The sequence below is a fragment of the Rhizobium sp. BK251 genome (assembly GCF_004345245.1).
Taxonomy (GTDB): domain Bacteria; phylum Pseudomonadota; class Alphaproteobacteria; order Rhizobiales; family Rhizobiaceae; genus Rhizobium.
The window spans coordinates 1-115343 of record NZ_SLUQ01000009.1 but is presented as its reverse complement, the minus strand read 5'-3'; the positions used below and the strand labels follow the sequence as shown (position 1 = coordinate 115343).

The following is a 115343-nucleotide window of genomic DNA, read 5'->3' as shown; positions in this document are numbered from 1 at the left end:
AGTTCGACCTGACTTACGTCTTTATTTCGCACGATCTCGGTGTGGTCGAATACATCTCGGACCGGGTGGCGGTCATGTATGCGGGCCGCGTGGTGGAACTGGCCTCGGTGGAAACCCTGTTTTCGCGGCCTCGGCATCCCTATACGGCGGCGCTTCTCGCCTCCGTTCCGCGTCCCGATCCAAGACTGGCACGCAGCGAAAAGCGCATGCGGCTCAAGGGGGAGGTGGCCGACCCGGCCAACCGCCCGGGCGGCTGTGCCTTCCATCCGCGCTGCCCCTTCGCAACTGACGAATGTCGCGCCGTCGATCCGGTCTTGCGGGCCATCGATGACAGCGAGGTCGCGTGTCACCACGCCGAAAAGCTTGACCTTAAGGGAGTGAGAGAGAATGCAGCCTGATACCATTGAGAGGAGTGCGGCAGCCGACGCGGCGCCAGCATGGTGGAAGCGTCCCTATCGGATGGTTCAGACCAACCTGCGCCAGCCCGACGCACTCTACGACCAGCGCAAGCTGGCGCGCGAAACACGCGAGTTCGGCGCCGACGTGCTGCTTTATAATATCGGCGGCATCTTTGCTTTCTACCCGACGAAGCTGAAGCTGCACGCCGTCAATCCGCTCATGAAGGGTGACGCCCTTGGAGACGCGATCGAGGCGGCGCATGCCGAAGGGCTTTCGCTCGTTGGCCGTTTCGACATGTCGAAGGCCACCCGCATTGCCTATGAGGCGCATCCCGACTGGTTCGTGCACAATATCAGGGGCGATGTCCTCGAATACAACGGCACCTACCAGGCCTGCGTGAACGGCGGCTGGTATCAGGACTATTCGCTGCAGATCATCAGCGAAGCGCTCGGCAAGTACGATGTTGACGGCGTCTTCTTCAACATGTTCGGCTATACCAACTTCACCTATTCCGGCGACTATTTCGGCATCTGCGTCTGCGAGAATTGCCGCCGCCGCTTCCGCGCCATGTATCGTCGGGAGCTGCCGCTGAAGGAAGACTTTTCCGACCCGGCCTATCCCGATTATCTCGCCTTCAAGGAACGCACCTCGCTCGAACTGCGCGCCAAGGTCTACCGCCATATCAAGGCCGTCAATCCGAAGGTGGCCATGACCGGTCACCGAGGCGAGTCCGATCTCATCCGCATGGAAGTGCAGCGGGCGGTCGATCGGCCCCAACCGGAATGGCCGTATCAGGCCGGCGAGCAGGCACGCTGGGCGGCTGCCTATGGGCAGGGCAAGACCTTCTCCTCGACCTCCACCAATTTCGTGGACTTCGCCTGGCGCTTCCATTCCGAGACGGGCGGCTACCACATGCTGCGCTTTGCCCAGCAACTCGCGAGCGGCGCCGCACTCGACTACTATCTGCTCGGGGTGCTCGACCAGGACGACAAGACACCGTTTGAGGACATCTCGCGTCTGTTCCACTGGCACAAGGAGCATGAGGCCCACTATCGCGACCTGAGATCGGCGGCCCGCATCGGGCTCTATCACTCTCATCGCAACGAGGTCTATCGGAAGAGGACCGCGAGCGCCGCATTTGGCGACCAGGCGTTCCGCGGCGCATACCGGATGCTCGTCGAATCCCGCCTGCCTTTCGATTTCGTCAGCGACGACCTTGTAGCCGAAGCCGGCGGCTCAGAGATCCTGGCGCGTTATGACGCGATCCTGATCCCGAACATTTCCTGCCTCAGCGATGAGGAAGCGAGCGTGATCGACCGATATGTCGAGAATGGCGGAATCGTTGTCGTCACGGGCGATACCGGGCTCTACGACGAACGCGGCGCGCCTCGCGATCGGCCGGCCCTGAAATGCCTTCCAATCGAGGACAAGCCGTCGACGCGTCTCCACATGCGCGGCGCCTACCTCCGCATTGAAGAAGGCGAGCTGCCGCTGCCGCAGAGCAAACTGCTGATGCTGGACGACCGCTATTTCGTCAGCAAGCCGAAGGAAGGCTCGGCGACGCTGATGAAGCTGCTGCCGCCACAGCGCTTCGGGCCGCCAGAGCTCTGCTTCCCGGATTTCGAGAGCGAATTGCCTGGTGTGATCGTCGGTAGCCACGGCAAGGGCAAGGCGATCTACGTTCCCTGGAATCCCGATTGGCAATACTACCGCGACAGCCTGCCGAGCCATCGCGTCCTTGTCGCGGACCTGATCGAGCGCAACATCCCGCCCGCGCCCGTGCGGCTGGAAGGGAAGGGGTCGCTGGAGGTCACGATCCAGCAGCAGGAGAGCACCGGCCGTCTTCTCGTTCACGTCGTCAACTTCGGCGGCCAGCGCAACAACCTCTACGAGGATGCGGCTGCAGTCCACGGGCTGCGGCTCGGCATCCGCGGCGCGGCCAAAGAGGCCGTGGCGCTGGTTTCCGGAAAGACCGTTGCCGCGTCTAAGGCCGGTGCGCCGGACGATGGATACACCTGGTTTGAGCTTCCCCCGGTGGAGGCCTTCGAGGCGATCTCGGTGAAGAGGGAAGGCTGAGGAGCCCCCGGCGAGACGATAGCGACGCTTGCAGACAAGAGGATTTAGAGGAGGAGGAATACGATGCCCTACAAGATTGCAGGTCGGAAAATAGCGGGGGCGCTGCTCGCAGCCACGCTTATGGCCCTTGGCACGAGCAGCAGCTTCGCACAGGAATACAAGGAGGCGCCGACGCTCGCCGACGAGGTGAAGGCCGGCAAGCTGCCAGCGGTCGCCGAGAGGCTTCCGAAGGAGCCGATGGTCGTCAAGCCTTTCGAGAGTGTGGGCGAATACGGCGGGAACTGGCGGCTGACCATGGCCTCGGCCAGCGACATCTCCTCTCTCGTCAGAACCATCGGATATGAGAACTTCACCCGGTGGGAGACCTGGCAGCCGGGAATGGAGCAGAAGGACATCGTGCCCGGCGTCGTCATGAACGTCGCCAAGTCCGTCGATGTGAACCCCGACGGGACCGAATACACCTTCAAGCTGCGTGAAGGCATGAAATGGTCCGACGGCCAGCCCTACACTGCCGACGACGTGATGTTCTGGTACGAGGACGTCTATTCCAACAGCGAAGTCAGCCCGACCAAGCCCACCTGGTCTGTGAGAGGCGGCAAGCCGCTCGTCGTCGAGAAGGTCGACGACTACACGGTCAAGTTCATCTTTGCCGCGCCGAACGGCCTGCTGTTGCAGGCACTGGCAACGCCGGCCAACGATCCGGAACCGAACGTGCCGACGGCCTATCCGCGCCACTACCTGGAGAAATTCCACGCCAAGCACAATGCGAACGCAGACGCGGAAGCAAAGGCCTCGGGCGCCCAGAACTGGGTATCGAACTTCAACGCAAAGGCGGATGCCTGGCGCAACCCCGACCTGCCGCGGCTGAACCCCTGGATCATCTCGACAGGCATCGGGCAGGGCAATGGCAGCCAGGTCGTTGCCAAGCGCAATCCCTATTACTTCAAGGTCGATTCGGCCGGAAACCAGCTTCCCTACATGGATAGCGCCACCATCGACATCATCTCGGACCCACAGGTGACGCTGCTGAAGGCGGCAAATGGCGACTTCGACATGGTGGACAGCTATATCGGCTTCGTGACGACGCCCGAGAACAAGGGTACGTTCTTCGACAATCAGGAGCGCGGCAACTACGACTTCTACGAGGTTCTGCCGAACCGCGCCAACCTGATGATCGTTTCGCTCAACCTGACCGACAAGAACCCCGTGAAGCGCGAGATCTTCAACAACAAGAAGTTCCGTGAGGCACTTTCGACGGCGATCAACCGAGACGAAGTCATCGAGCTGGTCTGGCTCGGGCAGGGCCGTCCATACCAGACTGTTGAACGTCCCGAATCTCCGCTGTTCGACGAAGAGATGGCGACGCAATTTACGAAGTACGATCCGGCAGCGGCAAACAAGATGCTCGACGACGCCGGCTTTGCGAAGAAGGACGCCAACGCCATCCGCCTCGGCCCGGACGGCAAGCCCATCAGCTTTACGATCGACATATCCGTACTTCGCCAGCCCTGGGTCGATACGGCCGAGCTGATGAAGAAATACTGGCGGGATGTCGGCGTCGAGCTTCTGATCAATACGACCGATACCACGGCGCTGAACCAGCGCGTCGAAGCAAACGATCATGACGCCGCGGTGTGGTCGGCATCGGGCGGGGCGGACACGATCTTCGACCCTAAGTACTTCCTGCCGTCGTCCTGGGCGTCTTTCTACGCGACCACATGGGGGCAGTGGTATTCCAAGGATACGAATGCCGAAGAGCCGCCGGCAGAGGTCAAGAGGCAGATGGGGCTCTACGATCAGGTCTTTGCGACCGTCGACGTCGCCAAGCGTCTCGAGCTGATGAAGCAGGTGATGCAGATCGCCAAGGAGCAGTTCTACACGATCGGCGTCATGCAGCCGACGACCGACTATGGCATTATCAACAAGCGCCTCCACAATGTGCCGAAAACGCTTCTTGCCAGCACCGAGTACACGCATCCGGGGGCAGCGAACCCCGAGCAATTCTATTTCTCGCAGAAATAGCTCGATCCCGCGCCCCTGCGGCATGGTCGCAAGGGCGCGGGTCAATGCGCTGGATTTCGTAAGGGAGCAATCCGATGGCCGCGTTCATCGCACGGCGACTTGTCTACATGGTGGTCACCCTGGTGGCGATCTCCATCATGACCTTCATCATCATCCAGCTGCCGCCTGGCGATTTCGTCACGTCGATGGTCGCTCAGCTTAATCTGCAGGGCACAACTGTCGATGCCGGCGCGATGGCCGCGATGCGCGAACGCTACGGCCTCGACGATCCGCTGTACGTGCAATACTGGAAATGGATATCGGGCATCATCCTGCGAGGTGATTTCGGCTATTCGCTGGAGTGGCGCCAGCCCGTTTCCGATCTGCTCTGGAACAGGCTCGGCCTGACATTCGTTCTCGCCTTCCTGACGCTCATCTTCATCTGGGCAATCTCCCTGCCGATCGGCATCTACACTGCCGTTCGCCGCCGCACCGTCGGCGACTATCTCGCGACCTTCCTCGGCGTCATCGGTCTTGCCATCCCGAACTTCCTCTTCGCGCTCGTCCTCATGTATATCGCCTTCCGCTATTTCGGCGCCGGCATCGGCGGACTGCTCTCTGCGGAATACGAGACGGCCCCGTGGAGCCTGGCCAAGGTCTGGGATCTGCTGAAGCATCTTCTTATTCCCATGATCGTCCTCGGATTGCACGGCACCGCGGCGCTGATCCGCATCCTGCGCGCAAACCTTCTGGACGAGCTCGACAAGCCCTATGTGGTGACCGCGCGTGCCTATGGCCTGTCTGAGCGCAGGCTCCTCCTGAAATACCCGGTGCGCATCGCCCTCAACCCGTTCATCTCGACGGTCGGCTGGGTCCTGCCGACGCTCGTTTCCGGCGCAACCATTACCGCGGTCGTCCTTAACCTGCCGATGACGGGACCGCTGCTGCTGCAGGCGCTGATTTCCCAGGACATGTATCTCGCCGGCAGCTTCATCATGATGCTCAGCTCGCTGACGGTGATCGGCACCCTCCTGTCCGACCTTCTGCTTGCGTGGCTCGACCCGCGCATCCGCTACACGTGAACACCTGTTCGGAGCGATAGCCATGACAGAGCAACAGCCCCGTATCGTCGCGGTCGGCGGCTTCACCGTCGAGCAGCAGAACCTCCTGCGCCGGGCAGGCGGAAACTGCTCGATCGAATTCGTGAAGGATGCGGCAGGGCTCGTGGACAGTATCGAAGTCGCAGATGCCGTCGCCGGCCATATCGCCCCCGCCATCCTTGGACGCGCGAGACGCCTGCGCTGGGTCCACAGCTGGGCTGCCGGACCGGACACACAGCTCTATCGCGAATTCGTCGAGCATCCCGTTATACTGACCTGCAGCAAGGGCAACGGCGCCATTCCGCTCGCCGAGCATGCCATGATGTTGATGCTCATGCTGAATCGCGACGCGCTGCGTTGGCTGAAGGCACAGGCGGAGCGCAGGTGGGACCCCTTCACCCATGGCGAGCTGAACGGCCTGACGCTCGGCATCGTCGGGGCGGGCCACTCCGGCACCGACCTCGCAAGGAAGGCCAAGGCGTTTCACATGCGGGTCCTGGGATTGCGCCGCACGGCGACGCGCGCTGACGGCTTCGACGAGATATTCCCCCGGAAATCGCTTCACGCCTTCCTTGCGCAAAGCGATTTCGTGGTCGTCAGCGCTCCGCTGACCCCCGAAACGGAGCATATGCTCGGCGAGGCGGAGTTTCGGGCCATGAAGCCTTCTGCCTATTTCATCTGCTTTTCGCGTGGCGGCATTGCCGATGACGCCGCACTTCTGCGGGCACTCTCGGAAAACTGGATCGCCGGCGCCGGCCTGGACGCCCATGGCATCGAGCCGTTGCCGGCAGACAGCCCATTCTGGTCGCTTCCCAACACGATCATCACGCCCCATAACGGCGCGACGACCGCTGCAACCAGAGCGCGGGGAATAGAGATCTTTGCGGAAAACCTGCGGCGCTTTGCCGCCGGCATGCCACTCATCAATGCGGTCGACAAGGCAGCCGGCTATTGACCGGCGCAACGCTCACGGCCCTGGGGTTGCCCAGGCTGTCCCGCCGCTGGTGAACTGACGCGCCTCACCATCTTCCATCCCAAAAAGCGCAACTCCTGCCGTGAGTTACCTGGCCTCCAGGCAAGCGCGGATCGGTTCGGTCTCGCCTCCGGGACACGCGCCGGCGTGGCACGCGATCGCGCAGTCTGTTGCGAATTATCGTGCAAATTTCCCAGTGCCAAACCAAACTAAATCGTATTTTTTGATACAGAACAAAATACTTGAAATAGAAAATCTTTGAAGCTAGCGTGCTGAAAAATCAGATCCAATAAACGAGGAACACCTATGCGAGCAAAGGCAACCCTTAACAGGGAATTCACGATCTCGTCCGTCGACAAGCGCGTCTATGGCTCCTTCCTGGAGCATATGGGCCGTGCCGTTTATACCGGCATCTACGAACCGGGTCATGAAAATGCTGACGAGAACGGCTTTCGTACCGACGTTCTCGATATGGTTCGCGATCTCGACATGCCGATCGTGCGCTATCCCGGCGGCAACTTCGTTTCGGCCTATCATTGGGAAGACGGCATCGGCCCGCGTGACCAGCGTCCGACACGCCTCGACCTTGCCTGGCGCACCCGCGAGACGAACCAGATGGGCGTCAACGAATTCGCCGACTGGTCGAAGCTCGCCAAGACCGAGATGATGCTGGCGATGAACCTCGGTTCTCGCGGCCTGAACGATGCCCGCAACTTCCTCGAATATTGCAATCATCCGGGCGGCACCTATTGGAGCGACTTGCGCGCCAAGCATGGCTACAAGGACCCCCACAATGTTCGCATCTGGTGCCTTGGCAACGAGATCGACGGTCCCTGGCAGGTCGGCCACAAGACGGCAGCCGAGTACGGCCACCTCGCAAACGAAGTCAGCAAGGCCTTCAAATATTTCGACAAGACGCTTGAGACCATCGTCTGCGGCTCGTCCAACGACAAGATGAAGACCTATCCCGAATGGGAGGCGACTGTTCTCGACGCCAGCTATGACAGCGTCGATTACATCTCGCTGCACAAATATTTCGGCAACGAAGAGAACGACACGCTGAACTACTACGCCAAGGCGATCGACCTCGACCGCTACATCGTCACGATCGGCGGCGTCATCGATTACATCAAGGCGAAGAAGCGCTCGAAGCGCGACGTGAAGATCTGCTTCGACGAGTGGAACGTCTGGTACCACGACCGCAAGGAAGATGGCGAACGCATCGCCAGCTGGGACTGGCCGGAAGCCCCGCCCTTGCTCGAAGAACTCTATAACCTCGAGGATGCGATCTTCGTCGCCTCTCTGATCAACGTCTTCATCCGCCGGTCCGACCGCGTGAAGATCGCCTGCATGGCGCAGCTCGTGAACGTGATCGCACCGATCCTCACCAAGGCCGATGGCCCCGCCTGGCGCCAGTCGATCTACTATCCGCTGCAGTTCGCCTCGAAATATGGACGCGGTACGGCGCTCAACGTCTCCGCCTCCGGCCCGACCTACGATTGCGATGTCGCGCAGGACGTCCCCTATCTGGATCTCTCGGCCGTGCTGCACGACGACGGCAAGAGCATTGCACTCTTCGCCATCAACCGCAGCCTCAACGAGACGATGGAGCTTTCGGTGGACCTGCAGGGCTTCAAAGGTGCCAGAGTCATCCAGCATCACACCATGGTCGGCGACGACCTGAAGGCCAGGAACTCGGTGGAGGACCAGAACCGCATCGTTCCCAAGGCCGGTTCCGGGCTTTCTGTCACCGACGACGGCAAGCTCGTCGGGGCGCTGCCCGCCAAGTCCTACCATTTCATACTGCTGTCCGTCGCTTCGGCGTGACCTGATTACCATCGGGAGCGGCCGGAGACGGCCGCCTCCGGTCAAGACGACGATCGGGAGGGCGTATGTCTGGTATCAAGTTGACGAAGGTCAGCAAATCGTTTGGCGCGGTCGGGGTCATTCACGACGTCGACATTAATATAGAGCAGGGGGAGTTCGCCGTCTTCGTCGGTCCGTCCGGCTGCGGCAAGTCGACCCTGCTCAGGATGATTGCAGGGCTCGAGGAGACGACGAAGGGCAAGATCGCAATCGAGGACGAGGACGTCACCCATGCGGAAGCGTCCAAGCGCGGCGTCGCCATGGTGTTCCAGTCCTATGCGCTCTACCCGCATCTCTCGGTCTTCGAGAACATGGGCTTCAGCCTGTCGATCGCGCGCCGTCCGAAGGCGGAGATCCAGCAGAAGGTAAAGGCTGCGGCAGAGATCCTGCGGCTCACCGACTATCTCAACCACAAGCCGAGCCAGCTTTCCGGCGGGCAGCGCCAGCGCGTCGCCATCGGCCGGGCAATCGTGCGCGAACCGCGCGTCTTCCTCTTCGACGAACCGCTTTCCAATCTCGATGCGGAACTGCGCGTCAAGATGCGCATGGAGATCGCAAGGCTGCACCGCCAGATCGGCGCCACGATGGTCTATGTCACCCACGACCAAGTCGAGGCGATGACGCTTGCCGACAAGATCGTCGTGCTGAAGAGCGGCATCGTCCAGCAGGTAGGAGCCCCACTGGAGCTCTACCGCAACCCGAGGAACATGTTCGTTGCCGGCTTCATCGGCTCGCCGGGCATGAATTTCCTGAAGGGCAAGATCATCGAAGGAGGGCAGGGGACGGCGCGCGTCGAACTGGATGATGCGCCCGGCCAGGTCTTCACCCTTCCCACGGCGTCGGCACTGGCGCCGGGCATGGCGGTTCATGTCGGTGTGCGTCCCGAGCATATCGCACTTGGAGCGACCGAAGGAGCCGTGAGCATGCCGGTGACGGCGGAATTCACCGAGGAGCTCGGCGGCACGGGCTATCTGCATGTGCTGACGGCGGGAGGCGCTGAAATGACGGTCGAATGCCGCGACAGCCGTCCGCAGCCCAAGGAAAAGATCAGCCTCTCATTGAGGGTGCCTGAAATGCTGGCTTTCGACGCGGAAGGCAGAAGGCTCAGCTGATACCCGAAATTCGGATACAAAACCCGAATTTTGGCGATGAACGACGATCGCGGGCCTTGGAGGAGGTCCGCGGCCATAGCGATCCAGCACACCGGGGTGAGCTGAACCCATGTTTTATCGAGGAGGAACAAACGTGAGAAAGCTATTGAAACTTGCCGTTTCGGCGGCCATCGCATTGCTGCCCTCGGCAGCCGCATTTGCGCAGACAACCGAGATTACCTGGTGGGACTTCCTGAGCGGCGGCGACGGCGTTCGCATGAAGGCGCTCATCAAGGAATTCAACGACACCCATCCCGACATCAAGATCAACGCCACGACGCTGGAATGGGGCGTTCCCTTCTACACGAAGGTGCAGACGGCGGCGGCCGTCGGCCAGCAGCCCGACATCATGACCTATCACATGTCGCGCTATCCGCTGGCGGTGCCCACCGGTATCCTGCGACCGATCTCCGAGGAGGAACTTGCTGCTGCGGGTATCAAGAAGGAGAACTACGTCGATGCTGCCTGGAAGCAGGCGACCGCCGACGGCAAGGTATACGGCATTCCGTTCGATGTTCACTCGATCGTTCTCTACTACAACAAGAACATCCTGAAGGAAGCCGGTCTGCTCGGCGATGACGGCCTGCCGAAGGGGCTTGATGGGCTCGAAAATTTCGACGCCGCCCTCGACAAGCTTAAGGAAGGCGGCAAGGTCGAGTACCCGCTGTCACTGCATACCGACGAAGGCGGCTCGATGTGGCGCGTCTTCTACACGCTTCTGGCGCAGCAAGGCGCAAAGTTCATCGACGGCGACGAGATCCTTCCGGGCGATGCCGGGGTGAAGGCGCTGCAGACCATGGCGAACTGGGTATCCTCCGGATACTCGCCGAAGCTCATCTCCTACGAAGCCTCGATTGCGCTCTTCACCTCCGGGAAGGCCGCGATGCACATCAACGGCGTCTGGGAAGTGCCGACGATGGCCGACCTGCAGAAGAACGGCAACCTCGGCTTCGAGTGGGGCGCGATCGAAATCCCGAACCTGATGGGCACGCAGGCAACCTGGGCGGATTCACACTCCTTCGCGATCCCGAACAGCGATTCCAAGCCGATTTCTCCGGAGAAGGTGAAGATCGTTCTCGAGATCATCAACTGGATGAACCAGCACAGCATTTCCTGGGCCACCGCCGGTCATATCCCTGCCTACAAGCCGGTGACCGACAGCAAGGAATTCAAGGAAATGCAGCCGAACGCGACCTATGCGAAGCTTGCCGATACCGCCGTCTTTGATCCGGTTTCCAAGCTCGCAGGCGTTGCCGGCCCCATCTACGAAGCAACGCAGAACTTTGTGGTGCCGGCGCTGAACGGCCAGCTCGAGCCCGAGGACGCGATCGAGCAGATGCGCGAGGAGCTGAAGAGCCAGATGTGAGAAGAGGCTGGCCGGAGTGCTCCTCCGGCCAGCACTTCGCCAAGGGAGATGCTCTGTGGTTAACAGTGAAAAGCGACGCAAGACGCTGACGGCCATCGTCATGATCGCGCCGTTCCTGATCGCCTACATGGTGGTGTTCGCCTACCCGGTCTACAATATGTTCGCCTTGAGCTTCACCGACGCGCCGCTGATCGGCGTGGGCAAGTGGGTGGGCTTCGACAACTACGTGAAGCTCTTCCATCAGAAGCTCTTCTTCACCTCGGTCTGGAACACCGGCTATTTCGTGGTGCTGACGGTGATCCCGAATACGCTGATCGGCCTCGGCCTGGCGCTGATGGTCGTGCGGCTGAAGGGGTGGCTGCAAAGCCTCATCCTGGTGCTTTTCTTTATCCCCTACATTCTTCCGGTTTCCGTCGTCACCCAGATCTGGGAATGGGTTCTCGACCAGCAATTCGGCATTGCGCAATACGTCATCGAGCTTTTCACCGGCAAACGCGTCAGCGTCTTTCGTGATCCGATCTGGGCCATGCCCATGGTGGCGCTGGTGACCATCTGGTGGACGAACGGCTTCAACTTGCTGCTGTTCATCGCCGGGCTGCGCAACATTCCCCACGACTACTACGAGGCGGCAATGCTCGATGGCGCAACGCGCTGGCAGTGCTTCAAGCGCATCACCTGGCCGCTCATCTGGCCGGTCACGGCACTGGTGCTGACATTGCAGCTGATCCTGCAGCTCAAGATCTTCGACCAAGTCTATCTCCTGACGGAGGGCGGCCCGTTCAATTCGACCTATGTGCTGCTGCAACTCGTCTATCGCGAAGCGTTCCGCACGAACCACGGCGGTGTCGGCTCCGCGGTCGCGGTGATGCTTTTCCTCATCATCGTCGTCGTCTCGGTGCTGCAATACCAGCTGCTGCGTGTAAGGGAGCGCTGAGATGCCCGGCAAGACAATCGGAAACACTCTGCTCCTCGTCCTCACCTTTCTGATCGCCTGCACCTGGGCATTCCCGATCTATTGGGCGATCGTGACCTCCGTCAAGCCGGAACAGGAGGTCGTCTCGAAGACGACGCTCATCCCCGACGTCTTCAACTTCTCGGCCTATTACTACGCACTGTTCGAGACGAAGCTTTCGACCTGGTATCTGAATTCCATCGTGACCTCGGTGACGGTGACCATCGTCGTCATCCTGATCAGCGTGATGTGCGCCTATGCGCTGTCGCAGATCGTCTTCCCGGGCCGGAAGCTGCTCTACGGCATCATTCTTGCGAGTTTCATGGTGCCGTCCCAGGCACTGGTGATCTCGCAATTCGTGCTGATGCACAAGCTGAACCTGATCAACACCTGGGGCGGCATCATCCTGCCGCAGCTCATCGTTCCGGTCGTCGTCATCGTCTACAAGCAGTTCTTCGATTCCGTGCCGAAGGAGCTGCGCGAGGCCGCCAAGCTCGACGGCTGCGGCGAGTTCCAGATCCTGTTCAAGCTTTATCTGCCGCTGAACTGGGGCATCACGACCGCGCTCGCGATCATCACCTACATCATGGCCTGGAACGCCTTCCTGTGGCCGTTCCTCGTCACCAACTCGGACGACATGATGACGATTACTGTCGGCATCACGCAGACGAGGGATGCGTTCGGCGTGAAATATGCACGCGACATGGCGGTTGCGATCCTTGCGGCCATGCCGGTCGCCGTCGCCTATCTGATCTTCCAGAAGCGCGTGACGCAGGCGCTCATGCTCTCCTCGGGCATCAAGGGATGAAGGGAAGCGCCTGTCTTTCGGGCCGAGGTGAGAAGGCCCTGCCGGTCCGCGAAGACTCTCCCGAGGCGCGGGCCGGCGCCCCACAAAAAGGCGGCGACATCGCGACTGTTAGCGTGATATCACCGACGATCAACCAAGACAGACTGGAGAACCAGTAAGAGCGCATGGAGACGAAACTTCTTACTGTCGACCCGGTCAAGGATGTTGAAGTCGTGCACGCCCTCGGTTCCGCGACGCGCATCGAAATACTCAACCTGCTTCGCCAGCGGGGGCCTCTCAACGTCAACGACATCGCCGGCCACATGGGCCTGCCGCAATCAACGGCGGCTACCAATCTGAAGGCACTGGAGCAGGCCGGCCTGATCCAGACCCAGACGATGAAGGCGACGAAGGGCAATCAGAAGCTCTGCTCCAGCATCTACGACGAGATCCTGATCCGCTTCGACAACAGCGGCACCAAGGCCTCGGAAGATGTCGTCACCGTCAGCATGCCGATCGGCCTCTTCACCGAGTTCGATGTCGGGGCGCCCTGCGGGCTCTGCTCCGTCAACAATGTCATCGGCATGCTCGACGTGCAGGAAGTCTTCCTCGATCCGCAGCGCATGCAGGCGGGGCTCCTGTGGTTTACCCGCGGCTATGTCGAATACAAGTTTCCGAACAACGCCAAGGTGAGCGGAAGGAAGATCCGCCAGGTCGAATTTTCCGCTGAACTGAGTTCCGAAACGCCCGCGACCAATGCGAACTGGCCGTCGGACATCTCGATCTGGGTCAACGGCCTCAAGGCCGGCCACTGGACCTCGCCCGGCGACTACGGCGACCGCCGCGGGCTCTATTCGCCCGCCTGGTGGAAGCTTTCCGGCTCGCAATACGGAAAGCTCAAGACCTGGACGATCGACGACAAGGGAACCTGGATCGACGGCGCCATGGTCTCGACGCAAACGATCGCCTCGCTCGGTATCCCTGACCACCATTCGATCCGCTTCCGTATCGGCATCGACGAGAAGGCCGCCAATCCCGGCGGCATGAATATCTTCGGCAAGGGCTTCGGCGACTTCGACCAGGATCTCGTGATGTCAATCTATTTCTAGATTGACGGCCCCGCGTTTGTTAGGCGAAACAACACAATAGCCGCCCGCATGGTCGGGGCGAAAGCTTCGCGATGCGGCGGCCACGGATCATGCCGCATGTTTATCCCAGGAGGTCTGAATGGTGGTGCAAGTGTTCGGTCGGTCTACCGGGCCGGCGGCGACGCGTGAGACGGCGCGGCTTGCAGCGCTCGAGCAGATCGACATGCTGGACGCACCGCGGGACAAGGGTTTCGACCGAATTGTTAGGCTGATCAAGGAGATATTCGGCGTCGAGATCGGACTCGTCACGATGATCGATGCCCATCGCCAATGGTATCTTGCCTGTTCGGGATTTGGAAATGACGAAGTTCCGAGGCAGGACACCTTCTGCCGCTATGTCATTGACGATGACGAACCGCTGGTCGTGGAGGATGCCACAAGGGATGCGCGGTTCGCAGCCCATCCTGCCGTAGCTGATAAAGAAGGTGTCCGATTCTACGCGGGTGTTCCAATCAAGACGGCTGAAGGACAGGCGGTAGGTACACTCTGCGCCATCGACCGGCGACCACGGTCCTTCGGGAACAGGGACCTCAGGATCCTGCAGGAACTGGCCGCCGCTGCAATGGATCGAATTGAGCTGCTGCAGTTTGCATCGACTGACGGCCTTACGGGTGCCTTGACGCGCCGCGCCTTCCGCGACCAGGCCGACCAGCTCGTGTCGGCTGCCCTCATGCAAGGCCATGATCTTTCCTGCATCGTACTCGACGTCGATTACTTCAAGCAGGTCAACGATACATATGGGCATGCCGTCGGTGACGACGTCCTGCGAACTGTGGCAGCCATATCGAAAACGACCTTGGGGCCGGACGACCTTGTCGGACGCCTTGGAGGCGAGGAATTCGCATTTGTGCTGCCCCAAACCGACCAAGCCGCCGCCTGCGAAATTGCCGCTCGATTGAGGGAGGCGATAGAGGGGCGAAGCACCGAAACGGCCGCGGGATCGCTCAAGATCACAGCAAGCCTCGGCATCACATCATTGTCCATCGCCGCCAAGAACATCGAAACACTGCTCGCCCAGGCCGACGCAGCCATGTACAAAGCCAAGCGCGAGGGCCGAAATCGCTGCGTCGCCTGGAATGAAATGCGATCCGAGTTTGCTCTCAGCAGCCGGCGGCGCGTTCTCAAGGCCGGAGCGATCATCTTCAATGACAGGCGCTCGGTCATCGACTGCACCGTAAGAGCGCTCGGAAGCGATGGCGCCGGGCTTTCCGTCTCGAGCTCCGCGGGCGTCCCTGCAGAATTCGTTCTGGCGATCAGGTCCGACGGATTGGAGATGTACTGCCGGGTCATCTCTCAAGACAGGCAACATATCGAAGTTGCGTTCGCCTAGCGCCCGCAGCGCCTTGGGAACACGACGCCTGTGACCGTTCCGTGGGAACCATTGGCGCGCCTAGCTAAACTTCACCGGGACGCGCGACCCACCAAGATCGCGCCGCCGGGTGTCGCGCTACACTCGAAAGTGATGGCGTATTTTGAAACCAGCCCATCAGCATTGCAGGAGTAACGGACCCCGGCTTGTTCGACATGGTGGGGAAACACTTCGGGCAGCATCAATCAGTCCGCTGGTTCAAAAATCAAGCCGCCACTTCGGCGGTCCCACCGTGGTCTGGTTTTCCATGAATTTTCGTCTCTATCTCCTTGCCGTCGGTATGTTTGCGCTCGGCACAGACAGTTTTGTCATTGCCGGTATCCTGCCGCAGGTTGGAAATTCCTTCTCCGTATCACCAAGCGTTGCGGGCCAGATGGTCACGGTCTACGCGCTTGCATACGCGATATTCGCGCCGGTGATTGCCGCCGCGGCCGCATCCTGGCCGCGGAAGCAACTCCTCCTGTTGGGAATGACCATCTTTGTGGCCGCCAACATCCTGACGATCTATTCGCCGAATTTCCAAATCGTCCTTCTTGGCCGAGCGATCGCCGGTCTCGGCGCGGCGATGTTCAGCCCGACAGCAACGTCGACGGGCGCGCTCCTTGTTCCTCCCGAGCAACGAGGTCGCGCGCTCGCGACCGTGGTTGCCGGGCTATCGATTGCAACCGCCTTCGGTTCACCGCTCGGAACAGCGCTCGGTGGTCTAGGCGATTGGCGGATCACGATATGGTTTGTTGTCGCGATTGGTATGATGGCGGGCATAGGTATCGCTGCCCTTTTCAAGGCAACGCCCATCGCACCGGCCATCAGCTTGCGCCAGCGCCTGGCGCCACTCGGAGACGGACGCATTGCGCTCACGCTTCTTACATCGGTGTTCGCCTATACCGGCCTCTACATCGTCTATACATACATCGCGCTTGCCTTGCATCACGCAACATCCGGCAGCTCGACACTGCTTGCCAGCCTTCTCCTGATCTGGGGCATCGGTGCCGTCGTCGGCAACCTAGGCGCGGGTTTCCTGGTCGATCGCTTCGGTGGCCGTCCGATCATTTCTGCCACTCTCGCGATCGCCGCGATTGACTACCTGCTGATCCCGTTCAGCAGCGCGACCTATTTCACGGCAGCCATCGTGACTTTCATCTGGGGCGTCTCCGGATGGGGGTTGGTTGTCGGACAGCAACACAGGTTGATCAGCATCATGCCAACGTCCGCGCCGCTTCTGCTGGGGCTGAGTACAGCCTCCATCTACCTTGGCAGCTCGGCTTCAGGTCTGATCGGCGGCGCAGTGATATCGTCTCTTGGCACTAACGCGCTCGGCTTTGTAGGTGCCTTCCTCATAGCGATCGGGCTGGTGCTGGCCGAACTCGCCCACCGCCGCATCCACTTCCACTCCAGGACAGCTGCGGTTCAGGCGGGGCAATAGAGCGGGCTGCGGCAGCACTCTGCGGCGGTCGACTGGCGTGTTTCCAGCAGCACGGCGGCGGTACTTCATTGTCGAAGGCCGCCGTTCATCGGATATGGCTTGGAAGTTCCATAAGAAAGCTTACGCGACTTATTGCGCGCTGCAGGCGGATCCAGATGGGGGTTCACCCTAGGACATCAACGACCCCTCGCTTGTTCCGTCAGCACGATCGTACGCGATGGCGCTGGGTTTCAGCGCGTGGTGGAGAGTTGATATTCGAGGCAGAACGAATTCGCCAGAGCGTTGCGATTATCTCGCGCCCGTCGCTTGAGGCCTGCGTCTTCTCCAGTGCCTGCCTCTCCAAAGTCGCCTGCTGCCAGTGCTCGGCGTCGCGTCCCATGGGGCAGCCATCGGCCTCCCACAGGGCATATGCCCGACGCCTGATCCATTCATCCCTTGCGTGATCCATTTTCGGGTCTCCTCGGCCTCTCAACCCAGTAACATTGTGAAAGGTTCCGTGAGGAAAAGGCCGTGCGGCAAGTTGTCCGCTTGCGCTCCGAAAAATGCAGACTCCATTCGTCGTCCCACAGGCAGAGACCCATCTGCCTGCTAGTGCAAGCTCCCCCCACTCGCCTCAGAAGCGCAAGGCCGCGACCAAGACGGCGGCCCGTGTACCCGAACTCATCAAGCTTAGCCGGCAAGTGATTGATCGCCCGTTTGTCGCCGCCGACGCGTCCTGGGCCGCTACTTGGTGCCGTATCTTGCATTGCGGACATCGGCAAGCCCGCGCATGGCATCGGTATTGCCTGTCGCCGCGGCCGCTTCGAAGACACGCCGCGCATCGTTAAGCATTTTCAGGTTCATGTAGGCATAGCCGCGCAGGACCATGAGGTCGACGCGCTCGTTCTCGAACTGGGAGCGCTGGTCGAGAAAGAGAAGCGTTTCCCTGTAACGCCCCGCACCGAAGGCGGCGGTCGCGCGGTCCGTCAATATCGCGATCTGCAGTTCGGCCGCCCTCTGCCGCGTCTGCGGCGCCTTGGCGGCCGAGACGGCGGCGTTGCTGGTGAGGCCCAACCTGAGATATGCGAGGCTCTGGCCATAAGCCGCCTCCTGCCGCACGGTGGATGAGCTGCTGCGCAGCGCGACCTCGAAGGCAGAGGCGGCCTCCGTCGGGCGATTGAGGTCCATCAGGCACCAGCCGCGGCCGAGAGCGTCTCCAGGCTGCAGTTTCTGCGGATCGACGGTCGTCGCGCAGCCGCGAGGCTGCCGCGGGCCGCGGCGAACCACCTCCGTCGTGACCGCGGCAGGACGCTCATACTCGATCTGCACCGGCAGCCTGCCGGGCGTGACGGGCTGGACCGGCGGAAGCGCTGTCCGCACGGTCTCCCCCAGATTGGCAATTCGTTCGGATCGTCCGGCCCACTGTCTCTGGATCTCGGCCACGCCCCGGCGGTCCCTGAGTTCGTTCAGCGTGATCGCAAGGCCGTATGCCGAGGGCTCATCGTCGGGCTTCCACGAAAGAGCCGTCTCGAACCACCGTGCCGCCGCCTGCGGCTGGTTGAGCGATCGTGCGAACCAGCCGAACTCCTGGGCAGTGATCGGGTCGCGCTGTGCGATCACCTCGGTCGCGATGCGCTGAAGCACGTCCGGCTGCAATGTCGGCGGCGGCTGCAACGCAAGTAGATTGGCGGTGGTCGCAAGATAGGTTTCGGTCGCCTGCTTGGATGAGGCACGCCACTTGTACATGACGTCCTCGGCCTCCTGCGGGGCCTTGCGGGCGAGCAGCGCGAGAGCCAGCCCTTGCGAGGCATCGGCCGAGTCAGCCTTCGACCGTGCCTGGCGGAACCATTTTTCCGCTTCGGCCGCCTTGTCGTGACGCAGGTCGTACCAGCCAAGCAACAGGGCGTCGGAGGCCAGCCCCTGGGTCGCGGCAAGCTGTTCGAGGCGCAGTATGTATTCAGGCGCAATCGCCAGGGTCAGGTCGTCATTGGCGGCAGCGACGAAGCGGCGTGCCAGATCGTCCCGAATGCTTTCGAACTCCCGGCCACCGTCAGGGCCGGACCGCTCCTGCGATAGCAGCTCCTGCATCGTTCCATAAGGCAGCAGCTCCGACGCTTTCTGAATGGTCGCGATCCGCTCGGCGGGATTGCTGCAGTTCTTCAGGATGTAGAGATAGGCGTCGCGGCTGCGGGGCAGCCTGTCGGTCTTTGCGAAGGCCTCTGCGACACGCCACAGAACGTCCGCCTCGCTGCAGGTCAAGAGACTCGGCGTTTGCGCGGCCGTGTCGATCACGGTCTGGTACTGTTTGAGATCCGATGCGTTGATGAGCCGCGCCCGCGCCTCGGCGACGTCGAGACGCTCGAGGAGGTCGCTGGGCGGCTGCCAGCCGGGCTCAGCCGTCTGCCGGTCGGCGATCGCCTTGCGCAGTTCGGCATAGCGCGCCTCGGAATAGAGCCGCCACATCGCCTCGAGCTGGGAATCGCTGTTCTGGGGCACGGCAAGTGGATCGGCCGGCGGCGTCCAGTTCGGATAGAGCGCTCGCAGCCGCGAGATTTCCGCCTGAAGACGGGCCTGATCTCCGCGGCTCGCGAAATAGCGAAGGGCGCTTTCGTCGACCTGGGGCTGGGCTTGCGCCTGCGCAGGAGCTTCCGCAGGCTCCGACGTGTCTGGCTGCGCGGGTTCTTCTGCCTGCGCCAGTTGATAGCGCTCTGTCTTTTCTATCGGGGCATCCGGCTGCGCGAATAGCGGCTTGGAGAACGGGCGGCCGTCCGCCTCCCGTGCGCTTCCCAGGAGCATCAGCTGCAGGCCCTCCGGGACACTGTAACCAAGAACCCTGCTGACGCCCTCCTGGATGGTCGCGCGTTCTCTCGCGACCGTTGCGGCAACCGCCGCTACGACCGCCAGGGACAGCACGACCAGGGAGGGCTTCATAGGCACTCGGGATGCTCCTCCACGACAAAAGACAGTCCAAGCAGATGGAGCGTGGACGGATAGTAGAGAGTAGGCACGAACCGCGTCGCGGCGGGTGGAAGCTTGGTGCCGTCCACTACACAGGCCACAACATGGTTAATAATTTCATAACCCGGGTCCGAAAGCCGCTCCTTCACCTCCCCCGTTTCGACATCGACGATGCCTAGCCCGCCTTCCGGCGCCGTCATTCCCTTCATGTAATCGGTCAGCAGCGGCTTGTCGGTTATGCCGCCGCGCGCCAGGTAGAGGGGTATTCTCAGGCTGTTATAGCCGAACTCAGGAGGAAAGCCGTCGGCGGGCCTCGGCGTTCCCTTCATGCTCACCCAGTCGGAAGGCAGCCGCCTCGGCCCGAATCGTACCTCCTTCAGGACGGCGAGCCCATCGACAGAGAGCTTCTGCCACTTCTCGGAGGGAGCCAGCTTCGCCAGCACCGGAAACGCCTCGAAAATCAGGTACGAGGGGTTGATGACCGGTCCGTCCTCCCGGTCGGCGGCGGCAAAGCCAGAAGCGGCCGGCAGCAGCAGCGTCCTGCCGTCTGCTTCAATGACGACTTCCGCGAGCAGTTTTCGGGCGATCCCGGAGGCGGCGGTCGTATAGTCATTCCTCTTCCAGCCGGCGCCGGCGAGCGCGAGTGCATAGGCGATCAGGATGTCGCCGTCCGATGCATTGTTGATGTCGGTGACATGGGGAGTGCTGTCCGGCGACCAACGCCAGGCGGCAAGGCCGTCGTCGCGCAACAAAAGCTCGGTGCGGGTGAAGTACCAGATCTGTTCGAAGTCGGCCGGCCTGTCCGCGAGATAGGCGAGCAGCATGCCGTAGCCCTGCCCTTCGCTGTGGCTGATGTTGCCGTTTCCGTCGTCGACGATGCGACCGCTTGCATCCAGGAACTTCGCTTTGTAGGCGGACCATGACTGCGCGTCGATCACTGCCGCCTCCGTCCTTGCGGGAAAACAGGCGATCGCGGCAGCCAGGAAACAGGCAACGGTTCCATGGAGAAGCGCCCTCTTCATCGGCGCCTGCCGAAATTGGAGAGGAAGCTCGCGGTCGCGAGGCCGAGCACGACGGACAGAACAACGAGGCCGAGCGCGTAGGAAAGCACGTTCGTCGACAGCCAGTTCGCCAGGATGAGCCGGTAGTTGGTCAACGACCACGGCACGGTCTGAACGAAATTGAAGCTGGTAACGGGGACGGTCTCCACCTTGCCGCTTCCCCTGGCATAGGTCGTGATATGGCCCGAGACGTTCTGCCAGGTTTGCTGGACGGTGACGGCGGTGACGCCTTCGCGCAGTTCCTTGGTCGTCGGGGCAGTCACCAATGTCCAACTCCCGCCCCTGTCGGGGTTGGAGCCCTGCGCGATCATGAGCGTTGCGGTATTCGGCGGCGAGAAGGTCTTCTCCACACCCGCGGCAAATTGCAACGTGCTCCACGACATGTCGAAGCTGCGCCGCATCCATTCTTCGAGGGAAGATATCTGCCCGAGCCATCTGCCCCTGCTGACGCGGGAGCGCCATTCATCGAAGGTGGCCTGGGTCTCCTCCTCCCCTTTTGCCACGTCGCCCGAGCGCCATGAGGCCTGGCTTCCGGTGGCGACGTTGAGTTGCGACAGGATGGCGGGCGGTATCTGGGATATGGCGCCCACGAAGAGCGCGTCGCCGTTTCCGACTTCTGCCGAGGACACGACGTCCATTGGTATCGGATGCCCGGCCATCAGCGCCAACTGCCCGAGGAACGTCGCCATGGCAGACAATGTGTCGTCATCGACCCGCTCGACAAAGACCGGCACGGGGTCACGGCTGCGACCAAAGGGAAAGCCGGTCCCGGCCAGGGCCGCCAGATTTGGCCGTTGCCCGATGCGCGCGAAATTGGGGATGTCGAATTCCGACGTATCGAACAGCGCAAAGCGCGGGGTCTTGGTGGCGGTCGTACCGGGCGCGCAGGCCTTGTCGTCCGCGGTCTGAAGCACGGCTTCGACGGCAATGGAATTGATGCCCGGACGGAAGTGCCGCATCGTCACGCGGATGGGCAGGTGGCGCAGGATTCCGCCGCCGCCGGACGTGATCGGTACCGTCGAGGCAATATTGCCGTTGACATAGATATCGATGCGGCTGCCCGGTTGGACGCTTTCGGCATAGGCCGCGTCAAGCATGAGCCTCGCCTCGCCATAGGCCGTGGCATAAAAATCCGCCGGAACCGCGACATTGAACGTGGTCCGGAAGCGCCGACCGGAGAATTCCGTCGTCTTGATGCCGAGCTGGCTGAAGTTGAGCTGGCTGCGCGAGAAGACCATGGGCGCATCCGGAACATGCCACCGCTGGGTGATTATCGCTTCACGGCGGACATCGAGGTTGCGCTCCGTCGGCAAGACAATGCTGTCGATCGCCGATTGCACCGACTGCCAGGTCGGGCCGCTGACAAGCAGCATCGGCGCCTGTGTCTTCGGGTCGGTGGTGAACGCTGCTATCGGCCCCGTCTGAGCCGCGGTCGGCAGGACGATCGACAGGGGCTCGAGTTCGGCTGCAGTGCCGACGACAACCGTCAGCTTTCCTGGGCCTGCGGCAGGCAGTGTATCGCTGGAGTAGGTGAAGCGTTGATTTGGCATGCCGCCAAGAATGGCCAGGCCCTGCGCCAGCCGCATCAGGGGCCGCGTCGTGCCGGGCTGCTGGAGGGCGGGTACGACGAATTCGAACTGGGTCTGCCCCTTGCCGTCGACGCCGATCGCCTTGACCGCGTCGATGCTCGCGAAGCTCGCCACATCCGGTCCGGAAAAGCTCAGATATGTGGCGGCGGGGTCGATATCGGTCCAAAGCTCGTAGGTGGATTCGATGCTGCAGTCCGTCCGGTGCCGCTGGTCGGCCTTTATCGTGATCAGATTGGAGCCGGTCTGAAGCAGGCCGCCAGGGATCGGGAAGGTGATGGCGGTGGCCTTGTCGGACGACCTGATCGGCAGACCTCCGATCTCCCTGTTGTTGACGAGGATCGAAAGTCGCGAAGCCTCGGGCGCGACCACGACCGAATTCTGATAGGAAAAATTGAACTTTGCAGCCGCTGCCGCCTGTTCCGGCGTGAGATAGATGGACCAGGTCCTCTCTTCGAACTCCCCCTCCAGGGCGAACTCGGAGAACGGCATGACGTAGCGGCGCATTGCCGCCGGCTGGTCCGTCCGGGGCGCGGCGGCCTGTCCTGTCGCGGGGCGCACTGCCGGTGTGGCCGGAACCTGTGCCACAGGCGGCGCGGGCCTCGTGGGCGCCGGGGCCGCGGGCGTTGGAGTGGGCGCCACCGGCCGCGGCGCTGAAGGTTGCGGCGCGGGACGCACAGGCGGGGGCTGCATACCCTCGGGTCTTTCCGGCGACATGTCGAAGGGCGCGATGGTCTGCGCCTGGGAGGCGCTCGCACCGGCAAGGATCATCGCGGCAATGAGAAAACCTCTCATCGCACCGCCACCTTGGCCGGCTCATCGAATTCGCGATGCTTTCCAAGGCTCCGGAAGAGATACACGATACCCCTGCTCATCTGATAGAAGGAAAGCCCCAGGAACCAGACGGTTCCCCTGAGGATTCCCGGGTTGTGGCGCCGCGACAGCTGGAACTGCGTCCATTGATCCGAGTTTGCGAAGATAAGGTCCGCGATCAATCTGTGATCGTCGGCGCTTCGTGGCATGTAGCGGCAGCCCAGCGCGCTGACCTCGCCCGTGACGGTGGTGTTGCGCACCACAAGCGGAAGCGTTCCCTCATAGCCGCCGCTATAGGGCCGAAACCGGATCTCGGCCGGCGTATCGACGGGCAGATCATCAAGGCGAACGCCGAAGACATTGATGCGCGCACCGTGGACCGAGACGTCCTCGATGGATGCCGGGGACCAACGGCCGTTCACGCCGAACTCGCAGCGCCGGTTGACCTTGACACGGCGGGAAGCGGTTCGTTCGCTGCGCTCGGACACGACCCCGAGCGCGCAGCCCGCGAGGACAAGGTTGATGATGTTCCAGGCGCCGACGACGAGGGTGACGTCCGCCTTATAGGGTTCCGCATAGATCTTGTAGATCGTCATCGCCACGGCAGCGAGCTGAACCGCGAAGATGACGAAGAATGGCCTGCTGATTTCCGAAAGCCGGCTCACCGAAATGGATTCGTCCTTGGCCGTCACCCGAAACGAGAGCTTACGAGGATTGACGATGGCCGAGACGACAGCCGGCAACAGGTGGACCGTCTGGACATACTCGTAGAGTTCGGAAATCCACGGCCAGCGGAACGAGCCGTAGAGGTAGTTCTGCATCATCAAGTTCACGAGCATGTAGGCGAAGGTGTAGGCGAGGAACTCACCACCCGATGCCGTGAAGATCTCCAGGTCGAAGAAGAGATAGAACAGCGGCGCCAGCAGGAACATCATCCGCGGAAACGGGAACAGCCAGAAAAGCGCCGATGACATGTAGCAAAGGCGCTGCGGTATCGTCAGGCCGCGTTTCAAGAGCGGAAAGCGGAAGCGCAGGATCTGCATCATGCCCTGCGCCCAGCGGCTGCGCTGGCTGATGAAGCTGGCAAACGTCGCCGGCTGCAGGCCGGCGATCAGCGGCTTGTCCACGTAGACGCTGTTCCAGCCGCGCCCATGCAGCGCGAGCGCCGTCTCGCAATCCTCCGTGATGCTGACGCCGCTGAAGCCCGCGGTATCGTCCAGCGCCCTGCGGCGCAGAACCGCGGCCGAACCGCAGAAGAAGGCGGCATTCCATTTGTCGAGACCGCGCTGGATGATGCCGTAGAACATTTCGTTCTCGCTCGGCATCTTCTCGAAGGTGCGGAGATTACGCTCGACGGGATCGGGATTCAGGAAGAAATGCGGCGTCTGCACGAGCGCCAGCTTTGCGTCGTCCTCGAAATAACCGACGGTCTCGATGAGAAAGTCGTGCGCCGGGGCGTGATCGGCATCGAAGACGGCAATGAGCTCCCCCTTCGAGTTGCGCAGACCGTTGTTCAGGTTGCCGGCCTTTGCGTGCTCGTTCCTGTCGCGCGTGAGGTAGTGCACACCGAGATCGCTGCAGAGCTGCTGCAGCTCATGATGCCGGATGGTCGCCGCCTGGGCCTCGAGCACCTTGCTTGAGGTGCGCTTCTGGGTGGTGCCTCCATCGTCGAGAAGCCAGACGTCGAGCTTGTCGATCGGATAATCCATCGCCTTTGCCGCCGACAGGGTGTTGGCGAGCAGTTCGGTTTCCTCGTTGTAGGACGGGACGAAGACGTCGACATGCGGAAACTTGCCCTTCGTGGCCGCCCGCGACGGCCTGGAAGGCAGCGGTGTGGCGACTACGAAAAGGCTGAGCGCCAGCATCATCACGCTGTAGATTTCGGCGAGATAGAGCAGAAAGCCGGGTATGAAGTTTTCCGGCTGGTTGAGCGGCGGAAGCGTGCTCGTGGTGCGCCAGTACACATAGCGCATCACGATCGCCGTACCGAAGGCAAGCGCTATCAGCCGCCATGTTCCCTGTGCGTGGGTGATCTTGATCACCGCCATGATGGTCACAACCGTGACGCTGGCGATCAGCTGAGTCTGAAGGCTGACCGGCAGGGTGACCAGAGCCAGCACGAGCATGGAGACGAGGAACCAGACAATGATGCTGCGGGCCTTTTGCATAGGCTTTCCTTAAGAATGCATCCGGAAGCACGCTTCGCAGAGAAAGTCGTGCAATCCTGCCGATCATCAGCAGGCTTGTGTTTCACCCGTCGGCCCGACGCAGTTGGGCATGGGTACGGTAATGTTACTTGACTTCATAGACTGCGGGGCGGCATCCGGCAAAGGCACAATCGGCCCAATGGGCGCCACAACAGGTCTGGCTTCCGGCGGGGATGGCCTGCGTGCAACAGTGATGGTGGCGGGATTGTAGCCGATCGGTGGAATCTGCCTTTGACCCATCATCCCGTCGGGATAGACGGGCTCGCCGGGACGACCCAGCGCGTCATCCGCCGTCGGCGCCGCGCCAAAGGGTTGAAAGGTGATTCCGCTAAAGGTGCCGGCGATGGTGTAGCCATACATGACCGACAGCAGCTGCTGCGACGACGCCCGGGCATCGCAGAGGCGCAATCTTATCTGAATCATGCCGTTGTGGCGCAGCGTCGAGCGATCCACCTCTCCGGCACGAATCTGTTGCCATGCATACATGCAGGTATCTCCCGTTCCGCTGCTGCCGGAGGCATAGCCGAAGGGACCGTAGGTGTTCTGAAGATAGAAGGGCGAAACGCTGTAGGAGACACCCGGCAGCGCTCGTCGAATCTCGCGCGAGATGGAGCCCTGCGTTATCGTGGAGAAGCCGGCACTTCCGCCGACGAATTTGACATTGAAGGAATTCTGGCCGGGCACCGTCGACGAGGTGAAGAGTGCGATATCCTGATCAACGCCGTTTCTGAACCGCTCTTCCAGAACGGAGACGATAGCCGGGCCACCGGGCGGCGGAAACACCAGCGCCTCGTCATTTGAAATGGAACGCACGGAACCAAGGTTCTGAATTGTCCCATTGGCCGCGCAGGATGCAAGGACAGCAAGACCCAGCGCCGTTGAAATAATCCTTAACGAGCCCATTTCCAAGCCGTGATCGCTTTCGGTGTTCAGCCACCAGTGCGGCGTCCAAATCCCTGACGAATCAGGGACAAATCGCGGTGCGTCCCAATTAGCCCCGAGGGTCGTTAAGCAATCATTAACGCTGATCGTTAACTTTTCAGCGGCCCTCGTTTTCGGACGCGGGCCCGATGACGGGCTTTTGGTGTGGGATCTCCGGTGAAAGACGAGGAAACATTCTTCGATGCTGCACGTTCAGTCACAAACTGCTAACATCCAGGCCGCATTCGTTGTCCGGGAGCGCCTTCATGAAAAGCGCGTGGAGTTTGATGATTGCACTTGTCTTGGCTGCCTCACCCGCGCATGCGGATGAGGCAGCGTTCCTTGGATCATTGCAAGGAAGCTGGGCCGGCAGCGGATCCGTGAAGATCCGCATCAATTCCACGCCCGTCAACGTCACCTGTACGTTCAACTCCCAAACGAGCAAAACCGAACTTTCGCTGAATGGCACGTGTCGCGGCTTTGTGCTGATTTCCCGTTCGCTTGGCGCCGACCTGAAATTCAACGGCGCAAGGTATAGCGGCATCTACGTGGGGCCGAACGGCGGCAAGGCAGGCCTCAGCGGCAATCGCCAGGGCAATGTCATCAATCTTACCATTCGCTGGCCCAAGGAGGTCAACGGTGACCGGACCGCCCGGCTGATGCTGCAGAAGACCGGGGCCGACGGGATGATGCTGACGACGACGGACAACGACCCGTCCTCCGGCCGCAATGTGGTCACCAGCCAGATCAACTTGCGGCGCTCGTAGCTGCATGCCCTGTGACGGCAAGGGGAGAAGTTGTTGACAACGACTCGATCCTGTTTCGGCCGCCGGTCTGGTGGGCTAGGTTCTCGCTACATCCTCAAAAAGACAGGGAAAATCATGAGAGGCTATGTCGCGACTTTGACCGCTGCCCACCTTGAGCAGGTGCTCAAGTCCTATATGGAGCCCGAGCAGGAGGAAGCCAGCGAGGTCGCGTCGCGACGCGACCTTCGCAACATGGTCGCGGATGGCGACAGCAGCGTCGGCGAAACACCCCAGCGCAAGCGCTGATTCCCTCTTGTGGCCTTATGGCCGGGAACAACGCGTTTGCGGCAGACCGGGCCTGCCGGTCTGCAGCAAAATTAAACGAAATTCCGCCAGCCTGAAATCAGGCGAGCATAGCGCCCTGCCCTACCAGTTTGTGACAGAGCCGTCGCGACGCTTCAGATGCGGCGCTTCCCAGAATTCGAAGCTCTGCCGGGCAATCAGTTCCTCGTTCACCTCGACGCCGAGGCCGGGCGCATCCGAGACCGGATAGTGGGCCTTTTCGAGCCGAGGCTGGACCGGGAAGAAATCGGAATTGTCGAAGCCGAGATGCGTTTCGGCGGGGCTTGCGCGGGTCTCCAGCCAGGAGAAGTTCGGTACGGCAGCGGAGAAATGGATCGTCGCAGCCGTGCAGATCGGGCCGAGCGGATTGTGCGGCATCATGTCGACGTAGTGCGTCTCGCTCCACGCCGCGACCTTCATGCTCTCCGTTAGGCCCCCGACATTGCAGACGTCGAGGCGGTTGAACTGGTGGATGTCGCGCTCGATGTAGGGCTGGAACTGCCACTTCGAGGCGAACTCCTCACCGATCGCGAAGGGGACGTCGGTCAGTCGGCGCAGCGCCTCGTAAGAGCTTGGCGATTCATCGCGGATCGGCTCCTCCAGGAAATCCAGCGTGCCGGAGGGCATCTTCTGGCAGAAGCTCGCAGCCTCCGCGACGCTCAGGCGATGATGGTAGTCGATACCGAGCACGATATCCTCGCCGAGTTCCTCTCGCGCCTTGATGCACCACTTCGCTGTCGTCGCGATGTGTTCGCGCGGCTCGTAGATCGGCCGGTCCTCGTGGCCGGAGGGGGAAAGGCGCATCGCCGTCCAGCCGTGCTCGACGAGCATCTTCGCCTGCTCGATCATCTCGGGACCAGGGGCCGCAAAGGTGGTGGCGAAGGTCGGAACGAAATCGCGTTGCTTGCCGCCCAGCAGTTCATAAACCGGGACCCCGAGCGCCTTGCCCTTGATGTCGTAGAGCGCAATGTCGATCGCCGAGATCGCCGCCTGCAATACGCGGCCACCCTCGAAATACTGGCTGCGGTACATTTCCTGCCAGAGCGCGCCGATCTTGAAGGGATCGCGCCCACGCAGGAACTCGGCATAGTGCTCGAGCGCACCGACGACGGCCTTCTCGCGGCCGGACAGGCCGCTTTCGCCCCAGCCGAAGATGCCCTCGTCGGTCTCGACCTTCACCAGCAACTGGTTGCGGATGCCGACTTTGACGGCGTAACTCTTGATCGCTGTGATTTTCATGTCGTTCCCCTGAATTACCAGTGCCAAAGCGTACCGTCTTCAAGACGGTTCACCGGCAGATAGGCGCGCTGATACGGATATCTTGCTGCCAGCTTCTCATCGATATCAACACCGTGGCCGATCGCCTCTCCCGGATGCAGATAGCCGTCCGAGAGACTCCAGGCGCTCGGGAAGACCTCCATGGTCTCGGGCAGGTAGCCGGAATATTCCTGGATACCGAAATTCGGAACCCACAGATCGAGATGAAGGTTGGCACCGAGGCAGATCGGCGACATGTCCATGGCGCCATGGCAGGCGGTGCGGACATTATAGACGCTGGCAAAGTCCATGATGCGCCGTTGCGCCGTCACGCCGCCCGCATGCACCGTGGTCGTTCGGATGTAATCGATCAGTTGCTCTTCCATGAGCAGGCGCGCATCCCAGATCGTATTGAACACCTCGCCGACGGCAAGCGGCGTCGTGGTGTGCTTGCGGATCAGGCGGAAACCTTCCTGGTATTCCGCGGCAACCGTGTCTTCGAGCCAGAAGAGGCGCGCGAATTCGAGATCCTTGCCGAGCCGGGCCGCCTCGATCGGTGTCAGGCGGTGATGACTGTCGTGCAGGAGTTCGATGTCCCAACCGTGAGCGTCGCGCACCGCCTTGAAGAGTTCCGGGACGTAGCGAAGATATTTCGACGTCGACCAGGTTTCCTCGTGCGGAACGGCGTCGTCATTGGCGTTATTGGTGACGGACTTCTTGCCGGTGCCATAGACATCAGGCAGGCCGGGAATGCCTACCTGAACGCGGATCGCCTTATAGCCCTGCTCGATACGCTTGCCGACCGCTTCCACGGCTTCGGCGATGTCCGTGCCCTGGGCGTGCGTGTAGCACAGCACCTTCTCCCGGCTGGCGCCGCCGAGGAGCTGATAAAGCGGCATGTTGGCGGCCTTGGCCTTGATATCCCAGAGTGCCGTATCGATGCCGGCGATCGCCGCCATCGTCACGGGACCTCTACGCCAGTAAGCTCCCTTGTAGAAATACTGCCAGATATCCTCGATGCGCGAGGGATCGCGACCGATCAAAAGGGGCGCCAGATGGTCTTCGAGATAGGCGACCACCGCTTTTTCACGCCCGTTCAGCGTTGCATCGCCGACCCCCGTAAGCCCCTCGTCGGTAAAGATCTTGACGGTAACGAAGTTGCGCCCGGGAGAGCAGACGATGATTTTGACGTCGGTAATTTTCATGACTTATCCATTGGCTGAAACTGAGCGCACAGGGTCGTAGCGGAACCGGTTGTGGATACGCCGGTCGCGTGGGTCGGGATGGGGAATGGCGGAGAGCAGCGCACGCGTGTAGTCGTGGGCCGGACTGTTGACGACCTGATCGGTTTCGCCCGCCTCGACGATCTTGCCGCGATACATGACGGCGACGCGATCGCACATGTAGCGGATGACCGACATGTCGTGAGAGATGAAGACGTAGGAGAGACCCAGCTCGTCCTGAAGCTTCATCATCAGGTCCAGCATTTGTGAGCGCAGCGAGACATCGAGCGCCGATGTCGCCTCATCGGCAACGATCAGCCTCGGTTTCAAGGCGATTGCACGGGCGATCCCGATGCGCTGGCGCTGGCCACCCGAGAAGGCGTGGGGGTAGCGCTCCCGCCAGGCAGGCTCGAGGCCGACCTGCTGCATCAGCTCGGCGACCAGATCGTCTAGCGCCCGGCCCTTCATTCCTGCAAGCTTTAGCGGCTCGGCGATGATCTGGCCGACGGTCTTGCGCGGGCTGAGCGAGCCGACCGGATCCTGGAAGATCATGCGGATGTCGCGGCGAACACTCTTCAGCGTAGCCTTGTCCGTCGTGCAGAGATCGACAGTGCTGCCGTCGGCACGGCGGTAGTCCATGGCGCCGGCCTGCGGATCGTAAATGCGCAGCAGGCAACGGCCCATCGTCGTCTTGCCGGACCCGGATTCGCCGACGATACCGAGCGTCTCGCCGGGGCGGACGATCAGGGACACGTCGTCCACCGCCTTGAGGCCTGATGGAAATGTCAGCGACAGGTTCTTCACATCGAGAAGCGGCGGCGCATCCGCGGGAATTTCAGCACGGGAGAGGCGAACTTCGGCCTTCTTCTCGAGCTTGACCACCGAGCCGATCAGCCGGCGGGTATAATCGTCCTGCGGCGCGTGGAAGATGTGCTCCACCGGCCCGCGCTCCATGACCTTGCCACGATACATCACCAGCACTTCATCGGCGATTTCGGCGACGACGCCCATGTCGTGGGTGATGAACAGAACGGCCATGCCGTGGCTCTGCTGCAGCCGCTTGATAAGGTCGAGGATTTCCGCCTGAGTGGTCACGTCGAGCGCTGTGGTGGGTTCGTCTGCGATAAGCACGGAGGGATTGCAGGCAAGCGCCATGGCGATCATCACGCGCTGACGCATGCCGCCGGAGAATTCGAACGTATAGCGGTCGATCGCCGTTTCGGGCCGGGGAATTTCGACCTGGCGCAAGAGTTCGAGGACGCGCTCACGCTGCTCGTTGCCGCGAATGCCGAAATGGATGCGCAGCGCCTCGCCGATCTGCGTGCCGATACGGTGGACCGGTGACAGCGAGCTCATCGGCTCCTGGAAGATCATCGCGATCTCCTTGCCGCGCACGCTGCGGATTTCCTTGCCCCGCGGATCGAGCCTGGCGAGATCGACGGATGAACCGTCGGCCCGCGTCAGAACGATCGAACCGCCTTCGATGCGACCGGGCTTGTCGACGATCTGGAGGATCGAACGGGCCGTGACCGACTTGCCGGAACCGGATTCGCCGACCACGCAGAGGGTCTTGCCGCGTTTCAGCTCGAACGAGACGTCATCGACCGCCTTGAAAAGGCCGGTTCGCGTCGGGAAGTAGGTCTTCAGATTGGCAACCTTGAGGATCGCGTCTTTGGAGGTCTCTGGGTTCATGCTCATGACACCGACTCGTAGGGATCTGCGGCATCGCGAAGACCGTCGCCGAGGAAGTTGAGGGACAGGACTGAGATCACGATTGCCGCGGCCGGCGTGAAGAGCAGCCACGGCGCCTGTGCGACCGCACGGATGTTCTGTGCTTCCTGCAGCAAAACACCCCAGGAAATGATCGGCGGCTGAAGGCCGATGCCGAGGAAGGAGAGCGCCGTCTCGGCAAGGATCATCGAGGGGATCGCCAACGTCAGGGTCGCGATGATGTGGCTCATGAAGGACGGCACCAGATGGTGGAAGATGATGCCGATCTCGCTCATGCCGTCGAGACGGGCGGCAATGACGAAGTCCTCGTTGCGCAGCGACAGGAACTTGCCACGCACCTCTCGCGCCAGGCTCGTCCAGCCGATCAGCGAGACGATCAGCGTGATGACGAAATAGGTCCGGAGGGGCGGCCAGCCGACGGGGATGGCAGCTGCAAGGCCCATCCAAAGGGGGATCGTGGGGATCGAGCGCAGGAGTTCGATGAAGCGCTGGATGGCGATATCGGCCCAGCCACCGAAGAAGCCGGAAATGCCGCCGATAGTCACGCCGAGGATCAGGCTGACAAACACGCCGACGAGGCCGATCGACAATGATATCTTGGCGCCATGAACGACACGCGAGAAGATATCGCGACCGAGACGGTCGGCGCCGAAGATGTACATGCTGTCGCCGGGCATCGGATCGGTGAGGCCGAAAAGCTTGGTCTGCATCGGGATGAAGCCGAGCAGATTATAGGGTTGTGCGGCGGGAACGAAGAAACCGACCGAAATCGGCTTGGCCGGATCGGGGGTGAACTCGCGCCGCATGGACTCCGTGTTCAGCGTCATCTTCAGCTGGCTGACATGCGGACGGAGCGAACCGTCGAGGAAAAGCGATATGCCCTGCGGCGGCGCGTAGGTGAAGCGCGCGTTGGTGGCGTTGGGATCGAATGGCGCAACAAAGTCCGCGAATGCCGCGACCAGATACATGAAGACGATGACCACAAGGCTTGCCAGCGCGATCTTGTGCTTCTTGAACTTCAGCCAGAAGAGCTGCCACTGACCGGCGACGGCGAGGTTCCTGCCGTGCAGGTCGATCGATAGGCCGGTGTCCGGCGGGAGATGGGTAATGTCTGTCATTGGAACCGGATCCGCGGGTCGGTGATGGCGAGCAGGATGTCGGAAATCAGCGTGCCGATGATGGTCAGCACGGAAATCAACAGGATGAGCGAGCCGGCGAGATACATGTCCTGGGCAAGCAGCGCGCGCAGCAGCAGCGGCCCTGTCGTTGGCAGGCTCATGACGACCGAAACGATGATCTCGCCAGAGATGACAGCCGGCAGGATCCAGCCGAGCGTCGAGATCAGCGGGTTCAGCGCCAGACGTACCGGATAGCGGATCAGCAGTTCGAATTCCGACATGCCCTTGGCACGCGCCGTCGTCACATACGACTTGGAGAGTTCGTCGAGCAGGTTCGCACGCATGATACGCACAAGCGCAGCCAGCGAGCCGAGGCCGATAACGATGACCGGCAGCCAGACATGCCCGCCGAAATCGGCAAGTTTGCCGAAGCTCCAAGGCGCGTCGATGTAAGCGGGAGAAAACAGGCCGCCTACGCTCTGGCCGAAATAGGCGGACATCACATACATCGCCGAAAGCGCCATCAGGAAATCAGGCACGGCGAGAAAGAAAAAAGCGAGAAAGGTCGCCGAATAATCGGAGATCGAATACTGGCGCACAGCCGACAGGATGCCGATCGGGATGGCGATCGCCCAGACGAAGCAGAGGGTCAGGAGCGACAGCAAAAGCGAAAAGCCGAGGCGGCTCCAGATCAATTCGGTGACCGGCTTGCCGAGCTCGAACGAGATGCCGAAATCGCCGTGCATGAGGATGCCTGCGATCCACTTGTAGTACTGAAAGTAAATCGGCTGATCGAGGCCGTAGCGCTCGCGCATCGCAGCAACGGTGCCCTCTTCGACCGCACCACCCTGGCTTGCCCAGTCGGCCATGAGCGTCGTGAGATAATCGCCGGGCGGCAGCTGGATGATGATGAACGCGATGATGGAGACGGCAAACAGTGTCGGTATCGCGAACACCAGCCGCTTGGCGATATAACGGAGCATGATTTCTGACCGTTCGATTGCATCGAAGGGGCGGACGACGGGAGGAGTGTTCCCGTCGTCCCTGGAGGAAGCCTTAGTTGGCCTTGTCGAAGTACCACTGGGGCAGCGTCGGGGCCGGGTGCCAGAGGTTGCCGGTGATCGGAATGCCGTCGACGACGTTCTTCAGGTTCTTCGACACCATCATGTATTTCGGCATGGGGCGCGAAATCCCGATGTTCAGGAAGTTGTCAGCGGAGAGGTTGAGGAATTCCTTCATCTTCTCACGGCGTTCGTCGTCACCGACGGCGGCGTTGACCTTGTCGTAGGCGGCCATCAGCGCCTTGATCTCAGCCGGCGGCTCTTCACCCGTGGCGTGGTTCGAATACCATTCGCTCCACTTCATGGCGAAGAAGATGTCGGCCTTCTGGAAAGGCATGTAGCAACGCGGATCGGTGTAGACTTCGGAAAGCCCGCCGACGCAGTTCCAGATGTAGGCGTCCTGCTCGTTTGCCGCCCACATGGTGTTCAGGCGGGCACGGTCGGTCGTGCGCAGCTGTATGTCGATGCCCACCTCCTTGGCGTATTTCTGCACCAACTGCATCACGTCGGGATAGGAGAGCCCGAAGACGTCAGCCACCATGAAGTTGATGGTGAAACGCTTGCCGCTGTCGTCGAGACGGAAGCCTTCGGCATCCTTCTTCGGCATGATCTTGTCGAGCATTTCATTGGAAAGCTTCGGATCAAACTCGGTGTACTGCGTCGCCTCGCGCTCGTTGAAGAGCTCGTGTTCTGGCTGCGTCGCCACCTGTGCCGGAGCGCCCTGCCCGACATAGACGAGATCGATGATCTCCTGGCGGTTGATCGCATGGCTCAACGCGATACGGAAATCCTTGTTCTGAAAGAGCTTGCGCTTGGTTTCGTCCGTCGAGTTGAGATTGAGCAGGATGACGGCATCATTGGCCGGCAAGTCCTTCACGTCAACGAAGCGATAGTTGCCGGTCTCCTGGCCGTCGAAGAGCACTGACTTGAAGGTGGAGTTGTTGATGTGGCGGAAGGCAAAATCGAACTCGCCCGAGGTCATCTTCAGCGCCATCAGCTGCGGATCGTCGAGCTTTGCCCAGGTGACGCCGTCGATATAGGGCAACTGGTTGCCGTCCGGATCGACCTTCCAGTAATAGGGGTTGCGCGTTGCGACGACACGTTCGCTGTCGGCGTAAGGCACGGTCAGTATCCACGGGTTCATGGTTGGCAGATCAAGGTTCTGCCAGTACGGCGGCTGGAATGTCAGCGAGACCTTCGAGTTGAACAGCGCCACCCAGTCGCCCGCGGCCGGATTGGCCTTCAAAAGTGTCGGGATGCCGTCCTTGTTGTATTTCTCATGGAACTGGCTGAGATAGTGCTTCGGATAGATGACCGGCAGGTGGCCCTGGCCGTAAGCCAGCTGCTGCAAAAACAGGCCGTAGGGCGAGTCGAACTTGAACTCGACCGTCAGATCATCGATCTTGCGCACCTTGACCGGCTTGCCGGCAACGGTGAACGTCGGATTCTTGGCCGGCGAGAGCGCGTCGTTCATGAACACGTCTTCATACCAGAACAGGATGTCGTCGGCCGTGAAGGGCTGGCCATCGCTCCACTTCAGGCCCTTGCGGAGCTTGAAGGTATAGGTCGTCGCATCGTCGGAAGCGGTGAATTCCTCGGCAAGCGAGGGCATGACCTTCTGCCACTTCGGATCCCAGCGCACCAGCAGTTCGTTGGCGATGGTGCGGGTGAGGTTGTACTGGTCGCCGTTGGCGAGAATTGTCGTGCGCAGCGTGCCGCCATATTTGCCGACACCATCGATCATGGTCTCGACATAGGGGTGCTCCGGCAAGCGCTCCGCGACCGCCGGCAGCTTTCCGGCCTTCACCTGCTCATCGAGCATCGGCGCCTGGTGATAGTCCTGCCCCAGGGCAGGGTTCAGAAAACCCATCAGGGCAAAGCCCAACAACCCCGTCGACACGACGAGGCCCCGCAGTTTCTGCTGGTAAGCCATTATCTCCTCCTGATTGCCGGCCTCCGCCGGCTTCCTCCGCCACGCGCCGAAGTAGAGGCCTCGGTCTCGTGTTGCACGAAAACTTTCAGATCGTACATTCTTTGTCAATATGAGTGTATAAATTTGTGCGATTGCTCTTGGCAACCGGCAAAAAACTACATAAAACAGAAGTCATGAGTACGATCGCCCACATCTCCCCGCCTCTTTCGGAGGCTGACGAACTCGCCGAGGATGGCGGCGGTTCAATCTATGAACGCATCCGCGACGACATTATCCAGGGGAGATTGTCGGCCAACGAGCGACTGAAGGTCGCCGAACTGGCGAACCGGATGGGCACCTCGACGAACCCGGTGCGCGAAGCTCTTCAGCAGCTTCGCGGCGAAGGCTTCGTTCTCTTGACGCCGAACCGCGGCGCCCGCGTGCGGCCGATCGACGAAGAGTTCGTCCGCGACATTTTCGAGATCGAGGTGCTGATCGAGCCGGCGCTGACGCGCTGGTTCGTGGGCTTGGTCACGAAGGCCGAGATAGAAAAGCTCGAGCAGATCCAGGCCGAGATAGAGGAACTGAACTTTGCCGATGAGCGGCTTCACTCCAGCCTCGACACACGCTTCCACCGCCTCATGTACGACCGGCACTATAATCGCCACGCCGTGGACCTGTGGTGGCGCCATCGCGAGATCCTGGGGGCGATCAGCCGGCGCTTTCCGGTGTCGCTCAGCCGCCAGACGAACGTCATCGAGGAGCATCGCGAGCTGATCGCCGCCATCAGGGCGCAGGATGCCGATGCCGCAGCGCGCGTCATCGCCCGCCATGTCGAAGGGTCCGGACGGCACATCATCGAGCACATGCGGCTCGCCAGGCGCGCATCGCCGAAGTTCGGCTGATGCGGGCGGCGTCAGTTTGACTGCCGGCCGTACAGCAGAAGCATCGCGATGATCACCACGCCATAGATCAGTTGTCGGCCGGATTCCTCGATCTGCATCACCGAGAGGATCGATTGCAGGAGGGTGATGAGGATGACGCCGGCCACTGTGCCAAGATAGGAGCCCTTGCCGCCAAGGACGTGGGTTCCTCCCAGCACGACCGCGGCGATGGACGGCAGGAGATAGGCGTCGCCCATGGATTGCGATGCCTTCGACGCGTAGCCGGCAAGCAGCACTCCGCCAAGGGCGCTGAGCGCGCCGGAAATGACGAAGGCGATCATCGTCACGGCGCGCGTATTGATCCCCGACATATAGGCGGCTCGTTCGCGATTGCCGATCGCATAGAGGGACCGTCCGAACGTCGTTCGCGTGAGAAGGAAGACGGCGATCGCGCCGACGACGATCCAGACGAGAACACTATTCGGAATACTCGGCACCAGATAGCCGGTCGCAAGATAGCGCATTGCCGGTGACGCCGAGTCACGCGGCGAGAACCCGCCGGTGTAGACGACCATCAGGCCCTGCGCGACGGCATTGGTCGCAAGCGTGATGATCATCGAAGGAATGCGCAGATAGGCGACGGCAACGCCGTTCACGAGCCCGATCAGTGCGCCACAGAAGATGCCGAAGGGAATCGCGAGGACCGAGCCGGTGGTGCCATACATGGTTGCAGCACTTGCCATCATGGCGCCGGTCGTGACCACCCAGGGTACGGAAAGGTCGATCTGGCCGAGGAGGATGACCATCATCATCCCCGTCGCTATGACCCCGAGGAAGGATGCTACCTTCAATTGTTGCAGCAGATACTCCGGCGAAAGGAAGTTCGCCGAATAGATGGAGCCGCCGAGCAGGAGCAGGACGATGCAGCCGAAGGCGATCGCTACCGCTGGATCGATGCCCCTCAGCCGGCTCATCGCAACAGACTGTCGCGGAAGAGACGCATCTTCGCTCATTGGAACCACTCCAGACGGTTTCGGACGCGGGCAAGGCCGATGCAGCCGATGCTGATTGCAAGCATCAGGACCACGCCCTGGAACAGCGGCTGCCAAAGGGGATCGAGGTCGAAGACGAAGAGCAGGTCGCCGATCGTGCGAAAGGCCAGCGCACCGAACACGGCGCCGATGGCGCTGCCCTTGCCGCCGGCCAAGGAGACGCCACCCAGCACCACCGCGGCGATCGAATAGAGCGTATAGGCATTGCCGCTGGCGAGCGCCGCCTCCCCCGTATAGGAGAAGAAGGTGAGGTAAAGACCACCCATCGCCGAAAGCAGGCCGCCGAGCGCGTAGGCGGCGAGCTTTGCGCGCTTGATCGGCATTCCCGACATATAGGCGGCGTTCTCCGCCGATCCTATCGCATAGGCCGTCCTGCCGAGCACCGACCGGCTGAAGGGGATCCAGATGACGAGTATGACGGCTGCCAGCACGACGAGGCTCATCGGGAAGACGCCGAAGATCTTGGAGGTGAAGACGTCGGCCAGCGTTTCGTTCACGGATCCGCCCGGCGTCGGCCGCAAGAGCAGCGCCAGCCCATAGAAGATCGCACTCGTGGCGATCGTGGTTACGATCGGCTGCAGGCGCCCGAAAATGATGATCAGCCCGTTCAGCATGCCGCAGGCAAGGCCGGCCAAAAGAACCACCGCAACGCCGAACGCCGTCTCGAGCGGGGTACCGACGACCAGCCAGGATGCGAGGCAATTGCACAAGACCAGGATCATGCCGACCGACAGGTCAATCCCAGCGGTTATGACCACGAAGCACTGGGCCATCGCGACAAAGGCGAGAAGGGCAGCCTTGTTGGATGCGGTCTGGACCACGTTCGGCGAGAAGCCCGCCGGATGGTTAGACACGTAGATCGCGAACATGACGATAAAAAGCGCGGCCGCAAAGAGTGTGCCGCGTTGCCGGACTTGCCAGAAGCGCCATTCCGAGAGCGCATCCCTGATCATCGAGAGACCTCCTGCAAGGATGCGTTCGCCTTGATGTTGAGAGCGCTGCCTATCAGCTCATGCTCGTTTATGTCGGCACCGCGCAACTCGCGGACAATTCCGCCGTCATACATGACGAGCACGCGATCGCAGCAGCCGACCAGCTCGTCATAGTCCGTCGAGTAGTAGATGATCGCGGCACCGGCATCGGCGAGTTTCCTCAGCAGCACATACATCTCCTGCTTGGTGCCGACATCGATGCCGCGGGTCGGATCGTTGAGGAGGATGATCTGCGGTCGGGTCATCAGCCATTTCGCGATGACGACCTTCTGCTGGTTGCCACCCGAAAGGGCGGCGACCGGCATGTCGATCGTGGCCGCCTTGATGGAGAGCAGCTTCAGCAGTTCATCGATCTGGCGCGCTTCTGACGCCCGGTCGATGACGCCCCAGCGCGATACCCGGCCAAGAGATGCGATCGAGAGGTTCTCCCGCACCGTCATCGGCAGCATCAATCCCTCGGTCTTTCGGTCCTCGGGGATCAGCGCCATCGAGATTTCGTCGGATTTCGCCTGGCCCGGGCTTTTCAGCGTCACCGGCCTACCGTTGACTTCGACCTCGCCGCGAATGTCGCGCAGGACACCGAAGAGTGCGAGGAGAAGCTCACGCTGACCCTGGCCGTCCAAGCCCCCCACGCCCACGATCTCGCCCGGTCGCACATCGAGGCTTATGTCGGTGAGCCGGCCTCCCCAGCAGAGGTTCCGGCAGGACAGGATCGGCTTGTCACCCTCGACGGATTTCGATCTCGGCGGAAAGACGCCCGTATATTCGCGGCCGATCATCAGCTCGACTACCTGCCGGTCGGTTTTCGTGCCGGCCGGGTAGGATTCGATGCTGCGCCCGTTTCGAAAAACGGTGCAGTCGTCGGCAAGGGCCGCGATCTCGTGCATGCGATGCGAAATGTAGATCAGCGCCATGCCTTCGGCGCGAAGCCGCTTCAGCACGCCGAAGACCTTCTCCACGTCGGATTGCGTCAGCGCCGACGTCGCCTCGTCGAGGATCATCAGGCGTGGTTTGCGGGCGAGCGCCTTGGCGATCTCCACCATCTGCCTTCGGGAAAGCGGCAGGTCCTTCACCAGCGACGAAGGATGTATGTCGGCCGCACCCGCCCGCGCCAGCGCCTCCTCGGCGATCTGGCGCTGCTTGCGCCGATCGATCATGCCGAAGCGCAGGGGCGGATTGCTGATGACGATATTGTCGGCGACCGAAAGGTCCGGAATGAGCGAGAGTTCCTGGAAGACGCAGACGATACCGGCCGCATTCGCCGCCGCCGGCGAAGGGAACGAGACCTCCTTGCCGTCGAGCAGCATGCGCCCTTCGTCGGGTGCCACCGCGCCCGCCATGATCTTTATAAGCGTAGACTTGCCGGCGCCATTCTCACCGAGGACGGCGTGGATCGCTCCGGCCCTGATCGCAATATCTGCCTGCTTCAGCGCGATGGCCCCGCCATAACGCTTCGAAATGCCCTCCATACGGAAGAGCGGTTCGGATACTGCCATGCGCCCAACCTCCCAGCGGGTCGCAACAAACCTCAGACTGCGGGCGCGAACGCCCGCAGTCAAGCCTCACCAAAAGAGGTGCCTTACTGGTTTTCCTGGGTCTGCCCCATGATTTCCTGGGCGGTGAAGTTGATGCCGCAGGTGGGGAAAGAATTGCCGACGAAGAAATTGTCGGATTGGTCGGGATAGTAGTCCTGGCCTTCCTTGAAATCCGGGTCGGAGACGAGTGCCGTCGGCAGTTTGACGGCCTGCGGCACGACCTGCCCCTCAAGGGCCGCAATAGCTGTCTTGATCGCAACCGCAACCTGTGCCGGGCCGGTGCCGGCCGAGGAGCATTTCAGCCCGTCGGAGGCAAATTTGGCGCAGAACTTGCGGAAGCCGTTTTCCGTTTCTCCGCCGAATGGCACCATCGGATGCTTGGCGTCCATCATCGCCTGGACCACGCCGGTGTCGCCACCCTGTGCGGTGATGCCGTCGAAGGGTCCATTTGTCGCGATTGCATCGGCAGTGGCCTTCTGCGCGACACCGTCATCCCACTTGCCTACCACTTCCGTTATCTCGAACTTCTTGCCGGAAGCCCCAAGGGTTTCGTGAATGCCGTTGTGGCGGTCCGTATCTACGGATGTGCCGGCCACGCCGCGTACCTCGAGGATCTTGCCGCCATTCGGCAGATGCTTGGCCAGCCAATCCGCCCAGATGACGCCAAGCCCCTTTTGGTCGACGTTGACGTTGATTGCATCCTTGGTGTCGAGGATGTTGTCGAATGCGACCAGAATGACGCCCGCCTCCTTGGCGCGCTTGATGACCGGACCGAAAGCGGTCGGGTTCTGTGCGTTCACGACGATGGCGTCATAGCCGGCGTCGATGAAGTTGTTGATGGCGGAAATCTGTGCAGGCACGTCCTCGCCGGTCGAAACGACCTTGAACTCCTTGAGTTTGGCCGCAACGTCAGGCTGGGCCGCATAGGCCTTGGCCGTCTGCACCATCTGGATGCGCCAGGTATTGGCGATGTAGCCGTTCGCAAGTGCGACGCGATAGGGTCCTTCTTTCTTCGGATATTGCAGGAATTGCGTGTCTGCCGCCCAAGGGACCATGCATCCGGGCTCAGCTGCCGGACCAGACACAACTTGAGGCTCAGCATAGGCCGCGCCACACAACAGCGCAAAGACCGACGCCGAAAACACGGCGAGACCCGCCGGTTTTCCTGTCTTCAATGTAAGCATGAATGTCCTCCTCCACGGGCGGACCAAGCCGCCCCTCCTCAGGTTGATTGGCATGCTTGGTCCGGAAGCTCCATCCCACGCCGATCCGGACCTCCAAATATTAACATAGTTGACAGCGCTGTCAAATTATCCTTGCCAACGTTGGTAACTGTGTCATTACAGTAAAATTCTTGTATTAAGAGCATTCCGGCGTTCCACCTGAGCGAAGGAATAATTTCAATGCGGCGGATAACACTGGACGATGTTGCACGTCTGGCGGGTGTAAGCCCGATCACGGTCTCGAGGGTACTGAGAAAGCCGGCAGCAGTCTCGGAAGGATTGCGGCTGCGCGTGGACGCGGCGGTCAGGGAACTGGGCTACGTGCCGAACCTTGCGGCCAGCCGGCTTGCCTCTTCGAGGACGCACTCGATCGGGGTCATTGTCCCGACGCTCTACAACGTCATTTTTGCGGAGTATCTGTTCGCGCTGCACGAGGCACTGGTCGATGCGGGCTTCCAGGTGATCGTCGTCAACAGCCGCTATTCGGAGACGGAGGAAGAAAACGCGATCAAGGCGCTGCTCGGACAGCGCGTGGAAGCGATCATCATCGCCGGGATCCACCATACGCTCCATGCCCGACAGCTCCTGGTGCAGGCCAGCCTTCCCGTCGTAGAGACGTTCGAGTTGTCGCCCGACCCGATCAACATCAATATCGGCATGTCGCAGGAACTTGCCGGCCGGACGGCGACCACGCATCTTCTCGAACGGGGTTTCCAGAAGATCGCATTCCTCACCGGCAATCTTGATCATCGCGCGCAATCGCGCATGGACGGATATCACGCCGCCATGGAAGGTGCGGGGCTTTCCGGGCGAACGATCATCGCGCAGCGCGCGAGCGCCAGCTCGGTCGCGCTCGGCTCGGCGCTGTTTGCCGAGATGAACGAACGCGGGGATTCGCCCGAGGCGATATTCTGCACCGACGACAACCTCGCGCTGGGCGCCATGCAGGAATGCCGCAAGCGCGGCTTTCGCGTGCCCGGCGACATCTCCATCATCGGCTTTCACGATCTGGAATTTGCGGCCTGCGCCTCCCCGTCCCTCTCTTCCATCGCGACCCGGCGGTATGAAACGGGCAAGCTTGCGGCAAAAAAGGTCCTAGCGGCCATCGAAGCCTCGGCCAAACCCGCGGACGAACAGATCGATCTCGGTTTCGGCCTCGTCGTGCGCGAGAGCACGTCGGGCTGACCGCGCTTTCGTCGCGGGCAGCGGCAATTACTCGAAAAGCAGAATGAGACCGGTGGTCCCGAGCGCGAGCGTCCAGATCAGATCGAAATTGATCCAGGCACTGCGAAGCAACGAAAGACCAAGCCATTCGAATACGATCGCGGCAATGAGCCCCGTGACTGCCAGCATCGCCAGCGTGTGCACGGCGACCGCTCCGAGCGAAACCGCAAAGGACGCATCCGGCGGAAACGGCGTGCCGTTGGCGACGCAGAGGGCAAGGACGGCCGGCACCAGCATGAGCCCTGCCCCATGGCTCGTCGCCATCACGAAGGACCAGACGCCAAGCCCCGCCATCCCCGTCTGCATGCCGATCCTGACGCGATGCTTGTGACCATAGATCGCGTGATAGCAGGCGAGCACCAGGATCAGCATTCCGGTGACCGAGCGCAGGACGCCCAGGTCCAGGAGCAGGCCGAACGCCAGGATGACGGCCAGTGCGAGCGCGATCGAGGCCGCATGGCCGACCGCGATCGGTATGAGCGACACCCATACGACGCGCCGATTATGCCGGTGAAGGCCGAGTGCCACAGCAAAAAGCCAGCCCATGGCCGGGTTTGCGCCGTGGAACGCGCCAAGACCGGCGACCGTGAGCCAGGGCCAGAGGCTGGTCATTCTGCACGACCCATGGGCACGCGGTCAGCCCTCAAGGATAGCAATAGGAATCAGAGGAGCAGTCGCCGCCTTCGAGACGTACCTGATGTGGCCGATGGCCCTTCGGCCAGTCGACGAAGAAGTCCTTGTCGAAGGAGATTCCGCCGTTTTCGCCGACATCCAGCTTCACCATCCAGCCGTCGATGCCATCCGGATAGAATTGCGGGTCGATGGGGCCATAGAGCGAGTTGGTGAAATAGACCCGCTTACCGTCGCGGCTGATCTCAACCATCTGCGGGCCGCCGTTCAGCGCACCGTTTGAGGCCTTCGGATGGGTCGCGCGGGCAACGATGCCGCCAATGCGCACGCGCCCCGTTTCCTTCGGCGCAAGCGGGTCGGACACGTCGTACTGGATCATGTCGCCCGTTCCCCAGCAGGAGACGTAAAGGTAGCGGTCATCCATGGAGAGGTCGATGTCGGTTACCAGCGGTGGCACCGCCTTGAAGCCCTTCAGCACCGGAGGCAGGTGCTCGGGATCGGCCGGTTCCGCCGGTATCTCGATGATCTTCTTGACGGCCCAACGCTCGCCGTCGCGATACCAGGTCCAGATCGAGGCCGAGAGGTCCTTGAGGCTGATGACGCAGCCGACAAAGCCATAGGCCTTGGTCGGATCGTGTGCGGGGCGAAGTTCGAAGACGAGTTGATGCTCCTCGCCCAAGTCGATCTCCTGTACATGCTTACGCTTCTGCAGGTCCCAGAAATGCAGCCTGCGGCCGTATTTCGAGCCGAGAAGCACCTCCGGCACGAGGCCATTCTCGAAGGTGTCGGGCGTGCCCCACTCGCTGGTGATCATCGTGTCGTGGCCGAGGTGCCACCAGAAGTCATAGGCAAGCTTCTGCGGACCGCGATCCATCTCCCACTGGCCCAACACGTCGAAGCTGTCGTGGTCCAGGAGAAAGATGCCGCCGGGGGCGTTGCCGTTGGCATCGCCAAGCGCGTTGATGTAGATGCCCTCCGGCCCGCAATGGACCGTATGCAGGCGGGAATAATTCGCCTTTTCAGCGATCTCGGCGGGCTCGATGACGCGGACGATCTTCGGCGCCCGCGCATCCGGCTTCGTGTCGATGATATGGAGCCGTGAGGACCTGAGACCGGGTACGATGAGATAGCGGCGCTCGACATGGGCATGCGGCGCATTCGGGCAGAGGCAGGACGAGCACGCGTTCCAGCCGAAATGGTGCAGTTCGTCGCCGACATTTGGCATGTCGACCTGACCGACGATCTGGGAATAGGTGGCCGAAGAGGGATCGACGTCAACGACCGCAATAGCATCGGGCTTCTTGCGGTCAGGATCGAACGCCGCCACATAGGCGACGGTTTCTTTTGGCGCTTTTGCCGCCATTCGCGGAGATGGATAAAAGGAGCTGTCTGGACGCCATATCGCCATTCTCGTTCCCCCCGTTGCTGCCAGATTGTGGCACAAGCGCGAACTTTCTGCGACAAAATTTGGCTAAAAATATGTCTCCCGCGATCGCAGCGACGTGGGCCGATCCAGCGATTTGCGCAGCACGATGAGGCTGAGATCCTGGCGAAGGGGCGTGCCGACGCTTTCGTCGTCGTAGGGAAAAACCTCGATGACACCCGTTTGCGCATAGCCGCGCCGGACATACCACTCCAGGAGGCTCTTGCGGAGGCCGATCACCGTAATCTGTATGGATCGTCCTTCGCGTTCGAGAACATATTTTTCGGCCGCCGTGAGAATTGCGCGTCCGAGACCCGCCGCCTGCAGCGCCGGATCGACTGCGAGGAGCGAGAGATGCCACATTCCGTGCTCCATTTCCTTCACGGCAACGCAGCCGATCAGCTTCGCATCCTCGTACCGCCTGCAGAGGAGCACCACGCAGTTCTCGTGGGCGATCATGTCTGCAAGCCTCTCCTCGCCGATCCGCGGGCCGGCAAGCAGTTCCCTTTCGTCGGTCCAACCGCCCTTCGGATTCTCGTCCCGATAGGCTTTGTTGACGAGTTCCACGATATCGCCGATATCGGCAGTGGTTGCGGGCACCAGCAGCATTTAGTCTCTCCTGTCACAATCCTCAACAGCAGCGCTCGAAGGCACTGCATTGTTCGGAATGGACGTCACAACTTGCGGCGAATGCGCTCCACCGGTGCGGACCGAATGCCCGCATGACGTCCGAATGAATGTGAAAGTTCAGCGGCCCGCGTTAGCCGCCGATTTCCGGAGAGTTTGAACTGGTTGCAATTGTAGCAGGCGGTGCCGGAGCGGTGACGAACCGGCTCAGGCCATGTGCAACCCAGGGAGCCGCTGCCCGATCATGGCGATCGTCGCCACATCGGCGTTCGCAAAGGCAAACCGAAGATAGCGTTCCTGGCCTTCCCCGAAATAGCTGCCGGGCAGGCAGAGGATCCCCGCTTCGCGAACAAGTGCCTCGGCGACCTCCGAAGCGCTCCGACCCTCGAAGGGATGGCGGACAAAGGCGAAATAGGCCCCGACTGCCCCGATCTGCCAATCCGGTATCTGCTGCATCGTCGCGCGCAGCGCTGCGGCACGGCGGGCGATCTCACGCCTGTTTTCATCTCTCCATTCCGCAAGGTCGGGAAGCGCCTTGGCGACGGCTGCCTGCGGTGCGCGAGGCGCGCATATCTGCAGGTTGTCCATGATCTTTGCGATCTGGTCGACCGTTTCGGCACCGGCGGTGATCGCGCCGAGCCGATGGCCGGGAATGCAGAAGGACTTCGAGAAGCTGTAGAGACCGATCAGCGTGTCTTCCCATCCCTCCCGCGCAAATAGGTCGTGTGGGCGATCCGCACCCTCGGGCAGGAAGTCGCGATAGGTCTCGTCGAGAATGAGCCAGATGCCGCGTTCCCAGCAAAGGTCGAAGATCTCGCCGATCAGGTCCGGCGGATAGACGGCGCCGGTGGGATTGTTGGGCGATACAAGCGCCAGTGCCCGCACATCGGGCGTAATCGCCACCGAGAGCGAGGCGATATCAGGCAGGAAGCCGTTCGAAGCCTCGCAGGGAGCGAAACGGGTGCGAACGCCAAACATGGCAAGCGTCGTTTCCTGGTTGAAATAGTAGGGATTGGTCATCAACACCGCATCGCCCGGACCTGCGACGGCCATGGCCGCACAAGCGAAAGCCTGGTTGCAGCCTGCGGTGACGTGGACATTGGCGGCGACAAGATCCGCGCCATAAAGTGCAGCGATGTGCTCGGCATATACATTACGCAGTACCGGCTCACCCTCGATCGGGCCGTAGCCGGCATAGGCGGGCGACGCGGCGAACTTGCCGAGAAGCGCCAGCATTTCCGGATGGGCGGGGTAGCCGGGCACGGCCTGCGAGAGATCGATGAGCGGACCCTTCTCTCCCTTGTAAGCCTTCGACCACGCGAGCACGGAAGGGATGGGTGGCGGTACGAGCTTCTCGACCAGGGGATTGTAGTGAGGCATGGGCATTTCCTGTCGACTTGCCGGGTCAGGCCCGGGATTTTCGTTTCTGTGCTTGTCCGGCCAATCTGCGTCCCGGCGAGGACACCGGCTGGTAGCTGGCCTGGGGATTGCGCCCCCTCAGGAGCGTGCGTGCCGAGGTCTGCGGCTCCGGCAGGCTGTCAGCCTCGAGCGAGGCAAAGAACCAATCGATGAATACCCTGGCGATGGGTGCCGCCCGCAGTTCATGCCGGCAGGCAACATAAAAGGCATCGTTGGCGGGAACGGTGAGATCAAAGGGCACGATCAACTCACCCTTGGCGATGAGGTTACTCGCGGTGATCGTGTCGCCCAAGGCGATCCCCTGCCCGTGGAGCGCCGCCTCGGTCGAAAGCCGCGCATCGCTCATAAAGTGCTGACGCCCGCGAACGAGGTCCTTCGCGTCGGCTGCGGTCAGCCACGTGTTCCACTCCCTCCCGTCGTCGCCATGATAGATCACGTGGTCGGAGAGATCGCGTACGGAGCGCAACGGCCGGCTGTTGACGAGCGTCGGACTAGCGATCGGAAAGAGGCGCAGATTGCTCCACAGTCGCGACCAGACATCAGGCCAGTTGCCATCGCCATAAAGTATGCAGATATCGACCGCGGGCGAATGCAACTGGTCGGTATCGTTCGAGGCGATCAGTGTGAGGCGCACGTCAGGATATTGCTCGGTGAAGCTGCTCAGCCGCGGAATCAGCCAAAAGGAAAGAAGCGCGGGCACGCAGGTAACCGTCAGCTCGCCGCTGGTGGCGGGCCGCTTCATCAGCGCGGTCGCGGCAGCAATTTCGCCAAAGGCCTGCGTGACCGCCGGCAGGAGAAGCGCCCCTTGGGATGTCAGCTTCAGCCGCTTGCCGCCGCGTTCGAAGAGCACGGCGTTCAGCGATTCCTCCAACGCCTTGATCTGATGGCTGATGGCGCCGTGGGTGACGTTCAGCTCGCGCGCCGCTGCCGAGACCGATCCACGCCTTGCCGTCGCCTCGAAGGCACGCAGGGGGTTCAGGGGTGGCAGGCGGTTTGACACGGCAGGCTCCAACGACGGCAGTGGTGAATTTTTCTCACATCATTTTCAATAACATTGTCAATTGATTTTTCGGTCCATTTGCAATGATAATGATGAAAACAAGGGCAAAAGCCCGGGGGATCCAAAATTTAGGCCGCGTCAGCGTCAAAGCCCCCGCATGCCCGATATGGATCATCAAGAGGCGGATAATGGCATTCGACGAAGGCAAGCTGCAGGCTTTGAAGGCGAAATACGGGGAGGGCCACGGCGGCGAGCTATTCGATCCCGCATTCCGCAAGGTAGCGGACAAGATCTTCTCGAAGAACGGCACCCGGCTTGCCCCCTATGCCGGCGTCCCGACCTTCCTCTCCGCTCCCTACATGCCGGTCGATGCGAACGAACCGGATTTCGGCAATCTGCAGGTCGCCATCACCGGCGTCCCCATGGATCTCGGCGTCAGCAACCGCCCGGGCTCCCGTTTCGGGCCGCGGGCGCTGCGTGCCATCGAGCGGATCGGCCCATACAACCAGGTGCTTGGCTGCGCCCCGGTCTTCGAACTCAGGGTCGCCGATATCGGCGATGTGTCGTTTCGCAGCCGCTACCGGCTGGAAATGAGCCACGAGGATATCGAGCGGCGCTTCAACCAGATCGTCGATGCCGGCGTTATTCCGCTCGCAGTTGGCGGCGACCATTCGATCAGCCATCCGATCCTGAAGGCGGTCGGCAAGAAGAAACCCGTCGGCATGATCCATATCGATGCCCATTGCGACACCGGCGGCGCCTTCGACCAGACGAAATTCCATCACGCCGGACCCTTCCGGAATGCGGTCCTCGACGGCGTGCTCGACCCTTCGCGCACGATCCAGATCGGCATCCGCGGCTCCGCGGAATATCTCTGGGAGTTCTCCTACGAGTCCGGCATGACCGTCATCCACGCGGAAGAGGTCACCGGCATGGGCATGCCTGCCATCATCGAGAAGGCCAGGGCGATCGTCGGCGACGGCCCGACCTACCTTTCCTTCGACATCGACAGCCTCGATCCGAGCTTTGCGCCCGGCACCGGCACGCCCGAGATCGGCGGATTGACCAGCCGCGAGGTGCTGGAACTCATCCGCGGCCTCAAGGGCATCAATCTCGTCGGCGCAGACGTTGTCGAAGTCGCGCCGCAATATGACGCGACCACCAACACGGCGCATGCCGGCGCTCAGGTACTCTTCGAAATTCTGAGCCTGATGGTCTTCAGCCCTTCCGTTGCAGCGAAGGCCTGACGTAAACTATTCAAAACGAATGTGGGAACAGGCCGGCATGGTGAAGACACCAGCCGGCAAACAAAGGAGAGAAGACATGCAGAAAATTCTCAACGCGCCGCTGCGCCGTCGCGCCGTTCTCGGCGCGGGCCTCGCGGGCGCCTCGATGCTGGCCATGCCGGCGGTCCTGCGCGCGCAGGACAAGTCTCTGAAGGTCGGCGTTTATGGCGGCTACTTCAAAGATTCGTTCGACAAGAACATCTTCCCGGATTTCACCAAGGCGACCGGCATCGCCGTCGAATCCGTCGCTGAACCGACCGGTGAAGCTTGGCTCGTGCAGCTCGAACAGGCTGCCAAGGCCGGGCAGGCCCCTGCCGACGTCTCGATGATGTCGCAGGTTGCCATGCTGAAGGGCCAGACGACCGACCTCTGGGCACCGCTCGACACGGCAAAGCTGCCGAACCTGCCGAACCTGATCGATCACTTCGTCAACAAGTACCCGGACGGCCGCATCGCCGGCATCGGCGCCGTGGCGTGGTACATCACGCTCGTCACCAACACGGACGTCTTCAAAGAGCCTCCGACTTCCTGGACCGCGCTCTGGGACCCGGCGAACGCCGACAAACTCGGCTTGCTCGCCCTTGTCTCCAACTCCTTCCTGCTAGAAGTGACCGCCACCACCTATTTCGGCGGCACCAAGGCCCTTGACACCGAAGAAGGCCAGTTGAAGGCGTTCGAAAAGCTCGCGGAACTACGGCCGAACGTTCGTCTTTGGTACCGCGACGAGGCACAGTTCGAGCAGGCACTGAAGTCTGGTGAGATCCCGATGGGCCAGTATTATCACGACGTCACGGGCCTTGCCGCAGCCGACGGCAATCCCGTCCGCTCCACCTTCCCCAAGGAAGGCGGCATTCAGGATTCCGGTTGCTGGGCGCTGTCGCGCGCATCGGCGAAGACCGAGGAGGCTCACACCTTCATCAACTATATGAGCCAGCCGTCGATCCAGGCGCTGCTCTCGCGCAAGGTCGGCACCTCGCCGACGGTCAAGCGTGAGCTTCTCGACCTGACGGCGGAGGAATTCGCGGCCGTTTCGTCCGACATCCCGCCGATTATCCCGCGCTACGATCTCTATCAGACGAAGTCCGACTGGCTGAACCAGAAGTGGACGGAAATGATCGTCGGCTGAGTTCATTCGGCTTGTGAACAGGAGGGGCTGCCAGAAGCGGCCCTTCCCAAAGCGCCTTCCGAAAGAGGGGGACAGAAAACGGGGAAGCAATGTCGGGACTGACACTCCAGAACGTCACCAAGCAATTCGGTCCGTTCACGGCCGTCAAGAACGTGGAATTGACGGTGCCGGATGGTACGTTCGTCTGCCTGCTCGGCCCCTCGGGCTGCGGCAAGACCACGCTGATGCGCATGATCGCCGGTCTCGATCTTCCGACGAGTGGTGCAATCCGCCTCGGCGGTGAAGATATTACCGGCGTGCCCACCCACAAGCGCGACCTCGGCATGGTCTTCCAGTCGCTCGCACTCTTCCCGCATCTGACCGTCGGCGAGAACATCGCCTATTCGCTGCGCATCCGCGGTGCTCCGAAGGAGGATCAGAAGAAGCGCGTCGATGAACTTCTGTCGATGATCCACCTTCCCGGCTTTGCCGACCGCCCGGTCGCGAAGCTGTCGGGAGGGCAGCGGCAACGCGTGGCGATCGCCCGCGCCCTTGCGATCTCGCCGAAGCTCTTCCTGCTCGATGAACCGCTCTCGGCCCTCGACGCAAAGCTGCGCGAGGCGATGCAGGTGGAGTTGCGCCAGTTGCAGCAGAAGCTCGGCATCACGACAATCGTCGTCACCCACGACCAGCGCGAGGCGATGACGATGGCGGATACCGTCGTCGTCATGAACAGCGGCGAGATCCGCCAGGCAGCCCCGCCGGTCGAGATCTACCGCCGCCCCGCCGACACTTTCGTCGCCGACTTCATCGGCTCGACGAACCTCATTGAATTCAAGGTGGACGGCGCCGGCCGAATGACCGTGCTCGGCAAGCTGATCGAGGGACTTGCAGCACCAGCGGGTCTTGCAAGCGGCATGATATCGGTCAGGCCGGAGGATGTGCATCTTACCGCCCCGGACATGGCACCGATCACCGGAAGGGTCGTCTTCGTGCGCGATCTCGGCGGCATGATCGAAACCTTCGTGGAGGTCGAGGGCAAGCAGATCGTCGCGGTCTCGACGCCGCGCGCCCGGCCAGACGTCGCGATCGGCCACGCTGTCGGTATCACGCTCTCCCCCGATGTCTGCGTGGTGCTGAAGTCATGAGGCGGGAGGCTCCCCAGAGGCTCGCGGATTACGGCCCGCTGTTCTTTCCGGCCGGGATGCTGACCGTCTTCTTCGTGGTGCCCTTCGCGACCATGATCGCCGTATCCTTTTTCCAGCGCCAGCAGGGCGGATTCTACGAGCCCGCCTTCGTCACCGACAATTACGCCCGCTTCCTCAGCCTGTTCTTCGGCAAGGTGCTCGGCTTCTCCCTCTTTCTGGCAATTGCCGTCGCCATCTGCTGCGTCGTGCTCGCGGTCCCCTTTACCTATCTTCTCTCCCGCGCCGCGCGGCGTACCCAGGTCCTGTGGCTGGTTGCCCTTCTCTCCGTGCTGTCGCTCTCGGAGGTCATCATCGGCTTTGCTTGGTCGACGCTGTTCTCGCGCACGGCCGGTATCACCAACCTTCTCGTCGCAGTCGGCCTCATGAAGCAGGCGGTCGCGCTCAATCCGAGCTTCGGCGCAGTACTGACCGCCATGGTCTACCAGGCCCTGCCCTATACCGTTCTCGTGCTCTATCCCGCCCTCGTGCGGCTCGATCCGACGCTGACGGAAGCGGCCCGCACGCTGGGCGCCTCCCCGGTGCGCGCCTTTTTCACCGTCGTCGTGCCGGCACTGCGCAACACGATCATCGCAACGCTGATCATGGTCTTCATCTTCGCGCTCGGCTCCTATCTTCTGCCGCAGATTCTCGGCCGGCCTCAGAACTGGACGCTCTCGGTGCTGATCACCGATCAGGCGATCTACCAGTCGAACATGCCTTTCGCAGCCGCGATGGCGGTGTTCCTCGTGCTGGTAACGCTTGGCCTCGTAGGCCTCACCGTCTATGCCGGACGCAAGGGGGAAGCCGCATGACCACCCTGCTCCAGCGTCTCTATTTCACTCTCATCGGGCTCTTCCTCGCGCTTCCACTAATCGTGGTCGCTGGCGTCTCGGTGAACGCCCGCCAGACGCTCGCCTTTCCGCCCCAGGGCTTTTCACTCTCCTGGTACGGGGAGATCTTCGCCAACCCCGAATGGCGCAATGCGCTGCTGGCCTCTCTGACGCTTGCCGCCTTCTCTGCGGCGCTGGCCCTGCTCATCGCCCTGCCGCTTGCCTGGTTCCTCTGGCGGCGGGTCGCACCCTGGGCGAGCATCTTCCAGATTCTCGGCATCGCGCCTTTCACGCTGCCGCCGGTCATCACCGCGCTCGGCCTCTTGACCTTCTGGGCGACAACCGGCTTCTACGGCCAACCGTGGACGGCCGTCATCAGCCATGCGATCTTCTTCGTCACCCTGCCGCTCGTCACCATCTCGCTTGGCTTTTCCGCGATCGACCGGTCCTTCGTGGAAGCGGCCGCGACGCTCGGGGCCGACGACCGGACGATCTTCCGCACGGTGGTACTGCCGCTAATACTGCCCTATCTCGTTTCCGGCTATGCCTTCGCCTTCGTGCTGTCGCTCAACGAGTATATCGTCGCCTACATGACGGTCGGCTTCACGATGGAAACGCTGCCGATCAAGATCTTCAACGCGCTGCGCTATGGCTACACGCCGACCATGGCCTCGGTGACGATCCTGTTCGTGGCGGTGGCAGCGCTCATCTTCGGTCTCGTCGCCCGCTTCGGCGATCTTCCGAAGCTTCTGGGCGCAATGTCGCCCGCCGACAAGTAGGAGATGTGACATGCACCTTGCAGCCCTGCAGATGCAGGCCGTCACCGGCAATGTGGAGGCCAACATTTCCCGCATCGCCCGCGCCGCCCGCGAAGCGGCCGCCAATGGCGCCGACCTGCTGGTCGCGCCGGAACTGGCGGTAACGGGCTACGGCGCCGGCGAGGCGTTTCGTGATCTTGCCACGCCTCCTGACGGCCAAGTCGCCGAGGCGATCGGCCGGATCGCACGCGAGACGGGCCTCGCAATCGTCACGGGCTTTCCGGAGCGCGCAGGCGATACCGTCTACAACAGTGCTCTCGTTACCGACGGCAAGAGCCTGCGCAACATCTATCGCAAATCCCATCTCTACGGCACCTATGAGCGCGCCTGGTTCAAGCCGGAGCCACCCGCCTCCGTGCTTGCAAACGTCGGCGGCGTCACCATCGGCGTCCTCATCTGCTACGATGTCGAATTCCCCGAAAACGTCCGCCGGCTGGCGCAGGCCGGCGCCGATCTTGTCGTCGTCCCGACCGCCCTGCCGGAGGGCTGGTCCGGCAGCTTCATCGCCGACAAGATGATCCAGGTGCGTGCCTTCGAAAACCAGGTCTTCGTAGCCTATGTCAATCATTGCGGTGCCGACGAGGCGTTCACCTATGCCGGCCTGTCGCGCATAGTGGCGCCCGATGGGACGTTGCTCGCCAAGGCGCCCGCCGAGGGCGAAATGCTGCTTTCCGCCATTATCCGGCCCGACGAATTTGCGCGGTCGCGAGCCGAGAACACCTATCTTGCCGATCTGATCCCGCCCGCCTGAAATTATCAGGCGGGATCTCGGCGCGGCACAGATGCCGTTTTTGCGATTTGCTCTTCCGCCGGGAAACGCTAGATTTAACTGGCGAACAGTCAAAATGGCTTGGGAGGAGCGATTTCATGAAAAGAATGTGGCCGGAGGAATTCAATTCCATTCTCGACGGCGCTGAGGTCGTCATGCTGGAGGCGGTGAATACCGAAGACGGCGCCCCGATATCAAGGAAGGCGCTCAAGGTCCGCATTCCCATGGAACGGTACGAGCAGATCTGGCCCCTTGCAGAGATGCGCTTTCGCCTTAGCGACGGCGCCTTTGCCGGCAAGGCGATCACGTTGATCGCCACGAACCCTCACTATCATCCCTGGCATCCGGCGGATGGCGGCAACGTGGAGAATGTTGCCGACAGCGGCCGGCACTACACGACCAATTATGTCGTCGTGCACTTTCTTCTCGACGACGTCAGGGAAGAAACCGCCGCCTAGGCATGGCCGCGGAATGCGAACGATAGGTGAAGGGAATCGAAAGGCCTCGTGATGAGCACTGCATTTCCAGAAATCTATCTTGTTCGGCATGGAGAGACGGAATGGAGTTCGTCCGGACGGCATACCGGCCGGACGGACATTCCGCTAACCACGGCGGGCGAAACCGCTGCCCGCGGGGTGGCTGGCCGCCTGCCGGATCGGCAGTTTTCGGTCGTCTGGTCGAGCCCGTCCCTTCGCGCCAAAACGACCTCGGAGCTCGCCGGCTTCGGGTCTGCAAGGGTGGTAAGAGACGAGCTGGCCGAATGGGACTACGGGGCCTATGAGGGCCTGACCACCAAGCAGATTCTGGCCGAGCGCCCCGGCTGGGACCTCTTCCGGGACGGTTGCCCCAGGGGTGAAGCCGCCGCGGATGTCGGTGCACGCGCCGACACCATCATCGGCGAACTCCGTGGTCTGAACGAGACGGCGCTCATCTTCTCGAGCGCCCATTTCCTCAGGGTTTTCGTCGCGCGTTGGCTTGGACTGCCGCCGGAAGGCGGGAGCCATTTCGTGCTCGATACCACGAGCATCAGCGTTCTCGGCTATGAGCACGACCTGACCGAGCCCGTGGTCAGGCGCTGGAACCAGGTCCGCTGACCCGCTGTTCCACCTGACTCCCCTACCCTACCTTTAGCGGCGGAGACCGTCGCACGCGGTCCGTTGTGGCGACCTGCTCAAAAAGCGACTCGGTTGTTATTCCGCTGTCACAAGCCGGGCTTAAGAGTCGCCTGTTTCCAAGACAGAGAGAGCTTTGAACCGTGGCCGCCGCAACTGATCGTTCATCGATGGTAATACGTACTACCACCCCGAGAGTCGATGACTGTGTGCCTTCCGTCAATCCGGGCGAGGCAGGCTGAAGCGATGACAAACGGCAAGTCGAAAGGGCCTGGCTCAGTCACATCGCGAGACGTCGCAAAAGCGGCGAAGGTCTCGCAGGCGCTGGTCAGCCGGGCATTTACCGGCCACGGCCGCATCGCGCCTGAAACCCGCGAGCGAATCCTCAAGGTCGCCGACGACATCGGCTGGCAGCCGAACGCACTGGCGCGCAGCATGGTGACGGGCGATGCACCACTCGTTGCGGTCATCACGACGCGGCTCCATTTCGACTGGCGTGCGCAGGTCCTCTCCCATCTCCTGAAGGCGGTCCAGGAATGGCATCTCAAGCCGCTCCTTTTCTACGCCGAAAGCGACGACCAGGTGGACCGGCTGCTGGAGGAATCGATCGGCTGGCGCACGCGCGGCGTGATCGTCACCGCCGGCAACGTGCAGACGAAGCGTGCCGAAGCAATCCTTTCCGGTGGTCGATTTTTCGCCGCCCTCAACCGACCGGCGAACCATCCGGGCGCGTTTTCCATCGCGACCGACAATACCAGGGGCGGCGCGACTGCCGCATCGCTGCTTCTCGCCGAGGGCCGCAGGCGCTTTCTGGTCATCAGCGGCCCGCAAGACAGCTGGGCGCCTTCGCTTCGCGCGAATGGCTTCATGGCTGCCATTCGCGCGCAGGGCGAGGCGGTAACGGTTTGGCACAACGAGACCATGACGATCGAAGCCGGCAAGGATTGTGCCAGTGCCTTCCTCGCGCTCCCTGCCGGTGCGCGCCCGGACGCGGTCTTCGCGACCAACGACGCGTTGGCGCTCGGCTTCATGGATGGCCTGCGCGGCAAGGTCTCAATCCCCGACGATCTCTCGCTGATCGGCTTCGACAACCTGCCGGCATCTTCCTGGACACCCTACCAGCTGACGACCTTTGAGCAGCCGCTCGACGAGATGGTGAGCCGCATCGTCGACTACGTGAACCTGCACCAGCAGCTCGATGGCCGCCACGATCCCACAAGGACCAGCGACAACGGGCTCGTTCATTGCTCCCCGAAAATCATCCTCCGTTCCACCACAAAAGCAGACCAGTGATCAAATGCCGGACACACGCATAACAACAGGACGCGCGATTGTCGAAAGGGCCGGTAAAAGCGCCCTCGCCTTCTTTCGCACAGCGCAACTCGCCAAAAGCGACAAAGGACAAGGCGATGTCGTAACCGAGGCTGACTTCGCCATCGAGCGGACGCTTCGAGAAGCAATTGCCGCATCCTTTCCTGAGGACCAGATCATCGGTGAGGAACTTGGTGGCGAAGCCAGTGCCGAAGGTTTCACCTGGCTTATCGATCCGATCGACGGCACGGTGAATTTCAGCCGTCACATCGGCTACTTCTGCGTCTCGCTCGCCTTGCTGGAGCAGGGTCGACCAATCGCCGCCTGGATCCTCGACCCTGTGCTCGACGAACTCTTCTGGGCGGATCCGAACGGCAATGCCTTCCTGGGAGACAAGCCGATCCGTTGCGCCGGCGAGACCGATTTCATCTCCGCAGTAATCGGTCTTGGCTTTTCGCCTCGCCACGAGAGGGCGCTTTATTCCGAGGTCACGGAAAGAATCATCGCCGCAGGTGGTGAGTACCGCAGGCTCGGGGCCGGAGCGCTTTGCCTCGCCCATGTCGCCGCGGGCCGCCTAGACGCCTACGCCGAGCCGCACATGAACCCCTGGGATGCGGTCGGTGGCCTGTACATCGCGCGCTGCGCCGGCGCCGTTACCCTCGATTATTTCTCGGCCGGCGGCCTCAGCCACGGCGCGCCCGCCTTCGCAGCCTCTCCGGCGGTCGCCGGAAAACTGCTGGGCATTCTGCCCGAACCATTTTCCGGCACTCCGCTTCATCGGGAAAATGACCTGCGGAGTGCCGGAGAAGCCGCGATCTAACTCGCGTCCTCAACCCTAACGGAGACGACAAATGAAAACCTTCATTGCAGCGTCCATTGCTGTCCTTCTCGGCACCGCAGCCTATGCGGCGGAGCCCGTCGGGTCGGACAAGTTCAATACCGAACCCGGATTCGATCTGTCAAAGCTCTCGGCCGACAATTTTTACGACGTCGTCGTGCCGCTCGCCAAAAAGGAAGGCAGCGTCACCCTTTTCGATTTCACGGATTCCTTCGCACCGCTCTTCACCGAGCACCTGATCCCGGAATTCGAGAAGAAGTACGGCATCAGCGTTGAGTATCTGAGAGGCGAAGGTGCGGCTGCCATCCAGCAGCTGATCGCCGCCCACAATTCCGGCTCAAAGGCTCCTGCGGACGCCTATTTCATCAGCTCGGGCAACCTCGGCACCGTGATGAAGGGTGGCGTCGTCGCCAACATCGCCCTCAACAGCGTGCTCCCGAGCGGCGCAGCCCTTGATCCGGCAATCGCCACGTCGACGGGCGGCTACCAGCACGGCGGCGCCTACCTCCCCTTCCATCGCAACCAGACGGCCATCATCTACGACACGCGTACCGTGCCGACGGACAAGGCGCCTGACGATCTCGACTCGTTGCTTGCATGGGCACAGGCCAATCCCGGCAAATTCATCGTCACCTCGCCGACGGGCGGCGGCTCCGGCAGCGGCTTTCTGCAGTCGATCACCTTCGCCAAGGTCACGGGTGACGCGTGCCGCGCGACGCTCACCGACTATTCCATCACCGAGGAACAGGCCAAGGCATTCGCGGCAAGCGACTGCATGACGCCAGTCTGGGACTACTACAAGCAACTGCTTCCGGTCGTCGAGCTCACCAAGGGCAACTCCGACACGCTGACGCTCATCGGCAACGGCGCCGGCTCCATCGGCACCGTCTGGGAAGACATGACGTACGATTTCGTCGGTCGCGGTCTCCTGCCGCCGACCGTGCGCCTGGAGCTCCTGAAGAGCGGCCAGGTGGGGGGTGGCGATGGCGCCTTCCTGCCGGTTGGCGGCGAGCATCCTGCGGCAGGTCTCCTCCTCCTCGACTTCCTCGTCTCGCATGACGCCCAGCTCGAGAAGCTGAAGATCAACGGCTCGCGCTCGGCCCGGACGGATATCGATCCGGCTGCAAGCTTCACGCCGGAGGAAGTGGCTCGCCTCATCCCGACGGACCAGTTCGCGACGCGCAGGCTGCAGAACATGCCGGCGGTGCTGAACACTGTGCTCGGCGCCTACGCGACTGCCAACCTGCTTCGCACCAACTGACCTCCTCCACTGACCCGGGGATGGCGTCGCCCAAGCGGTGCCATCCCTGACTTCACGGTGTCCGTTCATGAATACGTCGCTTTCCATCCGCCGCCTCGCCAAGCATTTCGACGGCGTGCAGGCCCTCAAGAGCCTCGACCTCGAAATCCCTGCCGGCCGCCTGGTAACGCTGCTCGGTCCCTCGGGCTGCGGCAAGACCACGCTGCTGCGCATGATCGCCGGCATTTCCGACCCGACCGCCGGAGAAATCTGGCTTGCCGGCCGTCGTATCGAGGACGTCGCACCGGAGAGGCGCAATTTCGGCATGGTCTTCCAGACCTACGCGCTCTTCCCGCATATGAGCGTGGAAAAGAACGTTGCCTTCGGCCTGGAGATGCGGGGTATCAAGAAGGCCGAGATCGCGCGCCGCGTGGCGGCGGCCCTCGATCTCGTCGGACTTGCCCATCTCGGCAAGCGATTGCCGCGCCAGCTCTCGGGCGGCCAGCAGCAGCGCGTGGCGCTCGCCCGCGCCGTGGTCATCGAGCCTGACGTGTTGCTGTTCGACGAGCCGCTTTCCAATCTCGACGCCAAGCTGCGCGACACGCTGCGCGAGGACCTGCGCATCCTGCAGAAGAAGCTCGGCATCACCTCCGTCTATGTCACGCACGACCAGTCGGAGGCCATGGCACTCGCGGATGAGATCGTGGTGATGAAGGATGGCGAGATCGTCGAGCGCGGCACGCCGATCGACCTCTACCGCCGGCCTACCTACCGCTTCACCGCGGAGTTCCTGGGCATGACCAACGTCATCGGCGGCGACCTGTCAGGCAACCAGTGCCGCCTGCCCTGGGGCGCCGTCCGGCAGGTGGAAAATCCCGGCGAGAAGGATGCCGAGGGTATCGCGATCCGGCCCGAGGATATCGGCATCGAGGCTGCCGACGGCGAGTTCGACGGCGTCATCGAGCACGCGGTCTTCATGGGCGCGGCAATTCACTACCAGGTTCGCGCCGCCGGCCACACGCTGCGCGTTCTCAGCACCGGCGGCCAGAATGGCGTGCTGGAAGCCGGGCAGCAGGTGAAGCTCACCCCTCCCCCCGCCGTGCACCTGTTGAAGACCTTCCGACCAGCCGAGCGGGTGCCCGTATGAACCACACGGCGCGCGCACAAACCCTCGCCCTGGCGCTTTGCCTCCTGCCCGGCGTCGGCTACCTGCTCCTCTTCTTCGGACTGCCGCTTGTGCGGGTCCTGGCGGGCAGCTTCGTCAGTCCCGGCGAGAATGCGCCGCTATTCACGCTCGAAGTCTGGCATACGCTGCTGACGACCCCCGTATACCTCGACGGCCTGCGGTTCTCGCTCTGGCTGGCGATAGCCCCGACCGTGCTCAGCCTCTTGATCAGCCTGCCGCTTGCAGCACTCATGCAGGCGAACGAGACCAGCCGGAAACTATTCGGCGCTCTCTATCGCATACCGCTCGTCGTGCCCGGCATCATCGCGGCGTTCCTCGTTCTGATCATGCTGGATCGCGGCGGCATGGTGGCGCGCGTTCTTGCGCCGCTCGGCATCACCCTGCCGAAGCTCGTGCGCGACAGCTGGGGCATCGGCGCGATCATCGCCTCGTCCTGGAAGAACATCCCCTTCATGACGCTCATCATCGCCGGCGCCATGGCCTCGATCAACAAGGACGTGCTCGCCGCGGCACGCACGCTTGGCGCCAATCGCCTCGTCATCCTGTGGCGGGTGCAGCTGCCGCTCGCCCAGCCCGGCATCACCGCGGCCGTGCTGCTGACCTTCATCAGCTCTATCGGCTCCTTCGTCATTCCCAATCTGGTCGGCCCCACCTACCCGCTGCCGCTCAGCGTCCAGATGTACACGGAGGGCTTCCAGAACGGCAATTGGCCGCTGGTCTACGCGATGGGAACGCTGCTCAGCATCGTCGCGATCATCGTGCTGCTGCTCTACTACGCCGTCCTCGGCTCCATGAATAAGAGCAGCTCGCGGGCGCGCTCCGGGCGGGAGGGTTGAGCATGGCTTCGACGCATGCGCGCCGTTCACAATTCTGGGTCGGCACCGGCCTCTACGGCTACCTCGTCTTGACACTGTTCCTGCCTCTCATCGTCATCTCGCTTTGGGCGTTCTACGACCCTGCCGTCGGCTGGTTCCCGCCGGACATCCTGCCGCGTTCGCTGTCTCTTTCTGCCTGGAAGGAGGTGCTGGCTGATCGGGAGATCCTGCCTTCGCTGATGCTCAGTCTTGTCGTTTCGGTCTTGGTCACCGTCCTGACCTGCGTCCTCGCCTTCCCGACGGCCTGGGCGCTGGCACGCTTTCCATTCAGGCTGAAGAGGGCGATCGAGGTCTTCATCCTGGCGCCGATGATCGTGCCGGGCATCGTGATCGCGGTCGGCCTGGGCGAGCTCTTCTTCAGCCTCGGCCTTTCCGGCACCGTTCTCGGCGTCGTCCTTGTCCAGACCGTCGGCACCCTGCCGCTGATGATCCGCATCCTTGCAGCGACCCTCGAGGGCATTCCGGAAGAGCTGATCCTCGCGGCCCGCACGCTCGGCGCTACCCCTCGGACTGCCGTCATGCGCATTGCTTTGCCGCTTGCCTGGCCCGGCTTTCTTGCAGGCGGGCTCCTCAACTTCATCGCCTCCTTCGAGGAGTTCGAGAAGAGCTTCATGGTCGGTGCGCCGAAGGTGCAGACACTGGCCGTACGGCTCTGGAGCTATCTCGGCGGTGAGGTGCTGGTCCTTCCGACGGCAGCCGTCGTCACCTTCCTCCTGCTCGTCCCCATGCTCGTCCTCTTCCTCGTCGCCGAAAGGCTCATGAAGGACGATGTCATGGCTGCGGGCCTCGGCAAACTCTAACTTCAGGGAGCTTTTCATGACTTTCAGCTTTTTCGCCGGACCGGCCGGCCACATCCACATCTGCGGTCATCGCGGCCACAGCGTCGGCGCACCGGAAAACACCATCGCCGCGTTCAAGGCCGCGCGTGACCTCGGCGGGACGACCTGCGAGATCGATACCGTCCTGACGAAGGACAACGAGATCGTCGTCCTTCACGATCTCTTCGTCGATCGCACGTCCAGCGGTTCGGGTGCCGTGAAGGATCTGACCGCCGCCGAAATCGCCTCGCTCGATGCCGGCTCGTGGTTCGGCACGGACTTTGCCGGCGAACACATCCCGACGCTTCGGCAGGCACTCAAGGCGGCACGAGAACTCGATCTCGGCTTCGAGATCGAGATCAAGGAAAAGCTCAATCTCGACGGCTATATCGCCGCCCTGAAGGACGCGCTTTCCGATCCCGCCGACCGCGAACGCGTGATGATGATCTCCTTCGATCATGTGAGCCTGAAGGCGGTGAAGGCTGCCATTCCGGACATCAAGACGGGCGGCATCGCCCATGAACGCTATGGCGATCCGGTGGCCGTCGCGCGTTCAGCGGATCTCGACGAACTCTGCATCGACCTTTCGGTCTTCGACCCTGTTGATGCCGAGCGAATTCATGCAGCCGGCATAGCGATCCGTTGCCACGCCTATCATCCCGCCGCCATGGCAAAGGCGGCGGCCGCGGGCCTGGACTGGAGCGATGTGCTTGACTCCGCAATCCGCAACGGCCTCGTCGACACGGTCTCGGGCGACGACGTCGCCTGGGTGAAGGCTTTCGTGGACAAGGTTGGCGGCTGATTGTTTTCGGAGCCGCAGGATTGTTCCTGCGGCTCCGTGTTACCCGCTAGCGCCGATCGAGCCTGGCAACAAGCCGGTCGCCGAGCCATTGGATGCCGCAGACGAGAACGATCAGGACGATTACGACCGCAATCATCACGTTCGTCTCGAAACGCTGGTAGCCGTAGCGGATCGCAAGATCGCCGAGCCCACCCGCACCGATGGCGCCGGCCATGGCCGAGGCACCGATGAGAGTAACCAGCGTCACGGTGAACCCCGCGACGATGCCCGGAAGCGCTTCCGGAACCAGCACCTCTCTGATGATCGTCCAGCGATTCCCGCCCATTGCGCGTACGGCATCGATCAGGCCGCGATCGACCTCGCGCAGCGAGACTTCCGCGATCCGCGCGTAGTAGGGCGTCGCGGCAATGGCGAGAGGCACGATTGCGGCCCAGGTGCCGAGCGCCGTGCCGACGATGAGACGCGTCACCGGAATGAGCGCGACCAGCAGGATAATGAAGGGCACCGAGCGGAAGCCGTTGATGACCGCTCCGAGCACGCGGTTGATCCACGGGTTCTCGGCGATGCCGCCGCGCGCGGTGACGACCAGGGCGAGCCCAAGCGGCAGGCCGGCGACCAGCGAGATCAGGCCGGAAGCCCCCGTCATCAGGATCGTCTCCCAAAGGGAGCGAACGAAAAGCTCAAGCATGATCGGTGTCATAGCCAAGTACCTCTACCCGTGCGGACCGGGCCGTCAGAAATTGCTGCACCTTGCCTGAAAGCGTGGCGTCGCGTGTCGGGACAGCGATGAAGAAGCGTGCCACCGGTTGGCCCTGGATGTGGTCTATCCCGCCATGAACGAGGCGGAAGGAATGCGGCAGCGCGGCTGACAGATCAGCGAAGAGTGCGCCCTGCGCCGCCGGACCGGCGAGATCGACGCTGAGTATCGCCTCGGCACCAGCGGTCGGAGACAGCCGAGCTGCTATCTGGGCCGGCAGCTGCGGCCGGATGCCTCCAAGCAGGCTCCTGGTGATATCCGTCTGCGGATCGGCAAACACCGACCAGACCTGCCCCTCCTCGACGATCCGACCTGCATCGATGACGGCAACGCGGTCGGCGATGTCGCGCACCACCTCCATCTCGTGCGTGATGAGCAGGATCGTCAGCCCGAGCTTGCGATTGATGTCCTTGAGCAGGGTAAGAATGGAACGCGTGGTCTCCGGATCGAGCGCGGATGTCGCCTCGTCCGAGAGCAGAAGCACGGGCCGTGCGGCAAGGGCGCGGGCAATGCCGACGCGCTGCTTCTGGCCGCCTGACAGCGAGGCGGGGAAGGCCTTGGCCTTGTCGGAAAGACCGACGAGATCGAGGAGTTCCGCTGCCCGCTTCAGGCGCTCCGCACGCGCCACACCCGCGATCTTCAGCGGCAGCGCCACGTTCTCCTCCACCGTCTTGGCAGACAGAAGGTTGAAATGCTGGAAGATCATGCCGATGCGCCGGCGCAGGGGCTGAAGCTCCCTCTCGGTGAGATCCGTTATCCTGGTTCCCTGGACATGGATTTCGCCTGCATCGACACGCTCGAGACCATTGAGGCAACGGATAAGCGTCGACTTTCCGGCGCCGCTGCGGCCGATGAGACCGAGAACTTCACCCCTGTGGATGCTGAGCGAAACACCGTCCAGCGCTGCGGTCTGTGCGAAGTGGCGCGTCACCCCGGTGAGCCGCACGACCTCTTCGACCGCCTCTGTCGGCGCCTCGATTTGCGAGGCGGAGACAAGTGAATTCATCATCGTTCCTTTTCAATGCCGAAGCGGCCCGGCAGGAATTGCCTGGGCCGCCCGGGTTGCAATGGGAGGCTGTTCCTCGTCGCGCGAGGAACCAATGAGGCGAAAGCCTCAATAGGCGCTGAGGCCCGTACCCTTGTAGACCTTGTCGAACTCCGCCTTGACCGTATCGTTCTGATAGGCGGAAACGAGGGTCTTGACCCATTCCTCGTTTTCGTTGCCCTGCTTGACGGCAATGAAGTTGCGGTAGGGATTGTCCGCGATCGGCTCCTGCGCGATGCGATTATCAGGCGTGAGGCCGCTCTTCAGCGCCCAGTCCGTATTGACGACGGCAGCGTCGAGATCCTCGATCGAACGGCCGACGATACCGGCATCAAGTTCCTTGATTTCGACCTTCTTCGGATTCTCGGTGACGTCGGCGATCGTCGCCAGGATGCCGGTGCCATCCTTGAGCTTGATGACGCCTTCGTTCTGCAGCACGCGCAGAGCGCGGCCCTCGTTCGAAGGATCGTTCGGCACGCCGATCACGGCGCCTTCCGGCAGTTCGGAAACCTGCTTGAACTTCTTGGTGTAGAGGCCGATCGGCCAGACGCCGGTGTAGCCCACCGGCACGATGTGGTAGCCGTGGGTGTTGACCTGGTTGTCGAGGTAGGGCTTGTGCTGGAAGGCGTTTGCGTCGATTTCGCCACGCTCCAGCGCCTCGTTCGGCTGGGTATAGTCGTTGAAGGTGATCGTCTCGATCGTAAGGCCCTTCTTGGCCGCTGCGGCCGCAACGACCCGCCATACGTCCTCGTCCTCGCCGCTCATGATGCCGACCTTGATCGACTTGTCTTCGGCAAAGGAAGGCGCCGGCGCCGAAAAGGCGAGCACGGACGCGGCCGACACGGCGAGCGCGGCAAGCGTGGCGCGGCGCGAAAGGCGGAGCGAACTGGTTTTCGTGTTCTTCATTGTATTTGTCCCGTCTATTTATGGAGGACCGAGCCTCGGAGCGGACGGATAATCGCAAAAGGAGGCGCGCGAGACGAAGTACGGGCGTCTCTTATGTTGCAGTGCACTGAAAAACTCTGCCCGCAGGCACCCAAAGCTGGAGATAATATTCTATAATTTTTGTGGAATACCGCGGCGAAGGGCGGCCGTCACCGCTCCCAATAGGCGCCGATGCTCATCAGTTGCCTGTCGCGGTGAAGGCCGTTCTTGAGGTAGTCGCGGATGGCTTTGGCTTCTGCTCGTTCGCAGCCGACCCAGACGAAGGTTTCCGAACTGCAGGTCGAAACCGCAAGCCTGACCGCCTTTTCGATCATGCGCGTGGTCCCGGCTGCTGCACCATTGCGATATAGCCAGGTGAGGTCGAGGTGGCCGGCGGAAGGCAACGGCTGCTCTTCGGAAGGATTGTCGACCTCAATGAAAAGCTTCAGGCGCGTGCCGGCGGGGACCTCGGCGGCGATGCGCGAGATTGCCGGCAGCGCGGTCTCGTCGCCGGCAAGGATCAGGTCGCTTGCCTTTGGCACTCCGCCGCCACCCGGACCGAGCAGGCCGGCGCGATCGCCGGGTTTGGCGTTGGCCGCCCAGCTGGCACCGGGCATGCCTTCGCCTTCATGCAGGACGAAGTCGATATCCATGGTGCCCGCCCCAACATCGACGTTGCGGATCGTGTAGATGCGAACGGCAAGCTCGTCGTCGCCCTTCGGCCACTCGATGCGGCCATCCGGGCGCCTGCGCGGCCATACGGGAACACGACCCGTGGGCGGGATCAGCAGCCGCACATGCAAACCACCATCGAGGAAGCTCACGGGGCTGGCACAGGCAACCGTCACGCGGCGCATGTGAGGCGTGATGTTGCGCGCGCCTACAACTTCGATCTCGTGGAAATCAGGCAGGCGCGAGGTGGGCGGAGGGTCCGACCAGCTGAGGTCGAATGGCTCCTCGCCGGCAAACATGAAGAGATGTTCGGCAATCACGTTCTGGACGGCGTTCAACATTTGCGCCGTCGGGCAGGAAAGCCGGATTGAGAGGCTGTTGCCGACGATGTTGATGTCCGCCGTGCCGATCTCGCTTTCCAGCCTTGCCGCGTCGCCATTTCGGCTGACCTGGCTATGCTCGACAAAATGCTTGCAGACCTCGTCCAGCATCCTTCGTGGATCGACGGGCGTTGCGATGCCGGATGTCCTGAAGCTTTCAGCCATCATTACGGGCCTCTTTCTTTGTGAGCAGCCAGATCAGGTAAGGCCCGCCGATCAGCGCTGCGAACAATCCCACCGGGATCTGGTAGGGATAGATGACGACGCGCGATAAGAAATCGGCGGCGATCAGTACGCCGGCGCCGAGAAGCAGGCTCGCCGCCAGCTGCCGCCCAGGCGTCTGGAAGCCCAGGAGCCGCGCGAGATGGGGCGCGATCAACCCTGTCAGGCTTAGCGGGCCGACGAGGAACGAGGCGATTGCCGTCATGAAGGCGGCGATCACCGCAAGTAGCAGCCGGCTCGCCTTCAGCGAAAGGCCGAGGGAACGGCCCGCATTGTCCCCAAGCGGAAGAATGGCGAGCCAACGGCTGAGGAATGGCAAGGGAGCTGTAAGCACGATCAGCGAGATCACAGCCGTCCAGGCTTCGAAGGCGCCCGCGCGGTTCGTCGAACCCGAAAGCCATGTCAGGAGGATGTAGCCGCGCATGTCGCCCTGCGCGAGCACCATGGTGATGATCGCCATGGAGAAGGCGCCGATGGCGATCCCGGCGAGCAGCAGGCGTTCCGGCGCGAATTGCGCCCGCGCGGCAATCGCGACCATCAGGAGGAAGGAGCCAAGTGCGCCGATCGCCATGCTGAGCAGCATAACAACGGGCGAGGGAAAACCGAATAGGAACAGCGCAATGGTAAGCCCTGCCCCGCCGCCAGTGCTGACGCCGAGCACTTCAGGGCTCGCGATCGGATTTCCCGTGACGCGCTGCATGATGAAGCCGGCGGCTGCCAGCATCGCACCGGCTCCCGCAGCGGCAACGGAGCGTGGCAGCCGGAAGGGCAAGAGATCCGAGAAGAGCTGCCCGGTCGCAATGTGCCAGCCGTCATCGCCAGGTCCGACCGCCAGCACGACGATAAACAGCGCACCGACCGCCACTGCGAGAGCAGCGAACGGGAAGCCAGGCCTTGCAATCCTTTTGAAGGCGGCAACCGGCTTGGCCGTGATCGCGGAGAAGGAATGAACCCGCGGCAGCAGGAACAGGATCAACGGCCCGCCGAGGAGCGCCGTCGCCGCGCCCGTCGGCGCAAGATCCGAGAAACCGGGACCGAGAAGCTGGACGATGCAATCGGTGAAAAAGAGAAGACCAGCACCGACGAGTGGCGCCACCAGCATGACCTGCCCTGTCGTCCGCGCTCCACCAAGACGCGCGACGACCGGCGCGGCAAGGCCGAGGAAACCCACGACACCGACCAGCGTGGTGACCGACGCCGAAAGCCAGACCGCAAGCGACAGGACGGCAAAGCGTGTTGCATGGAGCGCGAGGCCGAGGCTTTTGGCACTGGTATCGTCAAGCGCGAGGACCCGCAGCGGCCGAAGCAGCATCATGGTTGCAGCAACGCCGAGCAAGAGCCGCGGCGCAAGTGTCAGCACGCCGTTCCAATCCTGCTGGCTGAGCGAACCCGCACCCCAGATGTAGATGGACATGGCGTATTCGCCCCGCGCCAGGATGATGGTCACGCTGAGTGCAGCGGCAATCAGGGTGATGATCATGCCCGAGAGCGCGACCGTGACCGGATCGAGGCAGCGTCTCCAGCTGAGGCAAAGTACGATCCCGACCGCCGCAAGCCCGCCGCCGAAGGCAACCAGCTCTCGTGGAAGACCGAGGAGGAGTGGCGAGAAGCTCATCATCGCCGTCATCGCGAGTTGCGCACCGGAAGCGATGCCAAGGGTCGACGCATCGGCGATCGGATTGCGCAGCACCCTTTGCAACAATGCGCCGGAGAGGCCCAGGCTGGCGCCGACGATCAGGGCAAGCACCGCGCGCGGCATCATGCTGTCCCAGAGCAGAACGGCGTTCAGAAGTGACGCGTCCTGCGCATTCGCAGGGAGCTGCGGCCTTAGCCACAGGAGCAGTGCAAAGGCGCTACCGCAGAGGACTGCGAGCAGGCTTACACCGGCGACAGGCAGGCGCAACGGCGGCGAGCGCAGCACCGGACTAGCCGTTCCGTGCATGGGTCAGGCCCTCCGCAAGAAGATCGGCAAAGCGCCCGGCCGCCGGCAGCGCGCCGTACGGATTGATCGAGCCAAGCGTCAGTACCCGGCCCTCGCGCACCGCCGGCAGAGCGTTCCAGAAGGCACTCGCCTTTAACGTTGCAAGCGCATCCTCCGGATGCGGCGGAATCAGCACGATCCAGGCATCGGGCATGCTCGCAAGCGTCTCGATGCCGACAGGCGCCATCGCCGAATAGCTTGTCGCGCCCTGCCAGGCGTTCTTCAGCCCCACGCGTTTCAGCACCTCCCCGAACATGCTGTCGGAGCCGAAGACGCGATAGTGACGCGCGTCGCCGAGATTGATGGGGAGCACCGGTCGGCTGTCGCCGGCGACGAAGACCGAGCGGTACCGCTCCAGGCGCGCTGCGAGGCCTTCCGTCAGCCGTCTTGCGGCCGGCAGCTGCAGCCGCTCGCCGATGGCCAGCGTCGACTGCTCGGCCAGCACATAGGGATTGCCGCCCGGTGCATAGATGGTGTGGGTCTCGACGGGCGCGATCGGGCTCATCCGGCCGTCGGCCCAGGCGTAGAAATTCGAGTTGAAGATGAGATCAGGCTGAGCGAAGCGCAGCACTTCGAAATTGGGCGTACCGCGCAAGCCGAGATCGGCGACCGATGCAGGCACCTCCGGCGTCACCGCCACCTGCCTGAATTGCCTGAGCTCGGTCCCCGCGACGACATTTGCGCCGATCGCCAGCAGCGTTTCCAACAGCGCCCAATCGAGCGTCGCGACGCGCAGCGCCGGCTGCGCACGCACCATACCCGGCGCAGCAATCCATGCTGCCGCATATGCGAGAAATGTCCTGCGGGTGATGATGGCCATGGTCCTAGAGCAGATAGCTGACCGGCTCGTTTCGAGCCGGATGTGAAAAGACGCCCATGCCGATGCCGAAAATCGACTCCAGCATCTGCGCCTGCATGATGCTTGCCGGCGCGCCCCGGGCGATGATCCTGCCGCGGTTAAGCGCGATGATCTCGTCGCAGTAGCGTGACGCCAGGTTGATATCGTGCAGCACGATGACGACGGTCAGCCCACGTTCATGGCTGAGCGACTGGACGAGCGAGAGTATCGCCGCCTGATGAGCGAGATCGAGCGCCGAAGTCGGTTCGTCGAGAAGCAGGCAACGCGCATTCTGGGCGAGCATCATCGCAATCCATGCGCGCTGGCGCTCCCCTCCAGACATGCTGGCGACCGTGCGGTCGGCGAAATCGGCGAGATCGGTCGATGCCATGGCTTCCTCGACCATCGAGCGGTCTGCCGCAGTAAAGCGGCCGAGCGTGCCATGCCATGGAAACCGGCCGAGGGAGACAAGTTCGCGCACGGTCATGCCGTCGGTCGCTGGCGTGAATTGCGGCATGTAGGCAATGTTGCGCGCAAATGCCCGCCCGCCCCAGGTAGCCGCCGGCCGGCCCTCCATGGCAAGCGTGCCGGATGTGGGTACCGTCTGCCGCGCCAGCAGCTTCATGAGCGTGCTCTTGCCTGAGCCATTTGGTCCGACGAGCCCGTAGATGCGGCCACTTTCCAGCTGAAGGTCGATGCCGGTGAGAATCGGCCTCGTTCCTGCGGCATAGGCGACATCTGCCATGGTCAGAAAGGACTCGGACATGCATGAAACTCCGGGAATAAATTCAAAGCCTGCCCGGAGACGCGTCATTCCGGGCAGGCGTTACCTGCTAAACTATACTGCGATTGTCAACTTACCATTTCTTGCTGAGCCTGAAGATTGCCGTGCGGGCATCGCCATAGCCGCAAACTGTCAGGCCGCCGCAGCCTTCGACATAGTCCTTATCGAAGACGTTCGTGACGTTGAGGGCGGCCTCCCAGTTGTCCCTTTCGTAGCGGATGGCGGCGTCGAAGACGGTGGCGGTAGGCACCTTCGCCGTGTTGGCTTCGTCTGCCCAGGACCAGCCCTGATAGCGCACGCCTGCGCCGAAGCTGACGCCCTCCCAAGCGGTGGTGGTGACGGTGTAGTCGAGCCACAGCGCGGCCGTCGTCCTCGGGACGATGTATGGCGACTTGCCGATGAGCGTCGGGTCCTGCTCGTTCTCGGTCACCTCGAGGTCCGTATAGGCAAAGGAGCCGAGGAGCCTCCAGTTCTCGTTCAGATTTACCTTGCCCTCCAGCTCGGCGCCGCGGGATTCCACTTCGCCAAGCTGGCTCTGGGCAAAGGTCACCGGGTTCGTCACCGTGTTGTTGCGCTTGGTGATGTGGAAGACGGAAGCAGTGAACACGCCGTCGACAAAGGTCGGCTCATACTTCACGCCACCCTCGACCTGATAGCCGTCCTCGGGCACGAGCGGACCGGAAACGCCCGTTCCGATCAGCGGATTGAAGAAGCTCGCGACGCTGACATAAGGCGTCACGCCATTTGCAAATTCATAGGCAAGGCCGGCACGGCCGCTGAGCGCACTATCGTTCGAATCGTAGCTGGTGCCAATCACCGCGTCGGATTCGGTATCGACATGATCGTAGCGGCCGTTCAGCGTGACCAGCCAGCCATCGCCGAAGTGGATCTGGTCCTGCGCATAAAGACCGATCTGCTTCTGCGTCACGACGTTGTCTGCATAGACGAAATTGGGACCCTGCGGCGTCCCATAGATCGGGTCCGTCGCGCTGATCGGATTTGAGCCGCAGCAAGCCTGCCAGTTGTCCAAGCGGTAATACTTGTAGTCGAGACCGGCCATCAGGTCATGGGTCGTGCCGGCAAACTCCGCCTCGCCGTTGAGGCGGTTATCGATCGCGAATGTATCGACCTTGGAACGGCCCTCGAAGCCGATGCGCGCCAGTTCATAGTCCGGACCAGTCGGCTCTCCGCCCACCCAGCCGTTGAGATACGGACCGACCTCGTGCTTGTCGAGGTGGCCATAACGGAAGTTCTGCGAGAAGGTGATTCCGTTCTCGAACTCGTGCTCGAATTCGTAGCCGACCATCTTCTGGACATAACTTCCGTCATCGATGCTCGGCTCGCCATAGAACGCATCGCGCTTGATCTTGCCAAACGGCGCGTCCACGACCGTTCCGACATAGGGGAAGAAGCCGTTGCCCGTGTGCACCTGATCGAGGCCGCCGATATAACCCCATGCGGTGAAGCTGGTGGATTCGTCCGGCGACACGGTGATCTGCGGCATGATGAAACCGCGGAAGTCTTTGGAGAAGTCGGAATAGTTGTCGCCGCCGGCGACCTTGCCGGTCAGGCGGTAGGTCATGGTGTCGCTGGAGCCGACGCGATCGGAGAAGTCGATGCCGGTAAACGCGTTGCCGTTACTGTTGATGCCGATGTCCGTATAGAACAGCGGCTCATCGAGCGGGCGCTTGCGCACGAGATTGACGATGCCGCCCGGATTGGCGCCGCCATAGAGCACCGAAGCCGGTCCCTTCAGCACTTCGACGCGCTCCAGCATGAAGGGATCGATCTGGAAGCCGCCGAAGCCGTAGCTGAAGAGCGTCAGATTATCGAGGAAGACCCCGGTCTGGGTGGCGTTGAAACCACGAATGTAGAACCAGTCGGTGTCGGCGTCGTTGCCGAAGGGCTGCGCGGTCACGCCCGGCGTATAGAGCAGCGCCTCGTCGACCTTGTTGACGACGCCGCGATCATCCATCTCCTGCGTTCTGATCACCGAAACGGACTGCGGAATCTCATTGATCGGCGTGTCGGACTTTGAGCCTGTGGACGTATCCTTCGCCACATATCCGTCGACGGGGCCGGTCGCCGCTGTCTCTGAGGCGGCCACACCGCCCTGGCCGCCCTGGATAACGACGGGCTTCAGCGTCGTTGGTTCCTGCGCCAGCGCCGGCCATGGGGCTGCCAAACCCGCCGCGGTAACACCTGCCAGCAAATTCGCCTTGAAAATGAGACCCCCGGTCTGCCTGTACATATGGTCTACCCTACTCGTGCCGCCTCGCCCCAGCGGGGATGCGGCAATGCCCAGAAATAAGCTGAGTGATTAACTCAAATTTTACGACCGGGCTTGTCGCGATCCCGGGAAATTGAACGCTCTTGGGCAATTTTTCACGGCGCGGGGAATTGCCCCGATCCAGGCCTGCTCAGGCGAGCTGGGCCTTCTTCCAGTCGGCAGGTGTCGTGCCGAGATTCTTGCGGAATACTCGGGTGAAATGCGCCTGATCGGAGAAGCCGGTCTCCGCGGCAATGCTGGTCAACGGATGCTGTCCCTGCATGAGAAGCTGCTTGGCCCGTTCGAGGCGCGCATTGGTCTGCCACTGGTGGGGAGCGATGCCGGTGGAGGCCTTGAAAGCGTGGCTGAAATGCGACTGCGAAAGGCCGGTGAGATTGGCAAGTTCCTCGAGCCGGATATTGCGAAGGCAATTCTCGCGAATGAAATCGGTCGCGCGGCGCAGCTGCCATGCCGCAAGCCTGCTGCGCTTGCGGGAGGGCGTTTTAGTCAACTTCATCAGGTCGATGATCAGCGAGAGGCAGAGCCCGTCTCCGTAGAGATCGTGCAGCGGCTCCGGGTTGACGCATTCCGCGGCGATGAGCTTCGCGAGCGACAGTATCCGCTCATCGGAAAAGAGCAGACGCGGGTCTTCCAGACGTCTCGGATCGATGCTTTCGCCGAGCCTGCGGCTGATGACATCCGCGTCGAAATGAAGATCGAGATGGCGGACGAATTCCACGTCCACCAGGTCGGCCCATAATTCCATGCCTGCCGGGACGTAGGAGATCGGATGTTGCTGCCTGTCCTGTGTCGCAGCCGTGCCCTTGGGCTTCAGCCGCACGCTGGAGCGCCCACGCCCGCGCATGTCGAGCAGGATGAAGAGACGCGGATCGTTGGCGACATAGTAGCCGCCGGCATGGGGCGCGCATTCCACATCCCAGACGTCGGCAACGATACCATTCCAATACCGTCGGTTCACCCCGCCGAGCACGGAAAAGCCCTGTATCCTGTTCTGCATTCGCGGTTGAAACGTCATTCCCGATCGCACGTCCCCGCCGGGTCGCCGGCATAAACCTTCATCTTACACTCAAGTTTATTTATAGAATGCGCGCTGCAATGACAATTGCAAAAAGGCAACGCCGCGCTGCGTTTGCGCCCGGTGTATCAGAGTATGACGGCCAAAAGATGCACAGCACCGGCGGTGTTGGCCGCGGTCAACTCGTCGGATGGTCGCTACTCCTGCTCGCCGTCCTTATCCGGCTCGTCAAGTGAGCCATCGGAAAAGCCGCGCCTGCTCAGCAGTCCCGCATCCTCCAGCATTTCGGCATCGGGGAGGTCGCGGAGCGTATCGAGGCCGAAGGCGGAGAGGAATGCCGGCGTTGTAACATAGGTATAAGGTGCGCCAGGCATGGGACTGCGCGGACCCGAGGCGACGAAGCCCGCGTCCCGCAACGCGGCGATGGTATCGCGGCTCACCTCTCTGCCGAAGATGCCGGAAAGCTCGGCCCGCGTCATCGGCTGGAAATATCCGATCGCCATCAGCACCATCGCCTCATGCTGCGAAAGCGATGCCGTCGTGGAGGTCGGCGCACCGGCCATGCGGATCGCCTCGGCATAGGCAGGTTTCGTGCGGTGTTGCCAGCCGCCGGCAACCGCAACCAGCTCATAGGGCCGCCCGCGCAGCTCCGCCCTGATATCGTCGATGATGAGGTCGACATTGCAGCCCCTGCCGACCAGACGCGCAAGTGTGTCGCGTGCGACGGGCGTCGCAGAAGCGAAAATGACCGCCTCGACGCGCGCCATCCACTCGCGCCAGCGCAGCTCGGGCGGCAGATGGGAAAGCTCGGTGTCGAACACCGCTTCCGGCTCCTCGCTCCTTGCCTTCGCCCGCCCTGCCATCGCCTAAAGCCCGTAAATGCGGAAGGTGGAACGACCAGAGAGCTCGCGCACGGCGTCGAAACTGACCAGTCGCTCGAAGAGCCGGCGCGAAGCCCAGCGGGTGAGCCTTTCGGTCCGCAACGAACCGGACACGGCGTCCTCGTCGAGCAGAAGGCGGATCGCCTCCCCCGCGCCCTTCGCGCGCAGTTTCGGCACCGCGGCTGCAAGACGGTCCGCGCGCCGAGCCATCTCGCGCCCCAGCCGGCAGGCCTCGGCAGCAGCGACCGCAACGGCAACGCACACGGCCTTCTCGAAATCGGCTTCGCCGGGCAAGACCCTGCCGCGGCCGGTCTGTGTCCGGAATGCTGCCGACTGGCGCTGGGCAACGAGCCCGGGAACTGGCTGCGACCAGCCCATCTTCTGTGCCAGGACGCGGTCGGCGAGCCACCAGCCGAGAAGCTCGGCATCGGGCCGCGCTGCATGGATCTCTGCAACAACCTGTGCCGCGGCGAGCGGTGCGGGTAGCTGGTCCCGGAGAAGGCCTTTGACGCGGAGGATCGCAGCGACGAGGTCGTCGTTCCACCGCAGGCCCGCCAGCTCCGCGATCGGTCGCAAGGCTTCCGGCTCGATCGCAATGTTCTGCCTGCCGAGCCGTCTCCACGCAGCGAGAATATTGCCGGCCGGCCCGGGATCGTCGCCCGGGGCGCGCAGGATCCAGGCATCGCGTAGCGCCGCCTCGTCTTCGTTGCGCCCGGCGAGCCGCGTGGCGACAACCGCGCATTTCAGGGAAAGCCGCTGGCGCCAGGCACCAGCCCATGGCGGCTGCGAGCCCACGAGCTGGTCAAGGGAATTGAGTGCGGCGCCCGCCAAAAAGGCGGCCTCGGCCATCGTCGCGACCGGCCCGGAAGGCGTTGCCCAGGCCGGCACAAGAGGCGGCTCAACAACCGCCCTTTTCGGATCTGCCAAGTCTCGAATCATCCCAAGAGCTTAGGTTACAGGTTCGCAAAGCGCATCCGGATTCTGCCGGTCACGCACAGCGGATTGTCGTCGTACCACCCTTAGCGCCCGCCATAGATCGCAGCGACCTTGTCGGCGCCAGCGCCGATGTCCAAGCCCAGACCGAGCAGCTTCGAGGCCTGACCATAGGCAACCACGTTCGAAAGGACGCAGTCGAAGCGCGCGCGCGCTCCGGTATGGTTCAGCCGTACCAGCCGTTCCGTTCCGGCCCCGAAGCCGCGGGAGGCTCCGACGCCGAGTGAATTGACCGCCTCGATGAGTTCGCGCATGTCGAGGGAATCAGGCGCACGGACGACCGTGACAAGGTTGGAGGCCTCGTTCGCCTCGACCCAGAGCGTCGCGCCAAGTGCAGCCAGCCCTTCACGCGTGGCAAGAGCCGCAAGCGTGTGGCGCGCGACGACATTGTCGAGGCCCTCGCTTTCGATCTGCTCCAGGGCCGCATCAAGCGCGAAGAATTCATGCGGCGCCGGCGTGCCGGGCAAGACGCCGCGCCCTGCATCGAGCCATGCCCGATGATCGCGCAGCGACAGGATCGAATTGGCCGGGCCATCGGCCTCCGCGACCAGTCGCCAGCCGCGCGGGCTGACGGCAACCGCGGAAACCCCCGCGGGGCCGCCGAGCCCCTTCTGCGGACCGACAATCGTCAGATCCACGCCGAGGTCGTCGACGGCCAGCGGATGCCCACCGATCGAGGCGACGGCATCGACGACGGTGACGATGTTGCGGGCCCGAGCAAGGGCCAGAATGTCCTCGATGGGATTGAGGATACCGCTTGCCGATTCCGCATGCACGACTGACAAGACGCCTATCTCGGGACGCGCCTCGAGCGTCGCGGCAACGGCAGCGATTGAAACCGGAAGGCCGGGGGCGGCTTCAAGCTCATGGACGACGGCCCGTCCGCGCCGCAACCACTCGCCGAACCAGCTGCCATAGGGGCTGGTTACGATGTTGAGCGCTACCAGTCCGGGCCTCGCGATGCTTGACGCGACCGCCTCCAGAGCGACCACCGCCTCCGCCTGCACCATCAGCACGTCGTTGCGGGTATGCATGATCCGCGCCAGGCGATCGGCCAGCGTGGCATAGCGAGCGGCCGGAAAAGCCGGAACGTCCCGCAATGGGTTCCAATATCCATAGGTCATAGCAACTCACTCCTCCGCCAATCGGGCGGTAACAAGTCGTGGTACGGCGGCAACGAGCGCGCGCGCCGCCACCGATTGAGGAGCACTGATCACGGAGCCGGTATTTCCCGTCTCCACGATCCGGCCGACCTCCATGACAGCGATGTCATGGGAAACCGCCCGCACGATGGCGAGATCATGCGATATGAAAAGAAAGGCGATCCCCTGCTCTTTCTGCAGCTCGACCAGAAGCTCGAGGACCTTCTCCCGGATGGTGGCGTCGAGCGCCGAAACCGCCTCGTCGAACACCACCAGCGAAGGGCGCGTGGAGATCGCGCGTGCGATCGCGACACGCTGGCGCTGGCCCCCGGAAAGCTCCCGTATCGACCGCGACGCATAGGCCGGCGGCAGGCCTACCCGCTCAAGCAGGCGAGCGACCTCGGCCCGGCGGGCCGGCCCTTTCACGACTTCATGGATCCGAAGCGGATCATCGAGCACACCGCCAACGGAGGCATAGGGGTTGAAGGACGCGAGCGTATCCTGAAAGACCATCTGCATGCGGCCGCGCCGCACGCGCAAGGCGGCACCGCCAAGAGCAAGCCAGTCTTCGCCCCCGAAGTGGATCGAACCAGCATCCTGGCGCGTGAGGCGCAGGAGCACGCGGGCGAGGGTCGATTTGCCGCAGCCCGACGCACCGACGAGACCCAGCGTCTTTCCCGCCGCGATATCCAGGGAGACGTTGTCGAGCGCCGCCACGCTGCGGCCCGCGGAAGAGAAACTCTTCGAAAGTCCGGCTATGGAAAGCAATGCCTCGCTCACAGCGGGACCTCCTCGACCAGAGGCGGCGTCGCGAGGTCACGATGGCTGTAGAGGAGCGCGGCGGTGTGCGGGCTTGCCGGCGCCGAAAGCACGTCCCGAACGGGTCCCACCTCGACCAAGGCCCCATTCTTGAAAACGGCGATACGATCGACAAGACCGGAAGCCAGCGCAATGTCGTGGGTGATGAAGAGCAGGGTCATGCCCTCCTCGCGCACGAGCTCCCGAAGCAGCCGGACGATCTCCGCCTGCACGACCATGTCCAGCGCGCTCGTCGCCTCATCGGCGACGAGAAGTGCGGGACCGGGCGCAATCGCCGCAGCGATGGCCACCCTCTGGCATTGCCCGCCGGAGAGCTGGTGCGGGAATGCCTTCAGGACCTTGTCCGGTTGCGGCATGTGCACACGTTCGAGCAGTTCGCCAGCACGCCGATATGCCTCATGCCAACCGAGGCCGCGGTGTCGGCGCACACCTTCGGCGATCTGCTCGCCGACCGTCAGGACCGGATTGAGGCTCGCAGCCGGGTCCTGGAGCACGAGCCCGATATCCAGGCCGGGCCGCGCGAGCCGTGACAGCCCTCGCCAGGAGATCTCGCCCCTGAGCCCTGCATGTTCGGGCAGCAGCCCTGCAAGGGCACGCGCAAGCGTACTCTTCCCGGAGCCGCTCTCGCCGATGATCGCCAAGCGCTCGCCCCCGACGATGTCGAGGTCGACATCCCAGAGCGCCCTGACGCGCTCCCGGCGGAATGCATAGGTGACGGAAAGCCGGCGGAGCCGACAGAGCACTTCGCTCATTTCGGCAATCTCCCACTGCCCGCAAATGCCCGGGTCATGCCGTCGCTGAAGAGATAGACGCCGAGCACCGTCGCTGCGAGGGCAAGTCCCGGCAGGACCGAGAGCGAGGGCGCCGTACGGATGACGTTCCTTCCTTCAGCGATCATCGAACCCCAGGTGACGACATTGGGATCGCCGAGCCCAAGGAAGGATAGTGCCGCCTCGGTAAGGATCGCGCCCGCCACGACGATCGCCGACAGTGCCATCACAGGCGGCAGCGCGTTCGGAAGTATTTCCTTGAAAGCGATCTCGGCCGGATGCATGCCGATCACCCGTGCGGAAGCGACGTAGTCCTGTTCACATATCGCAAGTACCTGCGCGCGCGTCAGCCGCGCGGGATCAGCCCATGCCGCTAGCGCAATCGCAAGCACGACCACCGGCGTCGAGGCGCCGATGACGCTGACGAAGGCAAGCGCCAGGAGAAAACCCGGAATGATCTGGAACGCATCGACCACGCGCATCAGCGCCTCGTCGAGAAGCCCGCCGGCGAAGCCCGCCGTCGTGCCCACAGCTATGCCGAGGGCCATGGCGGCAGCGGTCGCTGCAATTCCGACGAAGAGCGAGGTGCGGGCTCCATGGATGAGCCCGGCGAGAATGTCGCGGCCCAGGCGATCGGTCCCGAGAGGCAGATCGACGTTCGTGAAGGGTGGCACCAGGGCGGGACCCGCGATCCGCAAGGGATCGCCCGGTGAAAGCAGGGGCGCCAGCAGGCCGACCAGCAGCAGAGCAAGAATGATCGCAAGGCCGACCGTACCCTCCCGCGTCTGGAAAAGTCTCTTCCCGACGTTCATGCGCGCTCCCCGGAGGCGCCGACCCTCGGGTCGAGCAGGGCATAGGCAATGTCGACGATGAGATTGACGAGGATGACGAGCACCGCACTGACGATGACGATCCCGATGAGCAGCGGCGCATCACGGCCGCCGACCGCTTCCTGTGCGAGGCGCCCGAAGCCCGGAATCGCAAAGACGCTTTCGATGACGACACTGCCGCCGAGCATTGCGGCCGACTGCAAGCCAAGCATGGTGACAAGGGGAAGCAAGGCGTTGCGCGCGACGTGGCGCAGCACGATGCGCCCTCGCGAGAGACCTTTTGCGCGGGCGAACAGAACGAAGTCGAGCTTCCAGGCCTCGACCATTCCGGCGCGCATGACGCGAAGGAAGAGCGCGAGATAGATGATGGCGAGTGCGCTTACCGGCAGCGCCAGGTGATGGATGATGTCCGCCATGCGTGCGAGGCCCGTCTTGTCCGACGCGATGGTCTCAATGCCGGCGATCGGAAACCAGCGCAGCTTCACGGAAAAGGCGATGCTCAGCACAAGGCCGAGCCAAAAGCTCGGTATCGCGTAGACGATCAGCGAGGCCATCGAGAGAAGGCGGTCGCCCAGGCTACCCGGTCGCGCGCCGGCGACGATGCCAAGTGTCGAGCCAAGGCCGAAAGCGAGTGCGGTTGCGCTGCCCATCAGGAGCAGCGTGTTCGGAAGCCTCTCCAGGATGAGGTCGCGAACCGGCCGGTCGAAGGCGACGGACCAGCCGAGATCGAGCCGCGCCAAGGATGAAAGATAGATCCAGAGGCGGGCCGGCATCGACTGGTCGAGCCCGTAGCTCTCCCGCAGCGACGCAACAAGAGCGGCATCGCCACCTCCAATCGAGACGAGATAGGCATCGACCGCATCGCCCGATGCCGACTCCAGCAGGAAGAAGGTGAAGAGAATCACGATCAGCAGCACGGGGATAGCGCTGACTGCCCTTCGTCTCATCAATGCAATCGCGCGTTTCACGCCGGGCGCAGCCTCGGAAGCAGAAAATCGATCATGATCCTATCACGATTGCAATGCGGTATCTGCCCAGTTGGAAACGACCCAGCGAGGATTGTCGGCAACATTGAGGACGGTATCACGCGCCACTGTTATGAAACCCCATTCGGCCACGTTTATGAGCGGCAGCTCGGCCGTGACGAGGCGCTGGAACTCACGATAAAGCTCGGTCCTTGCGGGTGTATCGATGGTCTCCGCTGCCTGCGTGATCACCTCGTCGATCTGCGGGTTGGCAAAACCGCCCTGGTTGGAAAAAGCGACGCCGCCCGGAATCCCCGACTGGACGAGGATGGTGGTGGAGATCGCCGGATCGCCGCGGAAAACCGGCGGAGCGACGGCGAGGTCGAAATCGTGATCGGTATAGACGGCCTTCTGGTGCGCGGCCGAATCCGCGTTGACGATCTGAGCGTCGATACCCACGGCCGCAAGTGCCTGGCGCAGGTAGTCCCCGAATTGACGCGTTTCGTTGAAGTAAGGTGCGGGACGCAGCTTGAGCGAAAAGCGGTTGCCGTCCGATCCGCGCGCAAAGCCCGCCTCGTCCAGGAGCGCGTTGGCCTTGGCCACGTCGAAATCGTAGATCGTGACATCAGGCGTATAGAATTCCGGGGCGTTCTTCGGCACAGGCCCCGTCGATGCCGTCGCGTAGCCGAGGAAGATCGTGTCGACAACGAATTTCCGGTCGATCGCATGCGCAATCGCCTGGCGCACCTTCAGATCGGCCAGTTCCTTGCGGCGATGGTTGATCTCAACGATGAGCTGGTAGGTCAGCGCTTCGTAGCCCTTGGAAATGACCTTGATGCCGGGCACCTTCGATATCCGGTCGAGATCGGCGAGCGGCACTGCGGAAAAGGCGGCGAGCTGGATCTCCTCGGCCTCCAGCGCCGATCCCGCCGCTGCCCTGTCAGGCAGCACCCGATAGATGATTTCGTCAAGCTTGGGCTCACCCTCGCCCCAATAGTCCGGGTTGCGCGCGAGACGATAATATTCGCCGGGCTTGTATTCGGCGAACTTGAAGGGTCCCGTGCCGACGAGCTTGTTATTGGCCGGATTGGTCGCAATGTCAGTCCCCTCGTAGATATGTTTGGGGACGACACTGGTGACGGCGGGCAGCGCGTTGCGGATGAGTTGCAACGGCGTCGGCTTGGAGAATTTGAACACGGCCGTGCGCTCGTCGGGCGTTTCTACTGCCTCGAGATTGGCGAAGACGAGCCGGCCGAGATTCTGCAGCGGCTTCCAGACATTGAGTGCGGAAAACGCGACATCCGCCGAGGTGAAGGGCTTGCCGTCGTGCCACTTGACGTTCTCGCGCAGCGAAAAGGTGACGGAGCGCCCGTCATCCGATCCCTCCCAGGACAAGGCCAGCCGCGGGGAAAGGCCGTCCTTGCCGTCGAAGGAAGCTTCCGCGAGCGGCTCGATGACCTTGCTCGCGACGAAGAACACGCCGTTCGACGCCACGATTGCCGGATTAAGGTTCTTCGGCTCGGAATCGGCCGCGACGATCAAGCGGCCGCCCCCGGCATTCTGCGCGAGGCCACGTCGCGACAGAGTGGTCGAAGCGAGCAGGAGAGCCAAACTCTTCATCAACGAGCGTCGGGAGATGGTATAGAACGACATGGGTGTCTTCCTCTGGCAATGCTGCTCGACAATATGGCGAATTTTCTCGCAGTCATATTGCGATCGATCGTTGGAGCGCTACAGCGATAAAATTCCGAGTTGGTGAACAAATGAGTATTTTATCACCGACAGCCTGAAGAGTTTGGAAAATCAGTCTTCCAGGGAAGGTTAGGCAGGATGATCGACGCGTCGTTCAGGATTCTGTCGAGCACATCTCCTGCAAGCGGCAGTGTCGCCGCCCTTCACCATATGTCACCAAAAACTACCTCCAAAGACTGCCCTGCGACCGTCGGGGCGGTGGACTTGTGCGCGCCGGCGGTGTTAGCTTAGCCGCCGGCCAGATCCGCCGAAAGGCGTGGATAGGGCAAGCCCATTCTTTTAGAAAGCTTCGCAGCCCGCTGCCTCTTGCGGACTGTTGCGCGACAGTTGCCCGCGCGGGCAGACACGGAAACATGGAAAGGCGGACGTGCAGCACGATATCGGATTGATAGCAACCGTCGCCGTTGGCTTCGTCTTCGCCGCGGTGATGGGATATATTGCGGACCGCGTTCGCCTGCCGCCGCTCGTCGGATATCTCATTGCGGGCGTGCTGATCGGTGGCTATACGCCCGGCTTCGTCGCGGACGGCTCGCTTGCCTCCCAGCTTGCCGAGATCGGCGTTATTCTCCTGATGTTCGGCGTCGGCCTGCATTTCTCGGCTTCCGATCTCCTGGCGGTCCGTGGGGTGGCCGTCCCAGGCGCGCTCGGGCAGATCGCATTGGCGACATTGCTCGGCATCGGCCTGAGCTCGATGATGGGGTGGAGTCTCGGAGCCGGAATCGTCTTTGGCCTCAGCCTTTCCGTCGCGAGCACGGTCGTTCTGCTGAAGGCGCTCGAAGAGCGCAACCTCGTCAACTCGGCAAATGGCCGGGTCGCCGTCGGCTGGCTGATCGTCGAGGATCTCGCGATGGTCCTTGCCCTCGTGCTCCTGCCTGCCCTCGCGGAGGTCCTGGGCGGCGGAGGCAATTCAACGGCGCACAGCGCGAGCGAACTGCCGCTTGCGCTCACAGTCGGCATGACGCTCGTCAAGGTCGCGGCCTTCACGGTGATGGCGATCTTCCTTGGACCAAGAGTGATCCCCTGGCTGCTGACGCTCGTCGCGCGCACGGGCTCGCGCGAGCTGTTCACCCTTTCAGTGCTTGCCATCGCGCTTGGCATCGCGTTCGGCTCGGCAATGATATTCGGCGTATCCTTCGCGCTCGGGGCCTTCTTCGCCGGCGTCGTCATGAGCGAGTCCAATCTCAGCCATCGCGCGGCCGCCGATTCCCTGCCGCTTCAGAATGCCTTTTCGGTGCTGTTCTTCGTCTCGGTCGGCATGCTCTTCGACCCGACGGTCCTGATCGAGCATCCGATCGCGGTGCTCGCCACGCTGGCGCTCATCATCTTCGGCAAATTTCTGATCGCCCTCTGCATCGTGCTCCTGCTGCGTTATCCGCTCGGCATGGGCCTTACGGTTTCGGCCGGCCTTGCGCAAATCGGTGAATTCTCCTTTATCCTGGCAGGCCTCGGTGTCTCACTCGGCCTTCTGCCTCGCGAAGGGCAGAACCTGATCCTGGCGGGTGCGATCCTGTCCATCACTCTCAATCCGCTCGCCTTCCTCGCCGCCGACTTGCTGAAGAAAAGAGCGCGCGCCAACTGGCCATCTTTCGTCGAACGCCATGGCAAGAGGAAGCGCGAGGCACTTGCGCACCAGCTCGAAATCATCAATGCGCAAAGGGAAGAGAGAAGCCGGCAGCATCAGCTGGAGATGCAGCAGCTGATCGAGACCTTCCCGCTCTTTGCGGAGGTCGACGAGCATTCCCAGGAGGAACTGCTTCTGCTCTTCCGACCGAAGTCCGCCGCTCCGGGCGAGCGCGTCATTCGGACGGGCGACCGCGGCGATGGCATGTATTTCATCTCGTCGGGCGCGGTCGAAGTCCTCGTCGAGGGCGATGCGATCCGGCTCGAGCCCGGCACCTTCTTCGGCGAAATGGCGTTGCTCAGCGGAGGCCGCCGTACGGCCGATGTCGTCGCCATCGACTTCTGCCAGTTTCTGGTTCTCGAACGCCGCGATTTCAACGTCTTCATGGCACGTCACCCTGGCCTGCGGGCCGCAGTCAGCAGCATGGCGAAGGCGCGGCGGGAAATGAACGTATCGCGGCGCAGCCAGGATCATTCGCTCGACGCGATCTGAATCCGTGCCGTTCTATCGAATATGGCGGAGCGGCCTTCAGTTTGTCGTGACGGGCTTGGAGCGCATGCGCGACACCGTTTCGCGCTCGGCCCGCTTGCAACGCAGCGGCGGCAGCCCACGATCCATGAGATCCATGTCCTCCAGCACCATGTCGCCCATCTTCTTGAAGGCAGAATCGAGCGCGCCGGCCCTATGGGCCGAGCGGACGAAGCCTTTGAGATTGCGGACGGGGTGATTGGCGGCAAGGGGCTCGTCCGGAAAGACGTCGCTCGCGGCGACGATATGGCCCGAGGCGACAGCCGCCATCAGCGCTTCGAAATCGACGACGCCGGCACGGCTGAGCAGGATGAAGCCAGAGCCTTTGCGCATGCTGGCGAACGCCCTGGCGCCGAGGAAGCCTTCGTTCTCGCTGGTGACGGCAGCCACGACGAACACGAAATCGCTGGACGCCAGGACCTCTTCCAGGGTTGCCGGCTGGACGCCATGATCCCGAAGGATCGATGCAGGCAGCCATGGATCATGGACCCTTACCGTGGCGCGAAATCCCGAGAGAACGCGGTTTAGCGCCTTGCCGAGATCACCGAAGCCGACGATGCCGATCTCAGAGCCGGAGATCAGCCGTGCACTTGCGTTGCCGTCACCACCCCAGAGCTCCCTGCCCTCGCGAAAATCCAGGTCCGCATCGATGATGCCCCGTGCCAGGCTGAGCGCAAGCGCAAGCCCCATCTCGGCAACCGGCTCGGCGAAGACCTGCCCGGTCGTCAGCACATGGATGCCGCGCTGGAAGAGCACGTCATAGGGCATGTTGTTGATGAGGTTGCTTTCGACGTTGAGGATGGCGCGTAGCGCCGGCATGCGGTCGAGCACTTGGCCGGATAGCGGCGGCTGGCCAAGGACATATCGCGCCTGGCCGAGGACATCATCTCCCAGTCCGGCGATATTATCCGGATCTGCCTCGACGATATCGTATTTCGCCTTCAGCGCTGAGAAGGCTTCCTCGGTGAAGATCAGCTCCAGCGTACGTGGAAAGGGCGCGCTGATGACCAGCGGTTTGACCGGGCTCGACATCTTCTCCTCCTCCGTTCCCTCAAACCGTCATATCGCAAATGAATCGATTTACAATATGAAAATATCGATTTACAAGTTGTCGCAAGAGGGATGATGGATAAGGAATGCCGGCGTTTGAACCGGCTACAACCCTGGTCTGGACGGGAGGAAGGCGTGCGTCACGCGGGCAAGCAGCTTCGCAGATCGTCGATCCATGACGTCGCCAGCCGTGCCGGTGTTTCGCCTGCAACCGTCTCCAAGGTCCTGCAGGGTGTCACCACCGTCAAGGCGGAGAACGTCCAGCGCGTCCATGACGCCGTCGAGGCGCTCGACTATCGTCTCGACCCCTTTGCCGCAGACCTGCGCCGCTCCCGTCGCCGCATCATCGGGGCGATTGTCCCAGAGCTTGAAAGCGAATTCTTCGGCAGCATGGTGACCGCACTCGAGCGGCTGGCCGAGAAGCGCGGCTACGCACTTGTGGCCGCAACAAGCCGGGAATCGGAGAAACGCGAGGCCGAGCTGATCGAGCGCATGCACGACTGGCGCGTTGCCGGTGTCGTGCTCGCCCCCGTCCGCAGCGAGAAGGGATCCGGAACGGCGCTGCTGAAACGTTACGGGATGACAGGCGTGCTGGTCGACCGCGTGATGACCGACGACACCCTGGATACGGTCTCGGTCGACAATGCCTCCGCGAGTGCGGAGGTGGCACGACAGCTCGTCGAGGCCGGGCATGCGCATGTGCTTCTGTTGGGGCTGAGCGACGAGTCGATCGCGATCCATACCCGCATCGACAGCTTCCGCAAGGCAGCCTCACAGCTCGACCCGACCATGAAAGTGGACGTGCTGCTTGCCGGCGGCGACGTCACTGCGCTGCGGGCAGCTCTTGCCACTTACTTCGGAGAGCACAAGCCGACAGCCATCTACTCGCTCTTTCTCAAGGGCACGCTGGTGGCGCTGACCGAGTTCCGTCGCCGGGGATGGCATTGCCCCAACGACATTTCACTGGTCGGTTTTGACGATGCGGAATGGATGCAGGTGACATACCCGTCCATCGCCGCAGTCGTTCAGCCGATCGACAAGATGGCCGAACAGGCCGTCGACATGCTCTTCCGTCGCATCGACGGACTGGAGGAACCTGCAAAGGCTCACCTGGAGCCCTGCAAGGTGGTGATGCGTGAGTCCGTGGGAAGGATGAGGCAGCACCGCATCGAGGGGGAGGAGACGATGGCAGACCCCCGCCATCATCAGCGCTAGCAACGGCGGACCGCTTTCGGTCCAGACTCATTTGAGGAGGAGAAAATGAAGTCATCCATGCTGAAAATGAATCGATTTACCGTGGTCATCGCCGCCGCGCTTTTGGCCGGCGGCAGTTCGCTCGCGCAGGCGGCGGACGGTGAATATGCGGTGCTCATGAAAACGCTGGCCAATCCCTTCTGGGGCGCCATGGGCCAGGGTGTCGAGGAAGGCGCCAAGGCCGCCGGCGTCACATACTATGCGCAGGCCGTCGAGAGCGACCAGGCCGCGGAGCCGCAGCTGAATGTCTGCAACACCATGCTCCAGCGCAACCCCGTAGCTTTGATCACAGCGGCGATCAACTCGACAAATCTCCTCCCCTGCCTCAAGTCCGCCCAGGATGCAGGCATCAAGGTCGTCGATCTCGACGGCAATCTCGACCAGTCGATCCTCGACAAGGAAGGCATCAAGATCGCCTTCCGGATCGGCTCCGACAATGTCGCCGCCGGCGCGCAGGGGGCGGAGTATCTCGTCTCCAAGCTCGGCAAGGATGCGAAGGGACCGGTGCTCGTCATCGAGGGTCTCTCCGGCAATATCACCGGCCAGAAACGCGCCACGGGCTTCGCCGAGAAGCTCAAGGAACTGGCGCCCGGGCTTGAAATCGTCGCCTCGCTTCCCGGCGATTGGGACCGGGGCAAGGCAGCCTCCATCACCAACGACATTCTCACCCGCAATCCCGATCTTGTCGGAATCTTCGCGGCAAACGACGGCATGGCGCTCGGCGCCGTCGAGGCCGCCTATGCTGCCGGCAAGGGTGAGCAGGTGACGATCATCGGGGTCGATGGAAATTCGGACGCCGTCAAGTCGATCAAGGATGGGCGCCTCAACGCTTCCGTCGCGCAGCTGCCCTATCTCGTCGGCCAGCAGGCTGTCGAGAACGTCAAGAAATCGCTCGCTGGAGAAACGGTGCCCGCCGATATCGCCGTGCCGACGCTCGTGCTGACGAAACAGGTGCTGGAGGAAAACAAGGAGCCGATGCTTCAATACGTGAAGTAACGGACTTCAGTGAAAGGCCGGCGGGCTGAACCCTGCCCGCCGGCATAGACCGCATCCAGAACACTGCAACCGGCTTGCGGCGTGCCACGCGGTATCGCCGATGGAACGAGATCATGGACACAACCGATATAAAGGCCGGCGCCAAGCCGGGGCTTTGGGCGATGGCGCAAAGGTCATCCGTCGAGCGGCTGCACATCCGCCTGGAATCCCTCATCGTGCTTTTCGTCCTCTGCGCGGTCATGACGGCTCTCTCGCCTTACTTTCTCTCCGTCAACAATTTCCTGAATATCCTGCTGGCGACGTCGACGATCGGCGTGCTCGCCATCGCCGCGACCTATGTGATCGGCTCGGGCGGGCTTGACCTGTCGCTCGGCTCGGTGATGGGGCTCTCGGGCGTCGTCGGCGCGCATGTGGCTGTCAACTTGGGATTGCCCTCGGTCGTCGGGATCGTCGCCTGCATCGGCGCCGGCGCGCTCGCGGGCTATATCAACGGCCAGCTCGTCACCCGGGCCTTCGTGCCGCCATTCATCGTCACGCTCGGCATGCTGGGGCTTGCCCGCGGCCTCGCACTCGTCATTTCCAACGGTCGCGTGATTTATGGCCTGCCGGAATTCATGGTCTATCTCGGCCAGGGCCGCCCCTTCGGCATCCCGATGCCCGTCATTATCTTCGTGCTGACCGCGATCATCATGCACTGCATCCTTGCCTACACCCGGTTCGGCAGGCACACGCTCGCGATCGGGGACAGCGAAAACGCCGCGCGCACGGCAGGTATCAAGGTGGAGCGGCTGCGCCGCGCGCTCTATACGCTGTCCGGCACGCTTGCCGGTCTCGCAGGCCTGCTCTTCATGGCCCGCATCAACTCCGGCGATCCGACCTCCGGCCTCAACTACGAACTCACTGCCATCACGGCAGCGATCATCGGCGGCACGAACCTGTTCGGTGGCCGCGGCTCGATCCTCGGCACGATGGTCGGTGCGCTCATCATGGGCGTGCTGCAGAACGGCCTCAACCTTCTCGCCGTCCAGTCCTACTACCAGCAGATGGCGATCGGTGCCGTGCTGATCCTTGCCGTCTTCATCGATCAATACCAGATCCGGCGGGAGACGCGCGCATGAGCCTTCTCGTTCTCACCAATATCCGCAAGAGCTTCGGCGCGGTCGATGTGCTGCACGGCGTCGACCTGGAACTCGCCGCCGGCGAGGTAATCGGCCTTGTCGGCGACAACGGCGCCGGAAAATCCACGCTCATGAAGATGATCACCGGAATGTACCATGCCGATTCCGGTTCGATCACGCTGGAGGGCAGCTCCATCCTCCAGCTGGATCCGGGAGCGCGCCGCGCTCTCGGCATCGAGATGATCTACCAGGATCTGGCGCTCGCCAAGCAGCAGGACGTCGCGAGCAACATCTTCCTCGGACGGGAGCCCGTGCGGAAGTTCCTCGGCGTCTTTCCCGGCTTTGTCGACAAGGCCGAGATGGATCGCAGGGCGGCCGAAATGATCCGTCGGCTGGGTGCCAACCTGCCGTCGATCAACCGTTCAGTCGGGTCCTTCTCGGGCGGGCAGCAGCAGACCGTGGCGATCGCCCGGGCGCTGACCTTCAATCCGAAACTCGTCATCATGGACGAGCCGACGGCCGCCCTTGCCGTGCGCGAGGTCCAGGGCGTCCTCGACCTCATCCGGCGGCTGAAGTCCGAAGGTATCGCGGTCATCCTCATCTCGCATCGCCTGAACGACGTTCTGAACGTCACGGATCGTATCGCGGTGCTGCGCCACGGGCGGGTCGTCGCCAATCTGGTGACCGCGCAAACGAACATGAACGAGGTCGTGGCCGCGATCGTCGGCGGCGGCGACATGGCCGCGGCCGCCGCACACGAGTCGAGGGGATAGAGGGTGAGGCCGAGCCCGGTGTGAGCGAGCCTTGCTGGGCCGTGATGAATAAAGATGGAGCGGCTGCGCCACATTTTCGGGCTTCGACATAAATCTTTCATGTCTTGGCCCGAGATGAATGTCGGAAGCATTTCGAACTTCGGCCGGCCACTTCAAAGAGATTGTTCATGACCACGCTGCAGCAGGTCGCATTACGGGCGGGATGTTCCCTCGCGACGGCGAGCCGGGTCCTCAGCCGCAACGGACCGGTCAGCGACGCAATGGTTCGCAAGGTTCGGCGGGCGGCGGCCGAACTCGGCTATCGCACGGCAGGGCCCGTGGCAGGCAAGATGGGCAGGCGCCCGGTCGTCGGGGTGCTGATCCCGAGCATCACCAACCCGGTCTTCGCCTCGTCGCTCTCCAGCATCCAGAACCGCATGCTCGTCGCCGGCCATGGCGTATTGATCGCCCAGTCGAATTACGACCCGGCGCGGGAGGCCGATGCCGTTGCTTCACTCCTGAACGAGCACCCGACCGGCCTCATTCTCACGGTCTGCGATCCACGAACCAGCGAGGCACTGCTCCCTTCCCTTCCCCCGACCGTGCTCCTGCACAACATGCCGACGCCCTTCTTTCCCGCCGCAGTCACCGTGGACAATCGCGGCGCGGGCCGGGAGATTACCTCTTACCTGATCGGCATGGGTCACAGTCGCATCCTCTTCGTTTCCGGCAATTTCGCCGCTTCCGACCGCGCCTGCGCGCGTCATCGCGGCTATCTCGAAGCCGTGGCGGCAAGCGGTCTCGAACCGCTGGAACCAGTCCAGATCGCCTTCGTCGATGGCTACGACCAGCTCGACCTCAGCACCGTCATGGCCACGCTCTCGCCGACGGCGATCATCGCCTCCAACGACCTTCTTGCCTTCGGCGTGATCGGCGCGCTGAGGCGCGAGGGTCGTTCGGTGCCAAGGGATGTGTCGGTCGCAGGCTTCGACGGCATCGCGATCGGCCGGCTCATGGATCCGCCGCTGACAACCATCGAAATGCCGGATGCCAGCATGGGAGCGACGGCTGCTTCGCTACTGCTCGACATGGCCGAGAAAGCCGCTCCCGCCCGCCATCTCGATGTTGCCTACCAGCTGCGCCGGGGCGGCACGGTGCGCGACCTCAACGCCGACGCCGAATGACAAGGCCGCCGCGACGAGCGCGGCCGCCAATTCTGGGACATCAGGCGATCGCTTAGCTGCGCGGCAGCATGCCTTCGACGTCGGCGGCAGCGTCGTCCAGAGCTTCCTTCGGCTCGGCCGACTGGTCGACGATGCGCGACAGGTTGTCGACGATGGTCTGGGTAACCTTGACGCCGTTGGTGCCGGGGAAGGCATACCAGGGGATCATCACCGGCATCTGGCTGAGACCTGCCTGGAAGAGCGGGTTCTGCTTGTAGAAGTCGCCGAGATATTCCGGGGACTTCGCGGCAAGCTCGTTGTTCGGCACGTAGCCTGTGCCCGGAACGACGACGGAAGCGCCATAGGGGCCGGCTGCGAACTTGGCGAACTTCCAGGCTGCATCCTGCTTGGCGGCGTCATGCGTCAGGATGACGACGGCATTGCCGCCGGTCGGCAGGCGACCGTTGACCGGGTCGATCAGCGGGATCTTGGCGGTGCGCAGGTCGAACTTGTCGCCGACATTCTTGATCGTGTTGCGCAACGCGCCGGTCGTCTGGAATTCGAAGCCGACCTTGCCGGCGGCAAAGGCCTGCTCGCCGGCGGGCTTGGTAAAGACCGGCATGCCGCCTTCGGTTACCATGCGCTGCAGGGTCTCGACGGCCTTCTGGCCTTCCGGACCGTTGAAGGTCACCTGGCTCTCGTCCTCGTTTAGCATCTTGCCGCCGGCGCCGAAGAGCAACGCGGAGAACATCCAGTCGTCGCCCTGCCAGCGGAAGTCGATGCCATCGACGCCATTGCCGAGCGCCTTGATCTTGCCGCCAAGAGCGATGACCTCGTCCCAGGTCTTGGGCGGGCTGTCCGGGTCGCCGCCGGCAGCCTTCACCAGGTCGGCGTTGTAGTACATGATAGGGTTGGATGTCGCGAAGGCGAGGCCGATCTGCTTGCCCTTGACCTGGGCGAGCTTGAGGATCGTGTCCGAGAAGCCCTGCTCGGCCATGTTGCCGTCCTTCTGGACGAAGGGGCCAAGATCGACGGCGACGTCGCGCTCGTCGATCATGCGCAGGCGGTTGAGGCCGATAAAGGTGATATCGGGCATCTCGTTGGTGCCGGCCTGGCGAAGGATGGTCTGGATGCCTTCCTCGTAGGTCGCCGAGGGGCTGGCGAACTGGATCTTGATGTCCGGGTTTTCCTCCATGAACTTCTTCGAGATCGTGTCCATCACGTCCTTGAAAAAGCCCGGCATCGGATAGTGGACCGTCAGCGTCGTCTCGGCCTGCGCCGGGAGGGCGATGGCCATCGAGACGGCCGCTGCGGCGAGAAGCTGGGTGATATGTTTCATCGCTCGTTCTCCTGATTGAAACCGGTCAGCCTTTGAGACCGGTCATGGTGATGCCCTCGACGAAGCGCTTCTGCGCGAGCAGGAAGGCGGCGACGAGGGGAAGGGTAATGATGAGGGTCGCGGCCATCAGCGCGCCGTAGTCGTCACCGGCCTCCGCGGCGCGGAAGTACATGAGGCCGAGCGGCGGAGTGGCGTAGTCCTGCTTGCTGATGACGATCAGCGGCCAGTAGAGATCGTTCCAGTGGGCGACGACGGAGAAAATCGCGAAGGCCGTCACCGCCGGCCAGGCATTCGGCACGATGACGCGGGCGACGATGCCGAGTTCCGACATGCCGTCGAGGCGGGCGGCATGGATCAGATCGTCCGGCATGGCGCGGAAGAACTGCAGGAACATGAAGATCGCGAAGACCGAGATGGTGAAGGGCGCGACAAGCGAGGTATAGCTGTTGAGCAGGGCCGCACGATCGAAGGCCACATAGAGCGGCAGCGCGGTGGCATGGATCGGCACGAGCAGGCCGAGCATGACCAGCACCATCATGGCACGGGCGGCGCGGAAGCGCAGCTTCGCCATCGCATAGGCGCAAGGGATCGCCACGAGCACCTGGAAGAAGAAGATCAGCCCGCAGACGACGACGCCGTTCCAGAGCAGCGTGCCCATCGGCACCTTCTCCAGCGCCTTGGTGAAATTCTCCACGTAGTAGAAGTGCTCTGGCACCAGCGACAGCGCCGAGGTGAAGATGTCGCTCTGCGCCTTGCCCGCCGTCGAGATCATGAAGGCATAGGGCGCGAGGAAGACAATCGCGCCGAGGCTGAGGAGCGCAAACCGGACGATCCGTCCGAGGGGGAAAGCGTGCGCGCTCATGTGTAGTGCACCCGGCGATCGAGGACGCGGTATTGCAGGAACATCAGCACGACGAGGATGAGCAGGAAGACCACCGTCATCGCCGACGCATAGCCGACGCGCAGATAGACGAAGCCCTCCTGGTAGATGGTGAAGAGCAGGACTTCGGACGCCTTGTTCGGCCCGCCATCGGTCAGCGTCTTCACCGTCTCGAAGACCTTCACGGCATTCGTGATGCTGATGGTGATGACGAAGAGGGTCGTCGGCCCGAGCATCGGCCACGTCACGAGCAGGAAACGGTCGAGCGCGCTCTTCGCGCCGTCGACCTCGGCGGCGGCATAGAGCTCGCGGGGGATTGCCGTCAGTCCGGCGAGGAAGAGCACCATGTTGAAGCCGACTGCCTGCCACACGCCGATGATCGACAGGCTATAGAGGACAGTGGCGGAGCTTCCGAGCCAGTTCGGGCCGGGCAATCCGACGAGGCCGAGCAACGCGTTGATCGGCCCGATCGTCGGATGGAACATGTACTGCCATACCGTTGCCATGGCGACGATCAGCGAGGCGACAGGCAGAAAATACGCCGTGCGGAAGAAGGCGCGACCTCGCACCTCGCCTTCGATCAGCATCGCAATGCCGAGGCCGAGAATGATCGAAACCGGCCCCACGATCGCGGTATAGACCGTCGTGTTCCACAGCGACTTGCGGAAGGTGCGATCCGTCAGCAGATGGGCATAGTTCTCGAAGCCGACGAAGCGGAACTTGGCGTAGCCGAGCTCGAAATCGGTGAAGCCGAGGAAGATGACCGCGACGACCGGCAGCAGGACGAAAAGAAAGAGCAGCGTGATGGCGGGTGCGGCAAGCAGCCAGGCAATGCGGGCCTCGCTGCGCCGGCGCACCTGCATCGGATCGAGCGGCATGGCAACGGAAGCGACGCTAGCCATGCGCCCGCTCCGCTTCGGCATCGGCGTGAACGACAACACCGCGCATACGCTCGCCGCCACCTGCAAAGACCATGGCATGCTCGGGCGAAAAACCGAGGCGAACAGGCATGCCGGCGACGATACCCTTCGCCTCCATCGGCGTCAGCTTGGCAATCATGGTTTCGCCGATGGCATCGAGGCGGCTGTAGACGATGACTTCCGAGCCTAGGAATTCGATCCGCTCGACATGGGCGGCAATGCGACCCTGCCGGTCCGGCGAGAGGGTGACGAATTCGGGCCGTATCGCGAAGGTGACGGGTACCTCGCCGGTCGCTGTGTTTTTCAGCGAGAGCCGGGCATTGCCGAAAGTGACGACGCCGTCCCTTGCGAGCGCCGGCAGCAGGTTGATGCGTGGCTGGCCGATGAAGCGGGCAACCTCGACATGCTGCGGGTCGTCGTAGATGGCCTCAGGGCTTGCGAGCTGCAGCAGGCTGCCGCCGATCATCACGGCGACGCGGTCTGCCATGGAAAGCGCCTCGGCCTGGTCGTGGGTCACGTAAACGGTCGGCACACCAGCGCGGCGGTGGAGCTCGACGATTTCGCCGCGGGCATGGACGCGAAGATTTGCGTCGAGGTTGGAAAGCGGCTCGTCCATCAGGAAGATGCTCGGCCGGCGGACCATGGCGCGGGCGAGCGCCACGCGCTGGCGCTGCCCGCCCGACATCTGCCCGGGCTTGCGGTCGAGCAGGTGGTCGATCTTGAGCGAGACCGCCATTTCGCGCACGTCGCGAACGATGCCGCTGCGGATCTTGCGCTGGCCAGGCATGACGGAACCGAGGAAAGGCAGCCTTTGCGCCGTCGTCAGGCGCCGCATGGCGAGCGGCACGGCGATGTTCTGGGCAGCGGTCAGGTGCGGGTACAGCGCATAGGACTGGAAGACCATTGCGATGTTGCGCTCCGCGGCGGCGACCGCCGAGACGTCCTTTCCGTCGATCAGGATTTCGCCGCCATCGGCGTGGTCGAGCCCGGCCAGGATACGCAGCAGCGTGCTCTTGCCGCAGCCGGATGGACCAACGAGCGCGATGAACTCGCCCGGCGCCGCATCCAGGCTCACGCCCTTGAGGATCGCATTGCCGCCAAAGGATTTCGTGATCTGCCGGAGCGAGAGTGCAGTCATTCGGCAGCTTCCCGCTTCTTGACGGCCTGCGGATAAACCTCGTGCACGACGTCGTCGAGCACATGTGCCGTCATGCCTGGAACGTCGATGATGCGGCTTTGGACGTCGCCGCCGAATTCATGGACCACGGCGCCGATCAGCCTTTCGCCCGGCATCTCGCGCTCCATCTTGTCGATGATGAAGGCCGCCGACGGCCCCCAGGTCAGCGAGGTGCGCTCGAAGCGGCCCTGCCAGGCCCAGTGGAGATGGCCGCTTGCAAAAAGCGCCACGTCATGGGCCGCAATCAGATCATAGAGCCGCCGGCGCTGCGCCGGGCGGACGCTCCAGTAACCGGTGTCGCCCTCATGCGGTTCGTCGACGAACAGCGGCTTGTGCGCGAAGAGCGCGATACGGCGACCGCCCCGTGCCTCGAGCGCTCGCTGCAGCCATTCGAACTGAGCCTCCTCCTCCTCGTCCTCATGGCCGAGAAGAAGCGAATTGAGACCGATGAGACGCCAGCCGTTCGCGTCTTCCAGCCAGCGGTCCTGGTCGGCCAGCGAGCGCCAGCGTTTGAGCCGCTCGGCATTCACCGGCTGGTCGGAACCGGGAAGATGGCCGACATCATGATTGCCGGGCACGATCAGCATCGGGATCTTGACCTGGCGCATCAGGTCCATCGAAAAGGTGATGTCCTCGTCCTTGTCGGCGCCATCGACGGTGAGATCGCCCGTATGGACGATCAGATCCGCGCCCGTTGCCTCCAGCCAGGTCAGCAGAGGTTCCCAATTGCCGTTGAAATGCGGCTTGTTGGGGCTGAAATGGGTGTCGGTGATCTGGATGATCTTCAATGGCGCGCTCTCCGGTCTCAAGCGGCCCCGGACCTTCCCGAGCGCGCTTTCGGAGGCTTCTTACCGGCCTTGCATGTCACGCAGGTAACAGCGCTTTCCAGTCATTTTTCATTTCTGTCGTGAAGCCGTAACATTCCCGTCCGAGATGCGTTTGCGGGTGAAAGCAACCTGTCGCAGGGCCGAGCGCCGCAATATCAACCGAAAGGTCGATCATGATCGGACGATCGAGGATGCCTTCAACACGGCCCGCGCAATGTCTCGAACGCTTATCATCCTTGGCCTTGTCATCGTCGCCGTCGGCATCCTCTGGCCATGGCTCGGTCGGATCGGTATCGGCAGGCTGCCGGGCGATATCCTCATCAAGCGCGAGGGCTTCACGCTATATGTTCCCCTCGCCACCGGCCTGCTCGTCAGCATCGTGCTTTCGGCGATCCTCTGGCTGATTAACCGGTAAGACGATCGCTCGCCTCGCCTCCCTCAACTTGCCCGTCGAGGAAGAAAGGATCCTGCCTTTCTCTTCGGCGGCAGCCGCGATCGAGGTCCGTCACTCCGAAACGAGCGTCGCGTCGAAGCTGATATCGACCTTCATCAGCTTCGACACCGGACAGCCGGCTTTTGCCTTCTTGGCGATTGCATGGAACGTCTCTTCATCGATGCCGGGTATCTTTGCGACGACACTGAGGTGCACGGCAGTGATCGAGAAGCCGTCGCCGTCCTTGTCGATGGTCACTTCCGATTTGCTGTCGACATCTTCGGGAGTGATATTTGCCATTCCGAGCATTCTCACGAAGGACATGGTGAAGCATGCGGCGTGTGCCGCGCCGAGCAGTTCTTCCGGGTTCGTGCCGGGCGTCTCGCCATAGCGGCTGAAGAAGCTGTAGGCGTAGGCCTCCAGCGCCTTGCTCTCGGTCGAGACCGAGCCCTTGCCTTCGCGCAGGCTTCCTGTCCATGCGGCAGATCCAAAGCGTTTCATGACTTTTCATCCTTGTTCAATTGTCAAAGCAGTGCTGCGGCGCGAGACAGGTAAGAAACGTCAACCGGACTGTCGGGATAGATCCTTCCGTCCTCCGTCGACGAAGAGGCTTGCCTCGTCGGTCGTGCAGCGGTGTCAGGTCGCTACGGCGCCTATGACAAGCTCGGCTTGCGCACCGTCTGAGCTCGGTGAAATTTCTGTCTACTCGATCGATGGGATGACTAGTAACCGCGCTCAAACGCCGGGGATAGAAGATGCGCATGCACCAAGAGTGCGTTTTTGCAAGTTCGGATACAAAACTGCCTCTGACGGGCTGAATCCGGGAATAAGCACATGGGAGACGGCGCGAGGCAGATCTTAGCAGCGGAGAGTGCGGCTTACGACGAGGTTAATACCAGTCATCTTGCCTTTTTCGAGAGGCCGACGAGCTTCTCACGCAGCTACGGGAATCTCCGGGCCAGCGCCAGGCTTTTGGCCCGACCAATCTAGGCCGCCCTGAGCGAAGCTATGTCCCGCCGAGGCGGCGTACCGAACATGCGTGAATATTCACGGCTGAACTGCGAAGGGCTCTCATAGCCCACCTTGAAGGCCGCGGTCTCGACATTCATGGAATTCGACACCATCAGTCGGCGCGCTTCCACGAGGCGAAGCTGCTTCTGATATTGCAGCGGAGTCATGGACGTCAGCGCCTTGAACTGTCGGTGAAACGCCGAAGGGCTAAGCTGCGCAATTCTTGCAAGATCTTCGATGCGGATCGGCTCGGCGAAACGATCGCGCAGGGTGTGGATCGCATTGATCACCCGCCTGGCATGACCGCCGAGTATCGTCATTTTCGCGACCTCCGCGCCGTGAGGACCGGTCAGGAGCCAATAGCAGATCTCGCGCATGATGACAGGGTAAAGCAGCGGGATTGCCTTCGGCGTGTCGAGGAGACGCACCAGACGAAGCGCGCAGTCCGTCAGAGGCCCGTCGAAATCCGTCACGAAGATGCCACGCATCACATCGGTTCCGTCCTGCGGCGGGGTCTCCAGACCCTCGAAAACCTCCCGCATGATGGCAAGATCGAACTCGACGATGATGCCGAGATAGGGCTCTTCGGGACTGGCCTCGACCACACTGCCCGATGCCGGCATCTCGATGCTGACGATCAGCGCCTGCCCGGCCCTGTAGGCGACGCGCGAACCGCCAAATTCCGACCACTTGGCGCCTTGCGCAACGATGCAGAGAGCCGGCTTGAAGATCGTATGGCTCGAGCGCCTCTCATGGTTCGACCGCAGGATCGTCAGGCCGTCGACCGCCGTGACGAACGGACTCACTCCGGTCTGCGCATCGGTGTAGCGGGTTACGGCCTCTACCAATGGATTCAACATAGCCAAGCCTCTCTTGAGTCTCCCCAACATCTAGGCTCGGAGCAGGATTAGGCAAGAAGCAGCGGAGTTTCGGCATTCACGCAAACGGCCGGGCGGGCATATTCTGTGCAGCGAAAACAGACACAGGAGTTTCAAGATGCCAGCAGAAAATCCAGCCATTTCAAGCCCCAGGATCGCAATCGTTACCGGCGGCAGCCGCGGCCTCGGCCGCAATACGGTGCTCAATCTCGCCAAGCACGGTGTCGATACGATCTTCACCTACAATTCGAATCGGGCAGAAGCCCAGAAGGTCGTCGACCTCGTCGACGAGGCCGGCAGGCGCGCAGTCGCACTGCAGCTCGACACGGCCAACGTCGCCAACTTCGATGCCTTTGCCCAGCAGGTCCGCAATGAATTGGACCGCATGGGTGCCGAACGCTTTGACTATCTCGTTAACAACGCCGGCACCTCTCATCACGCGGCATTCGAAAAGACGACCGAGGAAGAACTCGACCAGCTCTACAACGTCCATTTCAAGGGCGTGTTCTTCCTGACGCAGAAGCTGCTTCCACTGATCAATGACGGTGGGCGGATCATCAACATCTCGTCCGGCCTGTCGCGCATCATCGTGCCGGGAAGTGCCTCCTACGGATCGATGAAGGGTGCAGTCGAGATCCTGACGCGCTACCTCGCCAAGGAACTGGGTCCGCGCCGCATCACCGTCAATACGGTCGCCCCGGGCGCCATCGCAACGGATTTCAGCGGCGGCATGGTTCGCGACAACCCGGAAGTGAATAAGCGCGTCGCCGACATGGTGGCGCTCGGCCGCGTCGGCGTGCCGGACGATATCGGCCCGATGATAGCCTCGCTTCTTTCCGAGGAAAATCGCTGGGTGAACGCCCAGCGCATCGAAGTCTCGGGCGGTATGGCCATCTAGGTGATACGCCGTGGGCCTCAGTCGTCGGGCAGGGTGAAGACCGCGCAGGGTGCTGCGATCCCCCGTAGCGCGTGATCACCCAATGGCTTCAACGGTTGCGTCGTCTGCGCCGCAACCGCACCCGAAATGAGCACGCTCCTTCCAAGGGGCTTGCACAGGCCCTCGAGGCGGCTGACCAGGTTGATTGCGGGGCCGATGGCCGTAAAGTCGAGCCGGTCGGCCGCACCGATGTTTCCCCACAGCATCTCGCCAAAATGCACTGCCGCCCCAAAAGGCAGCGGCGGCAGCCCCTGCTCCCGTCGTACCGCATCGAGATGGTCCATGCCGGCGCGTGCGGCGACGACCGCACGCAGCGCCGCCTCGCAGGCCTCGGCCGGAGCGCTGGTCACCGGGAAGACTGCCAACACGCCGTCTCCGATGAACTTCAGCACCTCGCCGCCGAACGCGTGAACTGCGCCGGCAACACGCTCGAACCAGGCGTCGAGCGCGGCTATCATCGCCGCCGGCTCCGTTACCTCCGACAGAGCCGTGAAATCGCGCAGATCGGCACAGAGCAGGGCGGCGCGGATGGTTTCTCCGGTGCCGCGGGACAGCGCACCCGCCTGTACACGTGCGGCACTGCGCCGACCGAGATAGGCCTCGAGCAATGTCGTGAGCGCTGCTCGCGCGGCAAGGGCAGCGAGCGGCGCTCCAGCGAAGCGCGCGGCTTGCCGCAGACGGTCGGCCTCGTCTGGATCGAACGGCCTGGCCCCGGCCCAGCCCAGCACCGGAGCGTCGGCTCGTGCCACGACGACATCCTCATGCACCGCCCCAAGGCCGCCCAGCCAGTCGCGGCCAGCCTGCGTGCGCGGCGCGCCGGCGAAGCCAAGGGCCTCGATCACCGCCCCGGTCTTCGCTCGCCACAGCCAGGTGCGGTGAGCGATGATGGGGTGAGGTACTGAAAGCGTCAGGGCTCCACCGGCCAGCGGCAGGCCATCGGCCAACAGGAGACCGCCGAGCGCAGCCAGGAATGAATCGGGACTGGGCGAAGCACTGGCCTCGTCAACCAGCCATGCGAAGGAGGCAGGCAATTCCATGTCGGGATCATGCCACGGTGGCGGCAGGCTGTCACCCGCGCCCCGGAGTCGTTGCCCGAACGGGGAGATTGTCAATCCTATCGGCGGCTAGGTCCTGCCCACCCACGGATCGGGACCGGGGTCGCGCCCGCCCGCAGCCACGGCCAGCCTGTCGAGATAATGCGCCCAGCCCTCCGCATGGCTCGCGCATTGCTCAGCATTGGGCAAGCCACTGTGAGTGAGGCGCAGCAGGGTTCCGTCCGGCTGCTCCATCAGGTCTATCTCGACCAGGCTCGATCCCGGCGGCACAGTCTCACTTCCATCCCACCCAAAACTGTAGGTCAGGCGGTGAACCGGCACTACCTCACGAAAGGAGCCGCGCGCGCAGCGGGCACCGGTGACGTTGACGAGATAGAGCCCTTCGGCCTGAGGCTCAGTCTGCGCTTCCGTTCCCATCCAGCGAAGTATTTTTTCTGGATCGGTAAGGAGGGCGAATACCGCGGAAGGCGGCGCCGGGACATGGGTTTCACGACGAACGACGAAGGACGTCTGCATCGGTCTCTCCTATGTTTGATCTGGCCTGCTCACCAGGGGCGAAGGATTGGACAGGGTCGAACCCCATCCATGGACTTGCTGCAACTCGATATGGGCTGGGCTTCTCTCCAGCAAGAATAACGCCCAACTGCCAAGATCGCTCCTCGAATCTGCGCCGCATCACAGGCAGTCGTGGTCCACCTGGACCCAGGCGTGGGAGCACAACGGGTTCTATCGAAGCGCGCAGCAAGCCTTCGCAATCTTGGATACCGGGATAGATTAGCGCCGGATACCGAATGGTGAGAGTGACAAGTCTGACGGGATTGCGATGGGCGCTGCCGCAGCGCGCCTGCAGTTTTCCGGCGCGTCGATGGACAAGGGAGCCGCCAGTCACTCGCCTTCGGGAGGTCGCGTATCGCTGATCTGTTCGACAAGTTGGAGAGCCCTTTGGACGTCGTGCGTCTCCCTGCCCTCGATGAATGGCTCCAACGCCTGTCCCAGAAGTTCCAGCGCTTCCTCTGAACGATCGTCCTCGATCAAGACCTCACCGAGATCGATGGCGGTTCGCAATTCCCATGACCGAGTACCCTGTTGCCGGCTCCAATCGAGCGACTCGCGTTGCACGGCAACGCCCCGTTGGCGATCCCCAGCGGCGATCAGGATGGCAGCCTTGATTCGTAGCAACTCCGGCATTGCGAAAACATCGCCATGATGACTGTTGAGATCAATGGTCGCCTCGACAAGGTCGAGGGCCGAAGCCAGTCGACCGGCAGCAACCAGACCCTCGGCGAGCGTCATGTTGAAAGTCGTCGTAAGCAGTTCGTAGCGCACGGCATGCAGGCGTTCGAGACAGGCCTCCAACGCGCGCACGCCCTCTTCGATGCGGCCCTCGCGGATCGCAAGTTCGCCTTCCATTCCCTGGGAGACCGCAAGATAGGGCCCGAGCGCATTGATCATGGCTAATCGGCGAAAGACCGCGACACTCTCCTGCAAGCGATCGAGGTCTCCCACCCATTGAAAGACCGACACGGCCCAGATCAACGCGATACAGTGGGTGAGCGGATGCCCGAGTTGCGCCGCCTCCGCAACCGTCGAAACGGCAATGGCGCGTGCCTGGGCGGGAAAGCCCAGCAACCACATCGTTCTCGCGAGCCCAATTTGGGAGCGATTGCGGTGGTCAAACCCGTAGTAGGTGATACTCCCCAGGTCGGAAGGTGGAATGTATCGTATCGACTCCTCGAACTCCTCCCGCGCGACTGCCTGATCCCCCATGAGATGGTGGGAAATTCCGAGCAGGGAGAGCGCAGTCCCGCGCGCTGCATCCGTACCAATCTGCTGTGCAATCGCCCGCGACCGCTGGCCCCAATTCAGGGCGCCGAGGAAGTCGCCTTGCCTCTCGTGGTAGATATGGAGCCGTCCGATGAACCGCAGCTGGTCGTCGAGGCTACCGAGGCTTTCGGCAACCTCATGCGCGCGCTCAAGGGCAAGACCGGCGGCAACGCCCTGGCCTTGCGTGAACATCAGAGAAAGCCCGAGCGCGCCCTGCAATTCCATCTCGAATCCCGGCTCCATCGCTTCCTCGAGCTTCAGCGCGGCTTCGCACCACTTTCGACATTCGGTAAACAGCGACAAGCGCAGAAGCAGAGTCGTCGCCCCGGCAGCAAGCGAAACCCTGAGCGCAGCATCCTCGTTTGCGTCATAGGCCCATTGGAGAGCCGCTCGCAGATTGCCGACCCACCCCCTGAGGGTGTCGGTCGGCAAATTCAATATCTGCCGCCTGTCGGACAGCATCTCCCGCATGTGAGCGGCGTGCGCTCTTGCGGTCGGAGCCAGCAGGTTCTGTTTCCTGAGCCGAGTATGAGCATAGTCGCGCGTGAGTTCCAACAGCCGGAACGAGGGTCCACCGTGATTTCCATCCGTCCCGATGAGGGATTTCGACTTCAGGCCATGGATCGACTCCAATAGCTCGCGCTTGGTCAGGCCGGTCTCCATGAGCACGGCAAGGGCCATTGGAAGCGTAAAACTGCCCACGAAAATGCCGAGCCGGTCCATCACGGTCTGCTCCATCGGCGAGAGCAGCGCGTAGCTCCAGTCAAGCGTTGCCTCGATCGTCCGATGCCGGGGCGCAGCGGTTCGCCGGCCAATCCAGCTGAGCTGCATCCGGTCCCTGAGGAGCGCAGCGGTCTGGGCAACACCATAGGCGGCCACGGCACCGGCCGTCAGCTCAATGGCAAGCGCCATCCCGTCCAGGCGCGCGCAGATGCTCGTTATGAGCTCTGCATTCTCAGGCGTGCGCTCGATGGGTGCGCCCGCCGCCTCCGCACGATTGACGAAGAGCTGGATCGCCGGAAATTCAAATGCATCGGCTTGTAGCTCATCCTCCGAAGAGGGGTAGCCGAGAGGTTCAAGGAAGACGATGTGTTCGCCCTCGACCCGAAGCGCCTCCCGGCTGGTTGCCAGGATGTGAACCCTTGGCGCTTTGAAGAAGATAAGTTCGGCAATCTTCGCCACCGCATCCACGACATGTTCGCAATTGTCGAGCACGAGCAAAAGCTGCCTGTCGCCAAGATGCGCGATCAAGCCCGGGGTCGGATCGTCGGACTGCACCGGTATGTCAAAGAGCGATGCAAGAAAGGACGGCACCAGATGAGCATCGCGAAGAGCGCCGAGGTCGGCGAAATATGCTGCTCCTTCGAAGGCGGGTAGGAGCAGGTGCGTTGCCGCCACGGCGACCGTCGTCTTGCCAACGCCGCCAGGCCCAAGGATTGTAATGAAGCGCTCGGAAAGTAGCCGCTCCACCAGCAACCGCACTTCCTCGCCCCGGCCCACCATCCGTGCCGGCTCGGCAGGCAATACCATCGCCTCTTTCGGGGCCTCGCTGATCTCCGGCATCGAGACGGGCTCGAACGACTGTGCCGACGTATGCTTGACCGGCGCGACAAACCGATATCCTCGGCCGACATGCGTCTTGATGTACCGCTGGTCGTTCGGGCCATCGCCCAGGACTTTTCGCAGGTTGACGATCTGAACCCTCAGATTGACGCTTTCGACGAAAATATCCGGCCAGGCACAGCTGATAAGCCTTTCCTTGTCGACGGTCTGACCGGCATTGGTGACAAGCTCGATCAGCAGGTCGAGCGCGCGCCCGCCGATTTCGATCGCCTCTCCGTCCTTGGTTAAAACCCGCCGATGCGGCAACAGTGTGAATGCGCCGAACTGAAGTACCGGGCCTGCGACTTCCGCCCTTGCCTTACCCTTGGCGGATGGGTCGTCTGCCGCCTGAACTTTGTCGTTTGATTGGTATCCGACCACTACCTGCTCGCAAGGGCCAATACTTAAAAAATCATCGACTTCGCAGCGTCGCATTGCTTGAGGAAGCTCGTGCGTGTCCGCAAAGGCAACTCACATTTATTTGTGCAGCAATGTTCCGCTGCAACGCAACAACTATTTTAATGCAGTGATTTATCTGGAATTGCGGCCGGCCTGCGCAATGAAGGGCAACGTCGGGATGAAAAAGCAAGAGGCGCGACCGCATGCCGCTTGGCAGCGAGGCTATCGTCGCGCGTGCTGCTAGAGTGATCGATAAGCCGGCAGCTCTATACCGGCGACCGGATGCGACCACCGACGAAGAAGTTCGACAGCACTCAGTCACTCGTTGAACGTCGCCGCTCGAAAATGTCATGCGCCAACGCGGCCGCCCACCACTCGGAAAGCTCGTCCTCAGTTCTGGGCACCTTTCCGACCAAATGGTCCGCGAAAGCCTCGCAATCGGCAGCCTTACGGTACAGCACGCGGGCGCGCTCACTTATCTTCTCGGGCGGAATGCGCAGTTCTGCGAGGATGACCTCACCCGCCGAAAACTGCTCAGCCGTCTCCGCCAGAAGACTGCCCGCCTCGCGGACAATGCAGCCGCTGAGTGCCAGACAGAAGTTATGGATATCGTTGCGGATGGAACTTGGAACAACGAGATCGATATCGGAAACGTTCATTGGACAAAACCCATATTCGGATCCCCTGACAATTGCTGAACGGCGACACCCCTGACGAGATCCTCTCTCTGAAGACCGTCAGGGTAGGCAATCTTCATGGTGCCCCTTCTCAAAACACACCTCGACTTGCGGAAGGGTCTGAAATGTCGAGCAAGTCGATGCCGGCAGAAAAGCACAGGGGCGCCAGATGAGGCGATTGGTGCCTGATGAGCTGGGCCACAAACCCGCCGGTCGAGAGGCCGAATGGATCGCTGATCTCGGGGCGAGACCCACCCGTAGACACGACCGCGTCTTCAACGTCTCCAACGGGTGATGGTGGCATCGCGTCTGCTGATCCACAGATCCTCCGCTGCCGCACATCGACAGCCCTCAGCCCGGAATTCACGTTGACGATCGTGCGGCCTCGCATCTTGCCCTGGAGGATGGCAGATGCGGTGCTCGGCACATCGGCCAGGCCAATTTCGTTGATCACAGGCGCCAGCGTTGCGCGATCGAGATCGGTCGCAAGCCGCTCCCAGGCCCTGGAACGAATGGCGCGAGGTGCGTTTACCGAGTCGATGCCAATCAGGGTTACCGCACGCTGCATGAATGGCAGGACCGACGCCGGCAAGTCTGCGCCCTGGACGACGCCGCATGCAGCGACGACCCCGCCATAACCGGTTTGTGCGAGTATGCCGGCAAGCGTCTTGCTGCCGACCGTATCCACTGCACCCATCCAACGCGCCGCCCCGATCGATCGCGCCTCGCCGGATTGGATATTGCGTCCTATTATCTCGGTCGCACCGAGGACACGCAGGCGGGAGTGCTGCTCTTGGCGGCCGGTAGACGCAATGACCCGATAGCCAAGCTTCGACAGGATCGAGACTGCGCTCGATCCGACCCCACCACTCGCCCCTGTTACCAGAACATCCCCGCGCTCCGGAGTCAGGCCGCCATGTTCAAGCGCCAGCACGCTCAGCATGGCGGTGTACCCGGCCGTCCCGATTGCCATCGCATCACGCGTACTGATCGAAGCGGGCAGCTTCAGCAGCCAATCCGCGCTGACACGGGCACGCTGCGCATAGCCGCCGTGATGGGTCTGGCCCAGCGCCCAGCCATTCAGGACGACCTTGTCACCGCGCTCGAAACGAGCGTCCAACGACGCTTCCACCGTTCCCGCCAGATCGATGCCGGGAATGAGCGGAAATGTCTTGATAAGGGGCGCCGCACCCGTAATTGCCAAGGCGTCCCTATAGCTCACGGACGACCACTCGACAGCAACCGTCACCTCGCCGGGCATCAATTGGCTCTCTTCAAAGGAGACGACACGCGTTGTAATCGCCCTTTGATCTGAGCGGGTAGCGAGAAGTGCGTTGAAGGGCATGAACGTCTCCCTTTCCGGATCCGTTGAATCGATGCGGCTGCGACCGTCACATGTGCCATGCCGATGCAGGCGCCAGTCGGCCTCATGACTTCAGGGCGAATTGCTCTTCGCCTTCCATCTGCGAACAATAGGCTGTTCGGTTTTCCAGAGGCCGTTCTTCTGGATTGAATATGAACCGGGCCATGGTTCTTGACACGTTGTTAGTCGCAAAAAGGTGTTAAGGTTTGTGTCGCCGCAGGCAGCTCGCTCCTGCCCAATGACGCCAAGGGGACAACGTCTACCGTGTCCGGCACGCGCGCCGGACGTGGGCGCTAGGAACGCTTGGACGTCTTGGTTTTTCGGGGAAGCGGGGCCTAGGCCATGGCCCGCTGATGTCGGCAGCTTGATTTTCGCAGCGCAACAGCCGAGCCGCTTTTTCCAGCCGCCTCGTTGAGGATAGCGAAATGGGAACCATCGTTGCGTGAAATTGCTGGTAAATCGTTGCTTTCGACGAGCTTTGCCGCCGCATAGGCACGGGTCGTGTCTGGAAGCCTGTAGACTGCGCTCACGCTTTCCTTGAAAACCGACAGGAGGGATTTGTCGATCAGACTGGCAAGCGCATTGCTGACTGCCTGCGCGCCCTCGCCGGCATCGCGTGCCATAGCATGAGCAGCTTCCAGCGTGAACGGCTCGGCGAATACCGATAGCCGGCAGAGAATTCTCTGCTCCTGCGAAGACAGAAGGTTGTAGCTCCAGTCGAGCGTCGCCTGAAGGCTCTGGTGCCGAGGCAGCGCACCGCGCCGCCCGTCAAGAACCAATTCGCCGCCGTGATCAAGCAGTTCGGCGGTTCCCTGGATTCCATAGAGACCGACGCGACTTGCGGCAAGCTCGATTGCAAGGGCAATTCCATCAAGCCGGCGGCAGATGCTGGCGACAAATGGCGCATCTTTGTCGCTGAGTTCGTGCCTGTACCCGCTCGCGGTCGCCCTCTCCATGAACAGCTGCACGGCCGGCGAGGCGAGCGCTTCACCGGCAGTCGGAAATTCCTCGGCCGGGGTTTCGAGCGGTGCGAGCCGGTAGACATTCTCTCCACCGACATGCAGGGCCTCTCGGCTCGTCGCCAAGAGATGCACCGAAGGAGCATCAAGGAAAAGCCGCTCGGTGAAACGGGCAACGGTCTCGACCACATGCTCGCAGCTGTCGAGCACGAGCAGGACACGCCGCTCCGCCAACGCAGTGCGGATGCATAGGTCGGGATCCGAACCTGGAATAAGGCAACCGAGCGCGGCCGCGACAGTATGCGGGACCAAAGTCGGATCGTCGAGCACGCCAAAATCAACGAAATAGACGCCGTCCCGCCCCAAGACACCGAACAGCGCATCGGCCACCGCCGCGGCGACAGTCGTCTTGCCGACGCCGCCGGCGCCTACCACGCTGACGAAGCGCCGGGCCAGGAGCAGCGAAGACAGGTCAAAGACATCGTCGCTCCGCCCAACCATGCGATGACGGAGCTCATGCTGGCTTTGCACCCGAGATGGGCCGGGGCTGGCGAGCTTGGGGGGTGCCGGTAGATCCGAACGGTGGACGGACGCGACGAAGCTGTATCCGCGTCCAGGGATGTTGACGACATATCGAGCGCCATCCTGGCCATCCTGCAGCACTCTGCGCAGGATTGTAATATGCACTCGAAGATTGGCCTCTTCCACGGTCACGTCTGGCCAGACCAGATCGATCAGCTCCCGTTTGCTGACCACCTCACCCGCGCGCTCGATCAGTGCAATCAAGATGTCGAGGCCACGGCCACCAATGGCCACCGGCTCTTCGTCCCTTAACAATAGCCGCTCCGCACCGTTCAGGCGGAAGGGGCCAAAGTATAGAATCTGTTCCATCCCAATCTTGCCGTTTCTCATCACGGTTGCTGCGGCAGCAGCTCGCTTTTTGTTCCAAGCTCCGCCAACTTAGATTGTGTCTAATTTATCGTCTTTTTCGCGCCAGCGATAAAGTAAGGACAATATATGATTGACATGTCATAAACCGGCAGACTTGCGAGCCGGCTCGGCTGTCAACGGACGCTTTTTGGGATCAGGGCGGCGAAGTGGGCCTGTGTTCTCGCATTCCAGAGAGCGGATTTCCGGACGGGCGCTGCGGCAAGTGTGAGCCCGGCTAAGGGCCGCCCAACCCACGCATATGACCCGGCACAACCTCACTCGACTATGCCATAGCGCTCGATGAGCCCATCGATGAAGGTTGCGGCTTGCTGGCCTTTCAGCGCCCGGCTCCACATTTGCCTTGCGGCCTCCTCGTGATGCCCAATACCTTCCTCGCATGTCATGGAGAATGCGGCGCCAAGTGGCAGGTTCGGGCGGTCTCCAAGCTGATAGGGACTGACGATCAGGACAGTATGCTGCGATCGGCGAAACAGTTGAAATCCTGTCGAAGGCAGGGCTTCCGGAAGTATGCCGATCTGGACATCGATTGGTTGATTGAGCACCAGCTCCCTAAGGTGCATCGCTTCCAGCTTTGCCTTTCGGCGCTGTTCCTCCAGCCGCTGCGTTGGCTCATCGCGTACGGTCAGCCCACGCAGAAGGAGCCTTTCCAGCTCGGCTGCAAAGACAATGTTGACGAGCAATGGCCGCCGGCGTTGGTAAGCGTCTTTGCGTTGCCGCAGGACTAATGCCAATTCCCGGACCGCATCACCTGTTTCCGCGTCAATTTTCGTCAGAACCTCGAAGGCCTGTGCAAGCATTGCGTCGTAATGGGCGGATGTCAGGAGATAGGGGATCTGACCGGAAAAGGCGATGATCTGGTCACTCTCCTCTTCCAGCTGCGCCACGCGCCTGAAGAATGGAACAGCGCCATCAATGTATTCGATTGCTATACCCAGCAATTCTCGCAGGCTTATCTCGAGGACATTTGCGATCCTCACCAGCAAATCGACCTTGGCGATTTCTCCTTTTTCCGCCCTATAGACGGCCGCGCGCGATATTCCTAGCTTTGCCGCAAGTTGCTCGGGTGGAAGTTTTCGGTCGAGCCGATAGGCCTGCAGGCGCGCGCCCACTTCGTCCAGTCGTATCGAGTTTCGCAGTTGAACCGACTTTTTCATTTGGTCTTGTCGCTTTACGGCACGTACATCAGGCTCAAGACGACCACGTTTAAATTGGAGATTCAGCTTAATCTTGAAGATTCCTATCTTTTCCATTTTTCCGAGCAAAGCTCAACCTGACCGGCGCTTCGGTTGCTTTGCGAAGCGTCGATCCAGCAGCAACTCTGCGCGAGCGCTTCTTCTACCAGGTGGAGAAATGGCGAGCATTTCTTTCTATTAGAAGAGCAGTCATCCCACGCTACAACCGCGCATTTGTCCCAAAACGTGAAGATGCGAAAGGATCCGGTGACCATTCTCCTGCTTGACTAGCCGGTATCGAGAATAACGATCGCCTTGGCCCATTGTAGATGATGTCTAATTTATGAGATAACGCTCAGGGAGGTTGAGCTTGCGTTAGAGGGAACGGCGATGACGACGTATTTCCGGATGATCACGCTTGCGGCAATAGTGGTCGCACTCTTCCCAATCAGCTCCCTGGCGCAGGGGCTCACGCCCGTAAGATTTTGCCTTGACTGGGCGATGCAGGCCCATCACGCCCAGTGGGGCCTCGCCATCAAGAAGCAATACTTCGAAGCGAACGGCCTCGAGGTGACCATGGACCGCGGCTATGGCTCCGGCGATACGATCGTCAAGGTTGCCTCTGGGGCCTATGACATCGGATTCATGGACATCAACGCGTTGATCAAGTTCAACGCCGAGAATCCGGACCGCCGTTTGATTGCCTTCTACCAGGTGTTCTACCGCACTCCGAACTCGATTGTTGCCCTGGCGAAATCCGGAATACGGACCCCCGCGGACCTGGTCGGGAAGACGCTGGGAGCTCCGGACGGCGATTCCAGCCGCCTCATGTTCGGGACCTTTGCAAGGGCGAACACCATTGATCCGGCCACGGTCAACTGGATCAGCATGGCGCCAACTCTTCGCGAGACGATGCTCGTACAGGGTCAAGTCGATGCGATCTCGGGCTTCTCGTCGACCGCCGTATTCAATCTGATCGCACTCGGCGTGCCGAAGGAAGATATCGTCGTGATTGGCTATGCCGACCACGGGCTCGATCTCTATGGCAGCGCTCTTGCCGCGACCCCCGACTACATAGCAAAGCATCCAGACGTCATTGCAGCCTTTGTGGAGGCAACGATCGCCGGCACAATCGACCTGATGAAGGATCCCGATGCAGGCATGCAGGCGATGAAGGAAATCGAGCCGCTGTTCGACACGAAGCTGGAGAGGGACCGGCTGGCCTTCCTGATGGACAAAGGCATGATGAAATCACCGGCGCTTGAGACGGACGGGCTGGGCTATGTCGATCGATCGCGGATGGAGCGCACCGTCAAGGCAAATAGCGAGGCCTACAACATCCCCGCGCCGCCACTCGAAGAAATCTATACGACCGAGTTTTTGCCGCCACTCGCCCAACGCCTGCCACCGAATTAGACGCCGCGCCAATCCCCCTTTTCTGCCCGCAATAGCAAAATGCATCTGGACAATGCCGATGAAAAATCTCGTCGAACTGATTGACGTCAGCCTTCGATATGGAGCGGCCCTGGCGGTTTCGAACCTCAGCCTGGCGGTGCCCGTTCACTCCTTTGCGGCGGTCGTCGGTCCCTCCGGCTGCGGCAAGTCGTCGGTCCTGAAGCTGGTGGCTGGCCTGGTTCCTGCTTCGAGCGGCACGGTGCTGGTCGAAGGGCAGCAGATCACCGCGCCGGTCGGCAACGTCGGAATGGCGTTTCAGAACGCCAACCTCTTGCCTTGGCGAACGGCGCTGGACAACGTCCTGCTTCCCCTCGAAGTCGTTCGCCCGGAGCGCTATCAGTTTTCTGCAAGACGGCAGGAGTTCACTGCAAGAGCGATGGAACTGCTGTGCATGATGGGACTGGAAAGCTTCACCGGGCACTACCCCTGGCAACTATCCGGTGGCATGCAGCAGCGTGTGTCGCTATGCCGGGCGCTCATCCATCAGCCGCAGCTTCTCGTGCTTGACGAACCGTTTGCTTCACTCGACGCGCTTACCCGCGAGGAGCTGTGGGACGTGGTCCAGAAGATTTGGGCTGAGCGGCCCCTGACCGTCATTCTGGTGACGCACGATTTGCGCGAAGCGCTCTACCTCGCAGACCAGGTGCATGTCATGTCCAGCGGCCCCGGACAGGTGGTGAACTCGGTCGATACATCAGCGTTCGGCCGCCCCCGCGGCGAAGAACTTCTGTCAAATGCAAACTTCAACGAGCAGGTCGTGGCGCTGAAGGCGGAGATTCGCTCGCAACGGGCGTTGTTCAATACAAAGCCGACTGCGCAAACCGAGAGCGCCCGATGACAAACCTGGAACGAGCGGGTCCGTTCATTGCGCCGCTAGTGCTGATCGTCATTTGGGAACTGGCGTGTTTGAGCTTCGACATCCCGCCTTTCGTGCTGCCGTCGCCGCTGCTGGTTGGCGAAGCCCTTTATGAAAATCTCTATGTTATCTGGTTCCATTCGATTCAGACCATGCTGACGACGATGGTTGGCTTCAGCTTGGCGATCCTCGTCGGGTCCGCGCTCGGCATAGTCGTCGGATCTTCCCGGCTCGCCTATACAAGCCTCTATCCCATGCTCGTCGGCTTCAACTCGATTCCAAAGGTGGCAATCGTACCGGTGCTCGTGGTGTGGTTCGGCATAGGCACGGTACCGGCGGTGCTGACGGCTTTCATGTTGAGCTTCTTTCCCATAGCCGTGAATGTCGCCGCCGGCCTTTCGACAGTCGAACCTGAACTGCGCGACGTGATGCGCTCGCTTGGCGCGAGCCAGCTCGACATCGTCCGCAAGATTGGCATTCCACGATCGATGCCTTATTTCTTCGCGGCGCTCAAAGTATCGATTACGCTTGCCTTCGTCGGCTCGGTGATTTCCGAAACACTTGCCTCAAATCGTGGAATCGGAGCCCTGATGACGCAGGCTGCGGCAAACTTCCGTATTCCGCTCGTTTTCGCCGGCCTGGCAGTGGTTTCCTTCATGGGCATAGCCATGTACGTGATCTTTGCACACATCGAGAAGCGCATAACCGGCTGGGCGACCCATGACGTGACATATGGAGCCGGATAAAACACGCACGAGCAGAAGAAACGAGCTGCCCCGCGCACAACACCTATCGTGACGCCTTTCGAAGCGGCACACCGACAGCGCCGCTGCTCCTGCTATGACGTCGAAACAGCTCGAGATATCGCCGAGAGCAGAGCCGGAGCATCGAAGGGCTTCCGAAAGAAACCCTGATGGCCACCGACCGGCGCCCGCCTCTGATCCATGAGGTCGTGACGAGCCGTAATAAAGATGACCGGCAATTCGGGACGCACCGCGCGCGCCAGGCGATGGAGTTCAAATCCATCGACTACGGGCATTCCGATATCGGTAATCAGGCAATCAATCTTGCGCAGGACATCGTTTTCCAGAAGGGATTGAGCCGAGGAAAACAGGCAGGCCGAATGCCCGGCCGATTCCAATAGCTCTTCCATCGCTTCGAGGACGCGGAAATCGTCGTCAACGACGGCTATCATCGACTTCTGAACAGCTGTCATTTTGATGACGTCCCCCCTCGCCGAGAATGACTGATTGGTATCTGCAGCTTCTCGGCAATCCTCACGAGATCGGCCAGCGACGCGGCTTCCATCTTGTGCATGATACGACTTCGATGGATCTGCAGGGTCACTTCGCTGATTCCAAGTTGCGCGGCCGCTTGCTTGTTGAGCAAGCCGCTCACCACCAGTCCCAGCACCTCGCGTTCGCGAAGCGTCAGCGATCCGAAATGGTCCTGCAGCGTCGTGAGCTCTGCCCTTTCGATGCGGGCCTCACGATCTCTGTCGATCGCTGTACGTATGGAATTCATCAGCTCGACATCGCTGAACGGCTTCGTCAGGAAGTCCACGGCGCCGCGTTTGATGGCGCCTACCGAGGATGGAATATCGCCATAGCCGGTGATGAAGATGATCGGCGGATGCGTGCTGCCGATCTGCTTCTGGAACTCCAGGCCGTTGATATCCGGAAGGTGGACATCCAGAATGAGGCAGGAGGGCCTATCCTGCCTAGTATAGGCGAGATATTCACCCACCGAGTTGAAAGCGGCCGCCTCGAGGCCGCTCGCCGCCATGAGCTCTTCCAGAGCCTCGCAGACGCGCTTGTCGTCATCAACGATATAGACGATGCTTTCTTCCTGGGTCATGCCTCGACCACCTGGGTTGGCAGGGTGAATGCGAACATCGCTCCCCTTGGCTCGACATTGCTTGCCCGGAGCGACCCGCCATGCGCTTCTAGGATCGACCGGCAAATGGAAAGACCCATCCCCATACCCTCCGCCTTGGTCGTGAAGAACGGCTCGAAAATTCTCTCCGGCTCGGCAATACCGGCACCGGTGTCATGAACCTCGACCCGGATCGTATCACCTTCGCCCCGGCGAGAAACGACCACCAGCAATTTTGGTGCATCGGCATTCGACTTCATCGCATCCACGCCGTTGCGGATCAGATTGACCAGCACCTGCTGGATCTGAACGCGGTCGGCAAACACCACCGGCAGGGAATCGCTCAGTTCTGTTTCCAAGACAACATGCTCCGACGTGATTGTGTCCATGACCAGCCGGCACACCTCTCGGATGACCTCATTTATGTCGGTCATCGTTCTGATCGCGTCCGCTCGTTTGAAGAGCGCGCGTATCCTGTCAACAACATCGGCGGCGGCATTGGCATCACGAATGAGGCGATCCGTAATCGTCTTGACACGCTGCAGATTTGGCTCCTCGGCCGACAGCCAGCGTTGGCAGGCATGACTGTTGGTTATGATAGCCGCCAGCGGCTGGTTGATCTCGTGCGCGATTGAGGCCGACAGCTCGGCGAGGCCTGCAAGCTGTGAAGCGCGGGAAAGCCGATCGAGTGCGGCGCGAAGGGCGTCCTGGGCCTTGATCTCGTTGTCGATGTCGACGCTGACGCCATACCACTTGACAATGCGCCCCTCCTCGTCCCGAAGCGGCTCCGCTCGCGCATCGACCCATCGATAGGCGCCATCCGCGCGGCGGTTGCGGTAGCGCATCGCAAAGTGCTCGCCGGTCTTCAACGAGTGCATCATGTTCCGGCGCACGGCCGGCCCGTCATCGGGATGTATGGCGAGACCGACGGCCTTGTCCAAGCTTGTGTCGGCCATGTAGTGACTGGATGTCTGACCGTAGTATGTCAGCAGCCGCTTGCTGATGTATGCGGGGCGGCCGTCGGGATCCACGGACCAGACGAAGGTTGGGATCGTGTCGACGAGAGACTGGAGTTCGCGCTCCCTCGCGCGCAGGGCCTCCTGTGCCCGCACTTCGTCGTCGATGTCTGTGCTGACGCCATACCATTTCACGATCCGCCCTTCGTCGTCTCTCAACGCTTCGGCGCGCGCATGAACCCAGCGATAGACGCCGTCGTGACGCCGGTTGCGATATCGCAGCGAGAACGGCTCGCCTGTCCTCAACGAATGTCCAAGCGTCTCGTATACAAGCGAGACATCATCGGAGTGCATGAGACGGCCAAGCGCCCGCTGGAGCTTCGAGCCGGCTTCCGGCTCGCTGCGATCAACGTCCCGCACCTCGCCGAAGTAATAAAGCGACATCTGCTTGTTTATATATTCCGGATCCCCGTTGGCACTGACGCACCACACAAGGGCCGGGATCGTATCGACGAGAGACTGCAGCTCGCGTTCCCGGGCCCGGAGAGCGTCCTGTGCCTTGACCTCGTCGTCGATGTCGGTGATCACACCGTACCACCGCACGATCCGGCCCGTTTCGTCTCGCAGGGGCTCGGTGCGGCCGCGGACCCATCTTAAAACACCATCGGCCCGGAAGTTGCGATAGCGCATTGCGAACGGCTCTCCGGTCTCGAATGAACGCTGCAGCGCTGCCTCGACGGAAGCCACATCGTCTGGATGAACCCGGCTTCTAACCGCGCCCTTCACCCTGGAGCCTTCAGCTTCCGGCAAATCATCTATCGCAAGGCCGTAATAGGCTTCCAACCTCTTGTTGATGTAGGCTGGCTCCCCTTCGCCGGTGTAGGCCCAGAGCAAGGTCGGCACCGTATCGACCAGAAGCTGGAGTTCGCGCTCGCTGGCTCGCAAGGCCTCTTCGGCTTTCCTGCGACCGTCGATATCCGTCGCGGTGGCATACCGGTGGCGGGGTCCTTCCATCCCGGTCTTTGCCGCAACGGAGCGGACGAGATGCCAGCGATAGTCGCCATTGGCTCTCCGCAGACGCACTTCGACATCATAGGGATCGTCGGCCACGAGAGCCCTCTCCCGTTCGGCCATGAAGAGTTTCAGGTCGTCAGGATGAACAAGCTCGGAGGCGCCGCCATAGACTTCTTCTTCTGAGAACCCCTCCTCGACCCATCTCGCATTGATGAAGTCGACGATGCCATCGGCAGTCGAAGACACGACCATGGCCGGTATCGCATCAAGGGTCGTGCGAAGCCTTACCTCGGCCTCGCGCAGCTCCTGCTCCGCCTGCTTGAGATCGTCTATGTCAGTATTGGTTCCGAACCAGTGGGTCAGCTTCCCGCTCGCGTCTAGCATTGGCTCGGCTCTGACAAGGAACCAGCGATATTCTCCGTCGAAGCGACGCATCCTCGCCTCGATTTCACCCCGCCCGCCGCCGGCCACCAGCGACTCTCTGTGTCTTACGAGACGGCCGCGATCGTCCGGATGCACGGCCGCCAGCCAACCCCGGCCGATCGCCTGATCGTGACTCAATCCGGTATATTCGAGCCACCGCCGATTGAGAAACTCCGCAGATCCATCGGCGCGGGTCGACCAGAGTTGCGCGGGAATTGCATCGATCAGCCGCTCGAGCTCCTGTTCGGCTTTTCTCCTGTCATCGGGCTCACCGATCAGACCATCCCTGCGTACAACACCACGTCGCCATGACGCCAACCCGGTCTCGTTGACAAGGCCCAGGACGACTGCGATGAACGCCAGGAGAGCAAGACGCAGATACGGCCCCTGTCCGCTCGCTGCCGCAAGATCGCCAATCAGCCAGAACGCTGCCAATCCAGCACCAGAAGCGACCATAGCGGCGTAAGAAGCTTGCAGCGATCGCAGTGCCTTCATCGAAGCCCTCCTCTAGAGGCATCCTGCTGTCGTGGGGATTACCGCATTATGGCAGGTATGTTGAGGCAGACAACCTGTCGTCACGACAGCGTCCATGACGAGAAATTTCCCCACTTCCCTGGAGGTCGGAGCCTGACAAACTCGGCCCCTGGTCACATGCCTAACCCCAGCCCCTTGTTGAGGCTCCGCTTCAATTCATACTGACGCGACAGCTCGGCCCGCTGCGCCCGATCGACGATGCGGGCGACGTCCTTGATACGATCGATCTTCGCTGCGTCCGTGGCTCCCAGCCGGTCGAGTTCTTTGTTGAACACGCGCGGGTCGGCACTGCCGAAGCGCCGCTCAAGCGCCCGGGCGATGGTCTTCGCCTCCTCGAGCGCCTGTCTGCCCTCCGGTGTGGCGGACAGCTGCTCCAGGAATTTCGGCTGCTCCGCCCGCGGCAGCTGATCGAGCTGCCTGAGGATTGCCTCACTGTGAGGGGTGAGTCCCGGAACCGCAACGACATCGCGCCTCTCGCGCATCCAGGCTTCGGACTGACGCGCCGCCTCGAACCGACGCTCCCAGACGAGGCCAGCTGCGGCCACATGATGGCCGAGCGCCCTGGCATGGTG

99 protein-coding genes and 1 pseudogene (1 of these 100 running past the window's edge) are annotated in these 115343 nt (G+C 62.1%); 43 read left to right on the top strand and 57 right to left on the bottom strand.

Annotation, left to right across the window (positions count from 1 at the left end):
- The 13 genes from EV286_RS23370 to EV286_RS23310 all read left to right on the top strand — a co-directional run.
- Nucleotides 1-398, top strand: the final stretch of a protein-coding gene (locus tag EV286_RS23370; protein WP_132959844.1) for an oligopeptide/dipeptide ABC transporter ATP-binding protein. It extends 658 nt beyond the left edge of the window; only the last 398 of its 1056 coding nucleotides appear in the window; the start codon falls outside the window, past its left edge; its stop codon occupies nucleotides 396-398.
- Complete coding sequence (locus tag EV286_RS23365; RefSeq protein WP_132959577.1) at nucleotides 388-2475, top strand: alpha-amylase family protein; 2088 nt, start codon at nucleotides 388-390, stop codon at nucleotides 2473-2475. Before EV286_RS23370 ends, EV286_RS23365 begins: the two co-directional genes overlap by 11 nt.
- Before the next feature lie 63 nt (nucleotides 2476-2538).
- Nucleotides 2539-4497, top strand: a complete 1959-nt coding sequence (locus EV286_RS23360) for an ABC transporter substrate-binding protein (protein ID WP_132959576.1) — start codon at nucleotides 2539-2541, stop codon at nucleotides 4495-4497.
- A gap of 74 nt (nucleotides 4498-4571) precedes the next feature.
- Nucleotides 4572-5558: an ABC transporter permease gene (locus tag EV286_RS23355; RefSeq protein WP_132959575.1), complete on the top strand. Its 987-nt coding sequence runs from the start codon at nucleotides 4572-4574 to the stop codon at nucleotides 5556-5558.
- A 22-nt stretch (nucleotides 5559-5580) separates the two neighbouring features.
- On the top strand, nucleotides 5581-6531 hold the full coding sequence (locus tag EV286_RS23350) for a D-2-hydroxyacid dehydrogenase (protein WP_132959574.1): 951 nt from the start codon (nucleotides 5581-5583) through the stop codon (nucleotides 6529-6531).
- 324 nt (nucleotides 6532-6855) lie between these two features.
- Nucleotides 6856-8376 (top strand): alpha-N-arabinofuranosidase, encoded by a 1521-nt coding sequence (locus tag EV286_RS23345; RefSeq protein ID WP_132959573.1) that lies wholly within the window; start codon nucleotides 6856-6858, stop codon nucleotides 8374-8376.
- Between the two features lie 65 nt (nucleotides 8377-8441).
- Nucleotides 8442-9527: an ABC transporter ATP-binding protein gene (locus tag EV286_RS23340; protein WP_132959572.1), complete on the top strand. Its 1086-nt coding sequence runs from the start codon at nucleotides 8442-8444 to the stop codon at nucleotides 9525-9527.
- A 133-nt stretch (nucleotides 9528-9660) separates the two neighbouring features.
- Nucleotides 9661-10932 (top strand): ABC transporter substrate-binding protein, encoded by a 1272-nt coding sequence (locus tag EV286_RS23335; protein ID WP_132959571.1) that lies wholly within the window; start codon nucleotides 9661-9663, stop codon nucleotides 10930-10932.
- Between the two features lie 100 nt (nucleotides 10933-11032).
- Nucleotides 11033-11866 carry a sugar ABC transporter permease gene (locus tag EV286_RS23330; RefSeq protein WP_132959843.1) on the top strand — a complete coding sequence of 278 codons (834 nt, stop codon included), beginning with the start codon at nucleotides 11033-11035 and terminating at the stop codon, nucleotides 11864-11866.
- A 1-nt stretch (nucleotide 11867) separates the two neighbouring features.
- On the top strand, nucleotides 11868-12692 hold the full coding sequence (locus EV286_RS23325) for a carbohydrate ABC transporter permease (protein WP_132959570.1): 825 nt from the start codon (nucleotides 11868-11870) through the stop codon (nucleotides 12690-12692).
- Nucleotides 12693-12856: 164 nt separating this feature from the next.
- A complete protein-coding gene (locus EV286_RS23320; protein ID WP_132959569.1) occupies nucleotides 12857-13780 on the top strand; it encodes an ArsR family transcriptional regulator in 924 nt (307 codons plus the stop codon).
- Between the two features lie 118 nt (nucleotides 13781-13898).
- Nucleotides 13899-15149, top strand: a complete 1251-nt coding sequence (locus EV286_RS23315; protein ID WP_132959568.1) for a sensor domain-containing diguanylate cyclase — start codon at nucleotides 13899-13901, stop codon at nucleotides 15147-15149.
- Between the two features lie 271 nt (nucleotides 15150-15420).
- On the top strand, nucleotides 15421-16611 hold the full coding sequence (locus EV286_RS23310) for an MFS transporter (RefSeq protein ID WP_245500804.1): 1191 nt from the start codon (nucleotides 15421-15423) through the stop codon (nucleotides 16609-16611).
- 199 nt (nucleotides 16612-16810) lie between these two features.
- On the opposite strand, the gene EV286_RS23305 is transcribed toward EV286_RS23310, so the two are convergent.
- From EV286_RS23305 to bcsN, 6 genes are all read right to left on the bottom strand, one after another.
- Complete coding sequence (locus EV286_RS23305; protein WP_132959566.1) at nucleotides 16811-17059, bottom strand: DUF2934 domain-containing protein; 249 nt, start codon at nucleotides 17057-17059, stop codon at nucleotides 16811-16813.
- Between the two features lie 275 nt (nucleotides 17060-17334).
- Nucleotides 17335-19521: a cellulose synthase gene (locus tag EV286_RS23300; RefSeq protein ID WP_132959842.1), complete on the bottom strand. Its 2187-nt coding sequence runs from the start codon at nucleotides 19519-19521 to the stop codon at nucleotides 17335-17337.
- Nucleotides 19518-20570, bottom strand: a complete 1053-nt coding sequence (locus EV286_RS23295) for a glycosyl hydrolase family 8 (protein WP_132959565.1) — start codon at nucleotides 20568-20570, stop codon at nucleotides 19518-19520. Before EV286_RS23295 ends, EV286_RS23300 begins: the two co-directional genes overlap by 4 nt.
- On the bottom strand, nucleotides 20567-22990 hold the full coding sequence (locus EV286_RS23290) for a cellulose biosynthesis cyclic di-GMP-binding regulatory protein BcsB (protein ID WP_132959564.1): 2424 nt from the start codon (nucleotides 22988-22990) through the stop codon (nucleotides 20567-20569). The genes EV286_RS23295 and EV286_RS23290 overlap by 4 nt, the downstream gene beginning before the upstream one ends.
- Nucleotides 22987-25176, bottom strand: coding sequence for a UDP-forming cellulose synthase catalytic subunit (bcsA, locus tag EV286_RS23285; RefSeq protein WP_132959563.1), 2190 nt, complete (start codon nucleotides 25174-25176; stop codon nucleotides 22987-22989). The genes EV286_RS23290 and bcsA overlap by 4 nt, the downstream gene beginning before the upstream one ends.
- Nucleotides 25177-25242: 66 nt before the next feature.
- Nucleotides 25243-26118, bottom strand: a complete 876-nt coding sequence (bcsN, locus tag EV286_RS23280; protein ID WP_132959841.1) for a cellulose biosynthesis protein BcsN — start codon at nucleotides 26116-26118, stop codon at nucleotides 25243-25245.
- Nucleotides 26119-26285: 167 nt separating this feature from the next.
- Between bcsN and EV286_RS23275 the strand changes: the two genes are divergently transcribed.
- Nucleotides 26286-26903, top strand: a complete 618-nt coding sequence (locus EV286_RS23275; RefSeq protein WP_348633583.1) for a hypothetical protein — start codon at nucleotides 26286-26288, stop codon at nucleotides 26901-26903.
- 114 nt (nucleotides 26904-27017) lie between these two features.
- A complete protein-coding gene (locus tag EV286_RS32090) occupies nucleotides 27018-27188 on the top strand; it encodes a hypothetical protein (RefSeq protein ID WP_165932921.1) in 171 nt (56 codons plus the stop codon).
- 120 nt (nucleotides 27189-27308) lie between these two features.
- Here EV286_RS32090 and EV286_RS23270 read toward each other — a convergent pair whose 3' ends face one another.
- The 6 genes from EV286_RS23270 to EV286_RS23245 form a co-directional block, all read right to left on the bottom strand.
- Nucleotides 27309-28463 carry a mandelate racemase/muconate lactonizing enzyme family protein gene (locus EV286_RS23270; RefSeq protein WP_132959562.1) on the bottom strand — a complete coding sequence of 385 codons (1155 nt, stop codon included), beginning with the start codon at nucleotides 28461-28463 and terminating at the stop codon, nucleotides 27309-27311.
- A 14-nt stretch (nucleotides 28464-28477) separates the two neighbouring features.
- A complete protein-coding gene (gene manD, locus EV286_RS23265) occupies nucleotides 28478-29686 on the bottom strand; it encodes a D-mannonate dehydratase ManD (protein ID WP_132959561.1) in 1209 nt (402 codons plus the stop codon).
- 3 nt (nucleotides 29687-29689) lie between these two features.
- On the bottom strand, nucleotides 29690-31402 hold the full coding sequence (locus tag EV286_RS23260; RefSeq protein WP_132959560.1) for an ABC transporter ATP-binding protein: 1713 nt from the start codon (nucleotides 31400-31402) through the stop codon (nucleotides 29690-29692).
- On the bottom strand, nucleotides 31399-32553 hold the full coding sequence (locus tag EV286_RS23255) for an ABC transporter permease subunit (protein ID WP_132959559.1): 1155 nt from the start codon (nucleotides 32551-32553) through the stop codon (nucleotides 31399-31401). The genes EV286_RS23260 and EV286_RS23255 overlap by 4 nt, the downstream gene beginning before the upstream one ends.
- A complete protein-coding gene (locus EV286_RS23250; protein WP_132959558.1) occupies nucleotides 32550-33536 on the bottom strand; it encodes an ABC transporter permease in 987 nt (328 codons plus the stop codon). Before EV286_RS23250 ends, EV286_RS23255 begins: the two co-directional genes overlap by 4 nt.
- A 73-nt stretch (nucleotides 33537-33609) precedes the next feature.
- Nucleotides 33610-35547 carry an ABC transporter substrate-binding protein gene (locus EV286_RS23245; protein WP_132959557.1) on the bottom strand — a complete coding sequence of 646 codons (1938 nt, stop codon included), beginning with the start codon at nucleotides 35545-35547 and terminating at the stop codon, nucleotides 33610-33612.
- 173 nt (nucleotides 35548-35720) lie between these two features.
- Between EV286_RS23245 and EV286_RS23240 the strand changes: the two genes are divergently transcribed.
- Complete coding sequence (locus tag EV286_RS23240) at nucleotides 35721-36431, top strand: GntR family transcriptional regulator (RefSeq protein ID WP_132959556.1); 711 nt, start codon at nucleotides 35721-35723, stop codon at nucleotides 36429-36431.
- An 11-nt stretch (nucleotides 36432-36442) separates the two neighbouring features.
- On the opposite strand, the gene EV286_RS23235 is transcribed toward EV286_RS23240, so the two are convergent.
- The 4 genes from EV286_RS23235 to EV286_RS23220 all read right to left on the bottom strand — a co-directional run bounded on the left by EV286_RS23235 (nucleotide 36443) and on the right by EV286_RS23220 (nucleotide 41173).
- Nucleotides 36443-37423, bottom strand: coding sequence for an ABC transporter permease (locus EV286_RS23235; RefSeq protein ID WP_132959555.1), 981 nt, complete (start codon nucleotides 37421-37423; stop codon nucleotides 36443-36445).
- Nucleotides 37420-38415: an ABC transporter permease gene (locus tag EV286_RS23230; protein ID WP_132959554.1), complete on the bottom strand. Its 996-nt coding sequence runs from the start codon at nucleotides 38413-38415 to the stop codon at nucleotides 37420-37422. The genes EV286_RS23235 and EV286_RS23230 overlap by 4 nt, the downstream gene beginning before the upstream one ends.
- Nucleotides 38412-39950, bottom strand: a complete 1539-nt coding sequence (locus tag EV286_RS23225; protein ID WP_132959553.1) for a sugar ABC transporter ATP-binding protein — start codon at nucleotides 39948-39950, stop codon at nucleotides 38412-38414. The genes EV286_RS23230 and EV286_RS23225 overlap by 4 nt, the downstream gene beginning before the upstream one ends.
- Before the next feature lie 83 nt (nucleotides 39951-40033).
- Nucleotides 40034-41173: a sugar ABC transporter substrate-binding protein gene (locus EV286_RS23220; RefSeq protein ID WP_165932920.1), complete on the bottom strand. Its 1140-nt coding sequence runs from the start codon at nucleotides 41171-41173 to the stop codon at nucleotides 40034-40036.
- Between the two features lie 219 nt (nucleotides 41174-41392).
- Between EV286_RS23220 and EV286_RS23215 the strand changes: the two genes are divergently transcribed.
- The gene (locus EV286_RS23215; RefSeq protein WP_132959552.1) at nucleotides 41393-42397 is read left to right on the top strand and encodes a LacI family DNA-binding transcriptional regulator; all 1005 of its coding nucleotides are present in this window, start codon (nucleotides 41393-41395) and stop codon (nucleotides 42395-42397) included.
- A gap of 27 nt (nucleotides 42398-42424) precedes the next feature.
- Here EV286_RS23215 and EV286_RS23210 read toward each other — a convergent pair whose 3' ends face one another.
- From EV286_RS23210 to EV286_RS23190, 5 genes are all read right to left on the bottom strand, one after another.
- Complete coding sequence (locus EV286_RS23210; RefSeq protein ID WP_132959551.1) at nucleotides 42425-43048, bottom strand: hypothetical protein; 624 nt, start codon at nucleotides 43046-43048, stop codon at nucleotides 42425-42427.
- Nucleotides 43049-43079: 31 nt separating this feature from the next.
- Nucleotides 43080-44474, bottom strand: a complete 1395-nt coding sequence (locus EV286_RS23205) for a selenium-binding family protein (protein ID WP_132959550.1) — start codon at nucleotides 44472-44474, stop codon at nucleotides 43080-43082.
- Nucleotides 44475-44537: 63 nt separating this feature from the next.
- Complete coding sequence (locus EV286_RS23200; protein ID WP_132959549.1) at nucleotides 44538-45098, bottom strand: GNAT family N-acetyltransferase; 561 nt, start codon at nucleotides 45096-45098, stop codon at nucleotides 44538-44540.
- Between the two features lie 225 nt (nucleotides 45099-45323).
- Entirely contained in the window at nucleotides 45324-46496 is a 1173-nt protein-coding gene (locus tag EV286_RS23195; protein ID WP_132959548.1) for an aminotransferase, read from the bottom strand.
- A 25-nt stretch (nucleotides 46497-46521) separates the two neighbouring features.
- On the bottom strand, nucleotides 46522-47535 hold the full coding sequence (locus tag EV286_RS23190) for a LysR substrate-binding domain-containing protein (RefSeq protein ID WP_132959547.1): 1014 nt from the start codon (nucleotides 47533-47535) through the stop codon (nucleotides 46522-46524).
- Nucleotides 47536-47723: 188 nt separating this feature from the next.
- On the opposite strand from EV286_RS23190, the gene speB reads away from it, so the two are divergent.
- The 15 genes from speB to EV286_RS23115 all read left to right on the top strand — a co-directional run bounded on the left by speB (nucleotide 47724) and on the right by EV286_RS23115 (nucleotide 61712).
- Nucleotides 47724-48782: an agmatinase gene (gene speB / locus EV286_RS23185; protein WP_132959546.1), complete on the top strand. Its 1059-nt coding sequence runs from the start codon at nucleotides 47724-47726 to the stop codon at nucleotides 48780-48782.
- A gap of 76 nt (nucleotides 48783-48858) precedes the next feature.
- On the top strand, nucleotides 48859-49947 hold the full coding sequence (locus tag EV286_RS23180) for an ABC transporter substrate-binding protein (protein ID WP_132959545.1): 1089 nt from the start codon (nucleotides 48859-48861) through the stop codon (nucleotides 49945-49947).
- 89 nt (nucleotides 49948-50036) lie between these two features.
- Nucleotides 50037-51074, top strand: coding sequence for an ABC transporter ATP-binding protein (locus EV286_RS23175; protein WP_132959544.1), 1038 nt, complete (start codon nucleotides 50037-50039; stop codon nucleotides 51072-51074).
- Nucleotides 51071-51925: an ABC transporter permease gene (locus EV286_RS23170; protein ID WP_132959543.1), complete on the top strand. Its 855-nt coding sequence runs from the start codon at nucleotides 51071-51073 to the stop codon at nucleotides 51923-51925. Before EV286_RS23175 ends, EV286_RS23170 begins: the two co-directional genes overlap by 4 nt.
- Nucleotides 51922-52722 (top strand): ABC transporter permease, encoded by an 801-nt coding sequence (locus EV286_RS23165; protein WP_132959542.1) that lies wholly within the window; start codon nucleotides 51922-51924, stop codon nucleotides 52720-52722. Before EV286_RS23170 ends, EV286_RS23165 begins: the two co-directional genes overlap by 4 nt.
- A gap of 10 nt (nucleotides 52723-52732) precedes the next feature.
- Complete coding sequence (locus EV286_RS23160) at nucleotides 52733-53512, top strand: carbon-nitrogen hydrolase family protein (RefSeq protein WP_132959541.1); 780 nt, start codon at nucleotides 52733-52735, stop codon at nucleotides 53510-53512.
- A gap of 116 nt (nucleotides 53513-53628) precedes the next feature.
- Nucleotides 53629-53988, top strand: a complete 360-nt coding sequence (locus tag EV286_RS23155) for a hypothetical protein (RefSeq protein ID WP_132959540.1) — start codon at nucleotides 53629-53631, stop codon at nucleotides 53986-53988.
- A gap of 51 nt (nucleotides 53989-54039) precedes the next feature.
- Nucleotides 54040-54624: a histidine phosphatase family protein gene (locus tag EV286_RS23150; protein WP_132959539.1), complete on the top strand. Its 585-nt coding sequence runs from the start codon at nucleotides 54040-54042 to the stop codon at nucleotides 54622-54624.
- Between the two features lie 264 nt (nucleotides 54625-54888).
- Nucleotides 54889-55935, top strand: coding sequence for a LacI family DNA-binding transcriptional regulator (locus EV286_RS23145; RefSeq protein ID WP_165932919.1), 1047 nt, complete (start codon nucleotides 54889-54891; stop codon nucleotides 55933-55935).
- A 4-nt stretch (nucleotides 55936-55939) separates the two neighbouring features.
- Nucleotides 55940-56773, top strand: coding sequence for an inositol monophosphatase (locus EV286_RS23140; RefSeq protein WP_165932918.1), 834 nt, complete (start codon nucleotides 55940-55942; stop codon nucleotides 56771-56773).
- A gap of 31 nt (nucleotides 56774-56804) precedes the next feature.
- On the top strand, nucleotides 56805-58052 hold the full coding sequence (locus tag EV286_RS23135) for an extracellular solute-binding protein (protein WP_132959536.1): 1248 nt from the start codon (nucleotides 56805-56807) through the stop codon (nucleotides 58050-58052).
- Between the two features lie 67 nt (nucleotides 58053-58119).
- Complete coding sequence (locus EV286_RS23130) at nucleotides 58120-59178, top strand: ABC transporter ATP-binding protein (protein ID WP_132959535.1); 1059 nt, start codon at nucleotides 58120-58122, stop codon at nucleotides 59176-59178.
- Nucleotides 59175-60053 carry an ABC transporter permease gene (locus tag EV286_RS23125; protein ID WP_132959534.1) on the top strand — a complete coding sequence of 293 codons (879 nt, stop codon included), beginning with the start codon at nucleotides 59175-59177 and terminating at the stop codon, nucleotides 60051-60053. The genes EV286_RS23130 and EV286_RS23125 overlap by 4 nt, the downstream gene beginning before the upstream one ends.
- Nucleotides 60054-60055: 2 nt before the next feature.
- Nucleotides 60056-60892, top strand: coding sequence for an ABC transporter permease (locus tag EV286_RS23120; RefSeq protein ID WP_207909915.1), 837 nt, complete (start codon nucleotides 60056-60058; stop codon nucleotides 60890-60892).
- A gap of 16 nt (nucleotides 60893-60908) precedes the next feature.
- The gene (locus tag EV286_RS23115; protein ID WP_165932917.1) at nucleotides 60909-61712 is read left to right on the top strand and encodes a glycerophosphodiester phosphodiesterase family protein; all 804 of its coding nucleotides are present in this window, start codon (nucleotides 60909-60911) and stop codon (nucleotides 61710-61712) included.
- 46 nt (nucleotides 61713-61758) lie between these two features.
- Here the strand turns inward: EV286_RS23115 and EV286_RS23110 are convergent, their stop codons facing one another.
- The 17 genes from EV286_RS23110 to EV286_RS23030 form a co-directional block, all read right to left on the bottom strand.
- Nucleotides 61759-62412, bottom strand: a complete 654-nt coding sequence (locus tag EV286_RS23110; protein WP_132959532.1) for a methionine ABC transporter permease — start codon at nucleotides 62410-62412, stop codon at nucleotides 61759-61761.
- Complete coding sequence (locus tag EV286_RS23105; protein ID WP_132959837.1) at nucleotides 62393-63475, bottom strand: methionine ABC transporter ATP-binding protein; 1083 nt, start codon at nucleotides 63473-63475, stop codon at nucleotides 62393-62395. The genes EV286_RS23110 and EV286_RS23105 overlap by 20 nt, the downstream gene beginning before the upstream one ends.
- Before the next feature lie 108 nt (nucleotides 63476-63583).
- Entirely contained in the window at nucleotides 63584-64420 is an 837-nt protein-coding gene (locus EV286_RS23100) for a MetQ/NlpA family lipoprotein (RefSeq protein ID WP_132959531.1), read from the bottom strand.
- Between the two features lie 188 nt (nucleotides 64421-64608).
- Nucleotides 64609-65658 (bottom strand): DUF2218 domain-containing protein, encoded by a 1050-nt coding sequence (locus EV286_RS23095; RefSeq protein ID WP_132959530.1) that lies wholly within the window; start codon nucleotides 65656-65658, stop codon nucleotides 64609-64611.
- Entirely contained in the window at nucleotides 65648-67654 is a 2007-nt protein-coding gene (fhuB, locus tag EV286_RS23090) for a Fe(3+)-hydroxamate ABC transporter permease FhuB (protein ID WP_132959529.1), read from the bottom strand. Before fhuB ends, EV286_RS23095 begins: the two co-directional genes overlap by 11 nt.
- The gene (locus EV286_RS23085) at nucleotides 67638-68513 is read right to left on the bottom strand and encodes an ABC transporter substrate-binding protein (RefSeq protein WP_132959528.1); all 876 of its coding nucleotides are present in this window, start codon (nucleotides 68511-68513) and stop codon (nucleotides 67638-67640) included. Before EV286_RS23085 ends, fhuB begins: the two co-directional genes overlap by 17 nt.
- 4 nt (nucleotides 68514-68517) lie before the next feature.
- Entirely contained in the window at nucleotides 68518-69297 is a 780-nt protein-coding gene (locus EV286_RS23080) for an ATP-binding cassette domain-containing protein (protein ID WP_132959527.1), read from the bottom strand.
- Nucleotides 69298-69388: 91 nt separating this feature from the next.
- The gene (locus EV286_RS23075) at nucleotides 69389-71566 is read right to left on the bottom strand and encodes a TonB-dependent siderophore receptor (protein ID WP_132959526.1); all 2178 of its coding nucleotides are present in this window, start codon (nucleotides 71564-71566) and stop codon (nucleotides 69389-69391) included.
- A gap of 169 nt (nucleotides 71567-71735) precedes the next feature.
- Nucleotides 71736-72620, bottom strand: coding sequence for an AraC family transcriptional regulator (locus EV286_RS23070; RefSeq protein ID WP_132959525.1), 885 nt, complete (start codon nucleotides 72618-72620; stop codon nucleotides 71736-71738).
- Nucleotides 72621-72817: 197 nt separating this feature from the next.
- Nucleotides 72818-73483 carry an SMC-Scp complex subunit ScpB gene (locus EV286_RS23065; protein WP_132959524.1) on the bottom strand — a complete coding sequence of 222 codons (666 nt, stop codon included), beginning with the start codon at nucleotides 73481-73483 and terminating at the stop codon, nucleotides 72818-72820.
- Between the two features lie 3 nt (nucleotides 73484-73486).
- A complete protein-coding gene (locus EV286_RS23060) occupies nucleotides 73487-74428 on the bottom strand; it encodes a DUF1403 family protein (RefSeq protein ID WP_348633582.1) in 942 nt (313 codons plus the stop codon).
- Nucleotides 74429-74520: 92 nt separating this feature from the next.
- Nucleotides 74521-75618 carry an aminotransferase class V-fold PLP-dependent enzyme gene (locus tag EV286_RS23055; RefSeq protein ID WP_132959522.1) on the bottom strand — a complete coding sequence of 366 codons (1098 nt, stop codon included), beginning with the start codon at nucleotides 75616-75618 and terminating at the stop codon, nucleotides 74521-74523.
- A 6-nt stretch (nucleotides 75619-75624) separates the two neighbouring features.
- Complete coding sequence (locus EV286_RS23050) at nucleotides 75625-76416, bottom strand: ATP-binding cassette domain-containing protein (protein ID WP_132959521.1); 792 nt, start codon at nucleotides 76414-76416, stop codon at nucleotides 75625-75627.
- Nucleotides 76413-77207 (bottom strand): ABC transporter ATP-binding protein, encoded by a 795-nt coding sequence (locus EV286_RS23045; RefSeq protein WP_132959520.1) that lies wholly within the window; start codon nucleotides 77205-77207, stop codon nucleotides 76413-76415. Before EV286_RS23045 ends, EV286_RS23050 begins: the two co-directional genes overlap by 4 nt.
- Nucleotides 77204-78037 (bottom strand): ABC transporter permease, encoded by an 834-nt coding sequence (locus EV286_RS23040; RefSeq protein ID WP_132959519.1) that lies wholly within the window; start codon nucleotides 78035-78037, stop codon nucleotides 77204-77206. The genes EV286_RS23045 and EV286_RS23040 overlap by 4 nt, the downstream gene beginning before the upstream one ends.
- The gene (locus tag EV286_RS23035) at nucleotides 78034-79023 is read right to left on the bottom strand and encodes an ABC transporter permease (RefSeq protein ID WP_132959518.1); all 990 of its coding nucleotides are present in this window, start codon (nucleotides 79021-79023) and stop codon (nucleotides 78034-78036) included. The genes EV286_RS23040 and EV286_RS23035 overlap by 4 nt, the downstream gene beginning before the upstream one ends.
- Before the next feature lie 42 nt (nucleotides 79024-79065).
- Nucleotides 79066-80673 (bottom strand): ABC transporter substrate-binding protein, encoded by a 1608-nt coding sequence (locus EV286_RS23030; protein ID WP_132959517.1) that lies wholly within the window; start codon nucleotides 80671-80673, stop codon nucleotides 79066-79068.
- Between the two features lie 466 nt (nucleotides 80674-81139).
- On the opposite strand from EV286_RS23030, the gene EV286_RS23025 reads away from it, so the two are divergent.
- The gene (locus EV286_RS23025) at nucleotides 81140-82885 is read left to right on the top strand and encodes a cation:proton antiporter (protein WP_132959516.1); all 1746 of its coding nucleotides are present in this window, start codon (nucleotides 81140-81142) and stop codon (nucleotides 82883-82885) included.
- A gap of 36 nt (nucleotides 82886-82921) precedes the next feature.
- Here the strand turns inward: EV286_RS23025 and EV286_RS23020 are convergent, their stop codons facing one another.
- Entirely contained in the window at nucleotides 82922-83953 is a 1032-nt protein-coding gene (locus EV286_RS23020) for a hydroxyacid dehydrogenase (RefSeq protein ID WP_132959515.1), read from the bottom strand.
- A gap of 153 nt (nucleotides 83954-84106) precedes the next feature.
- Between EV286_RS23020 and EV286_RS23015 the strand changes: the two genes are divergently transcribed.
- From EV286_RS23015 to EV286_RS22995, 5 genes are all read left to right on the top strand, one after another.
- On the top strand, nucleotides 84107-85186 hold the full coding sequence (locus EV286_RS23015; RefSeq protein ID WP_245500803.1) for a LacI family DNA-binding transcriptional regulator: 1080 nt from the start codon (nucleotides 84107-84109) through the stop codon (nucleotides 85184-85186).
- A 45-nt stretch (nucleotides 85187-85231) separates the two neighbouring features.
- Entirely contained in the window at nucleotides 85232-86221 is a 990-nt protein-coding gene (locus EV286_RS23010; RefSeq protein WP_132959514.1) for a substrate-binding domain-containing protein, read from the top strand.
- 113 nt (nucleotides 86222-86334) lie between these two features.
- Nucleotides 86335-87339 carry an ABC transporter permease gene (locus tag EV286_RS23005; RefSeq protein ID WP_132959513.1) on the top strand — a complete coding sequence of 335 codons (1005 nt, stop codon included), beginning with the start codon at nucleotides 86335-86337 and terminating at the stop codon, nucleotides 87337-87339.
- Nucleotides 87336-88112 carry an ATP-binding cassette domain-containing protein gene (locus EV286_RS23000; RefSeq protein WP_132959512.1) on the top strand — a complete coding sequence of 259 codons (777 nt, stop codon included), beginning with the start codon at nucleotides 87336-87338 and terminating at the stop codon, nucleotides 88110-88112. Before EV286_RS23005 ends, EV286_RS23000 begins: the two co-directional genes overlap by 4 nt.
- 167 nt (nucleotides 88113-88279) lie before the next feature.
- A complete protein-coding gene (locus tag EV286_RS22995; RefSeq protein WP_132959511.1) occupies nucleotides 88280-89275 on the top strand; it encodes a substrate-binding domain-containing protein in 996 nt (331 codons plus the stop codon).
- A gap of 52 nt (nucleotides 89276-89327) precedes the next feature.
- Here EV286_RS22995 and EV286_RS22990 read toward each other — a convergent pair whose 3' ends face one another.
- The 5 genes from EV286_RS22990 to EV286_RS22970 are packed head-to-tail and all read right to left on the bottom strand — an operon-like array spanning nucleotide 89328 to nucleotide 94358.
- Nucleotides 89328-90593, bottom strand: coding sequence for an ABC transporter substrate-binding protein (locus EV286_RS22990; protein ID WP_132959510.1), 1266 nt, complete (start codon nucleotides 90591-90593; stop codon nucleotides 89328-89330).
- Nucleotides 90594-90618: 25 nt separating this feature from the next.
- A complete protein-coding gene (locus tag EV286_RS22985; RefSeq protein WP_132959509.1) occupies nucleotides 90619-91455 on the bottom strand; it encodes a carbohydrate ABC transporter permease in 837 nt (278 codons plus the stop codon).
- Nucleotides 91452-92375 carry a sugar ABC transporter permease gene (locus EV286_RS22980; RefSeq protein ID WP_132959508.1) on the bottom strand — a complete coding sequence of 308 codons (924 nt, stop codon included), beginning with the start codon at nucleotides 92373-92375 and terminating at the stop codon, nucleotides 91452-91454. Before EV286_RS22980 ends, EV286_RS22985 begins: the two co-directional genes overlap by 4 nt.
- Nucleotides 92368-93531: an ABC transporter ATP-binding protein gene (locus EV286_RS22975; protein ID WP_132959507.1), complete on the bottom strand. Its 1164-nt coding sequence runs from the start codon at nucleotides 93529-93531 to the stop codon at nucleotides 92368-92370. Before EV286_RS22975 ends, EV286_RS22980 begins: the two co-directional genes overlap by 8 nt.
- Nucleotides 93528-94358 (bottom strand): metallophosphoesterase, encoded by an 831-nt coding sequence (locus EV286_RS22970; protein ID WP_132959506.1) that lies wholly within the window; start codon nucleotides 94356-94358, stop codon nucleotides 93528-93530. The genes EV286_RS22975 and EV286_RS22970 overlap by 4 nt, the downstream gene beginning before the upstream one ends.
- Before the next feature lie 157 nt (nucleotides 94359-94515).
- Between EV286_RS22970 and EV286_RS22965 the strand changes: the two genes are divergently transcribed.
- Nucleotides 94516-94812 (top strand): DUF2905 domain-containing protein, encoded by a 297-nt coding sequence (locus EV286_RS22965; protein WP_348633581.1) that lies wholly within the window; start codon nucleotides 94516-94518, stop codon nucleotides 94810-94812.
- 90 nt (nucleotides 94813-94902) lie between these two features.
- Here the strand turns inward: EV286_RS22965 and EV286_RS22960 are convergent, their stop codons facing one another.
- Nucleotides 94903-95331 carry an OsmC family protein gene (locus EV286_RS22960; protein ID WP_132959505.1) on the bottom strand — a complete coding sequence of 143 codons (429 nt, stop codon included), beginning with the start codon at nucleotides 95329-95331 and terminating at the stop codon, nucleotides 94903-94905.
- A 485-nt stretch (nucleotides 95332-95816) separates the two neighbouring features.
- Entirely contained in the window at nucleotides 95817-96701 is an 885-nt protein-coding gene (locus EV286_RS22955; RefSeq protein WP_132959504.1) for an AraC family transcriptional regulator, read from the bottom strand.
- A gap of 136 nt (nucleotides 96702-96837) precedes the next feature.
- Between EV286_RS22955 and EV286_RS22950 the strand changes: the two genes are divergently transcribed.
- Nucleotides 96838-97617: an SDR family oxidoreductase gene (locus tag EV286_RS22950; protein ID WP_132959503.1), complete on the top strand. Its 780-nt coding sequence runs from the start codon at nucleotides 96838-96840 to the stop codon at nucleotides 97615-97617.
- 17 nt (nucleotides 97618-97634) lie between these two features.
- Here EV286_RS22950 and EV286_RS22945 read toward each other — a convergent pair whose 3' ends face one another.
- From EV286_RS22945 to EV286_RS22915, 7 genes are all read right to left on the bottom strand, one after another.
- Nucleotides 97635-98693: an adenylate/guanylate cyclase domain-containing protein gene (locus EV286_RS22945; RefSeq protein WP_132959502.1), complete on the bottom strand. Its 1059-nt coding sequence runs from the start codon at nucleotides 98691-98693 to the stop codon at nucleotides 97635-97637.
- 87 nt (nucleotides 98694-98780) lie between these two features.
- Entirely contained in the window at nucleotides 98781-99227 is a 447-nt protein-coding gene (locus tag EV286_RS22940; protein WP_132959501.1) for an SRPBCC family protein, read from the bottom strand.
- Nucleotides 99228-99596: 369 nt separating this feature from the next.
- Nucleotides 99597-102518, bottom strand: coding sequence for a tetratricopeptide repeat protein (locus tag EV286_RS22935; RefSeq protein ID WP_165932916.1), 2922 nt, complete (start codon nucleotides 102516-102518; stop codon nucleotides 99597-99599).
- Between the two features lie 332 nt (nucleotides 102519-102850).
- Nucleotides 102851-103195, bottom strand: a complete 345-nt coding sequence (locus tag EV286_RS22930; RefSeq protein ID WP_132959499.1) for a hypothetical protein — start codon at nucleotides 103193-103195, stop codon at nucleotides 102851-102853.
- Nucleotides 103196-103304: 109 nt separating this feature from the next.
- The gene (locus tag EV286_RS22925; protein WP_132959498.1) at nucleotides 103305-104558 is read right to left on the bottom strand and encodes an MDR family oxidoreductase; all 1254 of its coding nucleotides are present in this window, start codon (nucleotides 104556-104558) and stop codon (nucleotides 103305-103307) included.
- A gap of 353 nt (nucleotides 104559-104911) precedes the next feature.
- On the bottom strand, nucleotides 104912-106426 hold the full coding sequence (locus tag EV286_RS22920; RefSeq protein WP_165932915.1) for a winged helix-turn-helix domain-containing protein: 1515 nt from the start codon (nucleotides 106424-106426) through the stop codon (nucleotides 104912-104914).
- A 314-nt stretch (nucleotides 106427-106740) separates the two neighbouring features.
- Nucleotides 106741-107736: a helix-turn-helix transcriptional regulator gene (locus EV286_RS22915; RefSeq protein ID WP_245500802.1), complete on the bottom strand. Its 996-nt coding sequence runs from the start codon at nucleotides 107734-107736 to the stop codon at nucleotides 106741-106743.
- A gap of 312 nt (nucleotides 107737-108048) precedes the next feature.
- Between EV286_RS22915 and EV286_RS22910 the strand changes: the two genes are divergently transcribed.
- The 3 genes from EV286_RS22910 to EV286_RS22900 are packed head-to-tail and all read left to right on the top strand — an operon-like array spanning nucleotide 108049 to nucleotide 110715.
- Nucleotides 108049-109074, top strand: a complete 1026-nt coding sequence (locus EV286_RS22910) for an ABC transporter substrate-binding protein (protein WP_132959496.1) — start codon at nucleotides 108049-108051, stop codon at nucleotides 109072-109074.
- Between the two features lie 58 nt (nucleotides 109075-109132).
- Nucleotides 109133-109951, top strand: coding sequence for an ABC transporter ATP-binding protein (locus EV286_RS22905; protein ID WP_132959495.1), 819 nt, complete (start codon nucleotides 109133-109135; stop codon nucleotides 109949-109951).
- Nucleotides 109948-110715, top strand: coding sequence for an ABC transporter permease (locus EV286_RS22900; RefSeq protein ID WP_132959494.1), 768 nt, complete (start codon nucleotides 109948-109950; stop codon nucleotides 110713-110715). The genes EV286_RS22905 and EV286_RS22900 overlap by 4 nt, the downstream gene beginning before the upstream one ends.
- Nucleotides 110716-110807: 92 nt before the next feature.
- Here EV286_RS22900 and EV286_RS22895 read toward each other — a convergent pair whose 3' ends face one another.
- The 4 genes and pseudogenes from EV286_RS22895 to EV286_RS32085 all read right to left on the bottom strand — a co-directional run.
- Nucleotides 110808-111185, bottom strand: coding sequence for a response regulator (locus EV286_RS22895; protein WP_132959493.1), 378 nt, complete (start codon nucleotides 111183-111185; stop codon nucleotides 110808-110810).
- Nucleotides 111182-111826, bottom strand: coding sequence for a response regulator (locus tag EV286_RS22890; RefSeq protein ID WP_132959492.1), 645 nt, complete (start codon nucleotides 111824-111826; stop codon nucleotides 111182-111184). The genes EV286_RS22895 and EV286_RS22890 overlap by 4 nt, the downstream gene beginning before the upstream one ends.
- Nucleotides 111823-114732 carry a PAS domain-containing protein gene (locus tag EV286_RS22885; RefSeq protein ID WP_132959491.1) on the bottom strand — a complete coding sequence of 970 codons (2910 nt, stop codon included), beginning with the start codon at nucleotides 114730-114732 and terminating at the stop codon, nucleotides 111823-111825. Before EV286_RS22885 ends, EV286_RS22890 begins: the two co-directional genes overlap by 4 nt.
- Nucleotides 114733-114884: 152 nt before the next feature.
- Nucleotides 114885-115343: pseudogene (locus EV286_RS32085) on the bottom strand (Ti-type conjugative transfer relaxase TraA); the annotation flags it as partial.

Bases quoted from the DNA above. Each gene is read 5' to 3' on its own strand.
- EV286_RS23365 (WP_132959577.1), top strand. From the start codon at position 388: ATGCAGCCTGATACCATTGAGAGGAGTGCGGCAGCCGACGCGGCGCCA.
- EV286_RS23360 (WP_132959576.1), top strand. From the start codon at position 2,539: ATGCCCTACAAGATTGCAGGTCGGAAAATAGCGGGGGCGCTGCTCGCA.
- EV286_RS23355 (WP_132959575.1), top strand. From the start codon at position 4,572: ATGGCCGCGTTCATCGCACGGCGACTTGTCTACATGGTGGTCACCCTG.
- EV286_RS23350 (WP_132959574.1), top strand. From the start codon at position 5,581: ATGACAGAGCAACAGCCCCGTATCGTCGCGGTCGGCGGCTTCACCGTC.
- EV286_RS23345 (WP_132959573.1), top strand. From the start codon at position 6,856: ATGCGAGCAAAGGCAACCCTTAACAGGGAATTCACGATCTCGTCCGTC.
- EV286_RS23340 (WP_132959572.1), top strand. From the start codon at position 8,442: ATGTCTGGTATCAAGTTGACGAAGGTCAGCAAATCGTTTGGCGCGGTC.
- EV286_RS23330 (WP_132959843.1), top strand. From the start codon at position 11,033: ATGATCGCGCCGTTCCTGATCGCCTACATGGTGGTGTTCGCCTACCCG.
- EV286_RS23325 (WP_132959570.1), top strand. From the start codon at position 11,868: ATGCCCGGCAAGACAATCGGAAACACTCTGCTCCTCGTCCTCACCTTT.
- EV286_RS23320 (WP_132959569.1), top strand. From the start codon at position 12,857: ATGGAGACGAAACTTCTTACTGTCGACCCGGTCAAGGATGTTGAAGTC.
- EV286_RS23315 (WP_132959568.1), top strand. From the start codon at position 13,899: ATGGTGGTGCAAGTGTTCGGTCGGTCTACCGGGCCGGCGGCGACGCGT.
- EV286_RS23305 (WP_132959566.1), bottom strand. From the start codon at position 17,059: ATGGATCACGCAAGGGATGAATGGATCAGGCGTCGGGCATATGCCCTG.
- EV286_RS23300 (WP_132959842.1), bottom strand. From the start codon at position 19,521: ATGAAGCCCTCCCTGGTCGTGCTGTCCCTGGCGGTCGTAGCGGCGGTT.
- EV286_RS23295 (WP_132959565.1), bottom strand. From the start codon at position 20,570: ATGAAGAGGGCGCTTCTCCATGGAACCGTTGCCTGTTTCCTGGCTGCC.
- EV286_RS23290 (WP_132959564.1), bottom strand. From the start codon at position 22,990: ATGAGAGGTTTTCTCATTGCCGCGATGATCCTTGCCGGTGCGAGCGCC.
- bcsA (WP_132959563.1), bottom strand. From the start codon at position 25,176: ATGCAAAAGGCCCGCAGCATCATTGTCTGGTTCCTCGTCTCCATGCTC.
- bcsN (WP_132959841.1), bottom strand. From the start codon at position 26,118: ATGGGCTCGTTAAGGATTATTTCAACGGCGCTGGGTCTTGCTGTCCTT.
- EV286_RS23275 (WP_348633583.1), top strand. From the start codon at position 26,286: ATGACGGGCTTTTGGTGTGGGATCTCCGGTGAAAGACGAGGAAACATT.
- EV286_RS32090 (WP_165932921.1), top strand. From the start codon at position 27,018: ATGAGAGGCTATGTCGCGACTTTGACCGCTGCCCACCTTGAGCAGGTG.
- EV286_RS23270 (WP_132959562.1), bottom strand. From the start codon at position 28,463: ATGAAAATCACAGCGATCAAGAGTTACGCCGTCAAAGTCGGCATCCGC.
- manD (WP_132959561.1), bottom strand. From the start codon at position 29,686: ATGAAAATTACCGACGTCAAAATCATCGTCTGCTCTCCCGGGCGCAAC.
- EV286_RS23260 (WP_132959560.1), bottom strand. From the start codon at position 31,402: ATGAGCATGAACCCAGAGACCTCCAAAGACGCGATCCTCAAGGTTGCC.
- EV286_RS23255 (WP_132959559.1), bottom strand. From the start codon at position 32,553: ATGACAGACATTACCCATCTCCCGCCGGACACCGGCCTATCGATCGAC.
- EV286_RS23250 (WP_132959558.1), bottom strand. From the start codon at position 33,536: ATGCTCCGTTATATCGCCAAGCGGCTGGTGTTCGCGATACCGACACTG.
- EV286_RS23245 (WP_132959557.1), bottom strand. From the start codon at position 35,547: ATGGCTTACCAGCAGAAACTGCGGGGCCTCGTCGTGTCGACGGGGTTG.
- EV286_RS23240 (WP_132959556.1), top strand. From the start codon at position 35,721: ATGAGTACGATCGCCCACATCTCCCCGCCTCTTTCGGAGGCTGACGAA.
- EV286_RS23235 (WP_132959555.1), bottom strand. From the start codon at position 37,423: ATGAGCGAAGATGCGTCTCTTCCGCGACAGTCTGTTGCGATGAGCCGG.
- EV286_RS23230 (WP_132959554.1), bottom strand. From the start codon at position 38,415: ATGATCAGGGATGCGCTCTCGGAATGGCGCTTCTGGCAAGTCCGGCAA.
- EV286_RS23225 (WP_132959553.1), bottom strand. From the start codon at position 39,950: ATGGCAGTATCCGAACCGCTCTTCCGTATGGAGGGCATTTCGAAGCGT.
- EV286_RS23220 (WP_165932920.1), bottom strand. From the start codon at position 41,173: ATGCTTACATTGAAGACAGGAAAACCGGCGGGTCTCGCCGTGTTTTCG.
- EV286_RS23215 (WP_132959552.1), top strand. From the start codon at position 41,393: ATGCGGCGGATAACACTGGACGATGTTGCACGTCTGGCGGGTGTAAGC.
- EV286_RS23210 (WP_132959551.1), bottom strand. From the start codon at position 43,048: ATGACCAGCCTCTGGCCCTGGCTCACGGTCGCCGGTCTTGGCGCGTTC.
- EV286_RS23205 (WP_132959550.1), bottom strand. From the start codon at position 44,474: ATGGCGATATGGCGTCCAGACAGCTCCTTTTATCCATCTCCGCGAATG.
- EV286_RS23200 (WP_132959549.1), bottom strand. From the start codon at position 45,098: ATGCTGCTGGTGCCCGCAACCACTGCCGATATCGGCGATATCGTGGAA.
- EV286_RS23195 (WP_132959548.1), bottom strand. From the start codon at position 46,496: ATGCCTCACTACAATCCCCTGGTCGAGAAGCTCGTACCGCCACCCATC.
- speB (WP_132959546.1), top strand. From the start codon at position 47,724: ATGGCATTCGACGAAGGCAAGCTGCAGGCTTTGAAGGCGAAATACGGG.
- EV286_RS23180 (WP_132959545.1), top strand. From the start codon at position 48,859: ATGCAGAAAATTCTCAACGCGCCGCTGCGCCGTCGCGCCGTTCTCGGC.
- EV286_RS23175 (WP_132959544.1), top strand. From the start codon at position 50,037: ATGTCGGGACTGACACTCCAGAACGTCACCAAGCAATTCGGTCCGTTC.
- EV286_RS23170 (WP_132959543.1), top strand. From the start codon at position 51,071: ATGAGGCGGGAGGCTCCCCAGAGGCTCGCGGATTACGGCCCGCTGTTC.
- EV286_RS23165 (WP_132959542.1), top strand. From the start codon at position 51,922: ATGACCACCCTGCTCCAGCGTCTCTATTTCACTCTCATCGGGCTCTTC.
- EV286_RS23160 (WP_132959541.1), top strand. From the start codon at position 52,733: ATGCACCTTGCAGCCCTGCAGATGCAGGCCGTCACCGGCAATGTGGAG.
- EV286_RS23155 (WP_132959540.1), top strand. From the start codon at position 53,629: ATGAAAAGAATGTGGCCGGAGGAATTCAATTCCATTCTCGACGGCGCT.
- EV286_RS23150 (WP_132959539.1), top strand. From the start codon at position 54,040: ATGAGCACTGCATTTCCAGAAATCTATCTTGTTCGGCATGGAGAGACG.
- EV286_RS23145 (WP_165932919.1), top strand. From the start codon at position 54,889: ATGACAAACGGCAAGTCGAAAGGGCCTGGCTCAGTCACATCGCGAGAC.
- EV286_RS23140 (WP_165932918.1), top strand. From the start codon at position 55,940: ATGCCGGACACACGCATAACAACAGGACGCGCGATTGTCGAAAGGGCC.
- EV286_RS23135 (WP_132959536.1), top strand. From the start codon at position 56,805: ATGAAAACCTTCATTGCAGCGTCCATTGCTGTCCTTCTCGGCACCGCA.
- EV286_RS23130 (WP_132959535.1), top strand. From the start codon at position 58,120: ATGAATACGTCGCTTTCCATCCGCCGCCTCGCCAAGCATTTCGACGGC.
- EV286_RS23125 (WP_132959534.1), top strand. From the start codon at position 59,175: ATGAACCACACGGCGCGCGCACAAACCCTCGCCCTGGCGCTTTGCCTC.
- EV286_RS23120 (WP_207909915.1), top strand. From the start codon at position 60,056: ATGGCTTCGACGCATGCGCGCCGTTCACAATTCTGGGTCGGCACCGGC.
- EV286_RS23115 (WP_165932917.1), top strand. From the start codon at position 60,909: ATGACTTTCAGCTTTTTCGCCGGACCGGCCGGCCACATCCACATCTGC.
- EV286_RS23110 (WP_132959532.1), bottom strand. From the start codon at position 62,412: ATGACACCGATCATGCTTGAGCTTTTCGTTCGCTCCCTTTGGGAGACG.
- EV286_RS23105 (WP_132959837.1), bottom strand. From the start codon at position 63,475: ATGAATTCACTTGTCTCCGCCTCGCAAATCGAGGCGCCGACAGAGGCG.
- EV286_RS23100 (WP_132959531.1), bottom strand. From the start codon at position 64,420: ATGAAGAACACGAAAACCAGTTCGCTCCGCCTTTCGCGCCGCGCCACG.
- EV286_RS23095 (WP_132959530.1), bottom strand. From the start codon at position 65,658: ATGATGGCTGAAAGCTTCAGGACATCCGGCATCGCAACGCCCGTCGAT.
- fhuB (WP_132959529.1), bottom strand. From the start codon at position 67,654: ATGCACGGAACGGCTAGTCCGGTGCTGCGCTCGCCGCCGTTGCGCCTG.
- EV286_RS23085 (WP_132959528.1), bottom strand. From the start codon at position 68,513: ATGGCCATCATCACCCGCAGGACATTTCTCGCATATGCGGCAGCATGG.
- EV286_RS23080 (WP_132959527.1), bottom strand. From the start codon at position 69,297: ATGTCCGAGTCCTTTCTGACCATGGCAGATGTCGCCTATGCCGCAGGA.
- EV286_RS23075 (WP_132959526.1), bottom strand. From the start codon at position 71,566: ATGTACAGGCAGACCGGGGGTCTCATTTTCAAGGCGAATTTGCTGGCA.
- EV286_RS23070 (WP_132959525.1), bottom strand. From the start codon at position 72,620: ATGACGTTTCAACCGCGAATGCAGAACAGGATACAGGGCTTTTCCGTG.
- EV286_RS23065 (WP_132959524.1), bottom strand. From the start codon at position 73,483: ATGGCAGGGCGGGCGAAGGCAAGGAGCGAGGAGCCGGAAGCGGTGTTC.
- EV286_RS23055 (WP_132959522.1), bottom strand. From the start codon at position 75,618: ATGACCTATGGATATTGGAACCCATTGCGGGACGTTCCGGCTTTTCCG.
- EV286_RS23045 (WP_132959520.1), bottom strand. From the start codon at position 77,207: ATGAGCGAAGTGCTCTGTCGGCTCCGCCGGCTTTCCGTCACCTATGCA.
- EV286_RS23040 (WP_132959519.1), bottom strand. From the start codon at position 78,037: ATGAACGTCGGGAAGAGACTTTTCCAGACGCGGGAGGGTACGGTCGGC.
- EV286_RS23030 (WP_132959517.1), bottom strand. From the start codon at position 80,673: ATGTCGTTCTATACCATCTCCCGACGCTCGTTGATGAAGAGTTTGGCT.
- EV286_RS23020 (WP_132959515.1), bottom strand. From the start codon at position 83,953: ATGTCGAGCCCGGTCAAACCGCTGGTCATCAGCGCGCCCTTTCCACGT.
- EV286_RS23010 (WP_132959514.1), top strand. From the start codon at position 85,232: ATGAAGTCATCCATGCTGAAAATGAATCGATTTACCGTGGTCATCGCC.
- EV286_RS23005 (WP_132959513.1), top strand. From the start codon at position 86,335: ATGGACACAACCGATATAAAGGCCGGCGCCAAGCCGGGGCTTTGGGCG.
- EV286_RS23000 (WP_132959512.1), top strand. From the start codon at position 87,336: ATGAGCCTTCTCGTTCTCACCAATATCCGCAAGAGCTTCGGCGCGGTC.
- EV286_RS22995 (WP_132959511.1), top strand. From the start codon at position 88,280: ATGACCACGCTGCAGCAGGTCGCATTACGGGCGGGATGTTCCCTCGCG.
- EV286_RS22990 (WP_132959510.1), bottom strand. From the start codon at position 90,593: ATGAAACATATCACCCAGCTTCTCGCCGCAGCGGCCGTCTCGATGGCC.
- EV286_RS22985 (WP_132959509.1), bottom strand. From the start codon at position 91,455: ATGAGCGCGCACGCTTTCCCCCTCGGACGGATCGTCCGGTTTGCGCTC.
- EV286_RS22980 (WP_132959508.1), bottom strand. From the start codon at position 92,375: ATGGCTAGCGTCGCTTCCGTTGCCATGCCGCTCGATCCGATGCAGGTG.
- EV286_RS22975 (WP_132959507.1), bottom strand. From the start codon at position 93,531: ATGACTGCACTCTCGCTCCGGCAGATCACGAAATCCTTTGGCGGCAAT.
- EV286_RS22960 (WP_132959505.1), bottom strand. From the start codon at position 95,331: ATGAAACGCTTTGGATCTGCCGCATGGACAGGAAGCCTGCGCGAAGGC.
- EV286_RS22955 (WP_132959504.1), bottom strand. From the start codon at position 96,701: ATGTTGAATCCATTGGTAGAGGCCGTAACCCGCTACACCGATGCGCAG.
- EV286_RS22950 (WP_132959503.1), top strand. From the start codon at position 96,838: ATGCCAGCAGAAAATCCAGCCATTTCAAGCCCCAGGATCGCAATCGTT.
- EV286_RS22945 (WP_132959502.1), bottom strand. From the start codon at position 98,693: ATGGAATTGCCTGCCTCCTTCGCATGGCTGGTTGACGAGGCCAGTGCT.
- EV286_RS22940 (WP_132959501.1), bottom strand. From the start codon at position 99,227: ATGCAGACGTCCTTCGTCGTTCGTCGTGAAACCCATGTCCCGGCGCCG.
- EV286_RS22930 (WP_132959499.1), bottom strand. From the start codon at position 103,195: ATGAACGTTTCCGATATCGATCTCGTTGTTCCAAGTTCCATCCGCAAC.
- EV286_RS22925 (WP_132959498.1), bottom strand. From the start codon at position 104,558: ATGCCCTTCAACGCACTTCTCGCTACCCGCTCAGATCAAAGGGCGATT.
- EV286_RS22920 (WP_165932915.1), bottom strand. From the start codon at position 106,426: ATGGAACAGATTCTATACTTTGGCCCCTTCCGCCTGAACGGTGCGGAG.
- EV286_RS22915 (WP_245500802.1), bottom strand. From the start codon at position 107,736: ATGGAAAAGATAGGAATCTTCAAGATTAAGCTGAATCTCCAATTTAAA.
- EV286_RS22910 (WP_132959496.1), top strand. From the start codon at position 108,049: ATGACGACGTATTTCCGGATGATCACGCTTGCGGCAATAGTGGTCGCA.
- EV286_RS22905 (WP_132959495.1), top strand. From the start codon at position 109,133: ATGAAAAATCTCGTCGAACTGATTGACGTCAGCCTTCGATATGGAGCG.
- EV286_RS22900 (WP_132959494.1), top strand. From the start codon at position 109,948: ATGACAAACCTGGAACGAGCGGGTCCGTTCATTGCGCCGCTAGTGCTG.
- EV286_RS22895 (WP_132959493.1), bottom strand. From the start codon at position 111,185: ATGACAGCTGTTCAGAAGTCGATGATAGCCGTCGTTGACGACGATTTC.
- EV286_RS22890 (WP_132959492.1), bottom strand. From the start codon at position 111,826: ATGACCCAGGAAGAAAGCATCGTCTATATCGTTGATGACGACAAGCGC.
- EV286_RS22885 (WP_132959491.1), bottom strand. From the start codon at position 114,732: ATGAAGGCACTGCGATCGCTGCAAGCTTCTTACGCCGCTATGGTCGCT.